Annotated in this window: 111 protein-coding genes and 1 riboswitch (2 of these 112 running past the window's edge); of the genes, 52 read left to right on the forward strand and 59 right to left on the reverse strand. The window is 70.1% G+C overall.

Going from position 1 to position 111,622, the window contains the following annotated elements; genetic code table 11:
• Positions 1–628, forward strand: partial view of a type I methionyl aminopeptidase gene (gene map / locus BA895_RS01605; protein WP_070190093.1) — the 3' portion only. 143 nt of this gene lie to the left of the window's left edge; only the last 628 of its 771 coding nucleotides appear in the window; the start codon falls outside the window, past its left edge; it ends in the stop codon at positions 626–628.
• A gap of 41 nt (positions 629–669) precedes the next feature.
• Here the strand turns inward: map and BA895_RS01610 are convergent, their stop codons facing one another.
• Complete coding sequence (locus BA895_RS01610; protein ID WP_070190094.1) at positions 670–1,404, reverse strand: SDR family oxidoreductase; 735 nt, start codon at positions 1,402–1,404, stop codon at positions 670–672.
• Complete coding sequence (locus BA895_RS01615; protein ID WP_070190095.1) at positions 1,401–2,339, reverse strand: Ku protein; 939 nt, start codon at positions 2,337–2,339, stop codon at positions 1,401–1,403. Before BA895_RS01615 ends, BA895_RS01610 begins: the two co-directional genes overlap by 4 nt.
• Positions 2,340–2,357: 18 nt before the next feature.
• Here BA895_RS01615 and ligD (BA895_RS01620) point away from each other — a divergent pair, with 18 nt between their 5' ends.
• On the forward strand, positions 2,358–3,323 hold the full coding sequence (gene ligD, locus BA895_RS01620) for a non-homologous end-joining DNA ligase (RefSeq protein WP_070190096.1): 966 nt from the start codon (positions 2,358–2,360) through the stop codon (positions 3,321–3,323).
• A 20-nt stretch (positions 3,324–3,343) separates the two neighbouring features.
• A complete protein-coding gene (ligD, locus tag BA895_RS01625; protein WP_371327680.1) occupies positions 3,344–4,207 on the forward strand; it encodes a non-homologous end-joining DNA ligase in 864 nt (287 codons plus the stop codon).
• A gap of 208 nt (positions 4,208–4,415) precedes the next feature.
• On the opposite strand, the gene BA895_RS01630 is transcribed toward ligD (BA895_RS01625), so the two are convergent.
• The 3 genes from BA895_RS01630 to BA895_RS01635 all read right to left on the reverse strand — a co-directional run bounded on the left by BA895_RS01630 (position 4,416) and on the right by BA895_RS01635 (position 7,382).
• A complete protein-coding gene (locus BA895_RS01630) occupies positions 4,416–4,742 on the reverse strand; it encodes an Lsr2 family protein (protein WP_070190098.1) in 327 nt (108 codons plus the stop codon).
• A 152-nt stretch (positions 4,743–4,894) separates the two neighbouring features.
• Positions 4,895–5,065 (reverse strand): hypothetical protein, encoded by a 171-nt coding sequence (locus BA895_RS23800; RefSeq protein WP_175442220.1) that lies wholly within the window; start codon positions 5,063–5,065, stop codon positions 4,895–4,897.
• A gap of 25 nt (positions 5,066–5,090) precedes the next feature.
• A complete protein-coding gene (locus tag BA895_RS01635) occupies positions 5,091–7,382 on the reverse strand; it encodes an MMPL family transporter (protein ID WP_083282893.1) in 2,292 nt (763 codons plus the stop codon).
• A gap of 106 nt (positions 7,383–7,488) precedes the next feature.
• Between BA895_RS01635 and radA the strand changes: the two genes are divergently transcribed.
• The 3 genes from radA (at position 7,489) to BA895_RS01650 (ending at position 10,911) form a co-directional block, all read left to right on the forward strand.
• On the forward strand, positions 7,489–8,904 hold the full coding sequence (gene radA, locus BA895_RS01640) for a DNA repair protein RadA (RefSeq protein WP_070190279.1): 1,416 nt from the start codon (positions 7,489–7,491) through the stop codon (positions 8,902–8,904).
• Positions 8,905–8,966: 62 nt separating this feature from the next.
• A complete protein-coding gene (gene disA, locus BA895_RS01645) occupies positions 8,967–10,040 on the forward strand; it encodes a DNA integrity scanning diadenylate cyclase DisA (protein ID WP_070190099.1) in 1,074 nt (357 codons plus the stop codon).
• Positions 10,041–10,062: 22 nt separating this feature from the next.
• Entirely contained in the window at positions 10,063–10,911 is an 849-nt protein-coding gene (locus BA895_RS01650) for an A/G-specific adenine glycosylase (RefSeq protein ID WP_305778064.1), read from the forward strand.
• A gap of 3 nt (positions 10,912–10,914) precedes the next feature.
• Here the strand turns inward: BA895_RS01650 and BA895_RS01655 are convergent, their stop codons facing one another.
• The 4 genes from BA895_RS01655 to BA895_RS01670 are packed head-to-tail and all read right to left on the reverse strand — an operon-like array spanning position 10,915 to position 13,597.
• Positions 10,915–11,145, reverse strand: coding sequence for a hypothetical protein (locus BA895_RS01655; RefSeq protein ID WP_070190101.1), 231 nt, complete (start codon positions 11,143–11,145; stop codon positions 10,915–10,917).
• Positions 11,146–11,147: 2 nt separating this feature from the next.
• Positions 11,148–11,537 (reverse strand): PPOX class F420-dependent oxidoreductase, encoded by a 390-nt coding sequence (locus tag BA895_RS01660; protein ID WP_070190102.1) that lies wholly within the window; start codon positions 11,535–11,537, stop codon positions 11,148–11,150.
• 3 nt (positions 11,538–11,540) lie between these two features.
• Positions 11,541–13,049, reverse strand: a complete 1,509-nt coding sequence (locus BA895_RS01665) for a GntP family permease (protein WP_070190103.1) — start codon at positions 13,047–13,049, stop codon at positions 11,541–11,543.
• Positions 13,046–13,597 (reverse strand): gluconokinase, encoded by a 552-nt coding sequence (locus BA895_RS01670; protein ID WP_070190104.1) that lies wholly within the window; start codon positions 13,595–13,597, stop codon positions 13,046–13,048. The genes BA895_RS01665 and BA895_RS01670 overlap by 4 nt, the downstream gene beginning before the upstream one ends.
• 44 nt (positions 13,598–13,641) lie before the next feature.
• On the opposite strand from BA895_RS01670, the gene BA895_RS01675 reads away from it, so the two are divergent.
• From BA895_RS01675 to BA895_RS01685, 3 genes are read left to right on the forward strand one after another with little or no spacing between them, the layout of a single operon-like run.
• Complete coding sequence (locus BA895_RS01675; protein ID WP_371327681.1) at positions 13,642–14,469, forward strand: ABC transporter permease; 828 nt, start codon at positions 13,642–13,644, stop codon at positions 14,467–14,469.
• Entirely contained in the window at positions 14,462–15,265 is an 804-nt protein-coding gene (locus BA895_RS01680) for an ABC transporter permease (RefSeq protein WP_070190106.1), read from the forward strand. Before BA895_RS01675 ends, BA895_RS01680 begins: the two co-directional genes overlap by 8 nt.
• The gene (locus tag BA895_RS01685; RefSeq protein ID WP_070190107.1) at positions 15,262–16,194 is read left to right on the forward strand and encodes an ATP-binding cassette domain-containing protein; all 933 of its coding nucleotides are present in this window, start codon (positions 15,262–15,264) and stop codon (positions 16,192–16,194) included. Before BA895_RS01680 ends, BA895_RS01685 begins: the two co-directional genes overlap by 4 nt.
• A 108-nt stretch (positions 16,195–16,302) precedes the next feature.
• Here BA895_RS01685 and BA895_RS01690 read toward each other — a convergent pair whose 3' ends face one another.
• From BA895_RS01690 to BA895_RS01720, 7 genes are all read right to left on the reverse strand, one after another.
• Entirely contained in the window at positions 16,303–17,889 is a 1,587-nt protein-coding gene (locus tag BA895_RS01690) for an NAD(P)/FAD-dependent oxidoreductase (protein ID WP_070190108.1), read from the reverse strand.
• Positions 17,886–18,671, reverse strand: coding sequence for a class I SAM-dependent methyltransferase (locus BA895_RS01695; RefSeq protein ID WP_070190109.1), 786 nt, complete (start codon positions 18,669–18,671; stop codon positions 17,886–17,888). Before BA895_RS01695 ends, BA895_RS01690 begins: the two co-directional genes overlap by 4 nt.
• Entirely contained in the window at positions 18,668–19,027 is a 360-nt protein-coding gene (locus BA895_RS01700; RefSeq protein ID WP_070190110.1) for a lycopene cyclase domain-containing protein, read from the reverse strand. Before BA895_RS01700 ends, BA895_RS01695 begins: the two co-directional genes overlap by 4 nt.
• Complete coding sequence (locus BA895_RS01705) at positions 19,020–19,358, reverse strand: lycopene cyclase domain-containing protein (protein WP_070190111.1); 339 nt, start codon at positions 19,356–19,358, stop codon at positions 19,020–19,022. The genes BA895_RS01700 and BA895_RS01705 overlap by 8 nt, the downstream gene beginning before the upstream one ends.
• An 87-nt stretch (positions 19,359–19,445) precedes the next feature.
• Complete coding sequence (locus BA895_RS01710; protein WP_070190112.1) at positions 19,446–20,213, reverse strand: SDR family NAD(P)-dependent oxidoreductase; 768 nt, start codon at positions 20,211–20,213, stop codon at positions 19,446–19,448.
• Positions 20,210–21,940, reverse strand: a complete 1,731-nt coding sequence (locus tag BA895_RS01715) for a S8 family serine peptidase (RefSeq protein WP_083282855.1) — start codon at positions 21,938–21,940, stop codon at positions 20,210–20,212. Before BA895_RS01715 ends, BA895_RS01710 begins: the two co-directional genes overlap by 4 nt.
• Before the next feature lie 128 nt (positions 21,941–22,068).
• Complete coding sequence (locus BA895_RS01720) at positions 22,069–22,818, reverse strand: alpha/beta hydrolase (RefSeq protein ID WP_139142467.1); 750 nt, start codon at positions 22,816–22,818, stop codon at positions 22,069–22,071.
• Between the two features lie 70 nt (positions 22,819–22,888).
• On the opposite strand from BA895_RS01720, the gene BA895_RS01725 reads away from it, so the two are divergent.
• Positions 22,889–24,313: an FAD-binding oxidoreductase gene (locus tag BA895_RS01725; protein ID WP_070190114.1), complete on the forward strand. Its 1,425-nt coding sequence runs from the start codon at positions 22,889–22,891 to the stop codon at positions 24,311–24,313.
• Positions 24,314–24,350: 37 nt separating this feature from the next.
• Here the strand turns inward: BA895_RS01725 and BA895_RS22930 are convergent, their stop codons facing one another.
• A complete protein-coding gene (locus BA895_RS22930) occupies positions 24,351–24,944 on the reverse strand; it encodes a sigma factor (protein ID WP_083282856.1) in 594 nt (197 codons plus the stop codon).
• Between the two features lie 118 nt (positions 24,945–25,062).
• Positions 25,063–25,518, reverse strand: a complete 456-nt coding sequence (arfB, locus tag BA895_RS01735) for an alternative ribosome rescue aminoacyl-tRNA hydrolase ArfB (protein ID WP_070190115.1) — start codon at positions 25,516–25,518, stop codon at positions 25,063–25,065.
• Between the two features lie 35 nt (positions 25,519–25,553).
• Here arfB and BA895_RS01740 point away from each other — a divergent pair, with 35 nt between their 5' ends.
• Entirely contained in the window at positions 25,554–25,883 is a 330-nt protein-coding gene (locus BA895_RS01740) for a DUF952 domain-containing protein (protein WP_070190116.1), read from the forward strand.
• 485 nt (positions 25,884–26,368) lie between these two features.
• Here BA895_RS01740 and BA895_RS01745 read toward each other — a convergent pair whose 3' ends face one another.
• From BA895_RS01745 to BA895_RS01775, 7 genes are all read right to left on the reverse strand, one after another.
• Entirely contained in the window at positions 26,369–27,133 is a 765-nt protein-coding gene (locus tag BA895_RS01745) for an SDR family NAD(P)-dependent oxidoreductase (protein WP_070190117.1), read from the reverse strand.
• Positions 27,134–27,183: 50 nt separating this feature from the next.
• Positions 27,184–28,338, reverse strand: a complete 1,155-nt coding sequence (locus BA895_RS01750) for an acyl-CoA dehydrogenase family protein (protein WP_070190118.1) — start codon at positions 28,336–28,338, stop codon at positions 27,184–27,186.
• A 69-nt stretch (positions 28,339–28,407) separates the two neighbouring features.
• Positions 28,408–29,232: an SCO family protein gene (locus BA895_RS01755; RefSeq protein ID WP_070190119.1), complete on the reverse strand. Its 825-nt coding sequence runs from the start codon at positions 29,230–29,232 to the stop codon at positions 28,408–28,410.
• A gap of 52 nt (positions 29,233–29,284) precedes the next feature.
• Positions 29,285–30,352 carry a sulfate/molybdate ABC transporter ATP-binding protein gene (locus BA895_RS01760; RefSeq protein ID WP_070190120.1) on the reverse strand — a complete coding sequence of 356 codons (1,068 nt, stop codon included), beginning with the start codon at positions 30,350–30,352 and terminating at the stop codon, positions 29,285–29,287.
• Between the two features lie 10 nt (positions 30,353–30,362).
• Positions 30,363–31,148 carry an ABC transporter permease gene (locus BA895_RS01765; protein WP_070190281.1) on the reverse strand — a complete coding sequence of 262 codons (786 nt, stop codon included), beginning with the start codon at positions 31,146–31,148 and terminating at the stop codon, positions 30,363–30,365.
• 53 nt (positions 31,149–31,201) lie between these two features.
• A complete protein-coding gene (modA, locus tag BA895_RS01770) occupies positions 31,202–32,017 on the reverse strand; it encodes a molybdate ABC transporter substrate-binding protein (RefSeq protein WP_070190121.1) in 816 nt (271 codons plus the stop codon).
• Positions 32,014–32,409 (reverse strand): molybdopterin-binding protein, encoded by a 396-nt coding sequence (locus BA895_RS01775; RefSeq protein ID WP_070190122.1) that lies wholly within the window; start codon positions 32,407–32,409, stop codon positions 32,014–32,016. Before BA895_RS01775 ends, modA begins: the two co-directional genes overlap by 4 nt.
• A gap of 218 nt (positions 32,410–32,627) precedes the next feature.
• On the opposite strand from BA895_RS01775, the gene gabT reads away from it, so the two are divergent.
• The 4 genes from gabT (at position 32,628) to BA895_RS01795 (ending at position 35,744) form a co-directional block, all read left to right on the forward strand.
• Entirely contained in the window at positions 32,628–33,989 is a 1,362-nt protein-coding gene (gene gabT / locus BA895_RS01780) for a 4-aminobutyrate--2-oxoglutarate transaminase (protein WP_070190123.1), read from the forward strand.
• Positions 33,990–34,116: 127 nt separating this feature from the next.
• The gene (locus BA895_RS01785) at positions 34,117–34,716 is read left to right on the forward strand and encodes a molybdopterin-dependent oxidoreductase (RefSeq protein ID WP_070190124.1); all 600 of its coding nucleotides are present in this window, start codon (positions 34,117–34,119) and stop codon (positions 34,714–34,716) included.
• Entirely contained in the window at positions 34,716–35,450 is a 735-nt protein-coding gene (locus BA895_RS01790; RefSeq protein ID WP_070190125.1) for a ferredoxin reductase, read from the forward strand. Before BA895_RS01785 ends, BA895_RS01790 begins: the two co-directional genes overlap by 1 nt.
• On the forward strand, positions 35,451–35,744 hold the full coding sequence (locus BA895_RS01795) for a DUF6510 family protein (RefSeq protein ID WP_070190126.1): 294 nt from the start codon (positions 35,451–35,453) through the stop codon (positions 35,742–35,744).
• Positions 35,745–35,817: 73 nt separating this feature from the next.
• Here BA895_RS01795 and BA895_RS01800 read toward each other — a convergent pair whose 3' ends face one another.
• From BA895_RS01800 to BA895_RS01815, 4 genes are all read right to left on the reverse strand, one after another.
• Complete coding sequence (locus tag BA895_RS01800) at positions 35,818–36,741, reverse strand: alpha/beta hydrolase (protein ID WP_070190127.1); 924 nt, start codon at positions 36,739–36,741, stop codon at positions 35,818–35,820.
• A gap of 124 nt (positions 36,742–36,865) precedes the next feature.
• Positions 36,866–37,867: an NYN domain-containing protein gene (locus BA895_RS01805; RefSeq protein ID WP_217493791.1), complete on the reverse strand. Its 1,002-nt coding sequence runs from the start codon at positions 37,865–37,867 to the stop codon at positions 36,866–36,868.
• A gap of 60 nt (positions 37,868–37,927) precedes the next feature.
• A complete protein-coding gene (locus BA895_RS01810; protein WP_070190129.1) occupies positions 37,928–39,790 on the reverse strand; it encodes a DUF6398 domain-containing protein in 1,863 nt (620 codons plus the stop codon).
• Between the two features lie 87 nt (positions 39,791–39,877).
• Complete coding sequence (locus BA895_RS01815) at positions 39,878–40,429, reverse strand: SRPBCC domain-containing protein (RefSeq protein ID WP_070190130.1); 552 nt, start codon at positions 40,427–40,429, stop codon at positions 39,878–39,880.
• Between the two features lie 132 nt (positions 40,430–40,561).
• Here BA895_RS01815 and BA895_RS01820 point away from each other — a divergent pair, with 132 nt between their 5' ends.
• A complete protein-coding gene (locus BA895_RS01820; protein ID WP_083282858.1) occupies positions 40,562–41,494 on the forward strand; it encodes a DUF4097 family beta strand repeat-containing protein in 933 nt (310 codons plus the stop codon).
• A gap of 159 nt (positions 41,495–41,653) precedes the next feature.
• On the opposite strand, the gene BA895_RS01825 is transcribed toward BA895_RS01820, so the two are convergent.
• Together BA895_RS01825 and BA895_RS01830 are read right to left on the reverse strand one after the other, a co-directional pair.
• Positions 41,654–42,073, reverse strand: a complete 420-nt coding sequence (locus BA895_RS01825; RefSeq protein ID WP_070190132.1) for an Rv0909 family putative TA system antitoxin — start codon at positions 42,071–42,073, stop codon at positions 41,654–41,656.
• Between the two features lie 229 nt (positions 42,074–42,302).
• Positions 42,303–43,481 carry a GNAT family N-acetyltransferase gene (locus tag BA895_RS01830; RefSeq protein ID WP_070190282.1) on the reverse strand — a complete coding sequence of 393 codons (1,179 nt, stop codon included), beginning with the start codon at positions 43,479–43,481 and terminating at the stop codon, positions 42,303–42,305.
• 103 nt (positions 43,482–43,584) lie between these two features.
• Here BA895_RS01830 and BA895_RS01835 point away from each other — a divergent pair, with 103 nt between their 5' ends.
• The 4 genes from BA895_RS01835 to BA895_RS01850 all read left to right on the forward strand — a co-directional run bounded on the left by BA895_RS01835 (position 43,585) and on the right by BA895_RS01850 (position 55,634).
• A complete protein-coding gene (locus tag BA895_RS01835; protein ID WP_070190283.1) occupies positions 43,585–44,412 on the forward strand; it encodes an inositol monophosphatase in 828 nt (275 codons plus the stop codon).
• A gap of 244 nt (positions 44,413–44,656) precedes the next feature.
• The gene (locus BA895_RS01840; RefSeq protein ID WP_070190133.1) at positions 44,657–51,442 is read left to right on the forward strand and encodes a hypothetical protein; all 6,786 of its coding nucleotides are present in this window, start codon (positions 44,657–44,659) and stop codon (positions 51,440–51,442) included.
• Positions 51,442–55,128: a hypothetical protein gene (locus BA895_RS01845; RefSeq protein ID WP_070190134.1), complete on the forward strand. Its 3,687-nt coding sequence runs from the start codon at positions 51,442–51,444 to the stop codon at positions 55,126–55,128. The genes BA895_RS01840 and BA895_RS01845 overlap by 1 nt, the downstream gene beginning before the upstream one ends.
• Positions 55,129–55,235: 107 nt before the next feature.
• Positions 55,236–55,634 (forward strand): VOC family protein, encoded by a 399-nt coding sequence (locus BA895_RS01850; protein ID WP_070190284.1) that lies wholly within the window; start codon positions 55,236–55,238, stop codon positions 55,632–55,634.
• Here BA895_RS01850 and BA895_RS01855 read toward each other — a convergent pair.
• Positions 55,614–56,687, reverse strand: coding sequence for a DNA polymerase IV (locus BA895_RS01855; RefSeq protein ID WP_083282859.1), 1,074 nt, complete (start codon positions 56,685–56,687; stop codon positions 55,614–55,616). The two genes, BA895_RS01850 and BA895_RS01855, sit on opposite strands and share 21 nt — an antisense overlap.
• 53 nt (positions 56,688–56,740) lie before the next feature.
• A complete protein-coding gene (locus BA895_RS01860; RefSeq protein ID WP_254666274.1) occupies positions 56,741–57,700 on the reverse strand; it encodes a patatin-like phospholipase family protein in 960 nt (319 codons plus the stop codon).
• A 245-nt stretch (positions 57,701–57,945) separates the two neighbouring features.
• On the opposite strand from BA895_RS01860, the gene BA895_RS01865 reads away from it, so the two are divergent.
• The 7 genes from BA895_RS01865 to BA895_RS01895 all read left to right on the forward strand — a co-directional run bounded on the left by BA895_RS01865 (position 57,946) and on the right by BA895_RS01895 (position 66,264).
• Complete coding sequence (locus BA895_RS01865; RefSeq protein ID WP_254666275.1) at positions 57,946–58,986, forward strand: LacI family DNA-binding transcriptional regulator; 1,041 nt, start codon at positions 57,946–57,948, stop codon at positions 58,984–58,986.
• Positions 58,987–59,057: 71 nt separating this feature from the next.
• Entirely contained in the window at positions 59,058–60,335 is a 1,278-nt protein-coding gene (locus tag BA895_RS01870) for a sugar ABC transporter substrate-binding protein (RefSeq protein WP_070190286.1), read from the forward strand.
• 3 nt (positions 60,336–60,338) lie between these two features.
• Positions 60,339–61,298, forward strand: coding sequence for a carbohydrate ABC transporter permease (locus BA895_RS01875; RefSeq protein WP_083282861.1), 960 nt, complete (start codon positions 60,339–60,341; stop codon positions 61,296–61,298).
• Between the two features lies 1 nt (position 61,299).
• A complete protein-coding gene (locus BA895_RS01880) occupies positions 61,300–62,199 on the forward strand; it encodes a carbohydrate ABC transporter permease (RefSeq protein ID WP_083282862.1) in 900 nt (299 codons plus the stop codon).
• Between the two features lie 54 nt (positions 62,200–62,253).
• Complete coding sequence (locus BA895_RS01885) at positions 62,254–63,915, forward strand: glucoamylase family protein (RefSeq protein WP_083282863.1); 1,662 nt, start codon at positions 62,254–62,256, stop codon at positions 63,913–63,915.
• Between the two features lie 69 nt (positions 63,916–63,984).
• Positions 63,985–65,862 carry a glycoside hydrolase family 3 protein gene (locus tag BA895_RS01890; protein ID WP_070190136.1) on the forward strand — a complete coding sequence of 626 codons (1,878 nt, stop codon included), beginning with the start codon at positions 63,985–63,987 and terminating at the stop codon, positions 65,860–65,862.
• A gap of 9 nt (positions 65,863–65,871) precedes the next feature.
• Positions 65,872–66,264, forward strand: a complete 393-nt coding sequence (locus BA895_RS01895) for a nuclear transport factor 2 family protein (protein WP_070190137.1) — start codon at positions 65,872–65,874, stop codon at positions 66,262–66,264.
• A gap of 179 nt (positions 66,265–66,443) precedes the next feature.
• Here the strand turns inward: BA895_RS01895 and BA895_RS01900 are convergent, their stop codons facing one another.
• The 3 genes from BA895_RS01900 to BA895_RS01910 form a co-directional block, all read right to left on the reverse strand.
• A complete protein-coding gene (locus BA895_RS01900) occupies positions 66,444–66,692 on the reverse strand; it encodes a DUF2630 family protein (RefSeq protein WP_070190138.1) in 249 nt (82 codons plus the stop codon).
• Positions 66,693–66,969: 277 nt separating this feature from the next.
• Positions 66,970–67,341 carry a hypothetical protein gene (locus BA895_RS01905; RefSeq protein ID WP_139142468.1) on the reverse strand — a complete coding sequence of 124 codons (372 nt, stop codon included), beginning with the start codon at positions 67,339–67,341 and terminating at the stop codon, positions 66,970–66,972.
• 232 nt (positions 67,342–67,573) lie between these two features.
• Entirely contained in the window at positions 67,574–68,305 is a 732-nt protein-coding gene (locus BA895_RS01910) for a TetR/AcrR family transcriptional regulator (protein ID WP_070190140.1), read from the reverse strand.
• Positions 68,306–68,403: 98 nt separating this feature from the next.
• Between BA895_RS01910 and BA895_RS01915 the strand changes: the two genes are divergently transcribed.
• The 3 genes from BA895_RS01915 (at position 68,404) to BA895_RS01925 (ending at position 71,417) form a co-directional block, all read left to right on the forward strand.
• The gene (locus BA895_RS01915) at positions 68,404–69,999 is read left to right on the forward strand and encodes an MFS transporter (RefSeq protein ID WP_070190141.1); all 1,596 of its coding nucleotides are present in this window, start codon (positions 68,404–68,406) and stop codon (positions 69,997–69,999) included.
• Between the two features lie 79 nt (positions 70,000–70,078).
• On the forward strand, positions 70,079–70,510 hold the full coding sequence (locus BA895_RS22935) for a DUF4265 domain-containing protein (protein WP_083282864.1): 432 nt from the start codon (positions 70,079–70,081) through the stop codon (positions 70,508–70,510).
• 76 nt (positions 70,511–70,586) lie between these two features.
• The gene (locus BA895_RS01925) at positions 70,587–71,417 is read left to right on the forward strand and encodes a uracil-DNA glycosylase (RefSeq protein ID WP_070190143.1); all 831 of its coding nucleotides are present in this window, start codon (positions 70,587–70,589) and stop codon (positions 71,415–71,417) included.
• On the opposite strand, the gene BA895_RS01930 is transcribed toward BA895_RS01925, so the two are convergent.
• Positions 71,404–72,060, reverse strand: a complete 657-nt coding sequence (locus tag BA895_RS01930) for a nucleoside/nucleotide kinase family protein (protein WP_070190144.1) — start codon at positions 72,058–72,060, stop codon at positions 71,404–71,406. The two genes, BA895_RS01925 and BA895_RS01930, sit on opposite strands and share 14 nt — an antisense overlap.
• A 160-nt stretch (positions 72,061–72,220) precedes the next feature.
• On the opposite strand from BA895_RS01930, the gene BA895_RS01935 reads away from it, so the two are divergent.
• The 3 genes from BA895_RS01935 to BA895_RS01945 all read left to right on the forward strand — a co-directional run bounded on the left by BA895_RS01935 (position 72,221) and on the right by BA895_RS01945 (position 76,648).
• Entirely contained in the window at positions 72,221–72,742 is a 522-nt protein-coding gene (locus BA895_RS01935; protein WP_070190145.1) for a DUF1992 domain-containing protein, read from the forward strand.
• Positions 72,743–72,909: 167 nt separating this feature from the next.
• Positions 72,910–74,736, forward strand: a complete 1,827-nt coding sequence (locus BA895_RS01940; protein ID WP_070190146.1) for an NAD(P)/FAD-dependent oxidoreductase — start codon at positions 72,910–72,912, stop codon at positions 74,734–74,736.
• A 232-nt stretch (positions 74,737–74,968) separates the two neighbouring features.
• Entirely contained in the window at positions 74,969–76,648 is a 1,680-nt protein-coding gene (locus BA895_RS01945) for an HAD family acid phosphatase (RefSeq protein WP_070190147.1), read from the forward strand.
• 33 nt (positions 76,649–76,681) lie between these two features.
• On the opposite strand, the gene BA895_RS01950 is transcribed toward BA895_RS01945, so the two are convergent.
• Positions 76,682–77,314 (reverse strand): methyltransferase domain-containing protein, encoded by a 633-nt coding sequence (locus BA895_RS01950; protein ID WP_070190148.1) that lies wholly within the window; start codon positions 77,312–77,314, stop codon positions 76,682–76,684.
• 125 nt (positions 77,315–77,439) lie between these two features.
• Here BA895_RS01950 and BA895_RS01955 point away from each other — a divergent pair, with 125 nt between their 5' ends.
• Genes BA895_RS01955 through BA895_RS01965 form a run of 3 tightly spaced genes read left to right on the forward strand, consistent with a single transcriptional unit; the run spans position 77,440 to position 80,051 of the window.
• Positions 77,440–77,814: a YciI family protein gene (locus BA895_RS01955; protein WP_070190149.1), complete on the forward strand. Its 375-nt coding sequence runs from the start codon at positions 77,440–77,442 to the stop codon at positions 77,812–77,814.
• A gap of 7 nt (positions 77,815–77,821) precedes the next feature.
• Positions 77,822–79,072 (forward strand): RNA polymerase sigma factor, encoded by a 1,251-nt coding sequence (locus BA895_RS01960; protein WP_070190150.1) that lies wholly within the window; start codon positions 77,822–77,824, stop codon positions 79,070–79,072.
• Positions 79,073–79,106: 34 nt separating this feature from the next.
• Positions 79,107–80,051 (forward strand): alpha/beta fold hydrolase, encoded by a 945-nt coding sequence (locus BA895_RS01965; RefSeq protein WP_070190151.1) that lies wholly within the window; start codon positions 79,107–79,109, stop codon positions 80,049–80,051.
• Between the two features lie 37 nt (positions 80,052–80,088).
• On the opposite strand, the gene BA895_RS01970 is transcribed toward BA895_RS01965, so the two are convergent.
• Positions 80,089–80,301 carry a molybdopterin-binding protein gene (locus BA895_RS01970; RefSeq protein ID WP_070190152.1) on the reverse strand — a complete coding sequence of 71 codons (213 nt, stop codon included), beginning with the start codon at positions 80,299–80,301 and terminating at the stop codon, positions 80,089–80,091.
• A 226-nt stretch (positions 80,302–80,527) separates the two neighbouring features.
• Here BA895_RS01970 and BA895_RS01975 point away from each other — a divergent pair, with 226 nt between their 5' ends.
• Positions 80,528–81,145, forward strand: a complete 618-nt coding sequence (locus tag BA895_RS01975) for a bifunctional 2-polyprenyl-6-hydroxyphenol methylase/3-demethylubiquinol 3-O-methyltransferase UbiG (RefSeq protein ID WP_070190153.1) — start codon at positions 80,528–80,530, stop codon at positions 81,143–81,145.
• A gap of 30 nt (positions 81,146–81,175) precedes the next feature.
• Here the strand turns inward: BA895_RS01975 and BA895_RS01980 are convergent, their stop codons facing one another.
• A complete protein-coding gene (locus BA895_RS01980) occupies positions 81,176–81,991 on the reverse strand; it encodes an alpha/beta hydrolase (protein ID WP_070190154.1) in 816 nt (271 codons plus the stop codon).
• 86 nt (positions 81,992–82,077) lie between these two features.
• Positions 82,078–82,293, reverse strand: a complete 216-nt coding sequence (locus BA895_RS01985; protein ID WP_070190290.1) for a hypothetical protein — start codon at positions 82,291–82,293, stop codon at positions 82,078–82,080.
• Positions 82,294–82,521: 228 nt separating this feature from the next.
• Between BA895_RS01985 and BA895_RS01990 the strand changes: the two genes are divergently transcribed.
• From BA895_RS01990 to BA895_RS23805, 4 genes are all read left to right on the forward strand, one after another.
• A complete protein-coding gene (locus BA895_RS01990; RefSeq protein WP_070190155.1) occupies positions 82,522–82,920 on the forward strand; it encodes a VOC family protein in 399 nt (132 codons plus the stop codon).
• A 72-nt stretch (positions 82,921–82,992) separates the two neighbouring features.
• The gene (locus tag BA895_RS01995; RefSeq protein ID WP_070190156.1) at positions 82,993–83,328 is read left to right on the forward strand and encodes a YnfA family protein; all 336 of its coding nucleotides are present in this window, start codon (positions 82,993–82,995) and stop codon (positions 83,326–83,328) included.
• Positions 83,329–83,428: 100 nt separating this feature from the next.
• Positions 83,429–83,959 (forward strand): hypothetical protein, encoded by a 531-nt coding sequence (locus tag BA895_RS02000; protein WP_070190291.1) that lies wholly within the window; start codon positions 83,429–83,431, stop codon positions 83,957–83,959.
• Between the two features lie 136 nt (positions 83,960–84,095).
• Positions 84,096–84,260: a hypothetical protein gene (locus tag BA895_RS23805; protein WP_175442223.1), complete on the forward strand. Its 165-nt coding sequence runs from the start codon at positions 84,096–84,098 to the stop codon at positions 84,258–84,260.
• Positions 84,261–84,324: 64 nt separating this feature from the next.
• Here the strand turns inward: BA895_RS23805 and BA895_RS02005 are convergent, their stop codons facing one another.
• Positions 84,325–85,620: a cyclopropane-fatty-acyl-phospholipid synthase family protein gene (locus tag BA895_RS02005; RefSeq protein WP_083282865.1), complete on the reverse strand. Its 1,296-nt coding sequence runs from the start codon at positions 85,618–85,620 to the stop codon at positions 84,325–84,327.
• Positions 85,617–87,119, reverse strand: a complete 1,503-nt coding sequence (locus BA895_RS02010) for an FAD-binding oxidoreductase (protein ID WP_070190157.1) — start codon at positions 87,117–87,119, stop codon at positions 85,617–85,619. Before BA895_RS02010 ends, BA895_RS02005 begins: the two co-directional genes overlap by 4 nt.
• 218 nt (positions 87,120–87,337) lie before the next feature.
• Between BA895_RS02010 and BA895_RS02015 the strand changes: the two genes are divergently transcribed.
• Together BA895_RS02015 and BA895_RS02020 are read left to right on the forward strand one after the other, a co-directional pair.
• The gene (locus BA895_RS02015) at positions 87,338–87,889 is read left to right on the forward strand and encodes a SigE family RNA polymerase sigma factor (RefSeq protein WP_070190158.1); all 552 of its coding nucleotides are present in this window, start codon (positions 87,338–87,340) and stop codon (positions 87,887–87,889) included.
• Positions 87,886–89,154 (forward strand): hypothetical protein, encoded by a 1,269-nt coding sequence (locus BA895_RS02020; RefSeq protein WP_139142469.1) that lies wholly within the window; start codon positions 87,886–87,888, stop codon positions 89,152–89,154. The genes BA895_RS02015 and BA895_RS02020 overlap by 4 nt, the downstream gene beginning before the upstream one ends.
• A 61-nt stretch (positions 89,155–89,215) precedes the next feature.
• On the opposite strand, the gene BA895_RS02025 is transcribed toward BA895_RS02020, so the two are convergent.
• On the reverse strand, positions 89,216–90,805 hold the full coding sequence (locus BA895_RS02025; RefSeq protein WP_070190160.1) for an HNH endonuclease signature motif containing protein: 1,590 nt from the start codon (positions 90,803–90,805) through the stop codon (positions 89,216–89,218).
• A gap of 138 nt (positions 90,806–90,943) precedes the next feature.
• Positions 90,944–91,858 carry a peptidoglycan-binding protein gene (locus BA895_RS24840; RefSeq protein ID WP_083282866.1) on the reverse strand — a complete coding sequence of 305 codons (915 nt, stop codon included), beginning with the start codon at positions 91,856–91,858 and terminating at the stop codon, positions 90,944–90,946.
• A 35-nt stretch (positions 91,859–91,893) separates the two neighbouring features.
• Between BA895_RS24840 and BA895_RS02035 the strand changes: the two genes are divergently transcribed.
• Positions 91,894–92,424, forward strand: a complete 531-nt coding sequence (locus tag BA895_RS02035; RefSeq protein ID WP_371327682.1) for a DinB family protein — start codon at positions 91,894–91,896, stop codon at positions 92,422–92,424.
• Between the two features lie 9 nt (positions 92,425–92,433).
• Here the strand turns inward: BA895_RS02035 and BA895_RS02040 are convergent, their stop codons facing one another.
• From BA895_RS02040 to BA895_RS02075, 8 genes are all read right to left on the reverse strand, one after another.
• On the reverse strand, positions 92,434–93,717 hold the full coding sequence (locus BA895_RS02040) for a DUF6596 domain-containing protein (RefSeq protein ID WP_070190163.1): 1,284 nt from the start codon (positions 93,715–93,717) through the stop codon (positions 92,434–92,436).
• A 40-nt stretch (positions 93,718–93,757) separates the two neighbouring features.
• Positions 93,758–94,153 carry a YciI family protein gene (locus BA895_RS02045; RefSeq protein ID WP_070190164.1) on the reverse strand — a complete coding sequence of 132 codons (396 nt, stop codon included), beginning with the start codon at positions 94,151–94,153 and terminating at the stop codon, positions 93,758–93,760.
• A 127-nt stretch (positions 94,154–94,280) separates the two neighbouring features.
• A complete protein-coding gene (locus tag BA895_RS02050) occupies positions 94,281–95,066 on the reverse strand; it encodes an SDR family NAD(P)-dependent oxidoreductase (RefSeq protein WP_070190165.1) in 786 nt (261 codons plus the stop codon).
• A gap of 87 nt (positions 95,067–95,153) precedes the next feature.
• The gene (locus BA895_RS02055; protein WP_070190166.1) at positions 95,154–96,155 is read right to left on the reverse strand and encodes a GTP pyrophosphokinase family protein; all 1,002 of its coding nucleotides are present in this window, start codon (positions 96,153–96,155) and stop codon (positions 95,154–95,156) included.
• 50 nt (positions 96,156–96,205) lie between these two features.
• Positions 96,206–97,867 carry an iron ABC transporter permease gene (locus BA895_RS02060; RefSeq protein ID WP_070190167.1) on the reverse strand — a complete coding sequence of 554 codons (1,662 nt, stop codon included), beginning with the start codon at positions 97,865–97,867 and terminating at the stop codon, positions 96,206–96,208.
• Between the two features lie 2 nt (positions 97,868–97,869).
• Entirely contained in the window at positions 97,870–98,991 is a 1,122-nt protein-coding gene (locus BA895_RS02065; protein WP_083282868.1) for an extracellular solute-binding protein, read from the reverse strand.
• A 137-nt stretch (positions 98,992–99,128) separates the two neighbouring features.
• The gene (locus tag BA895_RS02070) at positions 99,129–100,286 is read right to left on the reverse strand and encodes an ABC transporter ATP-binding protein (RefSeq protein ID WP_070190168.1); all 1,158 of its coding nucleotides are present in this window, start codon (positions 100,284–100,286) and stop codon (positions 99,129–99,131) included.
• Positions 100,287–100,340: 54 nt separating this feature from the next.
• On the reverse strand, positions 100,341–101,558 hold the full coding sequence (locus tag BA895_RS02075) for an MFS transporter (RefSeq protein WP_070190169.1): 1,218 nt from the start codon (positions 101,556–101,558) through the stop codon (positions 100,341–100,343).
• A 135-nt stretch (positions 101,559–101,693) separates the two neighbouring features.
• Between BA895_RS02075 and BA895_RS02080 the strand changes: the two genes are divergently transcribed.
• Positions 101,694–102,665, forward strand: a complete 972-nt coding sequence (locus BA895_RS02080; RefSeq protein WP_070190170.1) for a DUF389 domain-containing protein — start codon at positions 101,694–101,696, stop codon at positions 102,663–102,665.
• A gap of 251 nt (positions 102,666–102,916) precedes the next feature.
• Here BA895_RS02080 and BA895_RS02085 read toward each other — a convergent pair whose 3' ends face one another.
• Positions 102,917–103,312, reverse strand: coding sequence for a hypothetical protein (locus tag BA895_RS02085; protein WP_070190171.1), 396 nt, complete (start codon positions 103,310–103,312; stop codon positions 102,917–102,919).
• 13 nt (positions 103,313–103,325) lie between these two features.
• Between BA895_RS02085 and BA895_RS02090 the strand changes: the two genes are divergently transcribed.
• Positions 103,326–103,715 (forward strand): hypothetical protein, encoded by a 390-nt coding sequence (locus tag BA895_RS02090; protein WP_139142471.1) that lies wholly within the window; start codon positions 103,326–103,328, stop codon positions 103,713–103,715.
• On the opposite strand, the gene BA895_RS02095 is transcribed toward BA895_RS02090, so the two are convergent.
• Together BA895_RS02095 and BA895_RS02100 are read right to left on the reverse strand one after the other, a co-directional pair.
• Positions 103,680–104,531, reverse strand: coding sequence for a pentapeptide repeat-containing protein (locus BA895_RS02095; RefSeq protein WP_070190173.1), 852 nt, complete (start codon positions 104,529–104,531; stop codon positions 103,680–103,682). The two genes, BA895_RS02090 and BA895_RS02095, sit on opposite strands and share 36 nt — an antisense overlap.
• Before the next feature lie 25 nt (positions 104,532–104,556).
• The gene (locus BA895_RS02100; RefSeq protein WP_070190174.1) at positions 104,557–104,952 is read right to left on the reverse strand and encodes a DUF2237 family protein; all 396 of its coding nucleotides are present in this window, start codon (positions 104,950–104,952) and stop codon (positions 104,557–104,559) included.
• 147 nt (positions 104,953–105,099) lie between these two features.
• Between BA895_RS02100 and BA895_RS02105 the strand changes: the two genes are divergently transcribed.
• From BA895_RS02105 to BA895_RS02115, 3 genes are read left to right on the forward strand one after another with little or no spacing between them, the layout of a single operon-like run.
• On the forward strand, positions 105,100–105,546 hold the full coding sequence (locus tag BA895_RS02105; protein ID WP_070190175.1) for a hypothetical protein: 447 nt from the start codon (positions 105,100–105,102) through the stop codon (positions 105,544–105,546).
• Positions 105,547–105,598: 52 nt separating this feature from the next.
• Complete coding sequence (locus BA895_RS02110; RefSeq protein ID WP_070190176.1) at positions 105,599–106,009, forward strand: TIGR03618 family F420-dependent PPOX class oxidoreductase; 411 nt, start codon at positions 105,599–105,601, stop codon at positions 106,007–106,009.
• A complete protein-coding gene (locus BA895_RS02115) occupies positions 106,006–108,132 on the forward strand; it encodes a penicillin acylase family protein (RefSeq protein ID WP_254666276.1) in 2,127 nt (708 codons plus the stop codon). The genes BA895_RS02110 and BA895_RS02115 overlap by 4 nt, the downstream gene beginning before the upstream one ends.
• A gap of 68 nt (positions 108,133–108,200) precedes the next feature.
• Here BA895_RS02115 and crcB read toward each other — a convergent pair whose 3' ends face one another.
• Both crcB and BA895_RS02125 read right to left on the reverse strand, forming a co-directional pair.
• A complete protein-coding gene (gene crcB, locus BA895_RS02120) occupies positions 108,201–108,578 on the reverse strand; it encodes a fluoride efflux transporter CrcB (protein WP_070190178.1) in 378 nt (125 codons plus the stop codon).
• Complete coding sequence (locus BA895_RS02125) at positions 108,575–109,126, reverse strand: CrcB family protein (RefSeq protein ID WP_371327683.1); 552 nt, start codon at positions 109,124–109,126, stop codon at positions 108,575–108,577. The genes crcB and BA895_RS02125 overlap by 4 nt, the downstream gene beginning before the upstream one ends.
• 26 nt (positions 109,127–109,152) lie before the next feature.
• A riboswitch (Fluoride riboswitch) is annotated at positions 109,153–109,227 on the reverse strand.
• Positions 109,228–109,315: 88 nt separating this feature from the next.
• Here BA895_RS02125 and BA895_RS02130 point away from each other — a divergent pair.
• Positions 109,316–109,900, forward strand: a complete 585-nt coding sequence (locus tag BA895_RS02130; protein WP_070190180.1) for a universal stress protein — start codon at positions 109,316–109,318, stop codon at positions 109,898–109,900.
• Between the two features lie 74 nt (positions 109,901–109,974).
• Here the strand turns inward: BA895_RS02130 and BA895_RS02135 are convergent, their stop codons facing one another.
• Positions 109,975–110,163 (reverse strand): hypothetical protein, encoded by a 189-nt coding sequence (locus BA895_RS02135; RefSeq protein WP_070190181.1) that lies wholly within the window; start codon positions 110,161–110,163, stop codon positions 109,975–109,977.
• Positions 110,164–110,291: 128 nt separating this feature from the next.
• Here BA895_RS02135 and BA895_RS02140 point away from each other — a divergent pair, with 128 nt between their 5' ends.
• Both BA895_RS02140 and BA895_RS02145 read left to right on the forward strand, forming a co-directional pair.
• Entirely contained in the window at positions 110,292–110,567 is a 276-nt protein-coding gene (locus BA895_RS02140) for a hypothetical protein (RefSeq protein WP_070190182.1), read from the forward strand.
• 63 nt (positions 110,568–110,630) lie between these two features.
• A protein-coding gene (locus tag BA895_RS02145) for a DNA polymerase IV (RefSeq protein ID WP_070190183.1) crosses the window boundary here: on the forward strand, positions 110,631–111,622 show its 5' portion. It continues 85 nt past the right edge of the window; 992 of the gene's 1,077 nt are visible here — the first part of the coding sequence; the start codon lies at positions 110,631–110,633; the stop codon falls past the right edge of the window.

The raw sequence follows: 111,622 nt of genomic DNA on the forward strand, positions 1-111,622 counted from the left end.
CGACGCGGCCGGAGCCGTGTCGTGCTACGTCGACTACGAGCCGTCCTTCGGGCGCGGGCCGTTCGGCCACTACATCTGCACGTCGGTCAACGACGCCGTGCTGCACGGGCTGCCTCACGACTACCCGCTGGCCGACGGTGATCTGCTCTCGCTCGACCTGGCCGTCTCGCAGGGCGGTGTCGTCGCCGACTCCGCCATCAGCTTCATCGTGGGTCGGTCGAATCCGGCGGAGAGCGTCGCGATGATCAGCGCGACCGAACGCGCACTGTCAGCAGGGATAGCGGCTGCCGGCCCCGGCGCCCGCATCGGCGACATCTCGCATGCCATCGGGGTGGCCCTGCGCGAAGCGGGGTATCCGGTCAACACCGAGTTCGGCGGCCACGGGCTCGGCTCGACGATGCACCAGGACCCGCACATCCCGAACACCGGGCGCCCCGGCCGCGGCTACCGACTGCGCCCGGGCCTGTTGCTGGCGCTGGAGCCCTGGGTCATGGCCGACACCGCCGAGCTCGTCACCGACCCCGACGGGTGGACGCTGCGAAGCGCCACCGGGTGCCGAACAGCGCACAGCGAGCACACGATCGCCATCACGAGCGACGGTGCCGAGATCCTCACCCTGCCGAGATAGTCACCACCGAGGGGTCGGAGACAGGGGCTACGCCGACGCGCTCAGGGCTGACGCTCGCGCCAGCCTCGCGGGCGAACCGACAGCATGTCGACGCTCGCGCCGGCGGGGGCGTGCATCGCGAACCTGGCGGCCTGCACGACCGACTCCACGTCGAGGTAGGCGTCGGCGTCGTAGTCAGCGCCCTCGAACTCCACGAGCTCGTGCTGCATGTCGGTGTCGACGCGGCCAGGATGCAGCGAGGTGACCCGCACGCCGTGGCTCCGTTCCTCCTCCCGCAACGCGTCGGTGAGAGCTCGCAGCGCGAACTTCGACGCGCAGTAGGCGCCCGACGACGCTCCCGAGACCAGGCCCGACCCGGAGTTGACCGCGAGCACCAGGCCGCGGGACCGGCGCAGGGCGGGCAGCAGCGCCCGGGTCACCATCGCGACGGCCACGACGTTCACCGTCATCGACTCGAGCCAGTCGGATGCCGGTGACTGCGCCACCGTGCCCGAACGCAGCACGCCGGCGGAGTGCACGAGCACGTCGACCCGGTCGAGTCTCTTCACGATTTCGTTGAGGGCCCGGTCGAGCGACCCGCCCGGGGAGCAGTCACCGAGGTCGGCGACCAGCCCGCTGCCGGACGGGAGCACCGACGCGACGCGGTCAACGGCATCCGCCGACCGGCCCCCGACGACGACGTGGTGGGTGGCTGCGAGGTCGCGAACGATCGCCAGGCCGATGCCGCGGGTGCCTCCGGTGACGACGGCGACGGGTCGGTCGGGTGCGGCCGTCACGCCGACTTCTTGGCGGTGGTCTTCTTGGCGGTGGTCTTCTTCGCAGCCGACTTCTTCGTCGTGCTCTTCTTCGCCGCAGCCTTCTTCGTCGTCTTAGCCCCGTCTCCGGATGCGCTCTCGGAGGCCGGCCCGGGGCCGGCGGAGTCGGCGCGAGAACCCTTGGCGGCCTTGGCCTTGTCGACGCTTCGCTGCAGAGCAGCGAGCAGGTCGATGACCTCCGTGTCGTCCGACTTCGCCTCTGGTGTCTCGGTGATCTCGCCGCCCTCGATCTTGGTCGCGACGAGCGCGGTGACGGCCTCGGAGTAGTCGTCCTCGAACTCGTCGGGCTCGTAGTCGCCCGACAGCGAGTCGACGAGGGAGCTGGCCATGGCCAGCTCTTTGGCGGTGGCGTGGGTGTCATCGTCCAACGACTCGAACTCGGGGGCGCGTACCTCGTCGGCCCACAGCAGGGTCTGCAGCACGATGACGTTCTCGCGCACCCGCAGCACGGCGAGGGTCATTCGGGTGCGCACCGCCACCGTGACGAGCGCCATCCGGTCGGCCTTCTCGAGGGCGTCACGCAGCAGGATGTAAGGCTTGAGGCCGGTCTTGTCGGGCTCGAGGTAGTAGCTCTTGTCGAACAGCAGCGGGTCGATCTGCTCCGACGGCACGAACTTCTCGATCGAGATCTCCTTCGACGACCGCGACGGCAGGCCTTTCATGTCCTCGTCGGTGAGCACGACCATCTGCCCGTCGGCGGCCTCGTAGCCCTTCGCGATGTCGGCGTAGGCCACCTCCTCACCGTCGATGGCACACACGCGTTGGTACTTGATGCGGCCGCCGTCCTTCTCGTGCACCTGCCGGAACTGCACATCGTGGTTCTCCGTCGCGGAGAACAGTCGGACCGGGACGTTGACGAGGCCGAACGAGACGGCGCCTTTCCAGATGGCTCGCATGGGAACAAGAATGCACCCATGCGCCCCATGCTCGCGACGTCGACGGACACCGTTCCGGTCGGTGACCGATGGGCGCACGAGGTGAAGTGGGACGGAATGCGGCTGCTGACCGATGTGTCCGCAGACGGGGTGAGGCTCTTCTCGCGCACCGAGCGCGACGTCACCGCGGCCTTTCCCGAGCTGCTCGGGCTGGCGGCGGAGTTCGCCGACATGCTGCTCGACGGGGAGGTCGTCTGCCTGCGCGACGGGGTGCCGTCGTTCTCGGCGCTGGCTGACCGGATCCACGTGACCGATGCCCGGCGGGCGGCCCGCCTGGCCGAGTCGAACCCGGTGACGCTGATGGCGTTCGACCTCATACGTCTCTACGGGGTCGACCTGACGGCTCGGTCGTGGGTCGACCGCCGCCGCACCCTCGAGCGGCTCGAGCTCAACTCGCCGCGGTGGCAGACACCACCCACCTTCACCGACGGCGCCGTGCTCTACGCAGCAACGAAGGAGCAGGGCCTCGAAGGTGTCGTCTCCAAGCGCGTCGACTCGGCCTACCTTCCCGGTCGGCGGTCGGCCTACTGGCTCAAGGCTCCCCACCGGGGCACGATCTCGGTCGTCATCGGTGGCTGGCGGCCGGAGTCGACGGGCGGGGTGAAGGGCCGCCTCGGGGCCGTGCTCGTGGGCGTGCCCGGGCCGGGCGGTCTGCGCTACCTCGGCCGGGTCGGCTCCGGGCTGGCGGGCAAGACGGGCAGTGCTCTCATGGGCGACCTCTCACCCCTTCAGACCAGCGAGTCCCCTTTCGGCACAGAGGTTCCGAGAGAGGATGCCGCTGGCGCGCAGTGGGTGCACCCTTTGTTGGTGGCCGACGTTCAGTCGCTCGGTCTGAGCGGTCAGGGCCGGCTGCGCCAGCCCGCCTACAAGGGCCTGCGGGCCGACCTGACGCCGGCCGACCTCGACGACCTCGATGGCCCCAGTGACCAAGCGGGTGGTGCGTGATGGCGTACGAGGCAACGAAGGTGACCGTCGAGGTCGAAGGTCGCCGGATGCGGCTCAGCAGCCTCGACAAGGTGATGTACCCACGCACCAACACGACCAAGGCCGAGGTGCTCGACTACTACGCGCGCATCTCACCGGTGCTGCTACCGCACCTGGCCGGGCGCCCGGTCACCCGCGTGCGCTTTCCGCACGGCGTCGGTGACACGCAGTTCTTCGAGAAGAACATCCCGGCCGGAACCCCGCCCTGGCTGAGGCGTGCGGGCAATGACCCGGTGTTTCCGTTCATCGACGACCTGGCCGGCCTCACCTTCTTCGCCAACCTGAACTCGATCGAGCTGCACGTGCCCCAGTGGCGGTGGGAAGGCGAAGGCAGAGCGGCCGAGCCACGCCGGCCCGACCGCCTCGTGATCGACCTCGACCCCGGCCCCGGTGTCGGACTGCCCGAGTGTGCAGACGTGGCCGTGCTGGTCCGAGAGCGCTTGACCCAGATCGGTCTCGACACCGTGCCCGTGACGAGTGGCAGCAAGGGCCTCCAGCTCTATGCCGTGCTGCCGGGGGTGCATTCCAGTGACCAGATCCGCGACACGGTCGCTCAGCTGGCTCAGGAGCTGAGCAAGAGCCACCCCGACCGGGTGGTGTGGAAGATGGCCAAGGACCTGCGGCCCGGAAAGATCTTTCTCGACTGGAGCCAGAACGTCGCGGCCAAGACGACGATCTGCCCGTACTCGCTCAGGGGCCGCGACGCCCCCACGGTGGCCGCCCCCCGCACCTGGGCAGAGATCGAGGGCGGGGTGGGCGGCGGCGAGCTGCACCAGCTTCGCATGGACGAGGTGCTCGCCCGCGTCGAGGAGCAGGGAGATCTGGCCGCCGCCCTGACGCAGTGACGGCGAAGCCCGACACCACAGGGCGTCGGGCTTCGGCGTGGATCAGCTGACTGCTGTTGCCCTCGGCCGGCCGAGCGAGTTCGAGGGGTAACGCGCTCGGCCACCATGGAGCCCAGTCGGCTTCTCGGTCAGAACCTGGTCCAAAATCCGAGTCAGCATCTGAAACAGATGCCGGGTCAGGTTTCTGATCAGATTTTCGAGCGGATTCTCAGTGGGCCTTGTCGTAGGCCGACTGAACCTCTGCCGAGATGCGGCCACGGTCAGAGACCGCATGGCCGTTGGCCCGGGCCCATTCGCGCACAGCACTGAGGTCGGTGCGCTTCGGGGAGCCGGCGCGCTTGCGGCCCACGCCCCGGGTGGCGCCACTGCGGCGCGCATGACCGGTCCACCCCGCGATATCGTCGCGAAGCTTCTTGGCATTCTTGTCGGACAGGTCGATCTCGTAGGTGACGCCGTCGAGAGCGAAGGTCACCGTTTCAGCGGCATTACCGCCGTCGAGATCGTCGATGAGTACAACTTCGACACGCTGAGCCATGGTTCTCCATCGTGATGATTGCGCCCTTTCGGGCTGAGGGGAGCGACGAAACTAACACCTCGTCGCGACCGACAATTTACACGAGAAGACGATGATTCCCGCATTCTATGTTCGTTAATGCGGGTGTTGGCCCGATGATTCAGGCCAAACCGTCACGAACGTTTTCGCGATTCTTCCTCAGCGTCCTGCTGGGCTTCCCATTTCGCCTGCGCCATGCGCTCGCGCCGGTCACCCTCAAGAATGTTCTTGATGACGTAGTAGAACAACGTGCCGACGCCGATGGTCGGCACCAGTGCCAGCACGTAGGGAATCACGGCGTCCATGTCTCCATGGTCGCACGGGCCCAGCTCACCTGCGTTCGTCGGTGGCCCCACCCGGGGCCGCCACAGTGGCGCCGGTGGGTTCGACGCTGGGTTCGACGCTGGGTTCGACGCTGGGTTCGACGCTGGGTTCGCCGTTGGACATCAGCGTCGCGGTGGCTCGATCGTCTCCATGCTGCTTGGCCCGGTGACGTGCGGCGTAGGGAAGGCCGAGCGGCCACCAGATGCGGTCACCGAGGTCGTAGGAGACCGCGGGAACGAGCAGGCTGCGCACGACCAGGGTGTCGAGCAGCACTCCGAAGGCCACGATGAAGGCGATCTGCACGAGGAAGAGGATCGGCAGCACCGCCAGGGCCGAGAACGTCGACGCGAGCACGACGCCGGCACTGGTGATCACCCCGCCGGTGACGGCGAGACCGACGAGCACGCCGGGCCGGGTGCCGCGCACCCGTGACTCCTCTCGGACACGCGTCATCAGGAAGATCGAGTAGTCGATGCCGAGAGCCACGAGGAAGACGAAGCCGTAGAGCGGGGTCGAGGGGTCAGATCCCGGAAAGTCGAAGATGTGGTTGAACGCGATCGCGGCCACGCCCATCGTGGCCGCGAAGGAGAGCACGTTGGCGGCCACGAGCAGCAACGGGGCGACGATCGAGCGCAGCAGCAGCACCAGCACCACGAAGATGACCGCGAGGATGGTCGGGATGATCACCTTGAGGTCACGTTCACTGGCCAGCCGCACGTCGAGGTTGGTCGCGGTGCTGCCGCCCACCAGCACCTCGGGGCCGACAGCGTCGAGCGAGGTGCGCAGGGACGAGATCGTCTGCTCGGCCTCGAGGCTGTCTGCGGAGGCCTTCAGGGTGGCCTGAACCACGACGTTGCCGTCGACGACCTTGGGGGGCTGGCCGGGCGTGAGCCCGACCTGGGGCTCGCTCAGGCCGCCGCCCCTCTTCAGCACGTCGAGCACGGCATCCGCCTTGCCCTGCGGCGCGAGCACCTGCACCGGCGCACCCGAGCCGGCCGGGAAGTGCTTGGCGAGCAGCTCCTGCCCGGTGACGGAGTCGACCTTGGCCAGGAACAGGTCTGACTGACCGACGCCCCGCGCCTGGAGGGTGGGCAGGAAGGCGGCACAGGCAGCGAGGGCGACGAAGGTCGCCACCCAGGTGCGCCGCGGGTGCGAGCCGATCAGGCCCGCCACCCGACCCCAGATTCCGCTCCTGCCGATGGCGTCTTCACGGTGCACGTGGTCGATGCGGGGAATCTGCGGCCAGAAGATGCGCCTCCCGATGAGCAGCAGCACGGCGGGAAGGAAGGTGAGGGCCGCGACGAGTGCGCCGATGATGCCCAGGGCGCCGACCGGGCCGAGGCCTTTGGTGCTGCCGAGCTCGGAGAGGCGCAGGCACAACAGTCCGAGCACGACGGTGGCGGCGCTGGCCCCGATGGGTGGGGCGGCGGCCCGCCACGCGACCTTCATCGCCGACCAGGTCGAGTCGTGGTCGTGCAGCTCCTCCTTGTAGCGGGCGACGAGCAGCAACGCGTAGTCGGTCGCGGCGCCGACGACGAGAATCGACAGGATGCCCTGGCTCTGACCGCTCAGGCTGATCGCGCCGTTCTGGGCCAACGGGAAGACCACCAGGGCGGCGAGCGACAGGCCGAACACGGCCGAGACGAGCACGGCCAGGGGCAGGATGGGGCTGCGGTAGACGATGAGCAGGATGAGGAACACGACGCCGAGGGCGACGAGCAGCAGGATGCCGTCGATGCCGCTGAAGGCGGTGACGAAGTCGGCGAAGAATCCGCCGGCGCCGGTGACGTGCACCGTCAGCCCGCTCGGGGCCAGGCTCTTCGCCGCAGAGTCGCGCAGCGCCGTGGCTACCGCGTAGAGCGCCGTGTCGCCTCCGATGACATCCTCGGCGCGGTCGGCGACCAGGGCGACGGGAATGAGCACGGCCTGACCGTCGGCACTCGGAACGGCTGCCTCGGGGTCGTTCTGCAGCAGGTCACCGACCGTCTTCGTGGGGTCGGCCAGGGGGAGCGACGGGATGCCGCTGACGTAGCTCGCGATGGCCGTCCGGTCCTGCGGCGTCAGACCGCTGGCTCGGGCGACCACCACGAGATAGGGCAGTGTCTGGGTGTCAGTCATCTTCTCGACGGCCTTGCTCACCGTCGTCGACTCGGCCGAGGGCGGCAGGAAGTTCGCGTTGTCGTTGCTCGCCACCTCTGAGAGGCGGCCAACGAGCGGACCGCCAATACCGCCGATGGCGAACCAGGCGAGCACGGCGAGGGCGGCGATCCACCGCACCCTGGTCGAGGGCTTTGTCATGCACGACATCATCTGCCCGACGAGGCGATGGCGACAGGGGCTCGACCCGGTGCTGCCGCGCCTGTCGGGTACCGCTGCTGTCGGTGCCGGCCTCTACGGTGGCGCCATGGCCTCTCGCACGACATCACGCCGCGCCTCCCCGTTCCGCTGCACCGAGTGCGGGTGGACCACCGCCAAGTGGGTGGGCCGGTGCGGCGAGTGCCAGGCCTGGGGGAGCGTGTCAGAGCCGGGCGGGGCCGGGTCGGCACGCACCGTCGCGTCCAGCGTCACCACGCCGGCCCAGCGCATCGACGAGGTCGACATCAGCCAGGCGTCGGCTCGGCCGACCGGGGTCGACGAGTTCGACCGGGTGCTGGGCGGGGGCCTCATCGCGGGCGGCGTCGTGCTCGTGGCGGGCGAGCCAGGCATCGGCAAGTCGACCCTGTTGCTCGACGTGGCGGCTCGAACGGCCCGGCAGGGGGCCAGCGTGCTCTACGTCAGCGGCGAGGAGTCGGCTGCCCAGGTGCGCACCCGGGCCGAACGCATCGGCGCCATGGCCAGCAGCCTCTACCTGGTCGCCGAGACCGACCTCGGGATCGTGCTCGGCCAGATCGAGGCGCTGAGCCCGCAGCTCGTCATCATCGACTCGGTGCAGACGATCGCGAGCGCTCAGGTCGAAGGTCAGGCCGGCAACGTGTCACAGGTGCGCGAGGTGACGGCGAGCATCATTGCGGCCGCGAAGGCGGCCGGCATCGCCGTGCTGCTCGTCGGGCACGTGACCAAAGACGGCTCGATCGCCGGCCCGCGCGTGCTCGAGCACCTTGTCGACGTCGTCGTCGCGTTCGAGGGCGACCGCCACTCTCGTCTGCGGCTGGTGCGCGCCGTCAAGAACCGGTTCGGCCCGACCGACGAGGTGGGCTGCTTCGACCTGTCCGAGGCGGGCATCGTGGGCCTGCCCGACCCCAGCGGCCTGTTCCTGTCGCATCGCGACCACGCCGTCGCGGGCACCTGCGTCACAGTGACCCTCGAGGGCCGTCGTCCGCTCGTCGCCGAGGTGCAGGCGCTCGTGGCCCCCTCCACCCTGCCCTCGCCGCGGCGCACGTCGAGCGGGCTCGACAGCTCGCGCCTGGCCATGATCATCGCGGTGCTCGACAAGCGCGCCGGGGCTCCGGTGGGCAACCGCGACATCTTCGCGGCGACCGTCGGTGGGGTGCGCATCACCGAGCCGGCGGCCGACCTCGCCATCGTCTGTGCCGTGGCCTCCTCCGTTGTCGACCAACCGCTGGCTACCGACGTCGTGGCCTTCGGGGAGGTGGGGCTCGCCGGTGAGGTCCGCCGGGTCAGCGGGCTTCAGCGGCGCCTGGCCGAGGCGGCCCGCCTCGGCTTCCGGCACGCCCTGGTGCCCCACGGCTCGAGCGGCGAGCTCACGGTGCCACCCGGCATCTCGGTGGTCGAGGTGGCTGACGTTCCGCGGGCGATCGAGGCCATGGGTCGGCTCGCCGGTGCGCGGTCGCCCGAGGCAGTCGCACTGCGCAGCGTCTAGACTGCGCCGTGGTCGGGGTGATGTGCCCAGGCATCGCTCAGCATCCCTCGAGGCAGGCTGTCATGGATCAGAACGACGTGCTGCTGCGCGCCGCCCTCGGCGCCATCGCACCCGGCACCGACCTGCGCGACAGCCTCGAACGCATCCTCCGCGGACGTACCGGCGCGCTCATCGTGCTCGGCTACGACAAGGTGGTCGAGTCGATCTGCACCGGCGGCTTCACCCTCGACATGGAGTTCTCGGCCACCCGGGTGCGTGAGCTGTGCAAGATGGACGGCGCGGTCGTGCTCGACTCCGACGCCACCCGCATCCTACGTGCGGCCACCCAGCTCGTGCCCGACTCGAGCATCGAGACCACCGAGTCCGGCACCCGCCACCGCACCGCCGAGCGGGTCGCCAAGCAGACCGGCTTCCCGGTGATCTCGGTGAGCCAGTCGATGGGGGTCGTCGCGCTCTACGTCGGCAGCAAGCGGCACGTCATCGAGGGTTCGCCGACGACGCTCTCGCGTGCCGACCAGGCCCTGCAGACCCTCGAGCGCTACAAGTCGAGGCTCGATGAGGTGACCGGCACCCTGTCGGCCCTTGAGATCGAAGACCTGGTCACGGTGCGCGACGTGACCGCCGTGCTGCAGCGCCTCGAGATGGTGCGTCGCATCTCGGCCGAGATCCAGGACTACGTCGTCGAGCTCGGCACCGACGGTCGACTGCTCAGCCTGCAGCTCGAAGAGCTCATCGGCGGTCTCGGCAACGACCGTGAGCTCGTCATTCGTGACTACCTGCCGGCGACCAAGTCCGAGCTGACCGTCGACGAAGCCCTCAAGGGGCTTCAGTCGCTCAACGCGGTCGACCTGCTCGACCTCGCCTCCGGGGCCCGAGGGGTCGGTTTCTCGATCATCGGCGACAGCCTCGATGCGCCGGTCAGCCCGCTCGGCTACCGGCTGCTGACCAAGGTGCCCCGGTTGCCCCCGGCCATCGTCGAACGGCTCGTGCTGCACTTCGAGTCGTTGCAGCGCCTGCTCGCGGCCGGCATCGAAGACCTCATGCTGGTCGAGGGAGTCGGTGAGGGCCGCGCCCGCGCGGTGCGTGAGGGCCTGTCGCGACTGGCCGAGTCGAGCATCCTTGAGCGCTACGTCTGAGCTGGCACGGCTTCACCGGCGGGTGAACGACTGGTACGCGGATGCCGGCCGCGACCTGCCGTGGCGACGCCCCGAGGCCACCCCGTGGGGGGTCTTCCTCTCCGAGGTGATGGCCCAGCAGACCCCGCTCTCCAGGGTCGAGCCGGCCTGGCGTGAGTGGATGCAGCGGTGGCCGACGCCGGCCGCCCTGGCCGCGGCGGCTCCCGGTGAGGCCGTACGCGCCTGGGGCCGACTGGGCTACCCCCGGAGGGCCCTGCGGCTGCACGAGGCGGCCACGGTGATGGTCGAGCGACACCAGGGCGAGGTGCCGAGCAGCCACGCCGACCTGCTCGCTCTGCCCGGGGTCGGCGCCTACACCGCGGCGGCCGTCGCGTGCTTCGCGTTCGCCGAGCCGGAGGTGGTCGTCGACACGAACGTGCGGCGGGTGCTGGCCCGGGCGGTGACGGGCAACGCCTTGCCCCACCTGACTCTCACGCGCGCCGAGAGCGACCTCGCGCGCGAGTGCCTGCCCCACGACCGTGACGCGGCGAACACGTGGAACGTGGCCGTGATGGAGCTCGGCGCGCTGGTGTGCGTGGCTCGCGGCCCGCGCTGCGAGCAGTGCCCGATCGCCGACCTGTGCGCCTGGAACGTGGCCGGGCGGCCGGCCTACGACGGGCCGGCCCGAAAGGGCCAGTCGTGGCACGGAACCGACCGGCAGGTGCGCGGCGAGCTGTTGCAGCGGCTGCGCTCGGCGCCCGGGCCGGTCGGCCTCACGGCGCTGGAAGACGCCGGCCCCGAAGAGGCCCAGGTGCTGCGCTGCCTCGACTCGCTCGTCGCCGACGGCCTGGTCGAACCCCTGTCGCGTCAGCGGTTCCGTCTGCCCGCCTGACCCTCAGACATCCTCAGCGACGTAGAGCTCGAGGTGGTTGCAGGCCACGCACCGCATCGCTGCGATGCTCCGTCGAGGTTTGCCCAGCCGAACGGCACCGCCGAAGATGCCGCGCTCCAACGCCCCGGGGATCCACCTCAGGTAGCCCGACGAACCCTGGCCGGTGTCTTCCGCGAACCCGTCCTCGAACTCGATGCCTCCGCACTGGGAGCAGTTCGTCTCAATCTGCGTCATGGTCAGACGTTACCGAGCACGCGGTCGACGTGGATGGCGAGCACGACCCGTTCCGGGTTCTCCCGCGGCACGCGGTAGCGGGCTGCGTACCGCTGCTCCGCGTCTCGCACGGAGGCCGGGTCGGTCAGCACGGTGGCCGTCCCTTCGAGCGAGAGCCAGTAGCGGCCGTCGACCTGGCAGAGCACTGCCCGGCATCCGGCGGCGGCGTTGCGTGCCTTGAGGCTCGTGCCGCTCGTGATCACCCGGGCCAGACTCGACTCGGCCTCCCAGGTGAACCCCACCGGCACCACGTGTGGCGTGCCGTCGGGGCGCAGGGTCGTCAGGGTCGCGAGGTGGCGCACGGTGAGGAACTCGAGGGCGGCCGCGGAGAGGTTGCCCGGAGGGGTCGCCACCGGTCAGACGACCAGACTGAGCAGCATCACGAGTGCGAACCCGAACACCGAGATGACGGTCTCCATCACCGACCACGACTTGATCGTCTCGCCGACGGTGAGGCCGAAGTACTCCTTGACGAGCCAGAACCCGGCGTCGTTGACGTGGCTGAAGAACAGCGACCCACAGCCGATGGCGAGCACGAGCAGCGCGAGGTGGCTCGCGCTCAGGGAGGTGCCGAGCGGGCCGACGATGCCGGCCGCGGTGATGGTCGCCACCGTCGCGGAGCCGGTACCGAGCCGGATGAGTACCGCCACCAGCCAGCCGAGTACGAGCGCCGAGATGTTGACGCCGGTCGCCCAGTCCTTGATGACCTCACCGACACCGGCGTCGATGAGGGTCTGCTTGAACCCGCCCCCGGCGGCCACGATGAGCAGGATGCCGGCGATGGGGGGCAGCGCCGCTCCGTAGGTGTCGCTCACCTGGCTCTTGGTCATGCCGGAACCGAGACCGAGCGCGAAGTAGGCGAAGATGACGGCGATGAGCAGGGCCACGATCGGGGTGCCGAGCACGTCGACCACCTTGCGGATGCTGTTCTCCTTGTCGGTCACGGTCAGCTTGAGGATGGCGTCGATGAGCATGAGGAAGACCGGCAGGGTGATGGCGATGAGCGCGGTACGGAACGCCACCCGGCGACGGCCCGGCTGCCGGGACGGGTCGAGGTCGTCGAGGTCGGCGCCCCTGTTGCCCTTCGAGCGGCTGCCGGCGCCTTTGCCGTTCGAGCCGCGTGAACCGCTGGACGTGCCCGCGCCGCTCGCGCCACCGACGGCCACCAGCGAGTCGGCGCTCTTGGGCACCCACTGGTCGACGAACCGGGCCAGGATGGGGCCGGCCACGATGACGGTGGGGATGGCGATGATGATGCCGTAGAGCAGGGTCAGGCCGAGGTCGGCCTTGAGCAGGCCGATGGCCGTCAGCGGCCCCGGGTGCGGGGGGACGAGACCGTGCAGCACCGACAACCCGGCGAGGGCCGGGATGCCGACGAGCATCAGCGACACCCCGGTGCGCTTGGCGACCATGATGATGACCGGCACGAGCAGCACGACGCCGATCTCGAAGAAGAGCGGCAGGCCGAGGATGGCGGCGATCAGGGCCATCATCCAAGGCAACCCACCTCTGCCCACGCGCCCCACGAGGGTCGCGACGATGCGGTTCGCTCCGCCGGAGTCTTCGAGGATCTTGCCGATCATGGCCCCGAGGGCGATGAGGATGCCGACCGACCCCGTCGTCGAGCCGAAGCCGGCCACGAAGCTGTCGACGATCTGGATCGGCGGCATGAAGGCCACCGCCCCCAGCACCGCCGAGCCGAGCATCAGCGACAGGAACGGGTGCAGCTTGGCGATCGTGATGAGCAGGACGACCGCGAGGATGCCGATCAGGCAGGCGGCGAGCAGCTGCCCGCTGCCGGCGTAGGGCACCTTGGGTGGGTCGGCGAGCAGGGTGACGACCGGTGACGACGTGAGCGAGTTCATGCCTGGTGGTCCCTTCTGAGGTCGAGCGCACCGAGGGCCCGGTCGAGCACGGTGGCCGCCGTTCCCTCGTTCGAGATGGAGACGCCGGGCTCGTCGTTCTCGAGGGGCTCGAGGGTGGCGATCTGGCTGGTGAGCAGCGACGCCGGCATGTAGTGCCCGGGTCGGTGCTCCATGCGGTCGTGGATGATCTCGCTGGGAGCCTCGACGTGCAGGAAGCGAACGTGCGGGCGGTCGCGCCGAAGCAGGTCTCGATAGACCCGACGCAACGCCGAGCAGGTGACCACGGCCGACTCCCCGACGGACTCCTTTCCGCTGATCCATTCCCCGATGGACTCGAGCCAGGGCCAACGGTCGTCGTCGGTCAGCGGGTGACCGCTGCGCATCTTCTCCACGTTGGCGTCGGAATGGAACGCGTCTCCCTCGGCGAACTCCCACCCCATGACGGTCGAGATCCCTTTGGCGACGGTCGTCTTGCCGCTACCCGACACCCCCATCACGATCACGACGTCGATCGGGGGCGGTGATGGCGCTTCGTCGTTGATGCCCATGAACAGAACATAGCCCGTTGAAGGGCAGGCCAGAAGGTTGTAACGTGGCCGCTCGTGTCTGCCGTCTCACGAATCTGATGTGCACCTTCTGGATCCTCGTTCGCGCGGGTTTCCGCAGGCACTCGACCTACCGGCTGGCCCTGTTGGCCGGCATGGTGACGAACTCGGTGTTCGGCGTCATCCGCGCCTCGGTCGTGCTCGCTGCCCTGGCCTCGGCCGGTAAGAGCATCGCCGGCTACGACCCGGCGACCGCGGTCGCCTTCGTGTGGTGGGGTCAGGCCCTGCTCGGCACGGTCAACCTCTGGGGCTTCCAGGAGGTGAACGCCCGGGTGCGAACGGGCGACATCGCCGTCGACTTCCTACGGCCGGTCGATCCCCAGCTTGCCTACCTCGCAGGCGATCTCGGTCGCGCCGGCATCAACCTGGTCGCCCGCGGCCTGCCGACCCTCGCCACCGGCGCCCTGTTCTTCGACCTGGCCTGGCCGCCGGGTGTGCTCAGCTGGGCCAGCGGGTTCGTCTCGCTGCTGCTCGCCGTGGTCGTGGCCTTCGCCGGCAGCTTCGTCGTCAACCTGCTGGCGTTCTGGCTCGTCGAGGTGCGTGGCATCCGGATGCTCTACATGATCGTCGGTGGCCTGCTGTCGGGCCTCTACCTCCCGGTGCCGTGGTTTCCCGACTGGCTGCGCACCGTGGCGCAGTGGTCGCCCTTCCCGTCGATGCTGCAGAACCCGGTCGACATCCTCGCCGGGCGAGTCGCCGGTGGCGACATCACGGGCACCGTTGCGGTGCAGCTGTTCTGGGCAGTGGCGCTGCTCGGTCTGGGCCAGCTGGTGCTGAGCGCCGGCCGGCGACGCCTGGAGGTGCAGGGTGGGTGACCGGCTGGAACCCTACCGAGTGCTGCTCGCCTCACGCATGCGTGCGCAGATGCAGTACCGGGCCTCCTTCGTCACCGACATCCTCGGCACCGTGGGCGTCGGCGTGGCGGAGTTCGCCGAGGTGTGGGTCATCTTCCACAACGTCGACGTGCTGGGCGGTCTCGACTTCACGGCGGCCCTGCTGGTCTTCGCTCTCAGCAACATCGCCTTCTCGCTCGCAGACCTGTTCGTCGGCCACCTCGACACCCTGCCCACCTACATCCGGGCCGGCCAGGTCGACGCCTTCTACGTGCGGCCCCTGCCGCTGCTCGCCCAGCTGGTCACCAGCGACCTGTCGCTGCGACGCATCGGTCGCCTGTCGGTGGCCCTCCTCGCGCTCACGGTGGCGCTGGCGACGGCCGACATCGCCTGGACGCCCGCCGTGGTCGCCCTGCTGGTGCTGACGGTCGTGAGCGGCACCGCCATCTTCTCGGCCCTGTTCACCGCCGCTGGGGGGTTGCAGTTCTTCCTCGTCGACGGCGCCGAGTTCACGAACAGCTTCACCTACGGCGGCGCCTATTCTGCGCAGCAGAGCCAGCAGGTCTTTCCGGGCCCACTGCGCATCTTCTGGACCTTCGTGGTCCCCACGGCGTTCGTGGCCTACCTTCCTGCCGTCAGCATCCTCGAGCTGCCAGGTGACCGGCTGGCACCCTTGTGGTTGGCGTGGTGCACCCCGCTGGCCGCCGTGCTCTCCTGGACGGTCGCCGGTCTGTGCTGGCGTGCCGGCACCCGTCACTACCAAGGAGCAGGTGGATGAGCACCATCATCGAGACGCGCGAGCTGGTGCGTGAGTTCAAGAAGACCCGAGCGGTCGACCGCATGTCGTTCGTCGTCGAACCCGGTGAGTCCGTGGGCTACATCGGTGCCAACGGCGCCGGCAAGTCGACGACGATCAAGATGCTGACCGGCATCCTCAAGCCGACGTCGGGGCACGTACGCACCTGCGGGCTCGACCCCATGCGCCAGCGGATCGCGGTGGCCAGGCGGGTGGGCGTGGTGTTCGGTCAACGGTCGCAGCTGTGGTGGGACCTGCCGCTGGGGGAGTCGTTCACGATCCTGGCCGCCATCCATCGCCTCGACCCCGCAGCCGGTCGGGCCCGAACCCGGGAGCTCGTCGACCAGCTCGAGATGGGGCCACAGCTGGGCACGCCCGTGCGTTCGCTCTCGCTCGGCCAACGGATGCGGGCCGAGATCGCGGCCGCTCTGCTGCACACGCCCGACCTGCTGATCCTCGACGAGCCGACGATCGGGCTCGACGTGCTCTCGAAGCAGCGGCTGCGAGAGTTTCTGGTGGCCGAGCGGCGCGAGCGGGGGACCACCCTGCTGCTCACCACCCACGACATGGGCGACATCGAGCGGCTCTGTGACCGGGTGCTGGTCATCGACCGTGGTGCGTTGGCCTTCGACGGCACGCTCGCCGGTCTCGCCGCGACCGTGGGGGCGCAACGGCTGCTCGTCATCGACCTCGCCGTGCCCACGCCGCCCCTGACCGCCATCGCGGGGGCGACCCTCGTCTCGAACGAGTCGCAGGGGTTGCGCCAGAGCCTGGCCTTCGACCCGAAGAGCACCACGGCTGCGGCCGTGCTGGCGCGGGTGTCGGCCGTGGCGGAGGTGCGCGACCTGGCCATCGAGGAGCCCGACATCGAAGACGTCGTTCGCCGCCTCTACGCGGCCTCGAGGCCGTAGACCGAACCCGCCACCTCACCTCGCGCCCTGCCGTGTGCGTCTACCCGGGCCAGCACCCGGGTCAACGCACACAGCAGGTGGCCGGTCAGTATCGAGTCGTCAGGACGGTCAGCGCCGACTGGGCAGGGTGGCCATCGCCCGCCGGGCAGCGTGGGCGAGGGCCTGGCCGCGCCCCTTGAGGGGCACCGTCCACACGTCGTGGCCGGGCAGCCCCCGCTCGGTGAGCAGCGCGTTGGCCGCGAGCCATCCGGTGGTCGCGGCGCGCTCCATCAGGGCCACCGGGTGTTCACACCGGATGCCGTCGCCGGCGAGCACCACGCGGGCGTCGCTGGTCGTGACACCGGGCCGGTCGGCCCACGGGTCGGTGCCGGCCAGGGGGCAGTCGTCGGCGACGATCCACTCGTCGTGGACGACCGTCGCCCGGGCCAGCTCTGGATGCACGCGGTGCAGCTGGCTCAGCAGCTCGGCGCGCATGGCCGTCTCGTCGAAGTCTGCTGGCGCGGCGTAGGCGTGCAGCTCGACGACGGATCCGCCGGTGCGCGTCGCCCAGTCGCGGGCGCCGTCTTCCATCTGCTCGACGAACGACACGTTGTCGAGGGGCCCAAAGCGGCTCGTGCCGAGAAACGGTGGCGCACCCGGGGCCGGCTGCCGGTCGAGCCACAGCCGCCAGACGATGAAGGGAGGTGCGATGCGCAGGGCGGCCACGCGGGAACGCCACTGCTCGTCACCGAGCCAGGGCGCCCCGGCCACGAGCTGCTGCAAGGGCGCCCGGTCGGTGGCGAGCACCACGGCATCCGCCTCGATCGTTTGTTCGTCGTCGAGGGTGACGCGGATGCCGGCGTCGCTCTCGTCGAGCGCAGTGACCGAACGTGCGGTCAGGGTGGTGACCCCCAAGCTGAACAGGTAGCGACCGAGCGGGGCCCAGAGTGCCTCGTCGTACGCGGCGCGTGGTACGTCGAAGAGCAGGCCCTCGGCGGAACCGGTGAAGTAGGTGTGGAACATCGCCACGAGCTCACCGCCCGAGAACTCGCGCGGGTCGGCGAAGAAGCTGCGCGCGAACACCTCGAGGGCGAGGTGACGGGCCTCGTCGGGAAACTTCAGCCGGTCGAGCACGTCGGCGGCGCTCACCCCGTCGTACTCGCTGTAGGTCGCCGGAAAGGTGACGTCGAGCAGGCCCAACGCGGCCCCGATGTCGACGTGGCGCAGGGCCGACAACGGAAAGCTGGGGCTCTGGGCCACGAAGGCGGCGATGCTGAGGGGTGGGGTGCGCGGGATGCTCGCGAAGGAGTCGGTCGGGCCGTCGGCGAGGCGCAGGGGGTAGTCGTCGAGGGGCATCAGCCGCTCGAGGCCGGGGTCTCCGCGTCGCAGCAGGGCACGAAGGTTGTAGTACTGCCGGAAGAACGCGTGGAACCCTCGACTCATGGTGGCGGTCTCGGCCGCATCCTCACGAGCGTCCTGTTCGCAGAGGCCGATCGGCCAGGAACGCACTCGCCCGCCCAGGGTCTGCTGACGCTCCACGAGTGTGACCCGAACGCCTCGCTCGGCGAGGCCCACTGCGGCCGTCAGCCCCGCGATGCCGCCACCGACCACGACCACGCCCCGGGGGGTGAAGCCCTCCCCACCGGTGCGAGGGCGGGGGGCGAGGTGTCTGACGGCCCGGGGGTCGCGGCCCGGTACCCAGGTGGCCTGGTTCATGATCGCTTCGGCCTCTGTCCGTGGAAGGTGTGGATGATGCCGCGCTGCCAGCCGCCGATGGTGCTCGAGCGCACCTGTTCGAAGCCGGCGTCACGCAGCCGGGTGCGCAGTGCGGGAACGGAGTCCATGTCGATCACGCTGCGCCACAGGTAGCGGTACAGACGGGTGCGTCGCGAGGTGACCCAACCGAGCGGAACGACCACACCCCAGCAGACGGCGCTCCAGACCGCGGTGGCGGCGCGGTTGCCCGCCACCGAGTACTCGTGGACCACCAGGGTGCCGCCGGGCCGCAACAGGCCCAGCAGGGTGGTGAACAGGTCGTCGCGCTGCGAGACGTTGCGCACGAGGTAGGCCGCGAAGATGGCGTCGAGCTCGATGCCGCCCAGCTCCGGCAGGTCGGCCAGCTGTTCGGCCCGGCCCTGGGCGAAGCTCACGTTCGCCGGCCACGTCTTCGCTCGCGCCTCCCGGAGCATGCCGGCCGAACCGTCGACCCCGATCAGCCGGTAGTCGAGGCCGGCCACGTCGAGGGTCTGCACGAGGGCTCGGGTCGAGGCGCCGGAGCCGCAGCCGATGTCGACCACCGTGACCGGGTGCGTGCTGGGCGCCGCCATGCCTGCCGCCGCGTTGGCCGCCGCCGCGAGGGCGTCGACCAGCACCTGCGCAGAGGCTCGCAGGTGGGCGTGGTAGCCGGGGTTGAGCCCGACCATGAGGTCGTAGCGGTCGGCGACCTCATCGAACGCCTCAGGCACCTGGCTTCGGTTCACGGCCTCGGACGTCGTCATTCCTTGCTCCCTCTGTCGGTGGTGGCCGAGCCCGCGGCCGTGATCGTGGTGGTGCGCTGCTTTCGCTTGGCGCGCTCCCAGAGCACGATGGCGCTGGTGACCATGGAAAAGCCGAAGAGGTAGTCCTCGACCGGGATGTCCCAAGGGAAGCGGAGGCCGAGGTGGTGCTCCGCGTTGTAGATCACGATCGGCGCGCTCAGCTTCGTCAGCCAGCCGTCGACGAGGGCCTGGAAGAACGCGACGATGGCCATCGAGACCCAGAACTGCGCCTTCCGGAAGAGCCCCAGCCCGACGCGACGTTCGAGAACGACGGTGGCCACGACCGAGAGCACGGCCAGCACGGTGTACTCAGGCACGGGCCCGCCACCTCCGCGCCCAGGTGAACACGGTGCCGACGGCCTCGTACGTGAGCAACCCGCAGATCGGGATGACCACGAAGAAGACGAGCTCTTCGAGCGGCATCCGCAACGGCAGCTGGATGCCGGTGACGTAGCTGGGGTTGTAGCTCCAGTGCCCTCGCCAGATGCCGAGGATGTCCCACACCGCATAGACGATGACGACCGGGATCATGGCGGCCAGCAGCAGCTTCGGGCGCCGGTACACCTTTGCGGAGAACACGAACTCGAGGGGAAGGGTGATCAGTAGGCACCCCGCCATCAGGGCGAGGTACTGGTAGTGGTCGTCCATCGGCCCCGTTCTCATCTCTTGGCCGCTGGTCGGCCAGGCACCCGTCGCCACCAGCCTATGCGAGGGGCTACGAACGGGTACGACCGGTCAGAAGGCGGTGTAGCCGCCGTCGGCGACGAGCACCGAGCCGGTCACGAAGCTCGAGGCGTCACTGGCCAGGAAGACGACGGCAGGCGCGAGCTCGCTGACGGTGCCGTACCGCACGAGGGGTGCGTCTTCGACCCACTGCCGGCGGAACCGGGGGTCGTCGACCGGTGACATGTCGGTCTTGATGTAGCCGGGCGCCAGGGCGTTGACCCGCACCCCGTACGGTCCCCACTCGGCGGCCAGGCTTCGGGTGAGGTGGTGCACGGCCGCCTTGGACGCGTTGTAGGCCGGCTGCCACTGTGGACGGTTGACGATGAGACCCGACATCGAGCCGATGTTGACGATGACGCCGGACTGCTGACCGACGAAGTGACGGCCGAAGGTCTGGGCGCAGCGCCAGACGGCGTCGAGGTTGACGTTCATGACCGCGCGCCAGTCGTCGTCGGTGACCTCGAGGGCAGGGGCGTGAACGCACGCGCCGGCGTTGTTGACGAGCACGTCTGCCCGTCCGAAGGCGGTCAGGGTCTCGTCGAGCATCCGCGTGACGTCAGCGCCCGAGGTCACGTCGGCCGTGACGAAGTGCGCCGAATGGCCCTGGTCGAGCAGGTTCTGCGCCACATGCTCTCCTCGCGCGCTGTCGCGACCGACGAGCACGACGCTGGCGCCGGCTTCGGCCAGGGCGGTCGCAAAGCCCTCACCGAGGCCTCGCGTGCCACCCGTGACCACGGCGACGCGACCGTCGAGCCGGAAGCGGTCGAGGGCGCTCATCGCACGGCGGCGAGGGCGTCGACGACCCCGTGGCCGAAGTAGCTGTTGTCGGAGGTGGTGCCGACGCAGGGCGCATTGGGCGTCGAGGGTGGGCAGGCCTTCGGGTCGGCCTGAGCGCGAAGCTCGGTGATGAGCTTCGCCGGCTTCCAGCCGGGGTGCCGGCTCTTCATCAGGGCCAGCACGCCAGCGACGTGGGGGGTGGCCATCGAGGTGCCGCTCTTGAGGCCGTAGCCGTTGTCGGCGATCACCGTCGAGAGGATGCCGGAGCCGGGCGCCGCCACGTCGATCTTGCCCAGGCCACGGTTGGAGAACCCGGAGAAGGAGGAGTCGAGAGTGTTGCCGACCTGCGCCAGCGACGACACGGTGACCACACCCGGTAGCTCGGTGGGGATGTCGAGGCAGCCGTTGTTGATGACGCGCCTCACCGGGGTGCCGTCGTCGGGGCTGGTGTCGTCGGTCGTCTTGTTCGCCAGATCGTAGGCCGAGTTGCCCGCGGCGGCGGCATGCACCACGCCTCGCGAGGTCGACCAGGCGACGGCCCGGCGCACGGCTTCCTTCGCGGCGGCCTGGTCGGGCTGGTCGGAGCAGTAGAACTGGAACGGGTCGATGTAGTAGCTGTTGTTGGTCACGTCCATGTCGCGCAGGCCGGCCCAGACGAAGCCACACACGGCGTACTCGGGGTAGATGTAGCCGGCGTCGTCGACCACCTTGACCGACGCGACCCTCACCTTGGGGGCGACGCCGACCATGCCGATCCCGTTGCGGGCGGCCGCGATGGTGCCGGCCACGTGGGTGCCGTGGTCGCTCGTCGTCGGCCGCCAGCCGGTGGCCGAGGGGTCGGGTCGCCCGGCGTCGGAGCAGTTGACCGAGTCGGCGACGTCGAGGTTGGCGGCGAGGTCGGGGTGATCGGCGTCGATGCCGCTGTCGAGCACACCCACCACCACCTGACGGGACCCGTCAGTAACCTCGTGCGCCTCGTCGGCCTTGATCATGGCCAGGTCCCACTGGTCGGTCTCGAGCGGGTCGAGGGCGGGGTCGTCACCGCCCAGCAGCGGCATGGCCGCGTCAGGGATGTCTGTGGCGCCAGCGCCGGCGCCGGCGCTTCCCTCCGGCGTGCCTTCGGCGACCGCCACGCTGCGCGTCGCCCCGACCGAGATGACTGCCGCGCCGCCCTTGGCCCTGACGTCACCTCGGAACGACCCGTTCGTCGAGTGGGCGACGACGACACCGATCTGGGGCCACGACTGCACCACGACGCCGCCGGCCCGCCGCACGGCCGCCGCGACGCGCTGGGTCTGAGCGGGGCCGGCAGTCTTGGCGTTGACGACGTAGCTCATGAGCAGCCCGTCGGGCGTCGAGATCGGCACCGGGGTCGAGGCCGGTCGGTCGCTCGATGGCCCCGGGCCGGTTTCGAGAGCCGCCGGCGAGTCGCCTTCTGCCTGTTCGGCAGCAGCGCCGGGGGCACTCGACCCGCTGATGGCCGCAGCTGCGCGTGCGGCCGCGGCGTCGACGAGGGCGGACACGCTGGTGGCGGCCGCGCCCGGGTCGGGGTCGGCGGCGGGGCGACCGGTCTGCAGACCGCCCGCGGCCGGCCCGTCTGCGGCAGCCGTCGACGACCCCACGCCCGTCGGCGCGGCAATGCTCGAGCCCTGCGCCGAGGCCCCGGCGCAGAGGGCCGCGGCCGCGACGACGATCACGGCCCGGCGCACTGCGGTCGTGGGTCGCATACGGGGAGAGCTCCAGGGGTCGAGTCGCGTCAGCATGAGCGTGCGCCGGTGATGAGCGTGGCGTACCCCTCCATCGTTGCCGCTCGCCCCCGATCGCGCCAGCCCGGGTGGGGACTCTCGCGTGCAGGTCAGGCGGAGAGCGAGTCGAGCACGACGCCGGCGACGTGATGGGGGTGGGTGTACGGGTTGTTGTGCGAACCGGGTTGCGTCGAGACGCGGACCCGGGGCGACGCGACGGCGAGGGTGGCCAGCCGCTCGAGCCACTCGCGGGGCGCGAACGAGTCGTGCACGCCCGAGGTGAGCGACAACGGCATCCGTAAGCGGCCTACGCGCTCGTCGGGGGCGTCGGCGAGTCCGGACAGCAGGATCGAGGGAACCCCCCACCAGCCGCGCGCGACCTCGCTCGGTCGGATCTGGCGCAGGGTGTCGTCGCGGTAGGCGGTCACAGCGGCGCGCGCCAGGTGCGGCCAGCGACGCTGCGGCGGGGTGAACGTGGGCCCCGCCATCACGAGCGAGAGGTTCGGATGCCGTTCCTGCGCGAAGAGCGCGGCGGTGAGCGCGGCCTGTGAACCGGTCGAGTGCCCGATGATCGTGGTGCGGTGGTCCGTCGGCTGACTGATGACCCAGGCGGCCGTCAGCAGCCCGATCGCGTGCACGTTGGGTCGGGTGCTGTTGGGCTCGCGGAGGCCGAAGCCCGGCAGGTCGAGCAGAGCGACGCTCACGCCACGCGCCGCGATCGCGTGGGCGGTCGGCAGGGCGTACTTCGGCAGACCGAGGCCCGGAACCAGCACGACGGAGGCGGCTGAGCGACCGGCTGGAGGGTCGACCACCAGGGCGTGGACGCGTTTGGAGCCCACGTCGGTGAAGGTGTGTCGCATGCTCCATGATGGAACAACGCCGTCGGGGCCGAGCGGGCGGCGCCCGATGAGCACGAGGAGAGAGAGCCCGATGTCGACTGGGAGCACGGTCTACGAACGGCTCGCGCCACCTGCCGCGCAGGTCGAGGCGGCGCTCGCCCAAAGTCGCGAGGCGGTCTTCTGGCTCGACGACAGCGGCGAGCGGCCCTCGTTCGAACCGCTGCGTGGAGTGCGCAGCACCGACCTCGCTGTCGTGGGAGGGGGGTATGCCGGTCTCTGGACCGCGGTGCTGGCCAAACGCCGCAACCCTGGCGCCCGCGTCCTTCTGCTCGAGGCGAAGACCATCGGCTGGGCGGCCTCGGGGCGCAACGGGGGCTTCGTCGACGCGAGCCTGACCCACGGCGAGCCCAACGGGCGCAGCCGCTGGCCGGGCGAGTACGACGAGCTCGAGCGACTGGGGGCCGCGAACCTCGAAGGCATGGCCTCCGACATCGCCGACCTCGGCATCGACTGCCAGTTCGAACGCACCGGCATGCTCGAGGTGGCGGTCGAGCCGCACCAGGTCGAGTGGGCTAGCGAGGGCTCCGGGGAGTTTCTCGACCGGGCCGCCGTGCGAGCCGAGATCGACAGCCCGATCTTCCTGGCCGGCACGTTCGAACGCGACTCCTGCGGGCTCGTGCACCCCGGTCGGCTGGCTCACGAGCTGGCCCGGGTCGCCAGCGAGCTCGGCGTAGAGATTCACGAGCACACGCGCGTCACGGCGATCGAGAGCGAGCGCACCGGTGGCGATGGGGCCGTCACGCTACGCACCGACTCGGGATCGGTCGTGGCTGAGCGGGTCGCCTTGGGTACCAACGTCTTTCCATCCCTGGTCAAGCGCACCCGACTGCTCACCGTTCCGGTCTACGACTACGTGCTGATGACCGAGCCGCTCTCGGCGGAACAGCTCGCCTCGGTCGGCTGGGCGGGGCGGCAGGGGCTCGGTGACATGGCCAACCAGTTCCACTACCTGCGGCTCTCGGCCGACAACCGCATCCTCATCGGTGGCTACGACGCGATCTACCGGTACGGGCGGCGGGTACGTCCGGCCTACGAGCGCCGCCCCGAGAGCCACCGCCGGCTGGCCGCGCACTTCTTCACGATGTTCCCCCAGCTCGAAGGGCTGCGTTTCTCGCACCGCTGGGCCGGGGCCATCGACACCTCCACCCAGTTCTGTGCCTTCCACGGACTGGCTCGACAGGGCCGGGTCGCCTACGCGGCCGGCTTCACCGGACTCGGTGTGGCGGCGACGCGGTTCGCGGCCGAGGTGATGCTCGACCGGCTCGCGGGAGACACTACGCCGCGCACGTCGTTGACGATGGTGGGGCGGATGCCGCTGCCCTTCCCTCCCGAACCGGTCGCCTCGCTGGGCATCAACCTGACCCGTCACTCCCTCGACCGGGCCGACCACCGCGAGGGTGAACGCAACCTGCTGCTGCGTGCTCTCGACAAGGTCGGTCTCGGCTTCGACTCCTGAGCTTGACGCCGTTGGGCGACCTCAGCCGGCAACCACGTCAGTCGCTGGTCGGGCTCTCCACCACGTAGTGGGGTTGACTGCGCGGAGTCTTCAGGGCGGGCGTGACCCCGCGGCAGCCGGCGCCGATCGTGCACTGCTGAACGCTGTTGGCCTCGGCGGGGAATCGCGGTGTCGACGTGTTCGCCGACAGCCAGACGGTGCGCTCGTCCGCCCCGAGACGTACGCTCCACCCCGCTCCATCGTCGGCCGAGTCCGGCCCGCCGCCGAAGACCGCCTTGCCGGTGTCTGCCCGAACGATCATGAACCGGGAGAAGAAGCCGCCACTGGACGCGTTCTCACCCACGAGATAGGTGCCGTTCGCTGAGAAGGCGCTGGGGAGGAAGGTGTTGCCGCACTTCTCCACCGACCGGGTGAAGCGGCTCGACGTCAGGTCGACGACGGCCCAGCACGAGGCGAGGCTGTCGGGCGACTCCTGACAGTCCCACTTGGCGTAGACCTTGGCCAGCACCGACTGCACAAGGTCTTCGGCCTCGTGGGCACCACCGGTCAGCAGATAGGCGAACCGGGCCAGGGAGCTCTGCCGGGCGCTCACGTAGGCCGAGAAGTCGGCCTCGCGTTCGACGCTGCCCATCACCCTCCCCCATCATCGTCCGGTTCTGCCCTGACGACACCTCAACGCGGCTCGACGCCGACAGGTTGTCATCTCGATTTCAGGAGTTTCGACCGCAGGCGTTGAACCGGAGTGCTGGTCAGTCGTCGGTGACGGGCCCACGACGCGACTTGGTCTGTCCTCGTTGGCGCTTGGCCTCGAGCCGTCGACGCTGGGAGCCGCGGGTGGGGCGGGTTGGCCGTCGAGGCGGAGAGGGCGGGGCCAGCCCGCCGCGGATCAGGGCGACGAGGCGGTCTCGGGCCGCCGCGCGGTTGCGCAGCTGTGACCGTCGTTCTGAGGCCACGATCGACAGCCGTCCGTTCACCAGCTCGCCGGCCCAGGCGGCGCTGAGTCGCTCCGACTGAAGGGGCGTCAGGGCCGTGGAGCGACCCGGCTCGAAGAGCAGCTCCACCCGGCTGTCGGTCGTGTTGACCCCTTGCCCGCCCGGGCCGCTCGAGCGGCTGAACCGTTCCAGCAGCTCTGTGGCCGGGATGACCAGGCCGTCGGGCAGGCCGGGGCCGGGTGGCACCACGAGGTCGCGTCCCGGTTCGCTCACCCGCCCATTGTCGGCCCACCGGCAATACTGGGCGCATGACCATCTACCACCTGGCCCAGCAGTCGCATTGGGACGACGCGCGGCGGGTCGGCTCGTACCGGCAATCGACCGTCGGTCGCACCCTCGACGAGGAGGGCTTCATCCATGCCTCCACCGCGGAGCAGTGGCCGGTGGTGCGTCGGAGCTTCTACGCCGCGGTCGACGAGCCGCTGGTGCTGCTTGAGATCGACGAGTCCGCCCTCACCGCCGACGTGGTGCGCGAGCCGGGCCATCCCGGCAGCGACGAGCTCTTCCCGCACGTGTACGGCCCGATCGATGTGAGCGCTGTCGTGGCGACGACGCGCCTCGACCCGCCCCACGCCTGAACCGCGCGTCCCCGACCGCGGGAGTCGGACCGTGGCTGGGTTGGTGGCCGGGGGCTCGGGGTTGGACCGCACGGAGTCGGACCGTGGCTGGGTTGGTGGTCGGGGGCGCGGGGTTGGACCGCAGGAGTCGGACCGTGGCTGGGTTGGTGGTCGGGGGCTTGGGGTTGGACCGCGGGAGTCGGACCGTGGCTGGGTTGGTGGTCGGGGGCGCGGGGTTGGACCGCAGGAGTCGGACCGTGGCTGGGTTGGTGGTCGGGGGCTTGGGGTTGGACCGCGGGAGTCGGACCGTGGCTGGGTTGGTGGTCGGGGGCTTGGGGTTGGACCGCGGGAGTCGGACCGTGGCTGGGTTGGTGGTCGGGGGCTTGGGGTTGGACCGCATGGATCGGACCGTGGCTGGGTTGGTGGCCGGGGGCGCGGGGTTGGACCGCGGGAGTCGGACCGTGGCTGGGATGCCGCTGGCCTGGAGAGCCACGCTCACGAGCGGATCAGCGGGGCGGCATCCGCAACGCACCGTCGAGCCGGATGACCTCGCCGTTGAGCATCGAGTTGTCGATCACGTGTCGGGCGAGCGACGCGTACTCATCGGGCCGGCCCAACCGTGACGGATGCGGCACTCCGGCTTCGAGCGCCGCCGTCGCCTCCTCCGGCAGGCCCTCCAACATGGGAGTGGCGAAGGTTCCGGGGGCGATGGTGACCACCCGGATCGCCTTGTCGGCAAGGTCTCTCGCCGCTGAGAGGGTGAGACCGACGACGCCACCCTTGCTGGCGGCGTAGGCGGCCTGCCCGACCTGCCCGTCGTAGGCCGCGATGCTGGCGGTCATCACGATGACACCGCGGTCACCGTCGACCGGTTCGTTGGCGATCATGGCGGCTGCTGCCAGCCGGAGCACGTTGAAGGTGCCGATGAGGTTCACCTCGACCACGGCGCGGAACGTCTCGAGAGGCAATGGCCCCTTGCGCCCCACCACCCGGCCGGGCGTGCCGATTCCCGCGCAGGTGACCACGACGCGCAGCTCGCCGCGTTCGAGAGCGGTGTCGACCGCCGCCTGCACCTGGGCCTCGTCACGCACGTCGGCGGGCACGAAGACGGCCGCCTCGCCGAGCTCGGTGGCGAGCTCGGCGCCAGGAGAGGACGGCAGGTCGACGATGACCACCTGAGCGCCGTCAGCGACGAGGCGCCGCGCCGTCGCCGCGCCGAGGCCGGACGCGCCGCCGGTGACCAGGGCGACGGAGGTCGGGTTCAGCTGCATGGCAGTGCCTTTCGCGATCAGTTCGATGGGTCGGGAGGGGTGAGGAGGACTCAGCCGCCGAGCACGGCGCGCGAGATGACGAGTCGCTGGATCTGGTTCGTGCCCTCGAAGATCTGCGTCACCTTCGCCTCGCGGAGGTAGCGCTCCAGTGGGAAGTCCTCGGTGTAGCCCGCGCCGCCGAGCACCTGAACGGCGTCGGTCGTCACTTTCATGGCGGCGTCGGTGGCGACCAGCTTCGCAACGGCCGCCTCCTTGCCGAAGGGGCGACCGGCATCCTTGAGGCGGGCGGCGTACAGGTAGGTGGCGCGGGCCGAGGTGACCGCAGCCTCCATGTCGGCGAGCATGAACGCGACGCCCTGGAACGAGCCGATAGCCCGCCCGAACTGCTGGCGCTCCTTTGCGTAGGCCGCGGCCTGGTCGAGAGCGCCTTGCGCGAGCCCCGTTGCGGCGGCGGCGATTCCAAGCCGGCCGGAGTCGAGGGCCGAGAGGGCGATGCGCATGCCCTGGCCCTCGTCGCCGACCATGCGGTCTCCGTCGACGGCGACGCTGTCGAAGGTCACCTGCGCGACGGGGTCGCAGTGCAGACCCATCTTGCGTTCTGGTTCGGCGAAGAGCAGGCCCGCGGCGTGTCCCGGCACGATGAAGGTCGACAGGCCCTTGGCGCCGGTGTCGGCGGTGCGGGCGAAGGTCGTGTAGTAGTCGGCGTGGCCGGCGTGCGAGATCCAGGCCTTGGTGCCCTTGAGGGTCCAGGCGGCTGGTGACCCGGCGGTGCGCGTGGCCCGGGTCGTCATCGAGGCGATGTCGGAGCCGGCCAGCGGCTCCGAGAGGCAGTAGGCGCCGAGCTGCTCGCCCGAGAGCATCCCCGGCAGCAGCGCCTCCTGCTGCTCGCGCGAGCCGAAAGCCGCCACGGGGTAGGCCGTCAGGCTGTGCACGGTGATGCCGACGGCCACGCTCATCCACACCGAGGCGATCTCCTCGACGACCTGCAGGTAGACCTCGTAGCTCTGGTCGGCGCCGCCGAACTCCTCTGGGTAGGGCAGCGACAGCAGGCCGGCCTGCCCGAGCGTGCGGAAGGTGTCGGCCGGGAAGTTGCGTTTGCGTTCGGCGTCGTCGACCTTCGGAGCGAGCTCCTTGCGGCAGATCTCTCGGGTCAGCTCGATGAGGTCGGCGGCTTCGTCAGTGGGCATCAGCCGGGTTGCGGGCATGACCGAATACTAGGACGTCCGAGCATTTCGTCCAAAAGGTGAGACGTTCCTGCATCCAGTGGGCGCCCCTCAGGCATTGGCCCGCAGCCAGTCGATGACCGTGATCGCCTGTGGGGGAGTCCAGTCGGTCGGGTCGGGGTGGGCCAGGCTGTGATGACCGTCGTCGTCCATGAAGGTGTCGAGAGTGGCCGGCAGGGCGTTCTTGCCCGAGAGGTGAGGCGGGCCCTCGATGACGAACCGCTCGTGCTGGCGCGCGTCGAGGAAGAACACCTCGTCGGAGTGTTCGATGTCGTAGGTGAGCGGGTTGCCCGTGCGCCAGTTCTTCGGCGGTGGGTTGTCCTGCGCCACCTTCTCGCGGTAGACGCCGAGCCGGTCCCACAGGGTCTTGATCGCGGCCGGTGGCCCGGTCAGGCTCGTCCAGCTCTCCGGGGCCGGGGCGAAGAGGGCGTTGTACGCCTTCAGCTGCGCGCCCTGGTCACGCTGGGGGTCGACCGTGATGGAGACAAACTCCACCTGACCATTTAGCCCCGCCTGGGCTGCCGCACGAGCGGTCTGCACCACCGAGGCGGTGTCGATGGGGCAGGTCTCCTGGCACAGGGTCATCGTGTCGGAGATCACGAGGATCTTGCCGGCGAAGCTCGACAGCGGGTGTGGCCTACCGGAGGCATCGACGAGGGGCAGGTCGAGCACGGATGCCGGCAGCTCGGCATCCGTGCTCGTGCCGATCGCGGCCAGCGGGCTCGGCGCCAGTGCTTGGACGGGTGGGCCGGACGCCGAGGGTGCCGAGGACGCCGACGCGGTGGATGCCGGCTGCCCGCAGGCAGACAGGGCCAGGCAGAGGGCCGAGACACCGACGGCGGCGGTGAGGGTCGTCAGTCGGGGCGAGCAGGGCACGTGTCATCCTGACGCGCGCACCTGAGCGTTCGCCGAACGAGGAGTGCGGGCGTCAGGAGGGGTAGATCGTGACGGCGGTGGCCTTGACGCTGTAGCTGACCCGCTTGCCCGGGTAGAGGTCGAGCTCGCCGGCCGATGAGGCGGTGACGTCGGCCAGGAAGGTGCTGCCCGACCGGTCGTGCGAGCGCACCCGCACCTGGGCGTCGCGGGGCTCGAGCTCGGCGACGGTGACCGGGAAGGTGTTGCGGGGGCTGCCGTGCGGCGGCTCGACGTAGACCGCCACGACGGTGGGGCTGAAGACAGCCAGGGCCGGCTCGCCCTCGACGAGGTCAGCGCTCGGTGACCCCTCGACCTCCACGCCGTGCGCGTCTCGTAGGTGGGTTCGGCTCGTGGCGACCCCCTTCACCAGGTTGAGCCCGGCGATGCGAGCGGTGAACGGGGTGCGGGGTCGCCGGATGACGTCCTCGGTCGGGCCCGACTCGACGATGCGCCCGTGGTCGATGACGATGACTCGGGAGGCGAGCAGCAGGGCGTCGAGAAGGTCGTGCGTGACGATGAGTGCGGCTCGGTCGGCCAGCACGCGGCGCAGCACGCGCCGCAGCAGGGGCGCTGCCCCCACGTCGAGCGCGGCCATCGGCTCGTCGAGCAGCAGCAGTCGTGGTTGCGCCGCGAGGGCCCGGGCGATGGCTACTCGTTGTGCCTGCCCACCGGACAGCTGCGCGGGTCGGCGGTCGGCGAACTCGCCGGCCCCGACCTCGTCGAGCCAGTAGCGGGCCGTCGCTCGGGCCTCGGCAGCGCGTTCGCCGGCAGCGCGAGGCCCGAAGGCGACGTTGTCGAGCGCGCTGAGGTGCGGGAACAGGAGCGGGTCCTGGGCCAACAGCGCGATTCCCCGCGCGTGCGGCGGCAGCCAGACGCCGTGTGGCGAGTCCCGGTCGTAGAGCACCCGTTCGCCGAGGGTGGCCCGTCCTGCATCGGGGCGCAGGATGCCGGCCAGCACGGCCAACAGCGTCGACTTTCCGGCGCCGTTGGGCCCGAGCACCGCGACGCGCTCTCCGGCGGCCATCTGCAGCTCGAGCTCAAGGTCACGCGCGGTCACGGTCGCGCTCATCGACAGGCTCATGGGGCTCCTCTCATGGGCTGCGTCGCCCCTGGGCCAGGCCGACCACGAGCACGGCGATGACCACCAGCACCAGCGACAGGGCCACGGCCGCGTCGGCGTCGCTCTCCCGTTGGAGGTAGATCTCGAGCGGGAGGGTGCGCGTGACGCCTTGAAGGCTGCCGGCGAAGGTGAGCGTCGCACCGAACTCGCCGAGCGAGCGCGCGAACGAGAGCACGGCCCCCGACAGCAGGCCCGGCAGCACGAGGGGCAGCGTGACCCGCAACAGCACCGTGGTGGGCCGCCCGCCGAGGGTCGCGGCCACGATCTCGTAGCGCTGCCCGACCGTGCGGAGCGTGCCTTCGAGGGCCACGACGAGAAACGGCAGGGCGACGAACGCCTGCGCGAGCACCACGGCCGTTGTCGAGAAGGCGATCTGGATGCCCAGCACCTCCAGAGAGTGCCCCAGCAGCCCCCTGCGACCGAAGGTGTAGAGCAGCGCGATGCCGCCGACCACCGGCGGCAGCACGAGCGGCAGCAGCATCAGCGACCTGACGATGCGTTGACCGGGAAACGTCGTGCGGGCCAGCACCATCGCCATCGGCACACCGAGCACGACGCACAACACCGTCGAGGCGGTCGAGGTCTGCAGGCTGAGCTTGAGCGCAGCGATGGAGGAGTCGGAGGTGATGAGCGTGAAGAACTGCGACCACTGCACCTTGGCCGCCATCGCACCCAGGGGCAGCAGCACGAACACGGCCCCGACTGCGGCGGGCAGAAAGACCCACCGTGGCAGACCCGAGTACACCTTCGGCCGCATGGCCACCCGTCTCTGCGCCTGGTCTCTGTGCTCGGTCCGTGAGGAGGCCGGGGTCAGGGCTTGGCGAAGCCCGCGTCGGCCAGCACCTGTCGACCCTGGTCGCCCAGCACGAGGGCGGTGAAAGCCGTGGCGAGCTCCTGGTTCTTGCTCGAGGCCAGCACGGCGATCGGGTACCGGTTCACGGCCTGCGACGACTCCGGGAAGGTGATGCCCTCGACCTTGTCGCCCGCGCCCTCGACGTCGGTCACGTAGACCAGCCCGGCGTCGGCCTCGCCGGTCTGCACCTTGTTCAGCACATCGGTGACCGACTGCTCCTCACTGACTGCCTTGATCGTCAGCCCGGCGCCCGTCTCGACCTTCTTGGTAGCCGAGCCGCACGGCACCTCGGGCGCGCAGATGACGACCTTGACGGCCGGGTTCGTGAGGTCCTTGAGCGAGGTCACCTTGGCCGGGTTCCCTGGTGGGACCGCGATCTCCAGGGTGTTCGAGGCGAAGTTGCTCGGGGAGCCGGCTACCAGGTTGTCGCCGGTCGCCTTGTCCATGTTCTTGGTGTCGGCCGAGGCGAACACGTCGGCCGGAGCGCCCTGCTGCAGCTGGGTGACGAGGTCGGAGGAGCCGGCGAAGCTGAAGGTGACTTTGGTGCCCGGGTGACTCGCCTCGAACTGGGTGCCGAGCTCGGTGAAGGTCTTCTTCAACGAGGCGGCGGCGAAGACGGTGAGCGTGCCCGACCCGGCACTCGACGAACCGGTGGCCGCTGAGTCTGCGGGCGCCGGCGTGCTCGTGCTGCCACAGGCGGCGAGCGAGAGCGCCATCCCGGTGGCGAGGGCGAGGGTCAGGGCTCTGGTGCGAGCGCTCGGAACGGTGATCATGCGGGAACCTCCACGACGACATGGGTTGACTTGACCGAGGCGACTGCCACCGAACCGATGGTCAGCCCGAGCTCTTCGACGCTCTCGGTGGAGAGCAGCGACACGATGCGATAGGGGCCGCACTGCATCTCGACCTTGGCCATCACGCGGTCGGTGGTGATGGCGGTGACGATTCCGCGCATGCGGTTGCGGGCCGAGGCGGCGCCGATGGTGCCCACCTCTGCGGGGTGGGCCAGCTCTTGCGCCACGGCGGCGAGCTCGGCGCCGTCGACCGTGCGGCGACCGGAGTCGTCGGAGCCGCCCGACAGGCGGCCACTGTCGACCATGCGGCGCACGGTGTCGTCGGAGACCCCGAGCAGCCCGGCGGCTTCGCTGATACGCAGATGCGGCATGAAGCGAACTGTACACACGCATCTGCTACCCGTCGAAGGGGCAGTACGTGGCGCACGAAGCGTTCTCTCTACGTGAGACGCCCATCGAGAGGACCGTTCGTGTCGCACGAGACGTCCGCTCGCGGGCGGTAGTACGCCGCGAGGAGACATGGTGTGACGGGCGCCACCCGTCGCGACGGCGCTGTCGTGCGGCCCCGATGCGGCGGCATACTGGAGCCATGACCACCACCGTCTCCCGCGAGCACACCGTCGAGCAGAAGCGCGTCCTGGCGACCGCGATCCCCGGCCCCAGGTCGGCCGCCCTGCAGCAGCGCAAGACCGCTGCGGTGTCGTCGGGCGTCAGCACCGGGCTCCCGGTCTACATCGAGCGCGCGGCGGGCGGCATCCTCGTCGATGTCGACGGCAACCAGCTCATCGACTTCGGGTCGGGCATCGCTGTGACGACGGTCGGCAACGCCGCGCCGCGAGTGGTCGAGCGGGTGACCGCCCAGGTCGCCGACTTCACCCACACCTGCTTCATGGTCACCCCCTACGAGGAGTACCTCGAGGTGGCTGAGGCCCTCAACGAGCTGACCCCTGGAGACCACGAGAAGCGTTCGGCCCTGTTCAACTCCGGCGCCGAGGCGGTCGAGAACGCGGTCAAGGTGGCCCGGTACTTCACCGGTCGACAGGCGGTCGTCGCGCTCGACCACGGCTACCACGGCCGCACCAACCTCACGATGGCGCTCACGGCCAAGAACATGCCCTACAAGCAGGGGTTCGGGCCGTTCGCGAACGAGATCTACCGCGCCCCGATGAGCTACCCCTTCCGCTGGCCCGGCGGCCCGGCCGACTGCGCGAAGGAGTCGTTCGACGTCTTCGTCTCGCAGGTGCAGACGCAGGTCGGGGCCGGCAACGTGGCAGCGGTCGTCATGGAGCCGATCCAGGGTGAGGGTGGCTTCATCGTGCCCGCGCCCGGCTTCATGAAACAGGTCAGCGAGTGGTGCACCGACAACGGCATCCTGCTCATCGCCGACGAGGTGCAGACCGGCTTCTGCCGCACCGGCGACTGGTTCGCCAGCGAGCACGAGGGCGTCGTGCCCGACCTCATCACCACCGCCAAGGGGATGGCCGGCGGGCTGCCCCTCGCGGGCGTCACCGGCCGCGCCGAGATGATGGATGCCGTTCACGGCGGTGGGCTCGGTGGCACCTACGGCGGCAACCCGGTCGCCTGCGCCTCCGCGCTCGGCGCGATCGAGACCATGAAGGAGGAGGACCTGTGCGGCCGCGCTCGCCAGGTCGAGGCGATCTTCCTGCCTCGCCTCCGGGCCCTGGCCGAGCGGTTCCCCCAGATCGGCGACATCCGCGGGCGAGGCGCCATGCTCGCGATCGAGCTGGTCAACGGCCCCGGTGACCTCACGCCCAACGCGGCGCTCACGGCAGCCGTCAACAAGGCGTGCCACGCCGAGGGCCTGGTCACGCTTACCTGTGGCACCTACGGCAACGTCTTCCGGTTCCTGCCGCCCCTCGCCGCGGGTGACGCCCTGCTGAACGAGGGCCTCGACATCTTCGAGGCCGCCTTCGCGGCTGCCGCCGGCTGAACCCGGCTCAGACCCCCTGGTCGCTGGGCCGCAGCAGCGCTATCTTGGCGAGGGCTCGGTCGTGCACGCGGATGCCGTGTGGGCAGGTCGGTCCACACGGCCGACTGCGAGGAAGGGCGGGCCGAGCATGAGTGTGATCAGCAGAGGGTTCGGCGGGCGAGGCGGCGCGTCTGACCCCCGCGTTCCGCCGGGCCAGTACGTCACGCACGACTTTCCGGTGCTGTCGGCCGGCCCGACGCCGTACGTCGACACCGACGAGTGGTCGCTCGACCTCACCGACGTCGACGACTCCCGCAGCGCCTTGTCGTGGACCCAGCTGATGGCCAAGCCGATCGAGGAGTTCACGGTCGACCTCCACTGCGTCACCACGTGGACCAAGCTCGGCACGACCTGGCGGGGCGTGCCGGTGAGCGCGGTGCTCGACGACCTCGACTCCGAGGCCGAGTTCGCGCTGGTGCACTCCTACGGTGGCTACACGACCAACCTCCCCGTGGAGGACCTTCTCGACGGCAAAGCCTGGATCGTCTTCGAGTTCGAGGGCGAGCCCCTCGAGCCGGTTCACGGCGGGCCCGCCCGGCTGTTGGTGCCCCACCTCTACCTCTGGAAGTCGGCCAAGTGGGTCAACGGCATCGAGCTGCGTCACGATGACGAGCCCGGCTTCTGGGAGACCTTGGGCTACCACGAGTACGGCGACCCGTGGCTGGAGCAGCGGTACGCGGGCGACTGATGACGCCACGGATCCGATGGCAGCGCGCGCGCCTGGTCGACAGCCGGCTGGAGACACGCAGAGCGCGCACGCTGGTCTTCGACGTGCCGCAGTGGACCGGTCACGATGCCGGCCAGCACGTCGACGTCAAGTTGACCGGCGAAGACGGGTTCACTGCGCAACGCAGCTACTCCATCGCGTCGGCGTCCACCCCGGGCCGGTTGGAGCTGACGGTGCAGGCGGTCTCCGGTGGCATCGTGTCCCCCTACCTGGTCGACGCGATGCAGCTCGGTGACGAGCTCGAGCTGCGGGGCCCCATCGGCGGCTGGTTCCGATGGACGAACGAGCTGGCCGAACCGGTGCTGCTCGTCGGAGGCGGCTCCGGCATCGCCCCCCTGATGGCGATGCTTCGCCAGCGACTGCTCGCCGGTTCAGCGGCGCCGTTCCGCCTCGTCTACTCCGCCCGCACGCCCGACCACGTCTTCTACGCCAACGAGCTGCACGTGATCAGCCAGGGCAGGCGTGGCGTCGACGTCGACCTCCTCTACACCCGGTCGGGGCTCCCCGGCGACACCCGTCCGCCCGGTCGGCTCGTAGGCGACGACCTGCCCTTGGCGGCGCCGGACGCCGAGCCCACCCGCGTCTACGTCTGCGGCCCGAACGGGTTCGTCGAGAACGCAGCCCGGCTGCTCGTCGACCGCGGTCACCAGCCGGCGTCCATCCGGACGGAACGGTTCGGCTCCTCAGGAGGATGAATGCACTTCTCAGATGAACTCGCGCTCGACGGCAACGCCTTGGCCGGCCCGATGGCCGAGTTCTTCGCCGTCGACGTCACCTCGGCCCTCGTCACGTGCAACGACTGTGGCGCGGCTGCGCCTCTTGCCGATCAGGCCGCCTACGTCGGCGGTCCCGGGTGGGTGCTGCGCTGCGCCGGCTGCTCGTCGGTGCTCGTGCGCTTCGTGACGACCCGCGACGCCGTTTGGCTCGACGTACGTGGGTCGGCGTCGTGGAAGATCCCGACCGCCCCCGTCCAGCGCAGCCTTCCTTGATGCCGCCGATGCCGCCGATGCCGCCGATGCCGCCGATGCCGCCGATGCCGCCGATGCCGCGGCCGACCCGCGGCTAGTGGGCCGGCAGGTGCGCGTCGAGCCAGTCGACGATCTCCTGCTCCACCTCGTCGCGGTTGGTCTCGTTGAGGATCTCGTGCCGAGCGCCCGGCCAGAGCGTGAGGGTCACGTCGTCGACCCCGGCCCGTCGAAGCTGTTCGGCGACCGCGGTGACGCCCTTGCCGCTGCCGCCGACCGGGTCCTGGTCGCCTGAGGCCAGGTGAACGGGCAGGTGCTTGGGCACTCTCGCGACCACCTGGTCGGTGTTGACCGAGGCCAGGCCGCTGAGCAGGTCGCGGTAGCCACCCGCACTGAAGACGAAGCCGCAGTCGGGGTCGCTGATGTACTTGTCGACCTCGTCGGGGTCACGCGAAAGCCAGTCGAAGTCGGTTCGCGCCGGCTTGAAGGCGCTGTTGTACTGACCGAAGCTGAGGGTGTTCATCAGGCCGCTCGGCCGGGCGTGACCCCGCAGCCGGGCCTGAGCGCTCGCCAGGGCGACGCCGACCCGGCCCAGTGCTCCGGCGCTACCTGCGGTTCCGGTCAGCACCAGACCAGCGATCTCGGAGCCGTGCTCGGCAGCGTAGGACCGGGAGAGGAACGAGCCCATGCTGTGGCCGAGCAGGAAGACGGGCAGCCCCGGCTGCTCCTCCTTGGCCCGTCGGGTCACCGTGGCCAGGTCGTCGACCACCCGTGTCCACCCGTCGTGGTCGGCGAACAGGCCCCGGCCGCCGGAGGTGCTGCCGTGGCCCCGGTGGTCGTTGGCGTAGACCGCGTAGCCGTGGTCGGTCAGACGCTGCGCGAACCTGGCGTAGCGACCGCTGTGTTCAGCCAGCCCGTGAGCGATCTGCACGACGGCCTTCGTGTCTCCGTCGGGCAGCCAGCGGTGCACGAAGACCTCGGTGCCGTCGGTCGTGGTCAGCGTGAAGCCGCTGCTCTGCATGGGATCCCTCGATCTCAGGTGGTGTCGTGCGGCGGCCGTGAGCCCGTGACTGCTCCGAACTCTACGGCCCACCGAGGCACCGAGGCACCGAGCCACCGAGCCACCGAGGCGCTGACGCGTGAGCTCAGTCGAGCAGCTGCCAGAAACGTTCGCGCAGAACGAACCTCGAGCGTTCGTCGATGTCGTAGACGCCGAGCCGGTCGGAGAGGTCGACGAGCAGCGCCTTGTCGAGCTCGCGGGGGATGTTCGGGCGCTCGGAGACAACGGTGCGACGCTGCGCCTCGGTGATCGTCTTCTTCCAGGTGTCGACGACGCCACGCACCACTTCGTCGATGAGGGCGTCGTCGGGCGGGAGTCCTTGATGGTCAACCGAACCCAGACCGGTGGTGCTCGAGTACACGAGCTCGGGCGGGCGGGTGAGCCGGTGGTCGACCGGCTTCGGCAGCGCGGGAAGAGTGGCCTTGCGGCCGGCGAAGTCGGCCGGGGTGGGCCTCGGTGCCGATGCCGTGACGGCATCCTTGGCGGGCGCGGGCGACGACCCGTTGGCGGGCGCGTTCCCGTTGGCCGACGTCGCCGCCTCGACGGCGTCGACCGGGGTGCGGCGGGCCCGCACGTTGCGGTCGATCGTCAACGGGTCGATGACGATGATCCCGTCGGCCTCGCGCTGCAGATGGCGCGACACGGCGTGGGACCGCCCTTGGGCGTTGGGCGCCGCCAACAGCACGACCTGCACCCCGTGGCCCTGGGCCTCCTCGACGGCCTCGGTGAGATCGTCGTCGCCGGACACGAGGTACATGACATCGGCCACCCGGTTCCGTCCGTGGGTGGCGAGGTCAAGGCCGATGCGCAGGTCGACCCCCTTCTGCTCCCCGCCGGGTGACATCCGGCCCAGCCGCAGCTTGACCCGGGGCAGCATCCCGATCTGCTCCTGGTAGCCGTCGGGTGCGCCCCCCGGGCTCGAGCCGGCGTCGTACCAGTTGACCCGCAGCAGCGGTAAGCCGCTCTCGGTCTCGGCCTGCGCGATCAGGGCCTCGATGAGCTCCCGGTAGACGATCGTCACGCCGCCGCGCAAGGAGGTGCCGGTCACCCGTGTGGCGGCAGAGGCCAGCAGGTAGCCGACATCCACATAAACCGCACAGTACGACCGCATGCCGCCAGCCTTTCACGGGCGGCGAGCCCTCGCCCCTCAGTCTGCGTCGCGAAGGGCGAGGTCGCGGCGCCGGACGATGGCTGCGCGCGTGTGGCTGGTCAGCAGATCGGGCCGACCGAGCGAGGAGGTGGTGAAGAACCGGGGCGCGTCGAGCGCGGCCAGGAACACCTTGGCCCGTTGCGACGGGCTGGCCTTGAGGCCGAACCGCTCAGCCAGCTCGCCCGACGCCATGCCACCCGCAGACGAGACCAGGTTGTTGGCCTTGGCGGCGATCCAGCACACGGCCGCGGCCGCTGTGTCGGCCCGGCCCTTGCGCCGAAAGATCTCGGGGTCTGCGGCAGCCGTGATGGCGAGCACCCGACGACAGACGGTGCGGAACTCCACGTCGAAGCTCCCCGTCGCGAAGTCGTCGGTCAGAGCCAGCACCTCCTCGACCCGAGGTCGGATGTCGTCGGGCAGGTCGCTCCAACGAAACTCCTCGTCGGGCAGCGGGTCGTGGTCGAGATCGAGCAGGGCGGTACGGCCGCCGACGTGCTCGCTGCACGCGTCGAGCACGAACTCGGTGTAGTCCCAGTCGTCCAGGTCGTCCAGGTCGTCGAGGTCGTCCGGTGTGTCACGTGCGTTGCTGACGATCTCGATGTCGCCGACGCCCGCCAGACCGGTGGTGAGCTCGTAGGCGCGCAGGGCCGCTATGAGGTTGGTCGACTCTGGAGAGGTGGCCAGGCTCACGAAGTCGGCGCCCTCGCGGTCGACGGCGGCCAGCGTCGCTTGCCGCAGTGACGAGGGGAGACCGTCGCCGCTCATCGACCAGTCGACGAAAGCCCGCAGCACCTGAGGCAGCCGACGAGCCACGTCGGCCTCGAAGAGGAACCGCGACGGCAGCCAGTGGCCGAACAGTATTCCCAGCCGGGCCGGGTTCCAGCCGGACAGCTGCGGCTCGCCCGTGCTCACCGCGAAGCCGGCGACCAGGCCGAGGCAGTGGGAGTCGCCTGGTGACTGGTCGTCGAAGTGGATGCGGGCAGCGTGCGCCGAGCCGACGAACCCCTCGACGACGGATGCCGCCCGGCTGTGGTCGTCGGCCTGGGTCAGCAGGTGCCGGGTGAAGCCGTCCCCTTCGTCACTCGGCTGCGTGAGCGGCATCCGTTCGAGCAGCCAGCGCAGCATCGGTCGGGCACTGGGCCAGGTATCGCTCTCGAACGGGTCGGCAGACGCCTCACCACGGTCGGCCGCACCTTCGACGACGGCTCGCGCCTCACCGAGACCAAGGGGTTCGAGCTGCACGAGGTCGATGCCCTCCGAGAGCTCCCGAAGTCGTTGGACGACCTCGGAGAACGGCTCGGGGGTCGGGAACGCGTCTTTCACCACGACGCCGTAGAGGCTGTCGACGTAGACGATGAAGGAGGCGAGACCTCCACCGGGCCAACGGATCCCGAGCACGATGTCGAAGCCGTCTCCAGCGACCTCGGTCATCACCGCCGCATCGGTGACCTCGGTCTCGTCGAGGTCGCGCAGCCACGACGGCATCGGCTGACGCCGAGTCATCAGTGCGCGCCGAGCCAGGACTCGCAGGTCGTCGTCGCGGGTGAGGTGACCCAGCACGGAGAGCAGGGCGGTCGTCTCGGCGATGTCGACGGCCACGAAGGTGTCGACGAGCAGGCGCAGGTCGACGTCGCTGGAGTGGTCGTCGCCCGTTGCCGGCCGCTCCGCCGCCACGACCAGCGTCGAGACGTAGGCCAGCAGGTCGAGGGGGTCGTCAGCGCGCAGGCGAGAACGCACCTCGAGGGCGAGGTGTGCGGTAGCCGGGTCGGACGCGGCCCCTGCCGGCGGACGGGCGTCGGCGTTGTGGGCCAGATGCAGTCGCCGATCGCCACCTCGACCCCGTCGGGGCTTCTTCGCCATGTGGCAATGATGCCGGATGCCGGTTGGCAGCCCGGGGAACCCGGTCCCGGCCGCGTGTGTCAGGGCAGCGGCGCCGGTGGCAGCGCGCTACGGCCTGCGGCGGCCGAAGCCGGTGAGGGCGCCGAGCATCTCGCTCACCGTGCTCACCAGGTCGAGGGGGGCATCATCACCGTGCTGGTGAGCCTGACCGTCAGGGATGGCCATGCAGGCGAGGAAGCGAGAGACCAGAGGGTCGGACGCCCTCTGGGCCAGGCCGGCGCTGAAGTCCATCGGGGCGCCCCTGAAGACGAGGACGGTGGTCAGGTCAGCCCGGGTTCGAGCGACCTCAGCAGGGGTCTCGGCGGCTGCGAGGTCAAGGGTGATGTCGATGTCGACCTTGCCGAGTCCGCGCTGCTCGACCCCGATCGCCTGCAGCCGGGCGTGATGTCGATCAGCATCGGCAACCGTCAGCGCCCCCGTTCCGTGGAACTCCAGCGTGAACGGCCCGAGCCTCGACCGGATGCGCCCCACGAAGTCGTTGCCGTGCACCTCGGTCACTGCGGCACCGGGAAAGCAGCGCCCCACCATCAAAAGGTCGGTGAAGTGCGCCCACACGAGCTCGATCGGGGCGTCGAGAACTTTGCTGTGCGTCAGTTTCATCGGAATCCTCGACTGATCGGGAAAGGCGGCGGCCGCTCCCACCAGTCCTACCCCAGATGACGGTCGCGTGCGGGGCTGCTCGCCCGGCCGCGTCACCGCTACCGTGAGGGTCGAGGGTGGAAGGGGTGGGCCATGAGCGACGACCACGAGCCGGCGGCGGAGTTCGGGCCACGTCCGCAACTGCCACCGCGACCACCCGTACCGGATGACCGCATCCACGGAGACACCCTGGACGCGATGGGCGAACGGTCGTGGACAGGGTCACCGGGGGCCGCCCCGGCCCCAGGCCCCGACACGCATGGGCCGCCGGCGCGCACGCCGTCGCCGACAGCGCGGCGCCCCCGCTTCCCGGCGCAGGAGTCGGGGCGGCGCAACCGGCGTCGCCTGGTCGTGCTCGGCGCCGGTGCGCTGCTGCTGATCGGCGGCCTCAACGTGGGTCGAGACGTGGGGTCCGTGGAGCAGCACACCCGGTTGACCCATGCCGTGACCGGCATCCGGGTGAACGGTGTCGCGGGTGACGTGGAGGTCTCAGGCGGCGCTCGCGCCGGCACGGTGGAGCTGACCCGGCGGCTGCCCGAGGGGAGTGACCCGTCGTCGCCGGCAGGCGAGACCTGGGAGGGGAGCACCCTGGTGATCGATGCCGACCCCGGGTGCGGCCCACTCGTGTTCGGCTGTTCAGCGGACTACACGCTGCGCGTTCCCGACGGCACCGCGGTCACCGTCGACGACGGTTCGGGCGACCTGAAGCTCGGCGGAGCGCTGGGTGTCGTCGACGTCAAGACCGGCTCGGGAGACATCACGGCCGACGACGTCAAGTCGGAAGCGGTTGCGGCCCGTTCGGGCAGTGGAGACATCGACCTCGGCCTGGCGCAGGCACCGGGCCGACTCACCGTCACGTCGGGCTCGGGTGACGTCGAGCTGACGGTGCCGTCGAACGACACGTATGCCGTCGACCTGACGAGAGGCTCAGGCGACGACGAGGTCACCGTCACGAACGACCCCGCCAGCCCTCGAAAGGTGCAGATCCAGACGGGCTCCGGCGATGTGAAGTTCGGCTACCGCTGACACGTCATCGGGCCAGCGGTAGCCGGACTCGCCCCCCACTGCTGCTGCGGTCACGAACTCCACGGCAGCGGCTCCTCATCAGGAGCGGATGCCTCGAGGCTAGGACCACGAGGCCGGACGCGTCCAGTGTTTGAACCAGATTGGTGACAGACGCTGCTGTCAGCTCGGCGAGCCCGCCGCGAGATCGGTCCCGTCGTCGTCGTCGAAGGCGGAGTGCATGTCGTCGGGTACGGGCGTGCGGGGCCACTCGGCACTGGGCCGGGCGTCCGTGGCCCCGGTGGGGGAGGTGGCGGGACTGCCCGCCTTGTCGCGCTGCTCCACGAGCTTGTCGAAGCCCTTGTCGACCTGGGAACGAACCTTCGTCACCGTGTCGATGTGTTTGTCGTTGGTGTTCTCGGCCACCTTCGCCTGGGCCTTGTCGAGGGCGACGTCGACTTTCTCGCGGTTCTCGGCAGCGAAACTGCCTACCATCCCCACGGCCGCCTTCACCAGCTCGGCGACGGCATCGCCGAAGTCCTTGGCCTTGTCCTGGAGGTGCACCTCGTCGGCCTTGCGCTTCATGTCCTCACCGAACGTCACGGTGACTCCTTCCCTCGCTGGACGGTCACGCCGAACGGCGTGCGTACTCCCACCAGCGTCCTGGATGCCGGCCCGTCAGGGCAACCCGGGATCACCACGGCCCAACCCTGAACCGACCCCGACCCAACCCCTGACCCAACCCCTGACCCGAGCCTGACCCGAGCCTGACCCGAGCCCGACCCGACCCAACCCCGACCGACCCGGCTTGCTCGGGTCGGTCGGCGACCGCTCAGCCCGGAACCACCGAAGGTCGACCGTGCTCCGTGTCGGGCAGCAGCTCCCAGTGCAGGCCGTCACCCCAGCCACCGCCGGCGAGCTCGTCCACACGGTGCTCGCGACCGAAGGCTACGAAGCCGTTCGACTCGAGCACCCGGTTGCTCGCCGCGTTGTCGGCCGCCGTCTCGCCCACCATCCGGCGCAGCCCGAGGCCACCCTCGCTCAACGGCGTCAACGCGTGCCGGATGGCGAGGCGCGCCCCCGTCTTCGCGGCACCGCGCCCCCGCGCGCTCGGGAAGAGCTGGTAGCCGAGCTCGGCCGTGTCGCCGATGGGTCCCCAACGGCTGAAGACGACCATGCCGCCGAGCGCGCGGTCGGTGGCGGTGTCGGCGACGCACCACTCGACCGACGCTCCCTCGGACATCAGCTCGAACCGGCGCCGGCGCCACCCCTCGAAGGTCTCGCGGCGCAGCACCGCGTGGGCCGGCATCCAGTGCACGGGGTCGTTCTCGCGGTTCTCGATGGCATCGATGTCGTCGACCCGCCACGGCCGCAGCCGGATGCCGTCCAGCTCCAGCACCGGCGCCGTCAGCCAGGGGTGCCGCGGGCTCATCGCGTCGCCGCGCCCCAGGCTGGCCTGCCAGGTGTCGAGGGCCGGGCCTTCGGGGTCGTTCGAGTCGACGTGCGACTCGGGCAGGGTGCCGTGGAAGGTGAATCCAGTGGCCCAGGCCACCCGGCGCGACCCCCAGTTGCCGACGACGGCGCGCCAGTGGAGCCGAGTCACCGGTCGACCCCACGGCTCGGCGGAGAAGGCGTGGGCCGCCACGAGCCGAACCGCGCGCGCCATGACTCCCTGCCCGCGAGCCTCGGGGTGCAGGCCGAACCCGAGCGAGGACGTGGTGGGCGTCGCACCGGGGCGCAGGTCGATCGAACCGCCGTAGGCCGGGGCGCCGTCGCGGTCGATCTCGATCGCCCACTGTCGGGCCCCGAACGGGTCTGCCCAGTCTTTGCAGGTCTGTTCGACCCGGGCCACCGCCTGGTCGAGGGTGTAGCCGCGAGGCACGGTGGTCCACCGAAGCATCTCGGGGTCGGTGCACTGCTCGGTGATGGCAGGGGCGTCGGCGAGCGTGTGGCCCCGCAGGGTCACGATGCCGTCGCTCAGGGTGGGCACAGTTGCGCTGACGCTCGACATGGGGTCAGCCTGCCAAACCTGGGCCGCGGTGGGCGAGCCGATTACCGTCGCCATTGCCAGGCCGACTCGTGACGGCGCCGTCGAAGTGGCTAGCGTGGAGACCGTGGACACCGACGAGGTCATGACCCTGCTGCAGAACGTGGCCGACGAGGTCATCAACCCCCGCTTCCGGTCGTTGACAGCCGGAGAGATCCACGAGAAGAACCCCGGCGACCTCGTGACCGTCGCCGACCGCGAGGCCGAGGTGCTGATCACCCGCGTGCTGAACGCCGTGTACCCGGATGCCGTCGTGCTGGGGGAGGAGGCCTACGCCGGCGACCCAGCGCTCATGGGGCGCTACCTCGCCGCCGACCACGCCTTCACCGTCGACCCGGTCGACGGCACGAAGAACTTCGTGCACGGCTCGGCCGACCACGCCGTGATGGTGGCCGAGACCCGGGGAGGTCAGACCGTTCGGTCGTGGATCTGGCAGCCCCAGCACGGGCTCGGGTATGCCGCTGAGCTGGGCGGCGGTTGCTACCGAAACGGCGTTCGCGTGAGCCGTGAGACCCCGACTGCACTCACCGATCCCGCCGAGCTGCGGGGGCGCACCTCGAAGCGGTCGTGGATCGGGGCCTCCCTCGACGGACTATCGCCCATGACACTCACCTGGGTGTCGTGCGGAATCGACTACCCCAAGCTCGTCGAGGGCGAGGCCGACTACATCCTCTACCGCGGCGCCGCTCCGTGGGACCACGCGCCGGGGTCGCTGATGCTGGCCGAGGTCGGCGGCTTCGTGGGCACGGTCGGCGGTCGTGCGTACCAACCGCGCGACAACGACACGGGCGGGCTCATCCCCGCTGCCAGCCAGGCCGCGTACGACGTGGTGCTGCGGTCGCTGCGGGCGAGCCGGCTGCTCGAGGCCGACCGGCACGCGGTTCCCTCCGACTGACGACGGTTGGTGCGCCGGTCAGGTGATCTGCCGATTCGCCCACGACCACGACGGCATCCGAGTAGCGTGAGGAGGATCGGCCAACGGGCCGGTTCGCACCATCAGAAGAGACGCCGACCGTCCCCGGCGCCGTTCACCGCCGACCGCGGCTGAGGGCCAGGGTGACGCAGTCTCTGCACGCTCGATGCACCGCAGCTTCGTTCATCGCAGTTCCTCAGCAGTCTCGTGGCTCCAATCACGACAGGTGAGCAACGCCATGTCGATGTGGGACGACCTACCGCAACCTCTTCGCGACTCCGGCGCGCTCGACGGCGTCCGCCCGCTGCTCGACGACCTGACCGGGTCGGGCCCGACCGAGACGACCGACGCCGACGGCACGTGGCGCAGCTGGACCGCCGACCAGAACCTGACCAGACCACTCGCCCTCGACCCGCGCACCGGTGGGTTCGGGGCGGGCCAGGGATCCACCGGCACCCCGATCGAGCTCACCGACCCGCACGTCACGGCGGAGGTCGGCCTGCACCTCGACGGTCCCGGTGGGTCGACCGACGGTGGCTGGCGGGTGCGCGTCGGGTCGCCGTCGTTCCTCGTGCGGCTGCCGTTCCTGCGGGGCGCGATGCTCGACCCGCAGGGACAGCTGCGAGCCGACCCGAGCAAGCCGTCGGTCGGGTTCGTGCTGCCCGCCCTGCGGCTGCAGCTCAAGCAGCTCGCCGGCGGCTCGGTGGGCTTCTCGGTGCTGTCGGCCAGCACCGGCGGCCCGCCCGTCGACCAGATCTACGAGTTCATCCGGATGGACCCGCCCTACGCCCTGCTCGGCCCGTCGGATGCCGTCGGGTTCGCCTTTCGCACAGCCGTGCTCGACCTGTCGGGCACGGCCGGGCCTGGGGTGCCGGCGGGCGCACGGGCCATGCCCGGCGACTGGCAGGGCTTCTACCTGCCGGAGGCGCGTCTCTTCGTGTCGCCGAACGGGATGGAGGGCATCGCCGTCAGCGCTGGGGTGCGCAACCTTTGGATCGGTATCGGCATCCACGAGGGCGTCACCGGGGTGTTCGAGGCCGAGGTCGTCAACCGTGGCACCAACCCCGGCGTCGACGTGCACTTCGCCACCGCTGCCGGCGAGCCGATCGGCGACCCGGGTGTCGGGGCGGCGCAGCTGCCCGAGATCTCGACCCTCTACGTCGACGTTCACGGCGGCCTGGCCCCGATCACCCTGACGATCGGCGTCGACGGGGTCGCGCACCCGAACGTCGACCGCGTCACGGTCACGACGCCACCGGCGGGAAGCCTCGCCATCATCGTCACGGCCACCGACGCCGCGCTGCACACGACGACCCGCACCTTCGCGGCCACGCGGCGAATCGAGCCGGTCACCCCGGGTGTCAGCGGGATGCCGGTCACACTGACCGACACCTCTCACCAGACCGACCGGATGGTCGTCGCGTCCCAGACCGCCATCAGTGTGACCCTGCGGCTCGGGAGCGGCGTCGCGGCCGATTGGTCGTGGGCTGGCGGCGGGGCCTCGAACGAGAGCGAGGCCACGGTGCCGGTCGCCGCCGGCGCGACGGTCAGCGTCACCGCCACGACGATCGCCGGTCGAACGCAGTCGCTCGACTGCTACTTCCTCTTCGACCACCCGAAGCCCGACGAGGGCCACGACTACGCCGTGAACCCCGCCAACACCCACGCCAACCCCTCCATCGACCGCACCCACCCGGCGGGGGCGCCGACCTTCCTCGACGACGCCCGCGCCCGGCTCGCGGTGGTGGGGGCGGCCACCGCTCTGACGGTCAGCGGCTACGCCTCCTACGAGGGCGTCGAGGCCCAGCACGACCACAACCTGCACCTGAGCGAACGTCGCCGGGCGGCCATGTTGGACGCTCTCACCGACGCCGGCTTCACCGCGCTGACCGAGGGGGAGGCGCTCGGCACCGAGCGGGCCGAGCACCCCGAGACCTTCGACGGTGATCCGGTGCCCGACCAGCCGGGTTCACCGGGATGGTGGCGGGGGCGGGCGGTGACGGCCGACCCACCTGCGGCCGTCACCGTCACCGGCGACGTGGCCCGCGGCATCCCGCCCCCTGCCGTGGACACCGACCCACCCCCGCACGACCCCGGCCGACCCGACTGCTTCCACAAGCTGGGCGCCCGGGTCGAGCTCGTGCGCAGCACCTTCGTGCGGTGCGAGGTGTACGGCGAGTTCGACATCGAGACCGCCACGGAGCAGCGGCTGGCGGCCCACGGCACCGCCCCGTTGCGGTCGGGCCCTCGCAACCCCAGCGACGGCATCGTCGCCTTCCTGGTGCGGCTGCGCATCGCGGAGGACCAGGGCTCGTGGGTCGTGAACGGTGAGTTCCGGGCTGCCGAGGGCGACCTCGACGGGCTCGCCGAGATGACCGACAGCCAGTCGAACGCGGTCACGCTCAACGTGCTCGGCGCCCTCAGCATCCTCGCCCCCCTCACCTCGTCGGCGACCGAGCTGTCGCCCGCAGCGGGGGCCGTCGTCGCGCTGGGATCGATCGCGCTCGGGGCGAGCGACCTCATCCACACGAAACGGCTGACGCTTCGGGGGGCGGAGATCGTCGTCAGCCAGGGCGTCCTCGGGGCCGACGGCACCACCACCGCCTCCGACCGCGGCACCCAGGTCAGCCTGCTGTTCGACCTCGAGATCGCGTTCTGGTTCGACCTGACCCTCGTGCGCGTCGACCCGGCCCAGCCCATCGTCACCCGCTACAAGGCGATCGGGGTGCGTTCGCAGTGGGGCGCCGGGGCAGGGGGCTCGCTCGACTACGTGCCGTTGCCGATCTTCGACCCGAGCCGGGGCTACTCACTCGACATCCCCGCCGGTTCGCTCTCAGCCGTGCCACCGCTCGACAACGTGCTCCGCATCCTCGGTGTGCGGGTCAGCCGTGACAACCCGACCTACCTTGAGGTCGAGGTGGGTCTGGGTCTCGACCTCGGCATCATCACCATCGACACGGTGCGGGTGCGGGCGCGCGTCGACGGGCCCCCGCTCGACCTGCAGCTGACCAAGTTCGGCGCGAGCATCGACATCGCCAACGTCATCACCGGCAGCGGCGAGGTGGCCTTCGAGCCGGGCGGCTTCTCGGGCTCTTTCGACCTGCAGATCATCCCCATCCACGTGCGCGGCAGCGCCACCTTCACCTTCCGCCGTGACGCGACCGGCCTGAGCGGAGTGCTGCTCGGCGCCGAGATCGAGTTTCCGGTGCCCCTCGTGCTCGGCAGCTCGGGGCTCGGCATCTTCGGGTTCATGTTCGGGGTCGGCGTGAACCACACCCGCATCGAAGGCACGGGGCAGGTGCCGGCCCTCGACTGGTTGCGCGACCAGCTCGGACGCCCCGGCGGAGTGATGGACGGCGCCGGCTGGCAGCTGCATCAGGGCGGGTTCGCCTTTGCGGCAGGGGTGCTCGTCGGAACCCTCGAGGGCGGCTTCGTCGTGCACCTCAAGGGCCTCGTGGTCATCGAGGTGCCCGGGCCGAGGCTGCTCTTCGTCATGAAGGCCGACGTGCTCAAGCTGCCGCCCAGCCTCGGCGACCCGAACCAGAGCGCCACCTTCCTCGCCGTGCTCGACCTCGACTTCGGCCGAGGCACCATCACGATCGGCATCGTCGCCGAGTACGAGATCGAGGCCATCCTCAAGATCCGCATCCCCGTCACTGCGTTCTTCGACACCAACCACGTGCCCGACTGGTTCGTCGAGCTCGGCACCTACCAGGACCGCGTCACCGTCGAGGTGCTCGACGTGATCAGCGGCAGCGGCTACCTGATGATCCACGGCAACGGCGTGAGCATCCCCGTGCCCGGCTTCCCGAGCGTGCCGAACGGCCTGGCCATCGCCACCGGCTTCCACATCAGCGCGGTGCTCATGGGCAGCAAGGCCGCCCGGCTCTATCTCGAGGTGGCGGGCGGCTTCGACGCGATCGTCGGCTTCGACCCCTTCTTCGTCGCCGGCAAGATCTACGTCCGCGGCGAGCTGCGCCTCTTCGTCGTGAGCATCGGCGCGTCGGCCGAGCTGACCGTCATGGTCGGCAAGCGCACCATCGACGGGGTCGTGCACGACGACCCCTACGTACACGGCGAGGTGTGCGGCTCGGTCGACCTGTTCTTCTTCGAGATCAAGGGGTGCGTGTCACTGACGATCGGCAACGAGCCGGAGGACAACCCGGCCGCCAAGCCGCTCGTGGCCGGGGTGAGCCTCGTCTCCCGTTCCCCCGCGCTGGTCGAGGGCACCGCCACCGGTCGTGCCGTCGACGCCAAGATCGGGGATGCCGTCGACGCGGCCACCACCAGCCCGCCCCCGCTCCCGGTCGTGCCCCTCGACGCCATCCCCGTCATCAGCTTCTCCACGCCCCCGCGAGTCGTCGCGAACTCGGTGCTGGGCGGTCAGCCACTCGGTCAGAACGGCGCGGCCGCCAACCCGTGGACCCGCATCGGCGACCGCTGGTGGCGCTACGAGGTGGCCTCGGTCACGCTCCAGGGCCCGCTGCTCCCACCGCCGCCAGAGGGCAAGACCCCCAGCTCCTGGTGGACCGGAGCCCCGGCCGGCACCACCGTTCCGGTCACGGCCCTGGCCCTGCTCGACTGGCTTCCCACCCCGTTCTCGAGGGCCCTGCCCTACGGCGAGCAGCTGACCACCTCCGTCGTCGACCGCTGGGGAACGGTGTGCCAACCCGCCGCTCCGGCCGCTCCGGTGCTGTGGACCTTTGACGGCAAGCCGACGGGCCCGAGCGCTCCCGGCTGGCGGCTGACCGGCATCCCGTGGCCCGACCCGCCCGACACGATCCGATCGGCGCCGGTCGAGGGCGGGCTGACCGTGACCGAGCCGTGGCGCACGGGCGACGCCGTCATCGACCTCATCCAGGGCACCGATCCCGCGGTCGTGCTGGCGGATGCCGTGCCGTGCCAGCGCGGGCAGGTCGAGCAGGTGGGGCAGGTCGAGCAGGTGGGGCAGGGCGCGCAGCAGCTCTCGGGGCTCGCGCGGCTGGGGCCGGCTCTGGCCGCCGACGACCCCGGTCGTCCGAGCGCTCTCGCCAGCGCGTGGTCGGCCGCCCCCGCCGACGTCGCTCTCGAGGTGCTCGACGAGGGGGTGGCCCTGGTCGACGTGCAGGCCACGCTCGCCTCTCGTTCGTGGGACCCGGCGGCCGGCGACGGCCGGTTGGGCTGCCGCGGAGCGATTCTCAGGGCTCCCTGGCGCGACTCGCTCGACCCGGCCCCGAGAGGCTCCGAAGACGACCGGGGCGAGGTCAAAGCGGCCTGGTCCGAGTCGGGGTTCGACCCTCACGAGCTGCGCGATGCCGTGCGGTTCACCCCGGGCACGGGGCTGGACGCCGCGAGCTTCCTGCTGCTCGTGCCCGAGCGCGCCCTCGCGGGCGGGCTCGTCATCGCGGCGCAGAAGAGCGACGGCGGCATCCTGTTCGAACGTGACGTCGAGCCCGCCGACCTCGTGGGCGCGGCGCACCCGCTTCCCCCGGCCTGGGTCGACCCTGGCGGCCCGTGGGCCGACCCGGTCATCCGCGCCGGCTCCTACGCAGCCCGGGTGCGTGCGACATCGACGGTCGGCCACACCTTCGTGCTCGTCGACCTCGACCGGTTGCCCGACCTGGCCTCCTCGGTCGTGATCGGCTGGCGAGAGGAGCAGCTTCCCGGACGGAGTAAGGCCAGAGCGCCCTTCTACGTCGTGGCGGCCACCGGCGTCGTCGGGTCGGAGGGCTGGCGCCAGAGCTGGGACACCGAGACGACGGCCCAGGACCAGGAGGCGTTGCAGACCGCGCTCACACAGGACCCCGACGACCACGCGCTCTTCGCGCCGTCGACGACCTACACCCTCGACATCGCGTGGGTGGCGGCGTGGCAGAAGGGGGATGCCCAACCCGGCTCGACGGAACCGGGAACGGTGCAGCCTGCCGTGACCCAGTCGTTCCGGTTCCGCACCGACGCAGCCACCCAGTATCCACACGACCTCGCGCCGTGGCTGCTGACGACCGCGCCCGGCATGGACGACGTGGGCTGGTTCTGCCGTGAACCTGTGCGTATCGCCTTCGCCACACAGAAGGTCGGCGACCTCTACGCCGCGTACGGCAAACAGCTCAAGGTCGTCGTGCGCAGTGCCTCGGGTGCTCACCCCGCGCCGCCTGGAGGCACCCCAGGGTCAGGGTTCGTCGTTCCCCTCGAGGTGGGTGAGTACCTCACCGACGCCACCCAGCTCACCGTTCGCACCCCGTGGGAGCAGGCGGTTCGCGACCTGGCGCCGATCACCGACGGGATGCGGTGCATCGACGCTGTCGGTGAGTGGGCGCACCACACGGTGCTCGAGCTGCCCTACGACTTCGAGCCCCTGACCGACTACCTCGTCGACGTGCACGCGGCGGGCGCGGGGGAGGGTCTTACGACCGAGAACCGCATCCACCGCATCGGGTTCACGACCTCCCGGTTCCGTGACCTCGACGACCTGGTGTCGTTCATCGCCCCCGCGACGGTGCGCGGACGTCTCGTACCGACCCCCGCCGGGCTGTCCGCCCTGCCCGACCGGCCCACAGGCGACGAGGTCGACACCGCCTTCCAGGCGGCCGGCCTGTCGGTGCCGCAGACGCCGACCTTCCCCGCTGTCGACGTGCTGTGGTCGGCGGATGCCGTGCCTCAGCCGATCGCGCTCGTGCTCGAGTCGAGTGAGCCCCTCTGGCGCTCGAGGCTGCTGCCGACCGTGGTCACCGGCCCAGTCGATGCGCTCGACCCGACCCACCAGTGGTGGAAGGCCGTGCTGGGCCAGTGGTTGTTCCTGGCCGACAGCACGACACCCGTAGCGGCCGGTGAATTCCCCAGGGCGACCATCACGCGAATCATCCACTGCCCCGGTGATACCCGTGCCATCGCCGTGCTCGCTCCCGGCGCTCGGGGGCAGGAGGTGCGGCTCGACCTCGTCGTCGCCGTCGACGCGGTGGCCTCGATTCCCGAGAAGCGGGCGACGGCCGTGCGGATCGCCCTGCTGCGAGCACCATGGGAGGTGGAGGACTGATGGACCTGATCGCCAACAGCTGGCTCTTCCGGGCCGAGGCGATGCGCCTCGACTGGGGCGCTGCCCTCGAGCGGCAGATCGCCTTTCTGCGCCAGTCGCAGTCGCCCTTCATCGAGCAGGTCATGCCCAAGGGTGACGTGCGGGAGGCGGCCAAGCGACGGGGTGGAGACGTGCACGTGTGGTGGGCGTGCAGCCGCCGACTGGGCGTGCCGCGGGGCGCCTTCACGGTCTGGACGCGCCTCGGTGCCGACGACGCCCTGGCCCGGGTGGATCTGAGCCCCGAAGCCGACGCCGAGGGTGTGCTGTTCACCTGGGGGCCGGTGGAGGCCGCGGTGGTCGAAGTGCAGTACACCCCGGTCGACATCGCGAGAGCGACCCGGGTGCAGCTGCACCGCACCTCGGGAGCCCTGCGAGACCTGGTGGCTGCGGTGCCGGTGCCGGCGGGCAGCGGAGACCCGACGGTCGTGCGGCTGCGCTGTTCGGGCGCGACCTCGGTGCGCGTCGACAACGGCTCGGTCACCTCGGTGCGGCTCGCGTCGTTGGCCGACGTCGTGAACGCGCCCGACTGGAAGCCGGTCGAGCTCGTCGGGCTGCCGTGCGACGACCCGTGGAGTGCGACCGCCTACGACTCGAGCCCCCAGGGCCTGCTCGACGACCTCACCTCACCCGTGGAGGCGGCGGTCGGCCGTCTCAAGCGGGGGGCGCCGCCGTTCGGCTGGTGGCCGCTCACGCAGTCGGGGCGGATCGCCCCCGCCTGGCAGAGCGCCGACCCGGAAGCGCTGGTGAAGGAGGTCTGCGCCGAGCTGCTGCCCGAGCTCGAGCCGATGTATGCCGCCGGTGTGCGCGAGTGGGCCCAGTGGGCGCTGGAACAGGTGCGAGCCGTGGCGGGCCCGACCCAGGACGGGCGCAGCTCGAGCCTCGACACCGCCGCCACGATCCGCCCGTTCTCGCTGCTCGTGCTGCCGGCCCAGACCGACCCACTACTGAATCTGGCGACCGGCTTCGGCACGACCTACGGGTTCGACACGCGGCTGCCGGTCGACTACTGGCCCAACGGCGAGCAGCAGATCGACTTCATGGTGACCGCCGACTACAGCTCGCTCGGACGCCCGCGGCGCGGGAAGGGCCGGCTCGCCGCCTACGCCCCTCAGGTCGGGCCGCACGTCATCAGCGCCCCGGCGACGGGGCTCGAGGCCGAGCGCGTCGGGCTGGTCGGGCCGGCCCACCCCAACGAGCCGTGGCGTGAGAGCGTGCGTGTGTCGTGGGACGCCCTGCCGACCACCGCCTTGCTCGGGCGCGTCAGCGCCGGCGTGCTCGGCCGGTACGACGCGTCCGGCTCGGTGGCCGAGTGCCTGGCGCCGCCGCGTGACTCCGGCGGCTACCGACCACTGAGCCTGTCGCCCGACGCGCCGGCCGGAGAGGCCGGCCACGACCGGATCGCGTTCGCCGACGGCGGGGTCGACATCCCGATCGGCAGTGGCGGTAGGGATGTCGGCTACGGCGTGACGCTCGTCGATGTCCACGGGGTGTGGTCGGCGTGGCGCGATGTCGCCTACGCCGGAGACGAACCGGGGCCGCAGGCGCCGCGCGTGGTCTCGCTGGCCCTCGACAGCAGCTTCGGCGGCAACGCGGCGGCCTGCCCCGGCACGCTCCGGTTGGAGGTCGCGGTCAACTGGGCCGAGCGCACCCCGGCCCACGTGGTCGGGCGAGCCCTCTACTTCCCGATGGCCACGGCGCTGTCCGAACCTCCGGTCGGGCTCGGCCCCGAGGCACCGACCCCTCCGGGGTGCTTCCGCCGTGACTTCGCCCTCAGCTTTCCCAGCGACACGCCCACGCCCAACGGCTGTACGGTCTCGACCCTCTCGGCTGATGGCACCACGGTCGTCCCGGCCGGTCCCGGGCAGGGCGACGGTGGCCGGCGCTACGCCATCGAGGCGGCCATCCCCACCCTCGACTGGACCGTCACCGGTCGCTGGGGGGTTCGGGTCTGGCTCCGCAGCCACCTGTCGGTCGGAGTCTCGCCGACCGCGTGGGTGCCCGGCGACACCCATCCGGCCCGCGCCGTCGCCGCGAGCCCGGTGCCGGTGGTCCCCCTGCCCCCGCCCGCCCCACCTGGCGTGCCCCTGGGCAGCACCGTTGACTCGCAAGGGTGTTCGCATATCAGGGTGCACTGGTCGCTGCCCGGTGGGAGTGGCGGAGGCGGGGTGCGCACCTCGGTCGTCTGGGAGGTCTCCGAGACGGCGCTACGACTGCACCGCGGGTTGACCCCGAAGGCACCGGAGACCGACCCTCCCGGCGTGCGGCTCGCTGCCCTGTGGGCGGCGTACGACGAGCTGACGGAGACGGCCCGACGAGCAGCCTTCCGCCGTATCCGCGAGGTCGACGTGTCGACTACGAGCGTCGACGTGGCTCTGCCCAAGGGCTCGACCGACATCCACCTGTTCACCGTCACGACGCAGTCGATGACCGGGATCGAGTCGCCCTGGCCCGGCGCCGGAAACCCTGACGCCCACCTGCACCTCCAGGCGGCCATCGCGCCCCGTCTGGTGCAACCGTCTCCGCCGCTCGCTCGCACCGTGGTGAACGACGACGGGTCGCTCACCGTGCGGCTGCTGAGTGCCAGCCGAGCTCCGGTCGACCGGTTCCTGGTGTTCGCCACCCGGTCGGAAGCAGCGGCCCGAGACCGCGAGAGCATGGGTCCGCCAGTGGCCTCCGTGGCCGTGGTGGGCCCACCGACGGGAACCGACCCGGTGACGAACGCCCCGATCTACGAAGCCACCTGGAGCGGAGTGCTCACCTCGTCATGGAGCCCGTGGCTCATCCGGGCCGTGGCGAGACCGGTCGACACGCTGCCGGTACAGGGCGTGCGTGGCGTGACGTCAGCGGCATCCGAGATCGGGTCGGTGCTGGTGCCTCCGTCGACGCCACCTGACCTCGACGGGTTGGCCGCCGACCTCTGGGGCGCCGATCACGATGGGGTGGTCGTGCGAACCTCCACGAGCGCACCCGTCGGGGTTCTGGCGAGCGGTGCCCACCGCCTCGGCGGAACTGCCGGCGACGTGGTGCTCCCGGCGGTGGCGCTTTCGACGTTTGCCGAGTCGGCCCTGACGAGCCCGCCCGCTGACGCGAACACCACGCCGGTCATCGAGCGCGGTGTGCGCACAGCGGGTCGGACGCCGCTGGCGCTGTGGTTCCGGCGCCCGGTGGCGACCGACCCGGTGACGGTGACGCTGCGTCTGCTCGACCCGTTCGGCCGGGTCACCGAGCGCGTCGTGGCGGTGCCCGGCTGGGTGCCGCCCCCACCGTTCACGGTCACGATCGCCGGTGTCACGGCTCGCCCGGCTGGCGTGCTCGTCGGCGTCGACTCCGACGCGAGCGCCGCGGCGGCGGCCGGGGTGGTCATGCACGTGCGGGCCCTCAAACGCCGCGTCTTCGGTGGGGGTGGCCGGCTCGGACCGATCCGGTGGCCGCTGCTCACCGTCGTCGAGGGCGACTTCGTGCTGGCCGCCATTCCGCTCGGGCTCCCGATCTTCCCGTCCGACGGCGCGATCCACGTGGTGCGGAGCCGGGCCCCGTTCAACACCGCCCGCTTCGCGGTCTGGATCCCGGTGCTCGCCCCGCTGAGTATCGCCGTCACCCTGACCGACCCCGACGGCGCCACCGCCACGGCCACCGGCTCCGTCTGACGTAGACCAGGACCGAGACCTTAGGCCCCGTGACGGCTGTGGGCGTGGGGTGGCAAGGTCGTGGGAATGAGGTGGCCAACCCGGTCGCCGCGACCCAGGAGCACGCCATGAATGACCAGAGTGTCGTCACGTTCGGCAGCTTCGCTCTCGACTGCGCCGACCCGGCAGGGGTGGCGCAGTTCTACGCCGACCTGCTCGGTGGTTCGGTGTTGGCGCAGCCGGAAGGAGACTGGTTCACCGTTCGATGGGACGGCCCCGACCTCGCCACCCAGCTCGCCCCGAACCACGAGCCCCCCGACTGGCCGAGGGGCCAACAGCAGGCGCACCTCGATCTGAAGGTCGGCGACATCGCCGCCGCCCACCGCCGGGTGCTCGAGCTCGGCGGCACCGCTCTTGACCCCGTGGAGGCGCCGCAGCCGTCACCCGAGCGGGGGTTTCGGGTCTACGCCGATCCGGCCGGTCACCCGTTCTGTCTCTGCCGACCCTCACCCGAGGCCTGGGGCTGAGCCGCCTGCTGAGCCGCCTGCTGCGGCCCTGTGGCGGTCGGGGCGAGGCTTGGGGAGCGGGATCGTCACGCCGACCAGGGTGACGCCACGACCGTCCTGCTCCCAGCCGGTTCGTGGGAGCAGCCCCAGCGCCGCCGCCCCGACGATCGCGGGGTCGGTGGTGGGCTCGGGCAGCGGGCCGCGCTGGGCTACCTGCACCCCGTCGTCGTAGCGCACGACCACCTCGAGACGGGTCGGCAACCGCTCGTCGTCGCTCAGCCGGGCCAGGGCCCGCTGCACCGAGGCGCACAACACAGCCTCGACCGTGGATCGGGTGCGGGTGGTCGGGAACGAGCGCGTCGCGCCGACCGAACCCCTCGGGCCAGGTAGGCGGATCGTCGCGTCGTCGGTGCCGGCCGCGATGGAGACCATCCGCCTCGCCATGGCGGTCGACAGGCCACGACTCAACAGGTCGTCGACCGACAGCCCGTAGAGGTCTGACACCACGAACATCTCTGCCGTGTGGAGCTTCTCGTAGGTGACCGGCCCGACACCCCACAGGTCGTCAAGGCGCAGCCGGGGGCGCACCCGGGCCTCGAGCTCGGCGTCGACGACCACGACCCCGTCGGGCTTCGCACGACGGCTGGCCAGCTTGGCCATGAGCTTGGTGCGACCCGCGCCGACGCTCACGGGCAGACCGACCTCCCGACGGGCCGCCGCCCGGATCGCCTCGGCCATGCCGGCGACGTCGCCGCGATCGCGACCGGTGACATCGAGGAAGGCCTCCTCCATCGAACCGGGCTCGACGAGCGGCGTGAACCGCCGGAACACCTCGAACAACCGGGCCGACGCCGCTGCGTAGGCCTCCCCTCGCACCGGCGCCACGAGCACAGCCGGCCACCGCCGACGCACCTGGCCCAACGGCATCCCGGCGTGGATGCCGAGGGCCCGTGCCTCGTAGCTCGCGCACGCGACGACCTGCCCACCGACCACCATCGGCACGCCGCGGTAGCGAGCGTCGTCGCGTTGCTCGACCGCCGCGAAGAACGCATCGGCATCGGCGTGCAGGATCACGTCACCACCCTGCCCTCCACCGCCGACAACAGGGCCAGGGTGAGGGTGAGGCCTCAGTAGCCGGCGCGGTCGAGGGCCTCGGTGGTGAGGGTGCGGCCGAGGTCGATCATCTCGGCGGCCTTGTGGAAGTCGAGGGTGCGCACCGCGTTGGACGGAACGGTGACGAGCACGTCGGGGGGGTTGGCGGCCATCCGGAAGCGACAGATCAGGGCGCTCATCGTGTCGAACGACATGGTGAGCAGGTCGAGCATGCCGAGATCGGGGGCCTGCGGCTCGGGGGCGACGACATCATCGACCAACCCCTTGCGATAGCCCACGGAGAGCCGGGTCGCGATCGATCTGAACCGCTCCGACTCGATCGACTCGGTGGCTCGCCGCAGTCGCGCAGCGATCTCCTCGAGGGGGCGATGCTCGGCGGTGACCTTGACGGGAGTCGTGGGCTCGTTCGCGACCCGGGCACCCGAGAGGGAGACCGCGATGGTCAGGTCGGAGTCGACCGCCGCCGTCGGCTCGATGGGCACCGGGTTGATCAGCCCGCCGTCGACGAGCGTGCGACCGTTCACGACCACGGGCGTGATGACGCCCGGGATGGCGATGGACGCACGAATCGCGTGCTCGACCATGCCGTGCTGGAACCAGACCTCGCGTCGTGCGTTGATGTCGGTCGCGACAGCGGTGTAGGGGATCACGAGCTCGTCGATCATGGCGCCCTCGAGGATCTCGCCGACCTTGGCGATGATGCGCTCGGCCCGGATGGCTCCGCCGGGCGACATGATGCTGACGTCGAGCAACCGCCACACCTCGCGCTGGGTCAGGCTGCGCGCCCAGTCGGTGTACTCATCGAGCTTGTTCGCCGCCGCCACGCCACCGACGAGGGCTCCCATCGAGGTTCCCGCGATGGCCACGACCTCGAAGCCGCGCTCGCGGATCACCTCCAGAGCTCCCACGTGGGCATACCCACGTGCGCCTCCTGACCCGAGCACGACCGCCGCGCGCATCCCTTCGCCTGCCACCCTTCGACACTAATGCGGTCGCGCGTCGCAGCGGCCAGGGGTCTCTTTCGGGACGCTCGGTGACGCTCGGCCACCAGCTCGGGCAGCCGGCGCCAGGGCGATTTTCGGACCGGCCCCCTTGCGCTCGGACCGCGGGTTCGGGCACTATGGACCACGGATGTAAGCGCTTACAGAGGTGTCGGTCAGAATCCGACCGGCCCGGGCGCTCGCCCATCTCGACGACGAGACCCGAGGGGACCACGCTTGTGACGATCGCTCGCCAGACCGGCTCGGGAGCCACGATCTACTCGGTGGCCGAGCACGCCGGCGTCTCGATCGCCACCGTGTCGCGGGTGATCCAACGGCCGGAGGTCGTCGCGGCCGGCACCCGCCAACGGGTGCTCGACGCCATCGAGACGCTCAGCTACGTGCCGGTCAGCGCCGCCCGCAGTCTGGCCGTGCGGCACCACGAGGCGCACGGGCTCGTGCTCCCCGAGCTGTCCGGCCCGTACTACGCAGAGCTGCTGATGGGTTTCGAGGCCCGCGCGGCCGAGCTCGGGCAGAGCGTCATCCTGTTGCTGGCCGACAGCAAGAGCGACCTGCCGCGGGCAGTGCGACAGCTTGCGACCCGGGTCGATGCCCTCGCCGTGTTCGGTGAGGTGGTCGACCAGCCGAGCGTGCAGCGGGTGCTGCAGGCCGGCAAGCCGGTGGTCGTCATCGCCGGCGAGCACCGTGCCGGTGTGGAGTCCATCGCCGCCGAGAACACCTCCAGCGCCGCGCAGCTCACCGAACACGTTCTCAAGCACGGTCGCAAGCGCCTGCTCTTCGTCGGTGACCCCGACGCGGCTCCCGACATCTCCGGCCGCTACGCGGGTTTCGTGCAGGCGCACCGGTCGCGACGACGCAAGCCGGCCGATCCGGTGCGCATCGCCTTCCGCGAGAACGACGGCACCGCCTTCGCCGACCGCATGCTGACCGGCGAGCATGTCGCCGATGCGCTCGTCTGTGCGAACGACGAGCTCGCCCTGTCGATCATGACGAGGTTGCAGGATGCCGGGCACTCCGTTCCCGACGACGTCGCCGTCGTCGGGTGGGACGACGTCATGACGTCCCGGTACGTGCGACCCGGTCTGACCACCGTGCGTCAGCCCGTGGGAGGGCTCGGCCGACTGGCCGCCGAACGCCTGCACGAGCTGGTGAGCGGCGGTGCCGTGAACGACGACCCTCAGGTGCTGCCGACCCGCATCGTGCTGCGCCAGTCGTGCGGCTGCCCGCCCGGCGGCGTCCCGGCTCCTCCTCGCTCCTGACCAGCGACCACCTGACCGTCCACTTGACCGACCGACGAGACCCGAGCACGTCCGAGAAAGAGAGAACCCTCATGAAACGCAGTATTGCCATCACCGTGGCCGGCCTCACGGCAACCGCTCTCACGCTGTCCGCGTGTGGACGCAGCACCGACAGCACCGGCGCGGGGAGCCCCGAGACCGGCTCTGCCGTCAGCACCGGCGCCGCCAAGGGCACCATCACCGTCTGGGCCATGGGCGCCGAGGGCGACAAGCTGCCCGACCTTGCCAAGGAGTTCGAGGCCGCCAACCCAGGGGTCAAGGTCAATGTGACTGCCATCCCTTGGGATTCGGCGCACGACAAGTTCACCACAGCGATCACCGCCAACAAGACACCTGACGTGGCCATGGTCGGTACGACGTGGATGGGAGAGTTCGCCGGGCTCGACGCCCTCGACCCCACCCCCCCGTCGATCGACAAGAGCGCGTTCTTCCCCGGCGCCCAGAAGACGACCGAGGTCAACGGCACCTCGTTCGGCATCCCCTGGTACGTCGAGACGCGAGTCGTCTACTACCGCACCGACCTGGCCAAGAAGGCCGGCTTCGACGCCGCCCCCACCGACTGGGACGGCCTGAAGGCGATGGCCAAGGCGATGCAGACCAAGGCCGGGGCCAAGTGGGGCATCGGGCTGCAGGCGGGCGGCACCGGCTCATGGCAGTCGATCATGCCCTTCGCCTGGTCGAACGGCGCCGAGCTCACCAAGGACAAGGGCTACAGCTTCGACAGCCCCGAGATGCTGGAGGCGGTCAAGTACTACCAGTCGTTCTTCACCGACGGCATCTCCAACAAGGCCGCACCGGCCACCCCGACGACGGAGCCCGACTTCGCCAGCGGCAAGGTGCCGATGTTCATCTCCGGGCCGTGGGAGATGTCGGCCGTCGAGAAGGTCGGCGGCGCCGGCTTCAAGGACAAGTACAACGTTGCGAAGATTCCTGCGAAGAAGCAGTCGTCGTCGTTCGTCGGTGGCTCCAACCTGGCCGTCTTCAAGAACACCCAGAACCGCGACGCGTCGTGGAAGTTCGTGAAGTGGCTGTCTGACCCCAAGGTGCAGGTCAAGTGGTACGGCATGTCGACCGACCTCCCGTCGGTGCAGAGCGCGTGGGAGGACCCGACGCTCTCGGGCGACAAGAAGCTCGCGGTGTTCGGCGAGCAGCTCAAGACCGCTCAGGCGCCGCCGTCGTTCGCGACGTGGGAGCAGGTCATCACCTCCTTCGACACCGAGATGGAGAAGGTGACCAAGACGGGAGCCGACCCGGCCGCTGCCCTCAAGACCGTGCAGCAGCAGGCGCAGTCGATCGGGACGGGCCAGTAGGCCATGTCGCTTCCGACGACCGCGACGGAGGTTCCGGCAGTACCGGGTGACAGCTCGGGCCCGCCGGCCAAGCCCGCAGGCAGCAGAGCCGGCCGGCGGGAGGCGCGTGCCGCCTGGATTCTCGCGGTGCCGTTCTGCGTGCTGTTCCTGACGTTCACCGCGTGGCCGGTGGTGCAGTCGCTGTTCATGTCGTTCACCGACACGAAGGCCCGCGACCTACGCAACCCGTTCAACGTCAACATCATCGGGCTCGACAACTTCACCAAGGCGCTCGGTGACCCCGTCTTCCGCAAAGCCGCCCTCAACACGGCCTACTTCGTCGTCATCGGGATGCCGCTCACGCTTGCTCTCGCGCTCGCCGCCGCCGTGGCGCTCGACAAGGGCATCACCCGGTTCCGCTCGGTGTTCCGGCTGGGCTTCTACATCCCGGTCATCACCTCGATCGTCGCCGTCGCCGTGGTCTGGCGCTTTCTGCTGCAAGACCCGGGCGGCCTGATCAACACCGCTCTGGGCTGGGTCGGGATCAGTGGCCCGAACTGGCTCGGAGACCCCAGCTCGTCGATGCCCGCCCTCATCATGATGGCGTCGTGGCGCAACTTCGGCACCGGCATGATCATCTTCCTGGCCGGCCTGCAGGGGGTGCCGCAGTCGCTGCACGAGGCCGCGGCCATCGACGGGGCGGGCGTCTGGCAACGCTTCCGGCACGTCACCCTGCCCCTGCTACGACCGACACTGCTCTTCGTGTCGGTGACGACCGCGATCGGCTACCTGCAGTTCTTCGAGGAGCCGTTCGTGATGACCCAGGGCGGTCCGCTCAACAGCACCGTCTCGGTGTCGATGTACACCTACAACCAGTTCGGCTTCGGCAACTACGGGCTCGCCTCGGCGATGAGCTATCTCATCTTCTTCGTCATCGCCATCGTCACCGCGATCCAGTTTCGGCTGCTCCGAGAGAGGACCTGACATGAGCGTCGACACCCGCCGCCCACCGTCGTCAGCGAAGGCACCGGATCCCATCAAGACCTCAGAGTCGGGAATGGTCGGGTCGAGCCGCAACGGGCACTGGTGGCTGTACGTCATCCTGGCGCTGGCCCTCGTCGTCGTCATCGCCCCGTTCGTGTGGATGGTGCTCGGCAGCTTCAAGGGCGAGGGTGAGCTGCGTCAGATCCCGCCCACGTGGTGGCCCGAGAAGGCCTCGCTCGACAACTACACGCAGCTGTTCTCGAGGTTGTCCTTCGGCACCTACTTCCTCAACTCGACCATCGTGGCGGTCGTGGTGACGGCCGGCAACCTGCTCTTCTGCTCGATGCTCGGCTATGCCCTCGCGATGCTCGAGTTCCGGGGCAAGAAGGTCATCTTCGCCGCCGTCATGACCACCTTGATGATCCCCGGCGTCGTGACGTTCGTGCCGCTGTTCGTGCTCGTCGCCAACGTCGGCCTCGTCGACTCGCTGCCGGGCCTGTTCCTGCCGTTCCTGGTCGCCCCGTTCGGGGTCTTCCTGATGCGCCAGTTCATCCTCGGCCTGCCCAAGGACCTGCTCGATGCCGGTCGGGTCGACGGGGCCGGCGAGCTGCGAATCTTCCGCCAGATCATCCTGCCCCTCTGCGGGCCGGCACTGGCCACGCTAGGCATCCTCACGTTCCTGGGCAGCTGGAACAACTTCCTGTGGCCACTCGTCGTGGCGCAGTCGGAGACCCACTACACGTTGCCCGTCGCCCTGGCTCTCTACTCGACCGGCCAGAACAGCACCAACTACGGGCTGCTCCTGGCGGGCGCGACGGTCGTCATCATCCCGATCCTCGTCGTGTTCCTGGTCTTCCAGCGGCGGTTCATCGAGGGCATCGCCACCACGGGCATCAAGTAACCACGGCTGCGTCCCGAACGACCGGCTTCCCGAACCACCGAACGGAGCTCAACCATGTCAGCAGCCCTGCCCAACCTCCCCACCTCCACCGATGAGACAGCGGCAGCGTCGCCGCACGGCGCTGTCGGGCGAGCCAGCACGTCGCGACGCACCCTGCTGGTCAGCGGGGCGGCATCCGTCGCGGCCTTCGCGTTGCTGCCCTCCCGAGCCTCCGCGCAGACCCTGGGCTCTGCGCCTGCGCTGATCGGAACGACGACCACCGACGCGACCCGGCGAACGCAGTCACGCCGGTGGGCGGCCGACACGTGGCGCAGCCTGGAGCGCATGACCGACTCGCGCACCGGCCTACCGGCCGACAACATCGCCGAGTCGCTCGCGGCCGCAGACCGTTCGGGGTACACCAGCCCGACCAACATCGGTGGCTACCTCTGGTCGACCGTCGTGGCGCGTGAGCTCGGCCTGATCACGCACCGCGAGAGCACGGCACGACTCATGCGCACCCTGCACACCCTGGCCCGCCTGCAGCACCACCGGCCGAGTGGCATGTTCTACAACTGGTACGACGAGGCCACCGGTGACGTCATCACCACCTGGCCCGACAGCGGTGACATCACCTACCCCTTCGCCTCCAGCGTCGACAACGGCTGGCTGGGCGCTGCGCTGCTCGTCGTCAAGGGCGCCGACCGCACCGCCGCCCCGCTCGCCGCGCGCCTGTTCAAGCGGATGCGCTGGGACATGTACTACAACGAGCACAGCGCAACCCGCCCCGGCGGGTTGATCCACGGCGGCTTCTACGACGGCGCGACCCCGCCCGACTACGTCGGCGTCGTCGGCAACTACATCGGGGTGGGTGCCGACGTCACCTACACGCCGAACTACTACGACACCACCGTCTCCGAGACCCGGATCACCACCTACCTCGGGCTCATCACGGGGCAGATCCCGGCCAAGAACTACTACGCGCTCTGGCGCACCTTTCCCGACTCGTGCGACTGGTCGTGGCCCGAGATGCAGCCGGTCGGTGTCACGCGCACCTACTTCGGTCAAGAGGTGTACGAAGGCGCGCACACCTACCGCGGCCTGCACGTCGTGCCCGGCTGGGGTGGCAGCATGTTCGAGGAGCTGATGCCGGACGTCTTCGTGCCCGAAGAGCGCTGGGCGCCGCGCAGCTGGGGGCGCAACCACCCGTTGCACGTTCGCGCCCAACGTGAGCACGGTCTGCTCGAGGCCGACTACGGCTTCTGGGGGTTCTCACCCTCGAGCAACCCGGCCGGCGGCTACCGCGAATACGGCGTGGACGCCCTCGGACTCAACCCTGACGGCTACTTCTCCGACCAGGAGAGCACCAACTACGACCCGGGCTACGGCGACTGCCGCCCCGCCACGAACCCCAACCCCACCTACGGTGACGGCGTGGTGACACCACACGCGTCGTTCCTGGCGATGATGCACGAGCCGCATCAGGCCTACCGGAACCTGGCCGGCATCCAGCACGAGCTCGGCGCCTACGGTCGCGGTGGGTTCTTCGACGCGGTCGCCGTGCGCTCAGGCACGATCGCACGGCGCTACCTGGCGCTCGACCAGGCAATGATCATGGGCTCGTTGGGTAACGTTCTGTGTGACAACGTGATCCGCCGTGCCTTCAGCACCCGGGCCGTGGAACGGGCCCTGCGGCCGGTCATCGGCGTCGAACAGTTCGGGGCGGGGTGCGCCTGACCCCGCCTGATCATGGCGACACACGCCCACCAGATCTCTGACCCATGCTCACGAGGAGGGCCCTGACGAATGCGGCCGACGACGTGCATCACCGACGACGGGGTCGAGTTCCGCGACCTCAACGGCAACGGGTCGATGGACCCCTACGAGGATCCGCGGCTCGCTGTCGACGCCCGGGTCGACGACCTGCTCGCCAGGCTGTCGCTGCCGGAGAAGGTCGGCCTGATGTTCCACACGGTCATCGAGGCCGGGCCTGACGGTTCGCTGCTCGAGACGCCGGGCGCCATCAGCAAGTCGGCCGCGACTGACGTCATCACGCGAAAGCACCTGTCGCACTTCAACGTGCACGCCCTCCATGATGCGCGAACGGCGGCGCGCTGGCAGAACAACCTGCAGGCGCTGGCCGAGACGACACCGCACGGCATCCCCGTGACGATCTCGACCGACCCCCGTCACGCGTTCATCGAGAACGCGGGTGTGTCGTTCTCCGCCAAGGCGTTCTCGCAGTGGCCCGAGCCGCTCGGGCTCGCCGCGCTGCGCGACGCCCGCCTCGTGCGGCGCTTCGCCGACATCGCCCGGCAGGAGTATGTCGCCGTGGGCATCAGGGCGGCGCTCCACCCCACGGTCGACCTCGCCACCGAACCGAGATGGGCTCGGCAGGCCGGAACCTTCGGTCAGGACGCAACGCTGACGACCGAGCTGGGTGTCGCCTACCTGCAGGGATTCCAGGGTGACGCGCTGACGGGCACGAGCGTGGCCTGCACGACCAAGCACTTCCCCGGTGGCGGGCCTCAGCTGCACGGCGAAGACGCCCACTTCCCCTACGGACGCGAGCAGGTCTACCCAGGGGGGCGGTTCGCCGACCACCTGTCGCCCTTCCCCGCCATGATCGAGGCCGGAACGGCGGCGATCATGCCGTACTACGGGATGCCGGTCGGTCTCGAGATCGACGGGGCCGCCGTCGACGAGGTGGGCTTCGGCTACAACCGGGCCGTGATCACCGACCTGCTGCGCGGAACGCTCGGCTACGACGGTGTGGTGCTCACCGACTGGGAGCTGGTCAACGACAACCACGTCGGTGACCAGGTGCTGCCGGCGCGGGCCTGGGGGGTCGAGCACCTCGCCCCCCCCGCGCGGCTGGAGATGATCCTCGCGGCCGGCGCCGACCAGTTCGGGGGTGAGGAGTGTGTCGAGCTGCTGCTCGAGCTGGTCGCCCAGGGCCGGGTGACGCAGGCCCGGATCGACGAGTCGGCGCGGCGGTTGCTGACGGTGAAGTTCCGCCTCGGACTGTTCGACGATCCCTACGTCGACGAGGACGTCGCGGCCGAGACCGTCGGTCGTCGCGACTTTCGCGACGAGGGGTATCTGGCCCAGGCACGGTCGGTGACCGTGCTGACGAACGTCGCCGTCGATGGCGAACCGGGCGAGGCGAGGTTGCCACTCGCGAGCGGCCTGCGGGTCTACGCGGAGAACCTCTCGCAGGCGGCAGTCGAACGCCACGGCAAGCTCGTCGACCGCCCGGAGGATGCCGACGTCGCGGTGGTGCGCCTCTCGGCTCCCTTCGAGCCCAGGTCAGACCTCTTCCTCGAGTCATGGTTCCACCAGGGGAGTCTCGACTTCCCGCCCGGGCTCGTGGCCCGGCTGGAGCGGGTGGCGCGACAGTGCCCGCTGGTCGTCGACGTGGTGCTCGACCGACCGGCCGTGCTCACGCCCCTGCTGCCCTTCGCGAGCGCCGTCGTCGCCAGTTTCGGCACCAGCGACGAGGCGCTGCTCGATGCCCTGACCGGAACGATCCCCCCGAGCGGCAGGCTGCCCTTCGACCTACCCCGCTCGATGGAGCAGGTACGGCAGCACCCGGAAGACGTCGCGGGCTATGACGATCCGCTCTTCGGCTTCGGTCATGGCCTCACGCTGGAGCCCGATGACCCTCCTCACCACGAGGTCTAGGTTGTCGGCATGGAAGCTTGCCATCTGCTGACTTCGCTCTGCGAAGCGATCGACGACCACCGTTGGGGTGACCTGCCGATGTTGCTGCACGACGACTTCACGTGCCGGTACGCGCACACGGGCGAGACCTTCGACAAAGACGCGTGGGTGCGGTTGAACGTGGAGTACCCCGGGTTCGAGCACCTGGTCGTGCACGACCTGGTGTGCTCAGACCGTCGTGCCGTGGCCCGATGTGCAGTCACGGCCCGAGTCGACGGCCATCTGGAACGGTTCGAAGTCGCCACCTTCGTCGCTTCGGAGGACGGCCTCATCAAGGACATGACCGAGGTCTGGACCGACGTGGCGCGAACCCCACCCGTGGGCACCCGACCGGGGCAGGCCGGAGGTGCCCCAATCGGTTAGGGCCTCCGGCTCCGAACACGTGATGAGCGCACAGCAGCGCGCACCACGCTTGGGCGGCTGGCCCGTTGAGGTACGTTAACCGCCACCCCAGAAGCCTGGCATCGCGAGAGCGAGCCAGGCTTTTCGGGTTGTCGAACGGGCCGGTTGTCATTCTGGCCGGGGCCGGGGCCGGGCAGGTCTCAGCCCACGTAGCCCTCGACCGTCTTCTCGCTGCGCACCGACGCCTCTTCGGGGTTCTCGCCGAACTCCCGCTTGGCGCGGCGCTGGCGCAGCAGGTCCCAGCACTGGTCGAGCTCGACCTCCAGAGACCGAAGGCGACGGTGCCCGTCGTCTGGGGTGATGCTGCCCTGCTGGAGCGCGGTGCGCAGCCGGTGCTCCTCGTCGATGAGCGACCCGATGTGTTCCTGGATGTTCACGTCTTCAGCCATCTCGCCACTATGGCACGACGCAGTCGGGACCGAAATGCGATGTATCAACCAGCGCGAGGAGCGCTCTGAGGGGCAGGGATGGTGCGGGGAGTTGGGGGACGCCCCGCACCACCCAGACAGCTTTGGCGGCTGGCCCGTTGAGGTACGTTAACCGCCGACAGGAGCCCGGACCCCGCACCGGGGCCGGGCTCCTCTACGTTCGCCACGTCCCTTCGGGCCGCTTGCGTTCCTCAGCGTCCAAAGCGTCCAAAGCGTCCACCCCGTGGCGGGCCGAACGTCATCGGCCCTGCCTCGTGGTGGTTGCGGTGGTGGCCGAAACGATGGTGGTTCCCGTGGACGTCTTGACCTGGAGCGACCGGATCTCATCGGTGGACAGTGCCGTTGCGCCCGTCACCCGGGCGTCGCCGGTGGGGGTGACCCGCCAGGAGGCCACCGTCGTCGACCGACCCGCGATGTCGGTGACCCACAGCAGCAGTGGCCCGGCGCCGGTTGACCCGGATGCCGCCGTGGCCACGACGTGGGCCGTGGGCGGGGTGGTGGCAAACAGGCTGGGGCCGAGCAGGCCACCCAGCACGAAAGTGCTCACGGCGGCCGCCACACCGATGGCGCCCACTCGCCACCGCCTCCGCTTCGCCGGGTTCGGAGTCATCGGACATCACGTGCGGGCCACCGGTCGGACGGGCCAGGTCGAGCAGGTGGGTCAGCCCGGAGACCGCAGCCCCTCTGGCGCTCGTCATCACGACCGCTCTCCTCGGCGCGGCGAGAGCCCTTCCAAGCTCGGCCCGATAGAGGACCCCCCATTCGCGGCCACTGCCCGCCGCCCACCCCGAATCCCGCCGAGAGCTGAATCCGAGCTGTGGCGGGGGAACCCGGGATGCCGGTCAGCGCTGTCGGGAGATGAGGGCCGCCGTGCCGTCGAGTAGCAGCTGTAGACCGAGCTCGAACTCCTCACGGTAGAAGTCGTCGGTGTCGTCATCGAGCGCGGCCGGGCCGGCTGCGGCGAGGTTCGGAAACGCCTCCGGGTCGATGAGCTGCACGATGTACTGGAGGTAGGCCCCTTGCGGCCCGTCGGGATCGACCGGGCCGACGAGGCCCATCTGCGCCGACTGGCGCACGTGGTTCTGGCCCCACCCATCGACGGCCAACATGACGGAAAGCCGTTGCTGGTACGTCAGAGGCGTGCTGGCGAGGGCCTCGAGACCGGCCTCGGTCCAGCCGATCACGTTGGGGGTCAGCGGCGGTGACGGTTGGGCCACCGTGACTGACCATGGGTGGGCCAGCCGCTGCTCAGCCACGCGGGTGGCCCACGAGGTGACCCGGTGGCGCCAGTCGTCCTCGGCCCGGTAGACGACGTCGGGCGGCCCGTAGGCCTCGTCGAGCATGACGAAGTGCAGCTCATCTTTGCTGTCGACGTAGCGGTAGAGCGACATCGTGGTGAACCCCACGGCCGCGGCCACACTCTTCATCGACACTGCGTCGAGTCCCTCGGCGTCGGCGATCGCCACCGCCGCTGCACCGATCTCGGTGAGCGTGAGCGACGGCTTTGGGCCGCGTCGCCCCGGGGGCTCCTGGCCCCACAGCATCTGGAGGTAGCGGGGCAGCGCGATCGTCATGGTCAGATCCTAGTCAACTGCTTGCCAGGTACACCGTTGCGGGTTACATTCAGCGTGCACCATAAACACTATGTGCAATATACAGATTGGACTCTGACATGGCGACCACCACCGCCGGACGCCGCGAGTGGATCGCACTCGGCGTTCTCTGCCTTCCCCTGCTCATGGTCTCGATGGATGTCTCAGTGCTGTTCTTCGCGGTGCCGCACATCTCGGAGTCGTTGCAACCCAGTGCCACCCAGGTGCTGTGGATCTTCGACGTGTACGGCTTCGTCCTCGCCGGCCTGCTGCTGACGATGGGCTCGGTGGCCGACCGCATCGGTCGCCGTCGGCTGCTGCTGCTCGGCGCGCTGGCCTTCGCCGCCGCCTCGGTGCTGGCCGCCTACTCCGGCAGCGCCGAGCAGCTCATCGCCGCCCGCGCCCTGCTCGGGGTGGGCGGCGCCACCCTGATGCCCTCGACCCTCGCCATCGTCCGCACCCTGTTCGTCGACCCGGTCGGGCGGGCCAAGGCGATCGGCGTCTGGTCGGCCGTGATGGCAGGCGGGGTCGGCGTCGGCCCGGTCGTCTCGGGCATCCTGCTGGCCCACTTCTGGTGGGGATCGGTGTTCCTGATCAACGTGCCGGCCATGGTCGTGCTGCTCGCCGTCGCCCCGTTCCTGCTGCCCGAGTCACGCTCCGCAGCAGCCAAGGTCGACCTCTTCAGCTCGGTCCTCTCGCTCGCCGCGATCTTCCCGGTCGTGCACGCCATCAAGCAAGGTGCCACCTCCGGCCTCTCCTGGACGGTCGTGCTCTACGCGCTGGGCGGTACGTTCGTCGGAGTGCTCTTCGTGCGCCGTCAGCGCCACCTCAAGGCGCCGATGGTCGACCTGCGCCTCTTCGCGCAACGGGGTTTCAGCGGCTCGGTGACGGTGCAGATGGTCGCCATGTTCGGCCTCATGGGCAACGCCGTGCTGATGACCCAGTACCTCCAGTCGGTGCTCGGCTTCACCGCCCTGACTGCGGCCCTCTGGAGCCTGTTGCCGTCGGTGTTCGTCGGCGCGGCGGCCCCGACCGCCGTGGCGCTGGCGGCGCGGCTCGGCCGCCCGATCGTGATGGCCTCGGGGTTCGTCGTCGCCGCCGCCGGCTTCATCGGCCTACAGGTTGCCGGGGCGCATTCGAGCATCCTCCCGGCACTGGTGTGCGCGTCGTTCGTGGCCGTCGGCCTCGTCTCGGTAGCCACCCTGGTCACCGAGTACGCGGTCGGCGTCGCCCCACCCGAGCGCACCGGCGCCGTATCGGCCCTGTTCGAGACCGCCGGCGAGCTGGGCGGAGCCCTGGGCTTGGCCGTGCTGGGCAGCGTGCTCAGCGCCGTCTACGCCGCCCGCGTCGTGCCGCTCCTGCCGCTCGGACTCACGCCTGGCCAGTTGGCCGCCGCCACCCAGACCCTCGGGGATGCCGGCGTCATCGCGGCCGATGTGACGGCCCGGGCCGGGGGCGGGGTGGGTCAGCAGGTGCTCGACGCCGCACGCACCGCCTACGTGGCGGGAATGCACACCACCGGGCTGGTCGCGGCGAGCGTGCTGCTGGTCGGAGCCGTGGTCGCCGCAACGACGCTTCCGCGCGTCGCTGCCGGGGTCTCGATGCCGGAACAGCCTCAGCCGGCTTCGAGTAAAGAGACCGACCAGCTGGGCCCCGCGCGTGCAGACCGTCCCTGACCAGGGGGCATATCGCGCAGCTTGAGGGTGCGCGTAGCAGGCATGAACCGGTGTTGGCTGCAGGCCGATGAAAATCTAATTGGGCGACGTAGACCCGCAACCAAGGACGCGTCACGGCACCCTCGGTGCTTGGCCAAGCGGCATCCTCAAACGGGTTCAAGGGCGGTGTACAGGCGGTCCGGAAGGACCACGTCGATCTGCCGGCAGGGGGATCGAGGGGGACCTGTACCGCCTCGACAACACGCCTTGGTTCGCATTCGGCGTCGCCCCGGACGATGTGATCGAAGCACGGCCCGACGCGGACGGCGTGCTCTGGTTTCGTCAGGTTCGAGAGCGCGGGGGCCGCATCGTGGTCAGGGTGATCCCACGTGATGATGGCCCGCTCGGCGGCGACCGCCAGGGCATCCTCGACGTGTTCGAGCCGCTGGGCGTTGGAGCCGAGGGGATGTCGAGCCCCGTCAACATGGTGGCTCTTGACATCGGGCAAGACGCACCGATGGCGTCCGCGTAGAGTCCATCCTTGCCACCGACCAGTGTGGGGCAGCGGTCTGGGGCGATCCGCGCGCGCCGAGCGTAGGTTGGTCGCCATGGCCGCCCACCTCGACCGCCACCCGGTCACGGGTCAGCCGTTCGCCTCACCCGTGCCGCCGGGAACGGGATGGCCCGGTGACCCGGCCACGGCGCAGACCCCCGTCGCCCGAACCAGCGCCGCGGTCGAACGGCTGGCGAGGGGAGCACGCGGCATCCCCGAGCTCGACGCCCGCATCAGCGTCTGCCGAGCCTGCCCCCGACTGGTCGCCTGGCGAGAGTCCGTGGCGCGAGAGGGCCGGCGCGCGTCGTTCGCCGACCAACCGTACTGGGGCCGGCCCGGGCCGTCGTTCGGCGACCCGGAGGCCACCGTGCTCATCGTCGGACTGGCCCCGGCCGCGAACGGCACCAACCGCACCGGGCGGATGTTCACCGGCGATCGTTCGGGCGACTGGCTCTACGCCGCCCTCTACCGGGCCGGCTACGCAAGCCAGCCCACGTCGGTGGCGGCCGGCGACGGGCTCGAGCTGACCGGCATCCGCATCGTCGCCGCGGTGCGGTGCGCGCCGCCCGAGAACAAGCCGACGACGGTCGAGAAGGCGACGTGCGCCGCGTGGCTCGACCGAGACCTCGAGCTCGCCGAGCCGAGGCTGAGGTCGATGCTGGCGCTGGGGTCGATCGGCTGGGATGCCGCGCTCGGCGCAGCCCGTCGGCGGGGGTGGAGCGTGCCGCGCCCGAAGCCACGGTTCGGGCACGGCGCCGAGGCGCTGCTGACCACCGCGACCGGGCGGGAGGTCCGTCTTGTCGGCAGCTACCACGTGAGCCAGCAGAACACCTTCACCGGCAAGCTCACCGAGGCGATGCTCGACGCGGTGCTCACTCGTCTGTGAACGCCCAGCCGTCGGGGGCGTTGCGCACGTGACGGTCGGCCCTGGCCGAGCTCGCGCCCACCAGCCGCGCATTCGGCTCGTCAGTCCCCTCGACCCAGGTGCGAGCGTCGTGCTCGGCCTTCCCGAAGTCGACGTGCCGCTGCACGAGTCGCTCGAGTCGCACCCGTTCGTCACCGGTGACGAACCACACCTCGTCGACCGCGGCGCGGGCTCGGGGCCAGGCGCCGACATCGAGCAGTAGGTAGTTACCCTCGGACACCACCAGTCGAGCGGCCGGGGGGACGACCATTGCTGCGGCCAATGGCTGTTCGAGGTCGCGGTCGAAGCCGGGCGCGTAGATCCACGACGCGTCGTCGGTGCGTATGCGTTCGAGCAGGTGGGCGTAGCCTTCCGCGTCGAAGGTGTCCGGGGCGCCCTTGCGGCTCAGGGCGTCCACCCTCGCGAGCTGCACGTCGGCGAGGTGGAAGCCGTCCATGGGCACGTGGGCCACCCATGCGGGGCCGCGGGCCCGTGCCACTTCGCGCACGATGGCCTCGGCGAGCGTCGTCTTGCCCGCCCCCGGCGTGCCCCCGATGCCGAGGATGGCCCGGCCTTCCGCCGGAACCAGCGCCATCGCAGCCTGGGCCAACGCCTCGATCGTCATCGACCCAGTGGATCATCTCCGCGGGGCTCCGGGCCACTCCGGCCCCGAGGGCGGCTTCGGATGGCCGGCCGGCACCCACCACGGATGCTGCGGCGGTGCCGCCAGCCTGAGCCGGCCCGCAGCTGCGCGCTGTCAGTCGAGTCCGGGTTACCGTTGATAGATGGCGGGCCAACCTCCTTACTTCGAGAGCCCGGTCGAGAAGCAGATCCGCGAGGCGCAGGAACGCGGCGACTTCGATGACCTACCCGGTGCCGGAAGACCCCTCGACCTCGGCGACCTCAACGACCCCGACTGGTGGGTCAAGCGGCTGGCCAAGCGTGAGCGGCTCGACCTGGGCGGGGCGCTTCCGGGGGCGCTCGGGTTGCGCAAGGAGGCCTCGGGCTTTCCCGGGTCGCTGGCCGACGTGCGCCGCGAGGAGCAGGTGCGTGAGATCCTCGACGACTTCAACCAGCGCGTGCTTGCCGACCGCTTACGGCCGGCGGTCGGCAGGCTGCCCCCCGCCATCGCCAAGACCGTCGACATCGACGACCTGGTGCGACAGTGGGTGCAGCTTCGAGAGCGGATCACGGCCGAGGCGCAGGAACAGGCCGAGGCGATGGCTCGGGCCCGGGCGGCCGAGGAGGCGTCCGAGCGAGCGGCCCGTCGTGACCGTTCCTGGTGGCGCTCGCTTCGTCGCCGCTGACTCGGGCGCCCACGCCCCGAGCGCCGGTGATCGCGCCGTGCCTGTGCCACCGTCACCCGACGCCCCTCGCGACCTGCTGCGCCTGCACCGGTCTGCCACGCTGCCGCCGGTCGGGCCGGAGCCCTATGGTCGGGTCTACGGGACCGTCCTGCGACGAAGGAGTGGCGATGAGTGACACCGAACCGACCGGAGCCTCTGGCTCGGTACTGACCGATGAGCCGACGGAGGGGGCGCAGGCCTGGTTCGGCGCCCTCGAAGAGGCGGTCGCCAGCGGTGAGGTCTCACGGGTTGTGAACCTTTTCGGCGACGAGTGCTACTGGCGTGACCTCGTCGCGCTCACCTGGAACCTGCACACCGCCGAGGGGCGCGACCAGATCTCGGACCTGCTCGGCAGCGTGGGCCCGGCGGCGTGGCCGCGGAAACTGGTGGTCACCTCGGAGAGTGCGGCCGACGGCGTCGTCGAGGCGTGGTTCACCTTCGAGAACGAGAACTTCGTCGGCAAGGGCCTGGTTCGCCTGCGCGACGGGCGGGCCTGGACGTTGCTGACCAGCGCGCAGAGCCTGAGAGAGTTCCCCGAGCCGTCGGGTTCGCGGCGGGCGCGGGGCGCCGACCACGGCCTCGACATGGCGGTGGAGAACTGGCTCGACCGGCGACACTCCCAGGTCGAGTCGTACGGCACCGACACCCAGCCCTACGTGCTGGTCGTCGGCGGGGGCCAGGGCGGCATCGGTCTGGCGGCCCGGCTGACGCGCCTCGGGGTGCCCAACCTCGTGGTCGACAAGTACCCACGTCCCGGTGACCAATGGCGTAGCCGCTACCACTCGCTCTGCCTGCACGACCCGGTCTGGTACGACCACATGCCCTACCTGCCCTTTCCCGACCACTGGCCCGTCTTCACTCCCAAGGACAAGATGGGCGACTGGCTGGAGAGCTACACCAAGATCATGGAGCTCGACTACTGGAGCAACACCGAGGCGACCTCGGCGAGCTACGACGAGAGCACGCAGACGTGGACCGTGCACCTCTCCCGAGAGGGTCAGGAGGTGGTGCTGAACCCGACGCACCTCGTGCTGGCGACCGGGATGAGCGGCATCCCCAGCATCCCCACCCTGGCGGGGCAGGAGGTGTTCCTCGGCGACCAGCACCACAGCAGCCAGCACCCCGGCGGAGCGAAGTACGCGGGCAAGCGGGTCGTCGTGATCGGGTCGAACAACTCGGCCCACGACATCTGTGCCGACCTGTGGCAGAACGGTGCCCAGCCGATCATGCTGCAGCGCTCGAGCACGCACATCGTGCGCTCCGACTCGCTCATGGAGACCGTGCTCGGCCCGCTCTACTCCGAGGAGGCCGTGGCGGCCGGTGTCGACCACGACCAGGCCGACCTGATCTTCGCCTCGATCCCCTACAAGGTGCTGCCCGACGTGCAACGGGTCGCGTTCGACGCGATCCGCGAGCACGACAAGGACTTCTACGCCGCGCTGGAGCGGGTGGGCTTCGACGTCGACTTCGGCGACGACGACTCGGGGCTGTTCCTGAAGTACCTGCGCCGGGGATCGGGCTACTACATCGACATCGGCGCCTCCGAGCTGGTCGCGAACGGCTCCATCAGTCTCGTTCGCGGCCAGGTCGACCACCTGAGCGAGCACGCCGTGGTGCTGACCGACGGCACCGAGATCGAGGCCGACGCCGTGGTCTACGCCACGGGCTACGGGTCGATGAACGGGTGGGCGGCCCAGCTCATCAGCCAGGAGGTGGCCGACCGGGTCGGCAAGTGCTGGGGGCTGGGCTCTGACACGGCCAAGGACCCCGGGCCGTGGGAGGGCGAGCTACGCAACATGTGGAAGCCCACGCAGCAACCGCACCTGTGGTTCCACGGTGGCAACCTGCACCAGTCGCGGCACTACTCGCGGTATCTGGCCCTGCAGCTCAAGGCGCGTCTCGAGGGCATCGACACCCCGGTCCATGCGCTGGCCGAAAGCCACCACCTCTCCTGACCGCGATGGGGCCACACTGCGATGGGGCCACACTGCGACGGGGCCACGGGCCGTGGGGCCACACCTGACCCGTGAGCGCGGTCAGGCTGGGAGGCGACTGATAGTTCGCTGAACATCATTGCAGGGCAGGGGAACTCTGGGTGGTGCGCCTTCCCGAGACGGTGCTTCTGGGTCTAGGTTCGGTTGTCGTCGACACCGTCGGTCGGCGACTGGCCACCCTGAGGAGACCCGCATGAGGCGCACCACCCCCCGCATCGCCGTCATCGTCGCCGGTGCCGTCGGCTCGCTCGTGCTGGGGGCCGCTGCGCCGGCTCTCGCCCGAACCGCCCAGGCAACGAGCACGGCCAGTTCGGGTTCGAGCGCCCCCAGCTCGACCAGTGCCGAGCGGCTCGCGCCGCGCACGTACTTCACCATGGCGCCCGACGGGTCGAGCGGGCTCACCCAGGGTGGGGCCGGCATCCCGAACATCGACTCGGTCAAGAAGACGATCTACGCCTACTACGGAGACCCCGGTACCGGCATCTCGAACAAGACCGTCTCGCCCTACATCAGCGAGCTCGAGAACCGCACGGAGCAGGTGCGGGCCACGCTGAAGTGGCGCTACCGCGAGTCGGTGAGGGAGGGCAGGAAGCCGGCGATCGTGCTCGACGCCGACGACACGACCCTGTGGACCTACGACATGGAGGTTCACGACATGAAGTTCGTCTTCGACCCGGTGCTGCAGGACGAGTGGGTTCAGGACCAACGTTTCCCGGCCACCCCCGGCATGGTCACGCTCGTCAACGAGGCCGAGGCCATGGGCTTCACCATCTTCGGGCTGACCGGCCGCAACAACGGCCAGAAGGAGGCCACCGTCGCCAACCTGGACAAGGTGGGCTACCGCGGCTTCACGGCGGAGAACTACTTCACCAAGTGGCGTTCCACCGACCCGATCCCCGCCTACATGGCGGGCAAGTGCGTCAACATGACCGCCTGCACCACTGTGGAGTACAAGGCCGGCACCCGCCGCCACATCGTGAAGGACCTCGGCTACGACATCACCCTCAACCTCGGTGACCAGTGGTCAGACCTGATGGGCGGTTACGCCGACCACAACGTCAAGCTGCCGAACCCGACCTACTACCTCCCGTCGCCGAACCTGCCCGGCAAGAGCCAGCCCTGGCTGGCGCCGCGCACCCACTTCGTGATGGCGCCCGACGGGTCGAGCGGTCTGCACAGCGCCGGCGAGGCGATCCCCAACATCGACTCCGTGAAGAAGACGATCTACGCCTACTACGGCGACCCCGGCACCGGTATCGCGAACAAGGTGTCGTCTCCGTACATCTCCGAGCTGGCCGCCCTCGAGGCCAAGCAGACCCCCCGCGTCGTGGCGGCGTGCCGGCAGGCGGTGCGCCAGGGTAAGAAGCCGGCCGTGGTCCTCGACGCCGACGACACGACGTTGTGGACCTACGACATGGAGGTCAACGACATGAAGTTCGTCTTCGACCCCGTGCGCCAGGACTACTGGGTGCAGAACAAGCTCTTCCCGGCGACTCCCGGGATGCCGTCGCTGGTGGCCGCCGTCGACGCGGCCGGGTGTCAGGTCATCGGTCTGACCGGTCGCAACAACGGGCAGAAGGACGCGACGATCGCCAACCTGAACGAGCAGGGCTACCCCCAGTTCTCGAGCGGCTTCTACTTCACCAAGTGGCGTTCGACCGACCCGGTACCGGCCTACATGGCCGGCAAGTGCGCCGACCCGACGCACTGCACGACGATCGAGTACAAGTCGGCCACGCGGGCCTACATCGAGTCGCGTCAGTTCGGTCGCTACAATATCGTCGCGAACCTCGGTGACCAGTTCAGCGACCTCATCGGGGGCCATTCGAACACCTCGGTCAAGCTGCCCAACCCGACCTACTACCTGCCGTGAGCCACGGGTGGCCCGCCGTTCGCGCACCAGCGGTCAGCGTCGCCGGGCCACCACGGCGTACAAGGGGTCGCCCCGGTAGGTGCCGCCCTGCTCGGGCGGCGCCGGGGTGCGCCGAGACACCTCAGGCTCGGTGAAGCCGCCGGCGCGCCGCAGGTAGTCGACGACGAGGCCGCAGCGGCCGGCATCCGTCTCCTGCAGCCAACCCCGCACGGCCTTGGTGGGGAAGCAGCGGTTGGAGAAGGTGATCACCACCGGTGCGGCCGGCGTCAGCACGCGACCCACCTCGGCGAGCACCTCGACCGGGTGGGTGAGGTAGTCGACCGACACGCAGCACAGGGCCGCGTCGAAGGCGCCGTCATCGAAAGGCAGCCTGGGGTCGGCGTTGAGGTCATGCACCACCCGGCGCGATGCCGCTGGGTTCGCGTCGAGCTCGTCGACGTTGAGCCCCAGCACGGTCAGCGACTCGGGCGCGGTGGTCAGGTGCGACACCCACGACGACATCAGGTCGAGCACCCGACCCGACACCGCCAGCTCGTCGTAGAGCTGCCCCACTGCAGCGATGGCCGCATCGTCGATGTGGGTGACCAGGCGCGGGAAGGCGTAGAAGTCGGGGTCGGGGCCCGGATCGGCGCGATCCAGGAAGCCCTCGGGCAGCGCATCACTCATCGGGCCAGCCTTGCACTGCTCATCTTCCAAGTTCGCGGCTACCCTTCTGTCGATCGGGGCGGAGGCCGTTCGTGTAGTGGGTGAGGGCAGCCACGCCGGCGCCCCCTGACCGAGAGGGAAGCACCATGAAGACCTACCTGATCAGCCTGATGTCGGCCGACGGCCCACCCCCTGACGATCTCGACGTCTCGCAGGTGATGGGCGACCTCGAGCTGGTCAACGCCGACATCCGCGCGGCGGGGGGATGGGTGTTCGCCGGTGGCCTGGCCGACACGGCATCCGCCACGACCCTGCGGCCCGGCCGGGGCCGTGAGGCGGTGCTCACCGACGGCCCCTTCGTGGAGGTGAAGGAGCACCTGGGCGGGATCTCGGTCGTCAAGTCGAACGACTACGACCAGGTGATCGGCTGGGCCCGGCGTATCCACGCGGCTACCGGCCTGCCGATCGAGGTGCGCCCGTTCATGGGCGACGGCGACCCCGGTATGCCGGCCACCGAATGAGACGCCCGTGAGCCGAGCGCCCGAACCCGACGTCACGAGTACTGCCATCGCCGCCGTGTTCCGGGAGGAGCACGGCCGGGCGGTGTCGGTGCTGATCCGGGCGCTCGGCGACATCGAGCTCGCCGAGGATGCCGTTCAGGAGGCCTTCGCTGTAGCCGTCGAGCGCTGGCCGACAGACGGGCTGCCGCCCAGCCCGGCAGGGTGGCTCATCACGACGGCCCGAAACCGCGCCATCGACCGGCTGCGGCGTGAGGGGAGTCGAACCCAGCGGCATACCGATGCCCTGCTGCTCTACGCCCAGCACGACGAGGCGCCCCCACGAGAGGAGGGCCCGGTGCGCGACGACCGGCTGCGGCTCATCTTCACCTGCTGCCACCCCGCTCTCGGCCGCCCGGCCCAGGTGGCACTCACCCTGCGGCTGCTCGGCGGGCTCACCACGGCTGAGATCGCTCGCGCCTTCCTGGTGCCGGAGGCGACGATGGCGCAGCGTGTGGTGCGCGCCAAGAACAAGATCCGCGACACCGGCATCCCCTACCGCGTGCCGCACGACTCTGACCTGCCCGAGCGACTGGCGGCGGTGCTCGCGGTGATCTACCTCGTGTTCACCGAGGGCCACCGGGCAACCTCCGGTGACACTTTGGTGCGTACCGACCTGTGCGCCGAGGCGATTCGGCTGGCCCGGGTGCTGGCCGAGCTGATGCCCGACGAGCCCGAGGTCACCGGGCTGCTCGCGCTGCTGCTGCTCACCGACGCGCGACGCGCGACGCGCACCGATACGTCGGGTCAGCTCGTGCTGCTGGCCGACCAACCGCGCGAACGGTGGGACCTACGGCTGATCGCAGAGGGGCATGCTCTGGTGCGAGAGTCCCTGCGCCGCAACGCTCCTGGCCCGTACCAGATACAGGCTGCCATCAACGCGGTGCACGCCGACGCCCTCACCTTCGCCGAGACCGACTGGCGGCAGGTCGTCGCGCTCTACGACCAGCTGCTCGCGATCGCTCCCACCGACGTGGTGCGCCTCAACCGCGCCGTTGCCGTCGCCGAGGTCGAGGGCCCGGCCGTCGGGCTGAGCCTTGTCGACGCGCTCCAGCTGCGAGACGCGGCGGCGTGGCACGTCGCCAGGGCCGACCTCCTCCGCCGACTCGGCGCCACGTCTGAGTCCGTCGCGGCCTACGACGCTGCGATCGGGCTGACCGCCAGCGGGCCCGAACGCCACTTCCTGCTGGCCAGACGGAACGCCTTGCCGCGGGTCGACTGACGCATCACCCGTACCCGCGAGTAGATTCTCCGCCATGACCGCATTGACGGATGCCGCCCCCACCGACCTCGCGGCCCCCTGGGGTGGCACCAGCCGCTTCGCCGACCTGCGCGGGCCGGTTCACTGGGTTGACTTCGGCGGGCCCGACGAACCTACCGGCGGGCCACCGGTGGTGCTGGTGCACGGGCTGGGCGGGTCTCACCTGAACTGGGTGGGCATCGGTTCGACGCTCGCCCGCAACCACCGGGTGGTGGCTATCGACCTCGCCGGGTTCGGGCTGACGCCGGCGCACGGCCGGTCGACGAGCGTGCGGGCGAACGCTGACCTGCTGGGCCGGTTCGTGCGCGAGGTCATCGGCGAGCCGGTTGTGCTCGTGGGTAACTCGATGGGTGGGATGATCTCGCTGCTGCTCGCCGGGCACCACCCCGAGCTGGTGAACGCCCTGGTGCTCGTCGACCCGGCTCTGCCGACACCCAACCAGCGACCGGACCGTCAGGTGCTCGTCGAGTTCATGATCTACGCCACCCCGGTCGTCGGCGAGGTCTACCTGACTCGCGCCACGAAGCGCTACACCGACCGGCAGCGGGTGATGAGCACGGTCGCGATCTGTTTCGCCGAGCCGTCGCGCGCCGACGCGGAGGTCATCGACGCCGACATCGCCCTGACGGCTTACCGCGGAACGCAACCCGGCCCGGAGAAGGCGTTCCTCGGGGCTGCCCGCTCCCTCGTCAAGGTGCTGCGGTCGGGTAGCCGGTACCCAGCCCACATCCGGGGTGTCGACAAGCCGGTGCTGCTCATCCACGGCGAGCTCGACAAGCTCGTGCCGGTCGCGGCAGCACGGCTCACCGCGGCTGACAACCCGTCGTGGCAGACCGAGTTCCTCCCGGGGGTGGGCCACACGCCGCAGCTCGAGCGCCCCGACCTCGTGCTGGCCCGGCTCGTGCCGTGGCTGTCGCAGCTGCCGGCCAGCTCGTCCTGATCGAGCGTCAGAGCCGACGGTCAGATCTGAGCACTGTTCACTCGACCCCGATGGTGACCTCTGTCGACTTGACGAGTGCCACCACGGGGCTGCCTTCTGCGAGAGCCAGGTCGACTGCGGCGTCGCGCGTGATCGAGGAGGTGATGACCTGCTCGCTGCCGTCGAGCTTGATCTTGACTACGGCCATGGCCTCACCGAGCACGACCGATACGACGGTGCCGGGCAGCTGGTTGCGGGTGGAGAGCTTCATGAGGTGCCTTTCGCGTTGAGTAGAGACCGACGCTAGAGCGGTGGGCGACTCGACCGCAAAACACTCCGCTGCTGCGCGCCTTTCCTGCCGATCTGGCCTGAGCTGCGAGGGATCGGGGCGGTGGTGGACGTCAGTCGGGCCACGACGTCACTTGTCGGCTCAGTCGTCGCCTGGAGTCGGACCCGGCCCGGGAACGTAGGCTGGCCCTGAAGAAGGGATTGCGGATATGGACGCGCATGACTGGGACGAGCGGTATGCCGCTCACGACCTGGTGTGGTCGGCCGAGCCCAACCAGTTCGTCGCCGAGCTGGTGGGGGCGCTTTCGCCGGGCAGTGCCATCGACGTGGCAGCGGGGGAGGGCCGCAACGCCATCTGGATGGTCGAGCAGGGCTGGACGGTGACCGCTGCCGACTACTCAGCCGTCGCGGTCGACCGGGCCCGGGCACTGGGTGACCAACGGCTCGGTGACCGGGCCTCGAGCTTGACGACCGTAGTGGCCGACGCCACCCTGGCGCTGCCGGGTGGGCCGGGCGCTTACGACCTGGCGCTGTTCTCGTACCTGCAGCTGCCGGCATCCATGATGCGCGAGGCGCTCGCGGCCGCGATCGAGGCGGTGCGCATTGGTGGCCACGTCATTGTCGTCGGTCACGCCGGGCGCAACCTCGAGCAGGGCCATGGCGGGCCGAGCGACCGGGCTGTTCTGTACGACCCCGACGAGGTGTTGACCGCGGTCGCCGACCGGCCTGTCGAGGTCGAGAGCTCGCAGATCAGGGTGCGCCGCGTCGAGACCGAGCAGGGGCCGCGCGAGGCGCTCGACACCGTGGTGGTGCTGCGCCGCGTCTGACGGTGCCACCGAGCCCCAGTGCGGCCCGGCTCAGTCGCCCGGCTGGGCCGGCAGATTAGTGTGGATGAACGCGATGACGTCAGCGAGAACCTCTTGCTGGTTGGTCTCGTTGAAGATCTCGTGCCGGGCCTCCGGGTAGCTCTTCGCCGACGAGTGCTGCCCCGCGAGGGCCGCCCATCCCACCGCCGACTCGCGCATCGGAACGAGCTGGTCGTGCTCTCCGTGCAGCCACAGGATCGGGGTGTCGACCTGTCCGGATGCCGTGATCGCGTCGATCGCCTGCTGGATGGCCAGGATGGTCGGACGCTTGAACGGGCCGTGCCACACGAGGGGATCGGCCACGTACGCCTCGCCGACGGCCGGGTCGCGGCTCAGTGTCGACGGGTCGATCGGCACGTCAGGGATCTCTTCCGGGGCCAGCAGCGCATCGAGTGCTGACCAGGAGCCGATGACGGGGCCGGAGAGCACCGTGCACGCCAGGTCGGCGCCCCATTGCTGGGCGTAGCGGGCCCCGATCATGCCCCCCATGGAGTGCCCGACCAGCACCATCGGCAGGCCCGGGTGCTCTGATCGGGCGCGCATCTCCAGCAGGTGGACGTCGTCGACGACCTTCTCGAAGTCGGTGATCAGCACAGGCTCGCCATCACTCTGCCCGTGCCCGACGTGGTCGACCGCGTAGACGACGGCCCCGTCGTCGACGAGGCGTTGCGCGACGTGCTCGTAGCGGCCGGAGTGTTCGCCATAACCATGCACCAGCAGCACGACGTAGGTGGTGTGGCCCCCGGCCCACCTCCGGCCGAAGATCGATCCTGCGTGGCCTTGGTAGCGGAAGTCGGTCTCGTCCATGCCGCCACCCTCACCTGAATCCAACTCTCTGGCAAGGGCTTGGAAACCCGACTGTTATGGGAGTGAGCGGGATCGCCGGGGCCGGCTCAGCAGCGTCCGTACTTCTTGTGCACCGCCTGCTTGCTCACGCCGAGCTGGGCAGCGATGTCGGCCCAGGCCAACCCGCTCACCCGCGCGCGGCGCACGACGGCCGCCTCGGTGCGGTCGGCGGCACGACGCAGCTCACGAGCCGCAGCAAGGGCGGCTCGCGGGTCGTCGTCGCCCGTGGCCTGCGCAAGTCTCATCACGTCGCCCACCTCCATGTCAGCCAGCCTCCACACGCCGTCGACGGTCGTCGTCTCGTCAACCTTGATTGACACCCTAGCCAGCACCCTGGGCATAGTCAACGAAGGTTGACGATCGCAACTCTCGCTCTCGGTGAGTCAGGGCCAGACTCTCCGCTCCAGGTTCTGTGCTCGCCATGTTGCTCATCGGTCTGATCCTCTTCGGCTCGATCGTCGGAGCGCTGCGGCAGCCGCGATACTGACGAGATGACCCTCGAGCTGTCGCACACGACCGTGAACGCGCGCAACGCCTACGCCCAGTCGGTGTGGTGGGCCGACCTGCTCGGCTACCACGAGGATCCCGACGACCCCAACCTGCCCGGTCACGAAGAGTGCATGGTCTTCTCGGCCGATGGCTCCCACCGCATCCTGTTCATCGAGGTTGCGGACGCGAAGGCGGGTCGCAACCGCATCCATCTGGACCTGCGGCCGGTCGAACGCACCCGCGACGAGGAGCACGACCACGTGCTCTTGCTGGGTGCGACCGACGTCGACGACCGCCGCACCGCAGACGGACGCGGCTGGTTCGTGATGGCCGACCCGGAGGGTAACGAGTTCTGCATCCTGCGCAGCGAAGCCGAGCGCCGGTCTGCGGGTGACGCCTGACCCGGAGGCGCCCAGGCCGTGGCGTCCGGGGCGTGGCGCCCGGAAGGACGGACGGTCTGCGACGATGCTCGCGTGACCGTCGCCCGTTCGATCGTGCTCTTCGTTCTCGCCGCCGTCGCCGAGATCGGTGGGGCCTGGCTGGTCTGGCAGGGGGTACGAGAGCACCGCGGCTGGGCCTTCATCGGTGCCGGCGTCATCGCGCTCGGCCTGTACGGCTTCGTCGCAACCCTGCAGCCCGACGCGAACTTCGGCCGCATCCTGGCCGCTTACGGCGGCGTGTTCGTGGCCGGCTCTCTGCTCTGGGGGATGGTGGTCGACGGGTTCCGCCCCGACCGCTGGGACGTGGTGGGGGCGACCGTCTGCCTCGCCGGTGTTGCCGTGATCATGTTCGGGCCTCGGACCGTCTGAGGCGGTGGGGCTGCCCCTTGCCGCTCGCAGTGCGCACGCCGCAGCACGCACTCTGGACGCGTGGCCCCAACGGGTGGACCATGGCTACACGGAGGCCGCCATGAACGCTGAACCCTCACTCGCCGGACGCCGCCTCGATCGCGCCGCGGTGGACCCCCCGACTGGTCAGCGGGTCGACACCCCCGTCGAGATGGCGGCGTACTTCGAGCGGGTGAGAGCGCACCGCTCCGAGCTGCGCGAGTCGGTGGCGGCGGTCGGCCTGGCGCTCGAGTCGCCCATCGCCCGTGGGGGCGCCTGGCGTGAACGGGTGCGGGCAGCGCTGGCTGAGCTGGCTCACGACTTCGCCGCCCATATCGACCTGACCGAGAGCCCGGGCGGAATCTACGACCGGGCCAAGCACACCGCACCGCGACTGTCCGTGGCGGTCGACCGCCTGCTCACCGAGCACCGCGACTACCGCGACGCGATCGGCGGTTACCTTGCGGTGCTCGAACACGGCGGCACCACTGCCGACCTCCCAGCCTTTCGCGAGGAGCTGACCACCCTGGTGGGTCGGTTGGTTCGTCACCGTCAGGCCGGTGGCGACCTCGTGTACGAGGCCTACGAGGTCGACCTCGGCGGATCAGACTGAACGTGGGCCGGTGAACCTTGCCCGGCCGGCTCGCAGCCTCGGCGCAGGATCGTCTCAGGGGGGCTGCGTAGCCTCATGACCACGTCGACGCCGACCACATCGACGCCCACCACATCGACGGCAGAGGAGGCCGGCCGTGCTCACATCACGAGGGTGGCGGGTGTCGCCTGCCCTGGTTCTCTGCGCTCTGCTGCTGGCCGTGACGGCGTTCTTCGTGGCTCACCCCACCGCCGACAGCTCGACCGTGCCGCCGCCCGTCAGCAGGGCGACCGCCACCCATCCGGCCGCCCACCTGCGCTGAGCACCTTTCGGCGGCCGACGTTCTCGTGCGGTCGTCACGAGCCACGAGCCACGAGCCACAGGCCTCAGCCGAGCTGCGAGATCACGCCCGGCTCGAACAGGGGGCGGAGGTCGAAGCCGGCCTCTCCCTCGAGGCTGGTGCGCGAGGCCAGCACTTGATGCAGCTGGATCTCGTTGCGTTCGAAGGCAATGCGTGAACCGGCGAGATAGAGGCCCCAGACCCTTGCGGTGGCGAGCCCGGTGAGCGCTACCGCGTCGTCCCAGTTCTTCGAGAGGTTGGCGTTCCAGCCGGCCAAGGTGCGTGCGTAGTGCTCACGGAGGTTCTCGTGGTGCCGCACCTCGAGACCCTCGTCCTCCATGACCCGCACGATCTCCCCCGATCCGGTGAGCTCACCGTCGGGAAAGACGTAGCGGTTGATGAACCCTCGTGCAGGCAGCCCCCCGTGCCGGTTGTCGGGCCGGGTGATGCAGTGGTTCAGCAGCCGGCCCTCGTCACGTAGGCGCTCGCGCAGGAAGCGGAAGTAGGAGGGGTAGTTCTTGATGCCGATGTGCTCGGTGAGACCGATGGAGCTGATCGCATCGAAGCCGCGCTCGGTGACGTCGCGGTAGTCGCTGTGACGCACTTCGGCCCGGCCGGCGAGGCCCTCGCTCTCGATCCGAGCCTGCGCCCAGCTCGCCTGCTCACGTGACAACGTGACGCCCAGGGCGGTCACGCCGTAGTGCCTGACCGCGTGGCGCACCATGCCACCCCAGCCGCAGCCGACGTCGAGAAGTCGCATTCCGGGCTCGAGGCCGAGCTTGCGGGCAACGAGGTCGTACTTGTACGCCTGTGCTTGCTCCAGCGAGGAGGTGTCGGTGGGATAGCACGCGCACGTGTAAGTCATCGACGGGCCGAGCACCAGCTCGTAGAACGCGTTCGAGACGTCGTAGTGGTGGCTGATCGCGTCGGCGTCGCGCCGACGGCCGTGGCGGAGACCATGAGCGAGTCGCGTGGCCGTGCCCGGTGTCTCGGTCTGCGGCAGCTCAGGCAGGTGCACGCCGGCCCGGCCGACGAACGCCGCCAGCTCAGCGGCATCCGTGAACGAGGGTCGCTTCGCTACCAAGCCGCTGCCGAAGAGCGAGAGCACCTCGTAGGGATCTCCTTCGTTCATCTCGTCGATGAGAAGGTCGCCCATGAGGTAGGCCCGCGCCATGCCGAGCATTCCGGGGGCGGTGAGCAGGTAGTTGAGGCCGCGTTCCGTGAGGAGGCGGATGACGAGGCCGTCGGGGCGGCCACCCGTCGAGCCGTCGTAGGCCACCACGTGGAAGGGGGCGTCAGCACCGAACAGCCGATCGAAGGCCTTTCCCACTGTGAGCGTCATCGCGCCTGTACCGCCTTCTCGTAGAGCGAGGGGAGTCGCCCCTCGGGGTCGTACTGGTGTTTCACCGGTCGGTAGGCCGTGTCGCCGTAGAGCGCGGAGAAGGTGGCCAAGTCGTAGTAGGCGTCGGAGTAGAGCGACTTGTGGCCCCCCACGGAAGTCACCTCGTGCTCGATCCGGCGGTTGACGTCGCCATCGGTGCCGCCGGGCTCGATCGCGACCGTCGACCAGAACCCGACATTGACGTAGGGCTCACCGTGGCGCATCGGGTAGAGCGGCCACGGCGGCTCGTCGGTGGCCGCAGCACCGACCTCGGCGGTCGCAGCTGGGGTCGGCTGCCGACCTTGCCCAGCAGCCGGCTGGGCGCGAAGGCGGATGGGGCAGAGCCAGATCGGCTCGATCGGCACCTCCCGAAGGAACCACGAGAGAAACTCGCTCGCACGCTCCAACGGGATCTCGACGTCCTGGATCACGCGCTCGCGGGCAGGCCTGTGCCGTCGCCGGTCGATGGCCGCCATGACGCCGTGCCCCTGCTCGAACGCGACGATCTTCCAGTACACGTCGCTGCGCAGCAGTCTCTTCGGCCAGAGCCGCCGCACGAGCGGATGCTGCGCTCCGAACGCGCGGCTGCACCAGAACCAGTCGGTGTCCCAGCGCCAGAGATAGTCGTGGGCGGTGAGCACATCGGTGCGCCGCTGCTGGATCGAGCGGTAGAACACCTGCCGCCCGGTGTAGTCGCTCGGCCGGATGCGGCCCTCGAGGTCGTCGCTCCAGCGACCCAGGCTGAGATAGCACTCGGTGGCCGAGAACACGACTCCGTCGACGAAGTCGACGCGCTCCTGATCCCAGCGTTGCTCGGCCACGACGGTGCCGATCGCCTGCACCAGCTCGTCGACCGAGGCGAAGCGCACGTGCCTCAGGTGAACGTAGGGCACCGCGCGCTCGAGCTCGATGACGAGGTCGAGCGCGTAGCCCAGGGAGCCGTAGGAGTTGGGGAAGGTGCGGAACAGCTCGGCGTGCTCGCCGTCGGGGCGTGCCGTGACCACCGTGCCAGCGCCGGTGAGGATGCGCATCTCGCGCACCGACTCGTGCGGCAGCCCGTTGCGGAACGACGATGCCTCGATGCCGAGGCCGGTGACTGCCCCCCCGATGGTGATGGTGCGCAGCTGGGGCACGACGAGGGGCACGAAGCCGTGGGGGAGCAGCAGGTCGACCAGTTCTTCGTACGTCGTCATGCCGCCCACCCGCGCGGTGGGGGTTTCCGTCTCCGAACCGGGGTCGAGCTCGATGAGGCCGTGGAAGGCCGAGACGTCGAGGCCTGTAGAGGTGTTTCTGGACCGGGCGCGAAAGAGGTTGGACGTCGACTTGGCCAGCCGTACCTGGCGACCGGAGGGTAGGTCGGCGTAAGCCCGTTCGATCGCCTCGAGTGCCCGCTCGTGCTGAGCAAGGGCCCGGGCGCGGTCGGGCGTAGGTGCCGCCGGTGCAACCGGAGAATAGGTCACGACACCGTCTTATCAAATGAATCTGATGTTGTGCAGTGCCAGTGGCGTTGGACAGTAGGGGGCCGCGGTGTGCCTGGATGCCGTCGGCAGAAGTCGTGGCGCTGTCGGACCAGATCGCTGAAGCAACCCTTTCGCCGCCAGATGCGTCTAGGGTCGGCGGCGCAGACGAAGGGCGCAGACGAAGGGCGCAGACGAAGGGCGCAGACGAAGGGGGGCGGATGCGGCAGCACGACGACGACTATGTGGAGTGGGTGACGGCTCGCCAGGCCGGCCTGCTGCGTTTCGCGTACTTGCTGACCGGTGATTCGCATTCGGCCCAGGACCTCGTACAGACCGCCCTGGCCAAGGCCTACCTGAAGTGGGACACGCTGCGGGTCGAGACCTCGCGAGGAGCCTGGGTGCGGCGCATCATCGTCAACGAGCAGGCCAGCGTCTGGCGCCGCCCGTGGCGCCGGCACGAAGTGGTGAACACGCCCTATCTGGAGTTCATCGATGTCGGTGAGGTCTCGGTCGCCGGTCGAGCCGGTCCGATGGCGGCAGGCGGCGGTTGGCCGGAGGGTACACAGCCGGGCGGGTTCGACTCCCAGCTCTGGGAAGTCGTCTGCAGCCTGCCTCCGCGGCAACGTGCCGCCGTCGTGCTCCGGTACTACGAGGAGCTCTCCGAACGAGAGACCGCTGATGTGCTCGGCTGCTCACTCGGAAACGTGAAGAGCCAGACCCACCGGGCGCTGGCAGCACTCCGTGTCAAGCTCGAGGAGGTGCGGTCATGAGCCCTGCACAACGTGGCCGTCAGCTTGAGTCGGAGGTGTCCCCGGCCTTACGGCGAATCGCCGAGGCGACCTCACCCGAGAGGGCAGCGCCCGAGGGTGATGGGCTGGCCCGCGCAGCCATCGCCCAGGCGGTCGGGATCCGGCGGCGTCGACGTCTCGCCGGGGCGGCCGTGGCCGCAGCGGTGGTCGTGGCGGTTGCCGTTTCCCTCGTCATGCGTCCCGGATCTTCCGCACCGGTTCCGGCTGGTCCGACGATGGGAAGCGTCAGCCGCTCAGCGCCGACCGTCGGGGCCACGAAACCGGTGACGCCTCGGGTCACGGCTCGGGTCACGGCCAACCTGCCCGCTCTGCAGGAGTCTACGAGCCCATCGATCGTCGGCCGTGTTGTTCGGCCCTACGTCGTCGACGGGGTCTACCACGGCGAGTCGGGAACGGTGCGTCTCGGGAGCCAGGAACAGCTGCGCGGTCTTGTCGACGTGCTCAACCTCGCGGGCGGGGCTCGAGTGCTCAGGCTCGAGCCACCGGGTGGGCCAGTCAGCACCGTGGTGCAGAGCGCGGGAGGTCGCAAGGTGCTTAGCCTGCCGGCGGTGAGCGGCCCGACCGTGGCCGACGCCTCCGGTACGAGGTTCGCGATGCTCGACGTGGGCACCGAGTCGTTGACTCTCCGCGATCAGCGGGGAACGGTGCTGGAGCAGACGCCGGCACCTGGCATCCGTTCGATCGCCGGCTTTGCGGGTAACCGCGTTCTCGTCACGAACGACGCGGGCGCGGCGCTGTGGAACCTGGCGTCGGGAGCGGTCGAGCCGTGGACGAGCGATCGGGCCCTGGACGCCTCGGACGCCGCGGCGGCAGCTCTTCTGCTGTCGGGCGTCGACTCGGGGCTGTCTTGTTGGAGCGTGCGGTCGACGACCGAACGGGGGACGTCGGCGGCGTCTCACTGTGGCTCGGCTGTTCCCATTGCGCTCACGGCCGACGGTCGGTACGTGCTGGCGCGAGAAGAGCCGTCGAACGGACAGGAGCAGGTTCTCGTTCTTGACGCGTCTACCGGTGAGCCCGCTCTGGCCGTCGCCGTGGGCGAGGACGCGACCGTGACCCAGACCGGGTTCCGTATCGGGCAGGAGGAACTCGTGCTGGATGTCGTGGGACGCCAGGGTGGCCACCGGCTCGTCGGTTGCACCCTGAAGGGCCGGTGTGAGTCGTTGACGTCGACCGTCAGCGCAGAGACCTCGCGTGATCTGGAGCCCTACCTGCTGGTGCGCGACTGACTCCTGCTGTCGTTTCGAGCCCGTCGTCAAGGATGCCGTCGAGCAGGCGCCGACCGGCCGGTCACGGGCTGTGGTCGGGTGGCCCGGTGGTGAAGGTGGTGCGCCAGCGCTGCCAGGTGTGCCAGGTGTGCCAGGTGACGCCGGTGTCGGTGATGGTCGCGGTGAGATGCTTCTCGTGGACGTAGATGTGGTGTCGCCGGCACAACAGGGCGAGGTTGCCCAGACAGGTGGTGCCGCCATCGATCCAATGCCGCACGTGGTGGGCGTCGGTCCATTGGGCGGGGGTGGAGCAGCCCGGGAACGAGCAGCCCTTGTCGCGGAGCCACAGGGCGGTGCGCATGGCCCGGGTGACGAGGCGTTCTTCCCGACCGACGTCCAATGGTTGGGAGTCGGAACCGAGGACGACGGGGATGATCGTGGCGTCGCACGCCATCCGGCGCACGATGGCGGCGCTGAGCACGTCACCACTCAGACACGACCCACCACCCGGTTTGGGCTTGGTCGTGGCCCAGTCCGGTGGGCAGCCGTTCGCGGCCCAGTCCCGCAGGGTCTCGAAGCCCATCGTGACGACGATCTTGGCCTTGTCCGTCGACGGCACTTCATTGGGTGATGAGACCCCGCGGGCGACGAGGTCGAGCAGGGCGTCCATCCGGCGCTGGTGCGGTGGTCGGGGGTCGTCCTCGATCTTCACCCCGGCCTCGTCAGTCAATGGGCGGGGTGCGGACAGGGGGTCGATCGCGGCCTTGAGGGTCGCGGCGCCTTCGGGGTCGAGAGTGCCGCTCATTCCGACCATCCCGGCCGCGTTCGGGCTGGTGAACCACAGGCCGCGCGCGTCTCGGCGTTTCTGGTCGTGTTCGTCCGCGTTCTTCGGGGGGCGGACCTGGTCGGCGAGCTCCCGGGCGAGCCTGGCGAGCTGTTCCCACCGCAGCAGGGGTGCTTGTTCGGTGAGGTGGGTGACGGCTTGGGCGAGGTCGCCGGGGTCAGCGACGGGCTTGAGGCGGTGGAAGAAGTCGATGACCTGTGCGGCCTTACCGACGGTGACCCGCCCGGTCTGAGTCTGCTGTCCCGCGGCGGCGGTGTCGCCGGCGGTTCCGCCGGTGACGGCCTCGCGCAGCTGGGCCCAACGGGGCTCGTTGAACGCGGCCCCACACGTCACGACCGCTTTGGCAGCGCTGGCGGTCAGAGTGGGGTCGACCGTGCGCAACCAGTCGACCCGCGACAGGCCACCCGGGGAAGCCACGCCGCGGGCCTCGAGCTGGGTCACCAGGCGCACCAGGTTGACCTCCTTGTGGTGTTCCACGGCGCCGAGCTGGGTCACCGACTCGAGCAGGTCAGGCTCGCTCATCCGGGCCGGTTCCATCTGGGGACGGTCCAGGCTCGCGGCCGCGAACGCGAACCCCGACGCGTACGCGCCGGACACGTTCGACCAGTTCGCCCAATGGACCGTCAACGGCTCCGGGAACTCCCGTGAAAGCCGCGAGGCGCCTGTCGAAGCCGCCCCGGGCACCGGCCTTGGAGCCGGATCAGCGGCATCCGTGCTGGGGGTGGACCAGAACCCGGCCGCCGCGGTGCCCCCGGTGGCACGCTGGCTCGACTCGAGATCGGCCAGCTGCTGCCGGAGCCTCTCGAGAAGCGAACCCTTCGTGTTCATGACTCAAACCCTAGAGGCCACCACCGACACTCCCCAGCGCGCGGAATCGGCTTGTCCACAACCGAACTGGCTACTCGACTGTACGAAAGTGGCCACTCGACCTGAGCGCTGCGGCCACGAGGTCGTGGAGTGGGAAGCTCAGGGGCAGTGCCAGCCAGTTGCCCCTCCTGACTGCAGCGCGAAGCGCGTGGCTTCGCCGACAATTCCGTCGGGCACGTTGCCGGTCGCTCGCTGGAACCGCTTCACCACGGCTGCAGTCTGCCGCCCGAACGACCCGTCAACCGAGATCGTGCACCCCTGTGAGCGAAGGGCCCGTTGCAGCGTCACGACGTCGGCACCCCTTGATCCGGCCCGTAGTGTGCGCCCGCTCAGGGCGCGGCTGATGATCGTCACCCATACGACACGGTCGACCCGGCCTGAGGTGTCGACGACGCCTTCGGTGCCACGCGCGACGTTGAGAATGGCAGCCCTGGTCTGTGGCCCGTACGATCCGTCGACGATGACAGGCCCCAGCTTTGCGTCGTTCAGGAGGCACTGCAGGGCTGCAACGGGAGCCCCCTCGTCTCCCGGTCGCAACAGCGGATAGGAGGGCAGGGTCCGCTGACAGTCAACCTTGGCGGGCGTCACCGCGCTTGGCTGAGCCGAGGGTGAGGTCGTCGGCGCCTGGGCCGCGGAGGTCGGCGTCGTCGGGACGGCGGATGAGCTCGCACTGCCTGCCGACACCGCGCCGGTGGAGGGCACAGCGGCCCCGGTGGGTGATGCGCCTGTCGCCGAAGAGGTGACGACCGGGCCGGTCGGTGCCGAAGGGGCGTTGGCGGTGCAACCCGTGAGTGCCATGACTCCGGCGCAGAGCAACGTCGACAGCGTGGCGGCCCGGCCGGCAGAGATCGTGTCACGGGTAGCGTGTCGAGCCGTCGATCGCATGGTCGCCCTCTTCTCGGGTCGGTTCTCGCGCACCGCCATATCCGCTGCCGGTGAAAATCGCACCCGCGGCCTCGATACCAAGACGCGCGCCGGCGGTGCAAGGTTGCGTGGGTCCTCGAGAAAACTCATGGTGAGGGTGGCCGCGCGCCGATAGTTTGACCCGCGTGACAACCGAACGCACTGACCCACCGCTGGCGACCGACGAAGCCACCACCCTGGTCGCCTTTCTTGACTACCACCGCGACACGTTGCGGATGAAGACCGAAGGGCTGACGCAGGGGCAGCTGGCGCAGCCGCTCGCGCCGTCGAGCCTCACCCTCGCCGGCCTGTTGAAGCACCTGGCGCTCGTCGAGACCAGCTGGTTCGACGAGGTGCTGCACGGTCGGCCGATGGGGGAGCCGTGGTCTGAAGTCGACTGGGATGCCGACCCCGACTGGGAGTTTCGCACCGCCGCCGACGACAGCCCCGAACAGCTGCGGGCGATGCTGGATGCCGCTGTCGAGCAGTCACGGCGCAACATCGACGAAGCCTTGGCCGCCGGGGGTCTCGACCATCTGTCGGTGACGCTTGACCGGAAGGAGAACCAGCAGTTCAGCCTGCGCTGGATCCTGCTGCACCTCATCGAGGAGTACGCCCGCCACAACGGGCATGCCGACTTCCTGCGTGAGGCCATCGACGGCGTCACGGGCGAGTGACCGCGCCGGTCACGGCGAGGCGCGACGTAGGCAGAACCGTCGCAGGGCCTCAGTCGGCATGATCTCGGCGAGCTCTCGGTAGCGGCGACCCGCAGCTTTACGACGACCCGTGCGCCACGCAATGTCGGCCAGCGTCAGGCTCGCGTCGCGGCTCGCGTACGTAGCTGAGTCTGCCTCGAGGTCCGCCAGCTCGTCCTCGACCCGTTCGAGTGAGGTGCCCGCGTCGCTGTCCGTCGGCAGCGTTCCGGCGAGGATGCCGTGGGCTGTCGCCGCGAGCCGAGCGACCCGTACCGACGGGGCCGGCCACACCCCTTCCAGGGCGTGGTAGAGCGACACGACCTGTGACCAGTCGGTGTCATCGAAGCTGCTTGGGCTCGAATGCAACCCGGCGATCGCAGCTTGGATGGCGAACCGGCCGCTGCCTCGAGTCGCGAAGGTGGCGTCGGTCAGGCCGGCGGCGAGCAGCCCGCGGTCCCACAACGATCGGTCGACCTCGTCGAGGGGCAACGCAGTGCCCGAGTCGTCGAGTCGGGCCGAACGTCGGGCGAGGCCGAGTCGGATGACGGCTCGCAGCCCCCGCACCTCCGGATCGTCTGGGAAGGCCCGCACCAGCGAGTCGGCGATCGACAGTGACTGGGCACCCGTGTCGTCGAACGCGGTGGCAGGGTCGAGGCTGGTGCGGTGCGCGACGGTGAACATGCCTGCCACGCAGGCGAGCACGACCGGCAGCCGAGTCTTCGCCTCGGCTCGACCCGGAACGCGGAACTCGCCACGCGCCTGGGCCAGTGCCTTCTTGGCCCGGGTGAGCCGAGCGGCCGTGGCGGCGTTCTGCAGTCCGAGGTGGTGGGCGATCTCGGGCACCGAGAGGCCGCACACCACGCGTAGGGCCAGTACCATCTGCGAGCTGGGCGTGAGCGCGTCGTCACAGGCCACGAACAGCAGGGCGACCCGGTCGTCCAGGTCGTCACCGAACCCGGAGTCCGGGGCGTCGTCGGGTAGTTCGGGGGTAGCCATGGCACGCCAGGTCGCTTCGGTCGGATCCGTCTCGGGCGGAAGGAGCGTGGGCGCCAGTCGCCGCTCCACCGCCCGGCGCCGGGTCTCGTCGACCCAGGCCCGTTTGGCTACAGCGGTGCACCAGGCGGCGAACGAGTCGATGTGACCGTCGTGAGCGGCGGCGCGTGCGACCGCCTCGGCCGCGTACTCCTCGGCCTCGTCGAGACTTCCCGTGAACGAGGCCAGGGCCCGCACGACGCGGGGCCAGGCATCGTCGAACTCGCTTCGGGTCGGCCGCATCGCGCCATTGTGCCGCCTTGAGCCGACTACCCGATAAAGGTCACGACATCGGGAAGACCTTGCGCCACTCGATCGTGCTGGCCGTCGGCACCAGCGCGGCGATCGTGCGTGCCATCTCGGCGTCGGCCACTTCCACGAGGTAGAAGCCGCTGACGATCTCGGAGGTGTCGGTGAAGGGGCCGTCGGTGTACACCGCGTCGTCGGCCTTGCGGTCGCTCTGGCCCGGGGTCACCACGCCGCCGTACTTGGAGTCCTGAAGCGCCTCGCCGCCGATGATGCGGGCCCCCATGGCTGCCACCGCCTTGGCGAAGACGCCGTGGGCGGGAAAGCCGCCGTTCATGTCGTTCGCGTGCTCGCTCGGCTCGGCGGCCCCGGGAAGATAGGCGTCGGAGTTCCAGTCGCCCTCACGGATCAGGTACAGGTAGGTGTCGGTCATGGCTGTCTCCTCTGTGAGTGGGTTCTGCTCACGTGGCGGGGGTCCGTCACACCATCCTGACGAACTCACACCCGCAGAATCGACATCGAGGCCCGACCGGTTCCGGAAGTCTTCGGCGAAGTGCGGCTCAGATGACCGAGGCGGCCCCGCCGTCCATCGGCACGATCGCACCGGTGATGTAGCCGGCTCGTTCCGACGCGAGGAACAGCACGGCATCCGCGATCTCGGCAGGCTCGGCCGGTCGGCCCATCGGGATCGAGGCGATCTTCTGGGCCCGCAGCTCATCGACGGTGCGACCGGCGGCTCGCGACTGCGCCTCCAGCCCCGCCTCGACGCGCGAGGTTCGCGTCATTCCCGGGCTCACCGCGTTGACCCGAACTCCTTGTGCGGCATACGCGCTGGCGAGCCCGACGGTGGCGAGCATGAGGGCGGAGTTGGCCGCTCCACCAGCCACGTGCATGGGGTCGGCTCGGCGCCCACCCTGCCCGATGACGTTGACCACGACGCCCGCGCCGCGGCCGGCCATCAGGGCGATCACGGGTTGGGTGACGTGCAGGTAGGTGAAGTACTTCGCGTCCATGGCGTCGCGGTAGGCGGCCGCATCGAGCTCGGCGGGCGGGTGTCGGCGGGCCGCACCCGCACAGTTGACGAGCACGCTGATGGGGCCGTGCGCGGTCTCGACGCGCGCGACCATCGTCGCCGCCGCGTCCGGATCCCTCAGGTCGGCGACCATCGTGTGCATCACAAGGCCGTCGGCGGCGAGCTCGTCTCGGGCCCGTTCGAGGTTCTCCAGGCTGCGGGACACCCCGACGACCACGGCGCCCTCCTCGGCCAGTGCTCTGGCGCAGGCCAGGCCGATGCCTTTGCTTGCGCCGGCGACAAGGGCGAGCCTGCCGGCCAGACCGAGATCCATCAGGGTGCTCCTAGGTAGTCGTTGGTGCGTTCGGTGACGCGGGATCATGGGTAGGCGACCTGCCGGGGCGGATGCCGCGGGCCGGGCTCAGCGCAGCTTGGTGAGCCGCCCTTCCAGCGCGGCCACCCGGTGCTCGTTTCCGGTGAGCGCGAGGTATCGCTCGCGGAAGACCGCCAGCAGGGCGTCGTCGAGGCGTCTGACAGCTCCGGGCGGGTACTTGTAGCCCATCCGCTCGCTGACCGCTGCGCTGTCGACATCGGCGATGGCGCTCTCGAGCTCGTCGATCGAGGTGATGCCGAGCTCGAGCAGCAGCCCGGAGACCCACGAGTAGTGGTCGGTGCGTGACCACCCGGCATCCGTGAACCGGCCGGCGAGGAAGGTGGCGAGGTCTTGCGCGCTGATGCGGGGGTCCTCGTCGGGCACGGGCCGTTTGGCCGGCATCGTGGCCTGCAACCGGTCTCGGATGGCCGTGAACTCGCGGTCGGCGAGCTCGAGCAGTCCGGCCGCCAGGGTGAAGCGGCGGTCGAGGTCGGGCGCGTGCTCCTCGGGCACGGAGCCCTTGTAGCGGATGTCGTGCTCGAACTCGGCCCAGGCGTGCTGCAGCACGGTGCGCACCTGCACCGACGCGCTGCTGCGTCGTAGCGACTCGTAGACGGCCGGCACCGTGCGACTCGCGTCGACGGCGACGAGCAGGTGCCGGCTGGCGTAGCCGAAGCGGCCCTCGCGAGCGGTCTCCTCACCCATGTCGCGGTCATCGAGCACCGCGAGCTCCTCGCTCAGCACGTCGGCCACAGCAGCGACGTCGTCGTGGATGTAGGTGATCACGCGGAGGCCGATCTGGTCGGTGATGCCCGAGAGCGGGTCGGGGTAGAGGGGCGCCCCGCCCACCAGACGTTGGGCCTTGCCGGCGAAGGAGGCCACCGACTTGGTGCGCCCGCTGACGCTGAGGTAGTTGATGCCGGCGTCGTCGAGCAGGTCGGTGACGAGCCGGACGAACAGCTGGGTCGCTGCCTCGAGCTCGGGCAGCCGGGCGGCGTACGTGTCGACGGCGAGACGGACAGTGTCCTCGGGGGTGCGGGTCGTCGGCATGCTCCCATCTTGCCCGCCACGGGCCAGCGCTGGAAAACGCGTGCTGCCGGTCACTGGTGGGTGGTGAGGGCGAGCCGCCGCGGTTCGCCGTCGAGAGACGCGCCGGCTGGCTTGCGCGGACCTCCCCCGTCGAGCCGGCCCGTCTCGACGCTGGCGGGCGCCGATGTCGTCGCCGCCAGGGTGCCTCGCACGAGCAGGTAGACCGGAAGGATGCCGAGCAGCACGAGCAGGGCCGCGTAGGGGGCGGCCGCTGTGAAGTCGAGCGACTCCCCGTTCGTCGTGGCCCACAGCTTGCTCGAGAGCGTGCTGGAGTTGAACGGCAGGAGCATGAGCGTCGTGGTGAGCTCCTTGCTCGCGTCGAGTGCGACGAGGATCGCTCCCGCGGCCAAGCCCGGTGCGGCCAGGGGCAGGGTCACTCGCGCGAACGTGCGAGCGGGCCGGGCCCCCAGCGACGATGCCACCTCGTCGTAGGAGCGCCGGGCAGACTGTAGGCCCACCCGCTGGTTGGCGACCGCGAGGGGCAGGAAGAGGATGACGTAGCCGGCCACGAGCACGGCCGGGGTCTTGTAGAGCGACGGGACCAGTCGAGTGGCCAGGAAGACCAACGCCAGGGCGAGGATCGCGCTCGGTATCGCATGGGCCAGCCACACCGCGCGCTCGGTCAGGTGCGAGAGAGGCTTGGGGTGCCTGGTGACCCACCAGCTGACGGGCAACGCGCAGAGGGTGGCCACCAGGGCCGCGGCGAGCGCGTAGCCCACGGTGTTCGACAGGGCGGCCCCCACCTGCGACCAGGAGGCGGTCATGGTGCCCTGCGCGGTGAGGAGGCCTCGCACGGTCATGAGTACGGTCGGCCCGACCGCAAGCAGGGGAACCACCAGCGCGACCAGCAGGACCGGCCAGCGCCACGAGCCGAGGGTCGACCGCCGTGGCGGTCGTGAACCGCCCCTGGCCACCTCCGCGATGACGCTGCGGCCCGAGAGCCAGCGAGTCGACATCAGCACCAGCACCGAGAACCCGGCGAGCAGCAGCGACAGCGAGCGGGCCGACTGGTAGTCGCCGTAGTCGAGCATCTCGGCCATGATCTTCGTCGTCAGGGTGCTGCGCCCCAGCTGCACCATGGCGCCGTACTCGGCCAGGACGTGCAGGGTGACGATGAGTAGACCGGCCCCCAGCGCGGGACGCAGCGCGGGCAGGCTCACCGTGCGGAAGGCGCTGAACCGCCCAGGCCGAAGGCCGCTCACCACCTCCTCGAGGGCCGGGTCGACGCCCCGCAGTGCGATGAGGCAGGGCAGAAAGACGTACGGGTAGAGCGTCAGCGACATCACGACGGCGGCACCGACGAGGCTCGTCACGACCGACGACTGCGGTGCGAACACGAGCTCGGCAGAGTAGGTGGCGTAGGCGCTGACGAAGCCCGGAACGGCCAGCGGCACAGTGAAAAGCACCGTGAGCAGCCGCGGTGCCGGCACGGTCGTCCTCGTGACGACCACGGCCGCGCCCACCCCCAGCACCGTGGTCACGCCACCGATGAGCGCCGTCAGCACGAGCGTCTGGACCACTGCGGCTGAGGTCGAGGGGTAGTCGAACTGGGCGCGAATGTCACTGAGCGAGGTTCCGCTGAGAAACAGGTAGATCAGCGGAACCAGGGAGGCCACGGCCACTGCGACCGCCAACCACGCGGCGACCGAGCCGGGTCTCGTGAGGCGGCGCACAGTCAGCCCTTCGACAGACCCAGCTGCTTCAGCAGGCTCTCGGCCTGCTGCGAGTCGGCGAGGGAGTCCATGTCGAAGGTTGGCGACTTGATCTCGCTGAGGTCACCGCTCACGCTGCTGGCCACTCCCGGCGCCACCGGGTACTGGGCCTCGGACACCTCGGCCGGTGCGCCCGCGATCAGCTTCTGCCCCCCGTCCTTGGCCGTGAGCCAGGCCAAGAACTTCTGCGCAGCCGGCTGGTTCTGGCTCGACTTCAGCACGCCGGCACCTGAGGAGAGGATCAGGTTGCCGGGGTCGATCGCAGGGAAGTGGTAGATCTTCGAGGTCAGCTTGTCGGGGCCACCCTTCTGACCAGCCAGCACCCACCAGTAGTAGTGGTTCGACAAGCCCATGGCGTGCTTGCCCGCCTCGACCGTGTCGCGGACGTTGCCGTTCTTCTGCTCGTTGATGCCGTTCGCCTGCACGCCCTCGAGGAAGGTCTTTGTGGCCGCCGCGCCCTGCGTGTCCAGCAGGTACTGGGTCGTGGCCACGAACGCGCCCGACGGTGCCCACGCGAACATCCCCTTGTACCGGAGCGCGACGATGTCGGCAAGGGTCTTGGGCAGCGCGCTCTCGGCGATCTTCGTCGGGTTGTAGTAGAGCACGCGGGTGCGCGCCGCGTAGGCCACCCACAGCCCCTTCCCCGAGCTGAGGCCGGGACGGACCTGCTCCAGCGTGGTCGGGTCGACGGGGGCGAGCAGCCCGGCGGAACCGAGCTGAGCCACCGGGCCCGGATCCTCGGAGAGGAAGACGTCGGCCTTGGCGGCGCTGCCCTCGGCCTGGATCTGACCGACCGTCGCATCGTTCTGGATGTTGAACCTCACACCGGACGCTGCGGTGTAGGCCTTGGTCAGGCCCTCGACGAGCTCGGCGTGCTGGTCGGTGTAGACCGTGATGGTGGTGGCCGCGGCCTTTGACGACCCCGATGACCCGGCCGTGGCTCCGGCGTCCGAACCGCAGCCGGCGGCGAGGGCCAGGGCCGACGTCGAGACGACAGCGACGGTCGCGCGGGCCAACCTCGGCTGACGTCCAGGCACCCTCCCGACGAGCCGGCTCAACAGGGAGGTGGTGCGGGTCGCGGTCATGGAGCGGTACCTCTCAAACGTGGGGTGGTCTTGCTCAACACCCTACGCGATAGGTTAGCCTGTCCTAACTCAGGACCATCACGGGAAACCAGGACGGATCGAGCTCGTCCATGGGCTCGTCCTCAGACGCCGCGGGCTCAGGTTGCCGTCGACGCCGACCCGGCGTACGTCCACACAGGCGTGTCGACCTGCACCCGCACCCGGTCGCCGACGCCGAAACGCACCGAACCGGGCACTCGAACGGCCAGCTGTGTGCCGTCGTCGAGGCGCACCCGAACGAGGGCGTCGTGACCGTAGAACGACTGAGCCACCACGGATGCCGTCGCGCCGGCTGTCGACGTGGCCGCCGGAGCGCTCGCGGAACCGGTGCGGCCCGGCGACCACGGTGGCGCCTCGACCGGCCCATCGAGACGCTGCACGCGCAGCTGCTCGGGTCGCACGAGTACGTCACAGTCTGTACGTCCGGGCAGCCGATCGGCACCGGTTTCCGCAGCGACAGCGAGCCGGCCCAGCACGCAGTCCACCGTGACGGTGTCGCCGGAGCCTGCGAGAGTGCCGCGCACCACGACGGCCTCACCCAGGAACCGGCCCATCTCGGCATCGACGGGTTCGTCGTAGACCTGTCGTGGGTCGCCGGCGGCCACCACCCGGCCCCCACGCATGACGACCAGATGATCGGCGAGCGTCATGGCCTCGGCCTGGTCGTGCGTCACCAGCAGCGCCGTTGTTCCGAGAGACCGGAGCAGGCCCCGCACCTCCTCGCGCAGCTCGACGCGCAGCTGTGCGTCGAGGGCGCTGAAGGGCTCGTCGAGCAGGATCAGCCGTGGCTCGGGTGCGAGAGCCCGGGCCAGAGCCACCCGTTGCTGCTGACCTCCGGACAGCTGGTGGGGGCGACGGTCGCCGAGACCTTGCAGCCCGACCAGCTCGAGCAGCTGCTCGACGCGCTCACGTCGCCGGGCACGGGGGCGGTCGGCGATCCCAAAGGCCACGTTGCGGGCCACGCTGAGGTGCGGGAACAGCGCGCCCTCCTGCGGCACCACGCCGATGTCGCGGTCGTAGGGGCGCACGCTCGAGATGCTCGGTGAGTCGAGATCGCGCCCGGCCAGGCGGATCGTGCCCGCATCAGCTCTCTCGAACCCGGCGATGCACCGGAGCAGCGTCGTCTTGCCTGACCCGGAGGGGCCGAGGACCGTTGCGAACGAGCCCTTCTCGACGGTGAGGTCGACTCTGTCGAGGGCGGCCGTGGGGTGGCGACCGGTGGTGTAGCACTTTCGCAGCCCTCGTACTTCAAGCACTTGCCAACCCTAACCGCGGCGGGCCCGGCCGATGATCGAGTCCCGGTCGAACCCTCAACCAACACCGCGGCGGCCGACCACCGAGAACGAAGAGGCGAGCGGGATGATCCCGAGCACGAGCACCATCGGCACGGCAAAGCCGATCCGGAGGTTGTCGGCCCCTACCGCGCCGGTCAGCACCGCACCGAGCAGGGCTCCGATGTAGTTGAACTGGTTGAAGCGCGCGACGACCTGGTCGACCTTGGCCGGGTCGGGCGACCCCGCGAGGGCGCCTGCGGCTGAGAAGCTGAGTGGTGCGATCGTGGCCACGGCCCCGCCGAGCAGCGTGAACCCCAGCACCGCGACGACCCACGTCGGTGCGAAGACGACGACGGCCAGAGCGACCGCCGCGACCACGCCACTGACCCTCAGCAACCAGACGGCGCCGTGGCGGTCGACGAGGCCGTCGGCGAGGGTGCGCGCGACCAGGGTTGCGACCAGGTAGGGGAGGGTCGCCAAAGCCGTGAGCCCGCTGGGAGCAGCCAGGGTCGTGTCGAGGTAGACCGGCCCCCACGTCGTGGCGGCCGTGTCGACCATGTAGAAGAGCACCATGGCCAGTCCCAACAGGGCGATGCGGCGCCAGGGCACGACAGGCACCCCAGGTTCGTCTGGACCGTCAGGCACGTCAGTCGCCTTTGTCGCTGTGGCTGGGAGGCGGTCGGTCGTGACGAACGGAGCGGCGAGGGCGAGCAGGGGCAGCAGGGTCAAGGGGAGCAGTAACGGCCCCAGGGCGACATCGGCGGTCGCGAGCGTCACGAGGGTGCCGGCGATGCCACCCGCGGTCCAGAAGGCATGGAAGGAGGGCAGGATCGGGCGACCGTATCTGTGCTCCACCGTGATCGCCTGCATGTTGCTCGAGGCATCCACGAGCCCGAGCGCCAGGCCGTACACCGCCAGGCCCGCGACGAACACCTCGAAGTGGGCGGCGGTCAGCAGGGTCGTGAACCCGCCTGCCGCGACGAGGAGCCCGAGCCGAACCACCATGGCGCTCGACGCCCGGTGCGCGACGACCTCCGCGGCCACCGAGCCGAGCCCCGCCAGCAACACGACCATGAGCAGCAGCCCGCTCACGGCGAGCTCGTCGAGGTCCCAGCGTCTCTGGATATTGGGAAGACGGGTCGTGAGCGAGATGAAGAGCAGGCCCTGCACGAAGAAGGCGGCCCCGGCCGCGAGCCGAGAGCGTCGATGTGGGCTCGGGTGGGAGGGCCGCGAGGTCGCGGGAGTCTGGCTCACTCTGGGTCACTGTGGACCCCGCCGCCGGGCCCGTCAAGGCTCCGGGGCGGTGTCGGCGACGGCACCACCGGGGCCGGGTGGGGGCGCGCGGCATCCGGTCGATGACCCGTTGACCGTGGCAGGCCACACTGAGCCATGCTTCGACTCACCGTCACCACCCCGAGCGAACTCACCGAGGCTGCGACCGGCATCCTCAACGATTGTGCGGCGGTCAGCACCCTGTCGATCTCCCGAGGCGCCGCGCTACGGCCGGTCGGTGACGTGCTGTACGCGAACGTGGCGCGCGAAGGTGCCGACGCGGTCATCGAGCAGCTGCGCGACCTCGGCGTGCACGAACGGGGGAGCGTCGAGATCGACTCGGTGGCGACGTGGATCTCGCGGCCCGGCTACGAGGCCGACATCCGAACGCCCGGGAGCAGCGCGGATGCCGTGGTGTGGCCGCAGGTCGCGCACCGCTCGTACGAGGACACCGAGCTGAACTGGACCTTCTTGTCGTTCATGACCCTGGCCACGCTGCTCGCTTCGGTCGCGATCGTCATCGACTCACAGATCCTCACCATCGGGGCGATGGTGCTGGGCCCTGAGTTCGGGGCCATTGCGGCGCTCGGGCTCGCGCTCGTGCGCCGTCGGCCGCTGCTGCTCGCCGCCGCGGTCAGGGCGCTCGTCGTCGGCTTCGCGGTGGCGATCGCGGTGACGACGGCCTTCGGGCTGGCCCTGCGCGGTCTCGGGTGGGCGACGGCCGCGACGCTCACCGGCCCCAGGCCCGACACCGACTTCATCTACAGCCCGAACAAGTGGTCGTTCATCGTGGCGGTGCTCGCAGCGGCAGCCGGGGTGCTGTCGGTCACCTCGGGGCGAACCGGTGGCCTCAACGGCGTGTTCATCTCGGTCACGACGATTCCGGCGGCCGGCAACGTGGCTCTCGGTCTGGCGTTCGGGCAGTGGGGCGAGGTGCGCGGCAGCGGCCTCCAGCTGCTCGTCAACGTGGTCGGGATGGGACTGGCCGGCTGGGCCACCCTGGCCCTGCAACGGGCGCTGTGGTCGCGCGCACCGGCGCCGCGTTCGCGCCTGGCGCGACACCTGCAGAGCGGCCCGCCGCGGCGCTGATCCGCGCCGCTGGGGCCGGTGTAGGAGGTCGAAGCAACGGGCCCACGGCGCGTCGCGCAGCGCGTCGCGCCGTTGGTGTCGTGGTTTCGACACTTGTTGCGCGTCGCGCGGCGCGTCGCGCAGTTGGTGTCGTGGTTTCGACCCTTGTTGCGCGTCGCGCGGCGCGTCGCGCAGTTGGTGTGGTGGCTTCAGCGCGGCCAGCAGAGCCACGCTGGCTGTGCCAGGGGGTTGCGATGGGTGCGGTGACGGGCCTATCGGGTCGAGGGTGTCGCCCTCAGCCCGGACGACGTGGTGGGTTGCGCGGCCACGGGGGCGGGAAGGGCCAGCGCGGTGCCGAGCCCACCGTTGACCAGAGCCAGCAAGGTGGCAGTCTGGGCGCGGATCACGTCGTAGCGGGCGGTCGCCTGGGGTGAGCTCGCACGCGCCTCGTCGGCCGCTGCTGCTGCGAACAGCTCGAGGGAGAACAGCCGTCCGACGTAGCTGGGTCGGTCGACCTTCGAGGGAACCGGTGAGGCCCTCAGGGCCCGGTAGCGGGCGGTCAGGTTGTCGAGCGCCGACCCGGCCGCAGCACCCGTGCGAGGCAGGGCGTCGATGACCCCGATCTGCGCGACCAGGGCCTGGTACTGGGCCACCAGCTGGGCCTGCACCGCGCCGCCGGAGGTGGAGGTCCCACTTGCCGGGCCGGGGGGCGGGCGGTTGGGCCCCGAGGGCAGGCTTGCCGACGACGGACCTCCGGTCGTCGTCGGCTGGTTCGTCTGCGAGCTCGACGGCGACGTTGCTGAGATGCTCGTCGCGGATGCCGTGACCGTGGTGGTGACGGTCACCGTCACCGGCGGTCGGGTCTGGTTCAGCTCCACCGGTGAGTCCGAGGAGCACCCCGTGACCGTGGCCAGCCCGGCGACAAGGCTCGCGAAGGCAGCGGTCACCGTACGCGGACCGTTCACCCTGACCTGCCTGACCGGCATCCTGCTCCCCTTCGCACCGGGTCGGCCATGGTGTGCGGCCCGTTGCCGCTCATTGTTCCCGCTGGTCGCCGTCTGCGCGCGCTGACCCCAGCCGGGCCGCCGCCAGCTGAGGGCGAGTCAGGAACAACACGGTGTCGAGACGCGAGCCGCGCAGGTCGGCATCGCGCAGGTCGGCGCCGAGCAGATCGGCATGACGCAGGTCGGCGCCGTGCAGGTCGGCGCCGATGAGCAGGGCCCCGTTCAGATCGGCCGTTCGCAAATCGAGGCCACTCAGGTCGGCGCCCACGAGGTCGGCGTGTCGTCGGAAGCGCCTGGCCGGGGGGCCGATCGCATATTGGCGCCGAGCCGCCGCCCGCACCCGCTCGCTCGTCTGGCGCAGCAGCGGGCCGACGCGGCCGCGCCAGGCGGTCAGGTCGACATGCAGCAGCTGTTCGGCGCTCGTGGCGGTGACGGCGGTCAGCTCGCGCTGCGCCATCTCGAGCTCGTGAGCCAGGGCCGCCGGCGGCGGACTGGACGACGACAACGCGATGGCCTCCGAGAGATGAACCAGCATCTCGTGCAGCTGGTGCATCACCGGCAGCACGGCAAACATCTGCGAGGCGGTCTCGGGCGCGTCGCGCCACGACACTCCACCGAACGTCACCTGTGAGACCTGCTGGCCGGCCCCGAAGCAGTCGAACACGGTGCAGCCCTTCCAACCTTGCTCGCGCAGCCCGGTGTGGATGCCGCACGAGAAGTCGGCTGAGAGGTTTCGGCAGGGAGTACCGGCCGACTTGCTCACCGGAAAGTCGGCCGAGCGGGCGAACGGCAGCGCCACGCAGCACAGGCCGAAACAGCGGGAGCAGTCGGGTTCGAGCGACGGGATCGGCTGCGTGGTGGGCAGGTTCGGCGAGGAGGTCATGGCGTCGAAGGTCTCTGGGGCCGGTTCAGAGCAGTGAGCTGGGGTCGTCGGGAACGTCAGCGGCGTAGGCCTGCAACAGCTGGAGCGGTACCACGTCGAGGGCCCGCTCGTGCGTGGCCGACAGCACCACCGGGGCGGCCATCCCATCGCGCTGCGCCTGCAGCCAGCGCACGGCTACCACGCACCACCGGTCGCCGGGGCGCAGGCCCGGAAAGCGCCATTCGGGCCGGGGGGTGAGCAGGTCGTTGCCCACGCCCTGCTGGTGCTCGAGGAACTCCGTCGTCATCACTGCGCAGATCGTGTGACTGCCGCGGTCTTCGGGGCCGCTGGTGCAGCAGCCGTCGCGGTAGAAGCCGGTCATCGGCTCGGTGCCGCATTCGTCGAGCACACCACCGAGCACATTGCGTTCGCCGTACGCCATGGCTTGGGACCCTAGCGGCAGGAGCGGGGGAGCGCAGGGACGGGTCAGAGATGAGCCAGAGTTGGGCCAGCGACAGGCACCCGGACTGTTGATGCGCCCGGTCCGTCGCGTAGACCTCCGCTGACGACTCTGCCCTAGGCTGTCGCCATGCTCGAGATGAAGGCCTACGACCCCGACTACGTGGCGTCCTGTCGGGCCCGCGACGAGTCTCAGGTGGGAGTGTTCCACGAGGTCGTCATGGCGGCCCGCAGCCACGGCGACGACGGATCTGACCTGGAGAGCGCCGTCGACTCACTGGAGTCCGAGTACTTCAACAACATGCTCATCGTGCTCGAGGGCTACTTCGTGTACCGGATGCGCGAGCTCGAAGGCACAGACGGCAACGCGCTCAACGAGGTTCGCCTGATTGCGGCCTCGCTCCTCAAGAACGGCGGCACCGTGATGGAAGACCCTGAGCTGACCCTCGACCCGGCGCGTTCGGTGCTGGGGCTGGCAGTCGGCGACTCCGTGCAGCTCACGGCGCAGCAGTATCGCAGCGTCTCCGACGCCTTCTTCCGCCAGATCGAACGACGGTTCACCGACACCCGAAGCTGACCGACCCTTCGCGCGGGTGCCCATCCGAGCACGTCGGTGACAGAGTGAGGCAATGCCCACCTCACCCCTTCCGCCCGAGGCCACGGCCTTCCTGGCCCGGCCCAACATCGCCACGATGAGCACCGTGCGGCGTGACGGGGCCCCTGTCTCGGTGCCCACCTGGTACCTCTTCGAGAACGACCACATCGTGGTCAACCTCGACGCCGGCCGCACTCGGCTCGCTCACCTGCGCCACGACGGGCGGATGAGCCTGAGTGCCATGGACCCCGACGACTGGTACACCCACATCAGTCTCCAGGGCCGGGTGGCCTCGATCACCGATGATGTCGACCTCGTGGACATCGACCGGATCTCGACGCACTACGGAGGCGGGCCCTACCCGGTTCGCGACCGGCCCCGGGTCACGGTCGTCGTCGAGGTCGAGCGCTTCCACGGCTGGGGCAACATGAAAGGGGCCGAGTGACGCCACGCGTCCGTCGTGACGCCCGAGGCATCCCGCACCTCTGGGCTGACGACGTGCTCGCGCTCGCACGCCTGCAGGGGCACCAGACCGCCCTCGACCAGGCCTGGCCCATGGAGTACCAACGCTGGCGCATGCAAGGTCGCACGGCGCAGTACCAGGGGGCGGCCGGTCTCGACTGGGACCGCTTCGCCCGTCAGGTGCGTCTCGAGACGACGGCCCGCGAGTGCTACCTCGGGCTGGACGCCGACACCCGGGCGTGGGTCGACGCCTACGTCACGGGCGTCAACGAGGGGATGCCGCTGGGCCTGCAGGGCGCCCAGGAGCTGCGCCTGCTGGGTCTGAGCTCGTACGCCGAGAGCCCGCCACCGTGGGAGCCCTGGACCCCCCTCGGCATCTTCTGGGGGATCCATCTGTTGTTCGGGTCGTTCCCGTCGAAGCTGTTCAACGCCAGCGTCGCCGACCGGCTGGGAGAAGACTGGCTACCGTTGTTCGCGGCCGACGGCGAGACCGGCTCGGGCAGCAACGCGTGGCTGGTGGGGGGCCGTCGAACGGCAACCGGTAAGCCGTTGCTGGCCGGCGACCCGCACCGCACCATCGACCTCCCGAGCTGCTATCAGCAGATCGGGCTCGCCTGCCCCGAGTTCGACGTCGTCGGGTTCAGCTTTCCCGGCGTGCCCGGCGTGCAGCATTTCGCACACGCCGGCTCCGTCGCCTGGGGCATCACCAACGCCATGGCGGACTATCAGGACCTCACCCTCGAGCAGCTGGAGCGCATGCCCGATGGCCGACTGCGGGCGCGAGGCCTGCGCGGTTGGGAGCCGGTCGAGGAGGCGGTCGAGACGGTGGGAGTGCGCAACTCGACCGACGTCACCGTGCCGGTGGTGGTCACGGCCCGCGGTCCTGTCGTCACGGGGCTCGGGGTGCCCGACGACCCGAAGGCAACGCCCCCGACGTACAGCCTCCGCACGCCCACCCAGGTCGGGCTCGACCTGGGCTTCGCCGCCTTCCTGCCCCTGCTGCGCTCACGCACCGTCGACGACGTGTCAGCCGCGCTCACGCTCTGGGTGGAGCCGGTCAACAGCGCTCTGGTCGCCGACACCGCGGGCCGGATGCGGCACCTCGTGGTCGGCCGGGTGCCCCAGCGGCATCCGGACAACCAGTGGCTGCCCGTGCCGGCGTGGGACGCGCGCCATGTCTGGGATCCCGGCTGGGCGACGGCCCGGGTGACCGAGGTCGATGACGTGATGGTGAGTGCGAACGACCGGGCGAGCGGGGGAGGGCTCGGGGTCGACTACGCAAGTCCTTTTCGTGCCAGGCGTATTCGTGAGCTGATCGAGCAGGGCCCGGCGTTGACCGTCGACGACTGCGCCGCCATCCACGTCGACACGCTCAACGGCCAGGCCGCGCTGATGCGCGAGCTCGTCGAGGCGGCCGAGGTGACCGGCGCGGGGGCCGTCGTGCGTGAGCGGCTGCTGGACTGGAACGGTCACAGCGACGCCGAGAGTGAGAGCGCGGCTGTGTTCGCCGTCTGGCGCCACCACCTCGTGCTGTGGTTGGTCCGGCATCCGACCCTCGCGGCGCTGCACGAGCCCACCGGCCACTCGAGCCTTTTCGACGCCCCGCTCGATGTCACCGTGCAGGTCGGCGTGGCCTGGCCGTCGCTCGCCCGAGGGGCCGGTGCCCGGGGCGTCGATGTCGCAGAGGGCGTGCGGTGGGCGTTGGAGTCGGCGGCCACCCACGTCAGGCGCCCTGGGTCGGGCACCCCGTGGGGAGTAGAACACACGCTCGAGCCCGTGCACCCGCTCGAACCGCTGGAGGGTCTGCCGCACGTCACGGCGTCACCGAGTGGCGACAAGGGGTGTGTACTGGCGGCCGGTAGCACTCCGGGTGTCTCCGACGACTGCAGCTTCGGCCCGGTGGCCCGCTACGTGTGGGACCTGTCCGACCGTTCGGGCAGCCGGTGGGTCGTGCCGTTCGGGTCGTCGGCTCAGGCGGAGAGCGCCCACTTCGCCGACCAGCTCGGCGCCTGGGTGGCGGGCCGGCTCTACTCCGTCACCGACGGCAGTGGGGTCGGTGGGGTCGGTGACGTTGGTGGGGTCAGCGACGCCGGTGAGGGTCACTGACCCGGAAGCGCTCCGGCGCCGATGGCCCGGATGCCGCTCACTGACCTCGACCCCCGGCGGTCGTGGCGCTACAGCCCCGAACCGAGCCAGAAGCCGACCAGGCCGAGCAGCACGGTCAGGGCGAGCACGACGAACCCGTTGCCCAGGGCCAGAGCGTAGCGACGCTCCTGGAGCAGGCGCATCGTCTCGACACTGGCGGTGCTGAAGGTCGTGTAGCCACCCATGAGCCCGGTTCCGGCGACCAGCGCCCACGCCGGCGAGACGACCGACGAGAGAGTCAGACCGGTCAGCAGGCCGAGCACGAGCGAACCGCTGAGGTTGATGACGGCGGTGCCGAACGGGAAGGTGGTGCGAACTCGCTGCCGCACCAGGCCGTCGACGACGAACCGCAGGGCAGCGCCCAGCCCACCGGCCACACAGACCGCCGCGAACTCCAACGGGCTCATGACCGCCTCCGCCGGTCGGTCCCGTGTCGACGGTGCAGCTCGCTCGCCACCGCCACACCTGCGAACGCGGCGGCCGCGCCGACCACGACACTGCCGCCCGCGTAGACGAGCCCGACCAGTGGCTGCCCGGAGACGAGCGACTGTCCCGCTCCTACAGCGAGCGTGCTGTAGGTGGTGTAGCCGCCCATGAAGCCGGTGCCCAGCAGCAGGCGCAACGAACGGCGGATGCCGTGGTCGGGCCCGTGCCGCAGCAGAACCTCGAGCAGCATCCCGAGGGCGAAGGCGCCGGTCACGTTCACCAGGAAGATCGCGAGGGGGAAGGCACCGGTCGAGGGCAGCACGAGGCTGAGCGCCTCGCGGGCCCCGGTGCCGAGCGCACCGCCCAGGGCGACGAGCCCGACCAGGGCCCAACGCAGGTGCACCGGCCGGGCTTGGTGCGCCGGGGTGAGGTCGTCGACCTCGACATCGGGGTCGAGCGGCATCAGGCCGGTGTCGCCAACGCTGTCGTCACCCTCGTCGGCGCCCTGCTCGTCACGAGGTTCTCGCACGCGCTGCCCACCTTCGCTCGCTCGGAGTTTCGGTAGGAACCATCAGCCGGTAGGGCGGTTTGGGCGCTGTCGCTCAGGTGGGATCCATCACCTGCTTTGCGAGGCTACACGAGGCTGGTCGGGCCCGATCCATGAACGCCGTGCCGGCCGCCCCTACCCGTGGCCACCGGCCTCGTGGTAGCAAGGAACATGACCGGTCAACAGCGCCCCCCGGGTGGCGAGCCCCAGTCGGTGCTCGTCGTCGGGGTCAAGCGAGGGCAGCCCGACGGCGTGGTGCGTGGGGCGATGAGGTTCGCGCAGCGACTCGACGCGCAGCTTGTGCTCGCCACGGTAGACAACACGAGGTACACGGTTCGTCATGATCCGGTCGGAATCGTGGCCGCCTTCTCGATCGACTCCGACGCCTCGGACGTCATCGAAGAGATCGTCGACCCGCGGCTCGCCGACCACGTGCGTGAGCTGCTGGAGCCGTCGGGTATCGAGTGGCGCCTGCAGGCACTCGCCGGCGACCCCGCTCAGGAGCTGGCCACGCTGGCCGACGAGCTCGACGCGGTGGCCATCGTCGTCGGCACCCGGGATCGAGGGCTGCGCAGCGGTGCTCTCGAGTTCTTCAACGGTTCGGTGGCGGTGCACCTGGCGCATCGACAGCACCATCCCATCATCGTCATCCCCCTCGACCCGGCAGCGCGCGACCAGCCGCTGCCGTGGGAGTCTCGGGCGGAAGAAGACGAGGTCGGTGAGCCTGTCGAGCGAGCGGGGCACGAGGGTCACTGATCTCACGGGCACGAGCTGTCGCGGGCACCGAACAGTCGGCGGTACCGGGGCGAGGGCGCCCGACCCGCCGGCCGTCAGCGACTGTCTCGGGAGGAACGCACGGCGAGCAGCACGCCCAGGAGGGCGACGACAGGCCCGATGACGGCCCACACGGTGTTGCCCGACATGGCGCTGCCACCGATGACGCCGAGACCCTGCAAGGTCCAGAGGCATCCCGTCAGGAAGAGCACGACGCCGATGGCGGCGAGGAAGGGTCGGTTCATGGGCCCAGCGTAGGCGTCGGCACGCCTCCACCCAGGCTAGGTGGCCATCGTGACCGGCGTGCGCGTTGGACAAGCCATTCCGCGCCACGGCGTCGTGCCTGTGCGAGAGTGACGTCGTGGGAACGTCGATGACACGGGCGACCGTGATCTGGTTCGTGGCGGCCGTGGTCACGGGTGCGGTCGCGGCCGGGCTGCACCTGCTGCGTTCGGAGGTGGGCGGTGCCCATGACGCCCCCGCGCTCGCGGTGGCGGCCTGGCTGGTCACCGGCCTGACCTCGGTTCTGCTCTACCGCGGCATGATGACCGCCGCTACAGAGCAGGACGAGGCCGAGCGTCGCCGCTCTGCCGCTCGTACCGGTCTCGACCGAGAATCTGCCGCCGACGCTCCCGGCGCCGCAAGGTGAACAGCTCGGACCCGGGCTACGCGGTCGGGACTCGCGGCCGCAGGCGTCGGTGACACGGGGCACATGAGCGAGACCCCGTGGGTGCTGCACGTCGACCTCGACCAGTTCATCGCGGCCGTCGAGGTGCTGCGACGCCCTGAGCTGGTCGGGCTGCCGGTCATCGTCGGTGGCCGCGGCGACCCCGCCGAGCGCGCCGTCGTCTCGACCGCGTCGTACGAGGCTCGCCGTTACGGCGTCGGCTCGGGGATGCCGCTGCGGCTGGCGGCTCGCAAGGTGCCGGATGCCGTCCTCCTCCCCGTCGACGCCCCGGCGTACACGGCGGCATCCGAACAGGTGATGGCCAGCCTCCGGTCTCTCGGGGTGGTGGTCGAGGTGCTCGGTTGGGATGAGGCGTTCCTCGGGATCGAGAGTGATGACCCCGAGGCGTTCGCGCGACGTGCGCAGGCTGCGGTGCTCAAGTCGACTCGGCTGCACTGCTCGGTCGGTATCGGTGACAACAAGGTGCGGGCGAAGATCGCCACCGACTTCGGTAAGCCGCGAGGGGTGTTCCGGCTGACGGCCGACAACTGGTTCGAGGTGATGGGCGAGCTGCCCACCATCGAGCTGTGGGGGGTGGGCTCGAAGGTGTCACAACGGCTGGCGAAGCACGGGATAGACACCGTTCGACAGCTGGCCGACACCGACGAGCCGGTGTTGGTAGGGGAGTTCGGCCCGCGCATGGGGCTGTGGTACGGCCAGCTCGGTCGAGGGATGGGCAGCACAGTGGTCGACGACAGCCCCTGGATCGCCCGGGGCCACAGCCGCGAGACGACCTACCAGCGCAACCTCACGACTCCCGAGGAGGTCGCGGCTGCTGTGCGGGAGCTCGCGTCGCAGGCCTTCGACGACACGGTGGCCGATGGCCGATCCGTCTTCAGGGTGACTCTCAAGGTTCGCTACGCCCCCTTCTTCACCTCCACCAAGGCCAAGAAGCTGGCCGCACCCACGACCGACCGAGGCGATGTCATCGCGGCGGCCCTGGCGCTGGCCGGACGTCTTGACCCGGAACGTGAGGT

The organism is Humibacillus sp. DSM 29435 (genome assembly GCF_001758225.1).
Taxonomy (GTDB): Bacteria; Actinomycetota; Actinomycetes; order Actinomycetales; family Dermatophilaceae; genus DSM-29435.

Bases quoted from the DNA above. Each gene is read 5' to 3' on its own strand.
- BA895_RS01935 (WP_070190145.1), top strand. From the start codon at position 72,221: ATGGCGGGCCAACCTCCTTACTTCGAGAGCCCGGTCGAGAAGCAGATC.
- BA895_RS01950 (WP_070190148.1), bottom strand. From the start codon at position 77,314: ATGAGTGATGCGCTGCCCGAGGGCTTCCTGGATCGCGCCGATCCGGGC.
- BA895_RS01630 (WP_070190098.1), bottom strand. From the start codon at position 4,742: ATGGCTCAGCGTGTCGAAGTTGTACTCATCGACGATCTCGACGGCGGT.
- BA895_RS01890 (WP_070190136.1), top strand. From the start codon at position 63,985: ATGCGGCCGACGACGTGCATCACCGACGACGGGGTCGAGTTCCGCGAC.
- BA895_RS02055 (WP_070190166.1), bottom strand. From the start codon at position 96,155: ATGCCGACGACCCGCACCCCCGAGGACACTGTCCGTCTCGCCGTCGAC.
- ligD (WP_070190096.1), top strand. From the start codon at position 2,358: ATGCGCCCCATGCTCGCGACGTCGACGGACACCGTTCCGGTCGGTGAC.
- BA895_RS02100 (WP_070190174.1), bottom strand. From the start codon at position 104,952: ATGGCGTACGGCGAACGCAATGTGCTCGGTGGTGTGCTCGACGAATGC.
- BA895_RS01705 (WP_070190111.1), bottom strand. From the start codon at position 19,358: ATGGACGACCACTACCAGTACCTCGCCCTGATGGCGGGGTGCCTACTG.
- BA895_RS02000 (WP_070190291.1), top strand. From the start codon at position 83,429: ATGAACGCTGAACCCTCACTCGCCGGACGCCGCCTCGATCGCGCCGCG.
- BA895_RS01795 (WP_070190126.1), top strand. From the start codon at position 35,451: ATGCACTTCTCAGATGAACTCGCGCTCGACGGCAACGCCTTGGCCGGC.
- BA895_RS02095 (WP_070190173.1), bottom strand. From the start codon at position 104,531: ATGACCTCCTCGCCGAACCTGCCCACCACGCAGCCGATCCCGTCGCTC.
- modA (WP_070190121.1), bottom strand. From the start codon at position 32,017: ATGATCACCGTTCCGAGCGCTCGCACCAGAGCCCTGACCCTCGCCCTC.
- BA895_RS01710 (WP_070190112.1), bottom strand. From the start codon at position 20,213: ATGAGCGCCCTCGACCGCTTCCGGCTCGACGGTCGCGTCGCCGTGGTC.
- BA895_RS02105 (WP_070190175.1), top strand. From the start codon at position 105,100: ATGCTCGAGATGAAGGCCTACGACCCCGACTACGTGGCGTCCTGTCGG.
- BA895_RS24840 (WP_083282866.1), bottom strand. From the start codon at position 91,858: ATGAGTTTTCTCGAGGACCCACGCAACCTTGCACCGCCGGCGCGCGTC.
- BA895_RS01940 (WP_070190146.1), top strand. From the start codon at position 72,910: ATGAGTGACACCGAACCGACCGGAGCCTCTGGCTCGGTACTGACCGAT.
- BA895_RS01765 (WP_070190281.1), bottom strand. From the start codon at position 31,148: ATGCGGCCGAAGGTGTACTCGGGTCTGCCACGGTGGGTCTTTCTGCCC.
- BA895_RS02020 (WP_139142469.1), top strand. From the start codon at position 87,886: ATGAGCCCTGCACAACGTGGCCGTCAGCTTGAGTCGGAGGTGTCCCCG.
- BA895_RS01975 (WP_070190153.1), top strand. From the start codon at position 80,528: ATGGACGCGCATGACTGGGACGAGCGGTATGCCGCTCACGACCTGGTG.
- BA895_RS01875 (WP_083282861.1), top strand. From the start codon at position 60,339: ATGTCGCTTCCGACGACCGCGACGGAGGTTCCGGCAGTACCGGGTGAC.
- BA895_RS01930 (WP_070190144.1), bottom strand. From the start codon at position 72,060: ATGACGATCGAGGCGTTGGCCCAGGCTGCGATGGCGCTGGTTCCGGCG.
- BA895_RS01925 (WP_070190143.1), top strand. From the start codon at position 70,587: ATGGCCGCCCACCTCGACCGCCACCCGGTCACGGGTCAGCCGTTCGCC.
- BA895_RS23800 (WP_175442220.1), bottom strand. From the start codon at position 5,065: ATGGACGCCGTGATTCCCTACGTGCTGGCACTGGTGCCGACCATCGGC.
- BA895_RS02110 (WP_070190176.1), top strand. From the start codon at position 105,599: ATGCCCACCTCACCCCTTCCGCCCGAGGCCACGGCCTTCCTGGCCCGG.
- BA895_RS01955 (WP_070190149.1), top strand. From the start codon at position 77,440: ATGAAGACCTACCTGATCAGCCTGATGTCGGCCGACGGCCCACCCCCT.
- BA895_RS01665 (WP_070190103.1), bottom strand. From the start codon at position 13,049: ATGAACTCGCTCACGTCGTCACCGGTCGTCACCCTGCTCGCCGACCCA.
- BA895_RS01800 (WP_070190127.1), bottom strand. From the start codon at position 36,741: ATGCAGAGCAGCGGCTTCACGCTGACCACGACCGACGGCACCGAGGTC.
- BA895_RS01970 (WP_070190152.1), bottom strand. From the start codon at position 80,301: ATGAAGCTCTCCACCCGCAACCAGCTGCCCGGCACCGTCGTATCGGTC.
- BA895_RS01910 (WP_070190140.1), bottom strand. From the start codon at position 68,305: ATGACGATCGCGCTGCCCCGCTACCTCCAGATGCTGTGGGGCCAGGAG.
- BA895_RS01685 (WP_070190107.1), top strand. From the start codon at position 15,262: ATGAGCACCATCATCGAGACGCGCGAGCTGGTGCGTGAGTTCAAGAAG.
- BA895_RS02065 (WP_083282868.1), bottom strand. From the start codon at position 98,991: ATGACCGCGACCCGCACCACCTCCCTGTTGAGCCGGCTCGTCGGGAGG.
- gabT (WP_070190123.1), top strand. From the start codon at position 32,628: ATGACCACCACCGTCTCCCGCGAGCACACCGTCGAGCAGAAGCGCGTC.
- BA895_RS01985 (WP_070190290.1), bottom strand. From the start codon at position 82,293: ATGGAGGTGGGCGACGTGATGAGACTTGCGCAGGCCACGGGCGACGAC.
- BA895_RS01850 (WP_070190284.1), top strand. From the start codon at position 55,236: ATGAATGACCAGAGTGTCGTCACGTTCGGCAGCTTCGCTCTCGACTGC.
- BA895_RS01720 (WP_139142467.1), bottom strand. From the start codon at position 22,818: ATGCGACACACCTTCACCGACGTGGGCTCCAAACGCGTCCACGCCCTG.
- BA895_RS01880 (WP_083282862.1), top strand. From the start codon at position 61,300: ATGAGCGTCGACACCCGCCGCCCACCGTCGTCAGCGAAGGCACCGGAT.
- BA895_RS01820 (WP_083282858.1), top strand. From the start codon at position 40,562: ATGAGCGACGACCACGAGCCGGCGGCGGAGTTCGGGCCACGTCCGCAA.
- BA895_RS01690 (WP_070190108.1), bottom strand. From the start codon at position 17,889: ATGAACCAGGCCACCTGGGTACCGGGCCGCGACCCCCGGGCCGTCAGA.
- BA895_RS01670 (WP_070190104.1), bottom strand. From the start codon at position 13,597: ATGGGCATCAACGACGAAGCGCCATCACCGCCCCCGATCGACGTCGTG.
- BA895_RS01845 (WP_070190134.1), top strand. From the start codon at position 51,442: ATGGACCTGATCGCCAACAGCTGGCTCTTCCGGGCCGAGGCGATGCGC.
- BA895_RS02135 (WP_070190181.1), bottom strand. From the start codon at position 110,163: ATGAACCGACCCTTCCTCGCCGCCATCGGCGTCGTGCTCTTCCTGACG.
- BA895_RS01870 (WP_070190286.1), top strand. From the start codon at position 59,058: ATGAAACGCAGTATTGCCATCACCGTGGCCGGCCTCACGGCAACCGCT.
- BA895_RS01760 (WP_070190120.1), bottom strand. From the start codon at position 30,352: ATGAGCCTGTCGATGAGCGCGACCGTGACCGCGCGTGACCTTGAGCTC.
- BA895_RS01715 (WP_083282855.1), bottom strand. From the start codon at position 21,940: ATGCGACCCACGACCGCAGTGCGCCGGGCCGTGATCGTCGTCGCGGCC.
- BA895_RS02040 (WP_070190163.1), bottom strand. From the start codon at position 93,717: ATGCGGCCGACCCGAAGCGAGTTCGACGATGCCTGGCCCCGCGTCGTG.
- BA895_RS02025 (WP_070190160.1), bottom strand. From the start codon at position 90,805: ATGAACACGAAGGGTTCGCTTCTCGAGAGGCTCCGGCAGCAGCTGGCC.
- BA895_RS01885 (WP_083282863.1), top strand. From the start codon at position 62,254: ATGTCAGCAGCCCTGCCCAACCTCCCCACCTCCACCGATGAGACAGCG.
- BA895_RS01965 (WP_070190151.1), top strand. From the start codon at position 79,107: ATGACCGCATTGACGGATGCCGCCCCCACCGACCTCGCGGCCCCCTGG.
- BA895_RS01740 (WP_070190116.1), top strand. From the start codon at position 25,554: ATGACCATCTACCACCTGGCCCAGCAGTCGCATTGGGACGACGCGCGG.
- BA895_RS01895 (WP_070190137.1), top strand. From the start codon at position 65,872: ATGGAAGCTTGCCATCTGCTGACTTCGCTCTGCGAAGCGATCGACGAC.
- radA (WP_070190279.1), top strand. From the start codon at position 7,489: ATGGCCTCTCGCACGACATCACGCCGCGCCTCCCCGTTCCGCTGCACC.
- BA895_RS01790 (WP_070190125.1), top strand. From the start codon at position 34,716: ATGACGCCACGGATCCGATGGCAGCGCGCGCGCCTGGTCGACAGCCGG.
- BA895_RS02045 (WP_070190164.1), bottom strand. From the start codon at position 94,153: ATGACCGACACCTACCTGTACCTGATCCGTGAGGGCGACTGGAACTCC.
- disA (WP_070190099.1), top strand. From the start codon at position 8,967: ATGGATCAGAACGACGTGCTGCTGCGCGCCGCCCTCGGCGCCATCGCA.
- BA895_RS01745 (WP_070190117.1), bottom strand. From the start codon at position 27,133: ATGCAGCTGAACCCGACCTCCGTCGCCCTGGTCACCGGCGGCGCGTCC.
- BA895_RS01695 (WP_070190109.1), bottom strand. From the start codon at position 18,671: ATGACGACGTCCGAGGCCGTGAACCGAAGCCAGGTGCCTGAGGCGTTC.
- BA895_RS01990 (WP_070190155.1), top strand. From the start codon at position 82,522: ATGACCCTCGAGCTGTCGCACACGACCGTGAACGCGCGCAACGCCTAC.
- BA895_RS01655 (WP_070190101.1), bottom strand. From the start codon at position 11,145: ATGACGCAGATTGAGACGAACTGCTCCCAGTGCGGAGGCATCGAGTTC.
- BA895_RS02050 (WP_070190165.1), bottom strand. From the start codon at position 95,066: ATGGATCTCGGTCTGGCCGGCAGGCTCGCCCTTGTCGCCGGCGCAAGC.
- BA895_RS02130 (WP_070190180.1), top strand. From the start codon at position 109,316: ATGACCGGTCAACAGCGCCCCCCGGGTGGCGAGCCCCAGTCGGTGCTC.
- BA895_RS01900 (WP_070190138.1), bottom strand. From the start codon at position 66,692: ATGGCTGAAGACGTGAACATCCAGGAACACATCGGGTCGCTCATCGAC.
- BA895_RS01980 (WP_070190154.1), bottom strand. From the start codon at position 81,991: ATGGACGAGACCGACTTCCGCTACCAAGGCCACGCAGGATCGATCTTC.
- BA895_RS01750 (WP_070190118.1), bottom strand. From the start codon at position 28,338: ATGCCCGCAACCCGGCTGATGCCCACTGACGAAGCCGCCGACCTCATC.
- BA895_RS01905 (WP_139142468.1), bottom strand. From the start codon at position 67,341: ATGACTCCGAACCCGGCGAAGCGGAGGCGGTGGCGAGTGGGCGCCATC.
- BA895_RS01815 (WP_070190130.1), bottom strand. From the start codon at position 40,429: ATGAAACTGACGCACAGCAAAGTTCTCGACGCCCCGATCGAGCTCGTG.
- BA895_RS01785 (WP_070190124.1), top strand. From the start codon at position 34,117: ATGAGTGTGATCAGCAGAGGGTTCGGCGGGCGAGGCGGCGCGTCTGAC.
- BA895_RS01830 (WP_070190282.1), bottom strand. From the start codon at position 43,481: ATGTCGAGCGTCAGCGCAACTGTGCCCACCCTGAGCGACGGCATCGTG.
- BA895_RS01810 (WP_070190129.1), bottom strand. From the start codon at position 39,790: ATGGCGAAGAAGCCCCGACGGGGTCGAGGTGGCGATCGGCGACTGCAT.
- BA895_RS02080 (WP_070190170.1), top strand. From the start codon at position 101,694: ATGCTTCGACTCACCGTCACCACCCCGAGCGAACTCACCGAGGCTGCG.
- BA895_RS01775 (WP_070190122.1), bottom strand. From the start codon at position 32,409: ATGCCGCATCTGCGTATCAGCGAAGCCGCCGGGCTGCTCGGGGTCTCC.
- BA895_RS01635 (WP_083282893.1), bottom strand. From the start codon at position 7,382: ATGACAAAGCCCTCGACCAGGGTGCGGTGGATCGCCGCCCTCGCCGTG.
- BA895_RS22930 (WP_083282856.1), bottom strand. From the start codon at position 24,944: ATGGGCAGCGTCGAACGCGAGGCCGACTTCTCGGCCTACGTGAGCGCC.
- BA895_RS02005 (WP_083282865.1), bottom strand. From the start codon at position 85,620: ATGACGCTCACAGTGGGAAAGGCCTTCGATCGGCTGTTCGGTGCTGAC.
- BA895_RS01915 (WP_070190141.1), top strand. From the start codon at position 68,404: ATGGCGACCACCACCGCCGGACGCCGCGAGTGGATCGCACTCGGCGTT.
- BA895_RS02015 (WP_070190158.1), top strand. From the start codon at position 87,338: ATGCGGCAGCACGACGACGACTATGTGGAGTGGGTGACGGCTCGCCAG.
- BA895_RS01945 (WP_070190147.1), top strand. From the start codon at position 74,969: ATGAGGCGCACCACCCCCCGCATCGCCGTCATCGTCGCCGGTGCCGTC.
- BA895_RS02140 (WP_070190182.1), top strand. From the start codon at position 110,292: ATGACACGGGCGACCGTGATCTGGTTCGTGGCGGCCGTGGTCACGGGT.
- BA895_RS01615 (WP_070190095.1), bottom strand. From the start codon at position 2,339: ATGCGAGCCATCTGGAAAGGCGCCGTCTCGTTCGGCCTCGTCAACGTC.
- BA895_RS01725 (WP_070190114.1), top strand. From the start codon at position 22,889: ATGTCGACTGGGAGCACGGTCTACGAACGGCTCGCGCCACCTGCCGCG.
- crcB (WP_070190178.1), bottom strand. From the start codon at position 108,578: ATGAGCCCGTTGGAGTTCGCGGCGGTCTGTGTGGCCGGTGGGCTGGGC.